Origin of the sequence: Aestuariimicrobium soli (assembly GCF_051192575.1) — a bacterium.
Classification (GTDB): domain Bacteria; phylum Actinomycetota; class Actinomycetes; order Propionibacteriales; family Propionibacteriaceae; genus Aestuariimicrobium; species Aestuariimicrobium soli.
Genome location: NZ_JBPJSQ010000001.1, coordinates 57672 through 171338, shown reverse-complemented (window position 1 = coordinate 171338; position 113667 = coordinate 57672). Strand labels below are relative to the sequence as shown.

Sequence of the window (113667 nt, the reverse complement as noted above, 5' to 3'; positions counted from 1 at the left end):
CGATCCGAAGTCGACGAAGCATCATGCGTAAGCCCCCAGTTGAGTCGGTAGGTTCAGCTCCCCGAGGGGCCTGATCAACGTGACCTGCCTGCGTGTCCGCCGTCCCGCTACAGGATCTCAGGCCAGCCGGCTCCGCGGAGCCGATTCGCGCCACTCGGGCCAAGGCTTCGTGCGGAAGGCGTACACGTGCGCCCCGCCAGGCCGAAGCCTGGCGGGGCGCACGTGTGAGACTCTGAACCCAGACACGCCGGGCGTGTCAGAGGCCAGGTCGCCTCGTATCCGAGCCGATCGGATCAACTACCGGCAAGTTGCCGAAGCACGTACTGCATGATGCCGCCGTTGGTGTAGTAGGCCCGCTCCCCGGGGGTGTCGATGCGCACCACCGCGTCGAACTCGGTCACCTGACCGTCGGGCCCGGTGGCCGTGACGTGCATGGTGGCCGGGGTGGCACCCTCGTTGAGGGCCGTGACCCCGCTGATGGCGAAGGTCTCCTCGCCGGTCAGGCCCAGCGAGTCGGCGCTCTGGCCCTCGGGGAACTGCAGCGGGAGCACCCCCATGCCGATCAGGTTCGAACGGTGAATGCGCTCGTAGCTCTCGGCGATGACGGCCCGCACTCCCAGCAGGGCCGTGCCCTTGGCCGCCCAGTCGCGGGACGACCCCGAGCCGTACTCCTTGCCGGCCAGCACCACCAGCGGGATGCCCGCCGCCTGGTAGTTGACCGACGCGTCGTACACGGTGGCCACCGGTGCACCCTCGACGGTGAAGTCGCGGGTGAACCCACCCTCGGTGCCGGCGGCGATCTGGTTGCGCAGGCGAATGTTGGCGAAGGTGCCGCGAATCATCACCTCGTGGTTGCCACGACGGGAACCGTAGGAGTTGAAGTCGCGACGCTCGACGCCGTGCTCCTTGAGGTAGACACCAGCCGGCGAGTCGGCCTTGATCGACCCGGCCGGGGAGATGTGGTCGGTGGTGACCGAATCGCCCAACTTCAGCAGCACCCGTGCCCCGGCGATGTCCTGCACCGGCTCGGGCGTCGCGGGCATGCCCTCGAAGTACGGGGGCTTGCGCACGTAGGTCGAATCGTCGTCCCAGGCGAAGGTCTTGCCCTCGGGAGTGTCGAGGGCGGCCCAGCGCTCGTCCCCCTTGAAGACGTCGGCGTAACGCTCGACGTACATCTGCGAACTGATCGAGGAGTTGATGACCTCGTCGATCTCTTCGGGGGTCGGCCAGATGTCTCGCATGAAGACGTCGTTGCCGTCGGCATCCTGCCCGATCGGGTCGTTGAACAGGTCGATGTTCATCGTGCCGGCCAGCGCGTAGACGATCACCAGCATGGGGCTGGCCAGATAGTTCATCTTCACGTCGGGGCTGATGCGGCCCTCGAAGTTGCGGTTGCCCGAGAGCACGGCGGTGACGGCGAGGTCTTCGTCGTTGACGGCCTTCGAGATCTCGGGGATCAGCGGGCCGGTGTTGCCGATGCAGGTGACACAGCCGTAACCGACCAGGTTGAACCCGATCTGGTCGAGGTAGGTGTCCAGGCCCGACTTGGCGTAGTAGTCGGTGACCACCTGCGAGCCAGGAGCCAGCGAGGTCTTCACCCACGGCTTGCGGGTGAGGCCCTTCTCGACGGCCTTCTTGGCCACCAGTCCGGCGCCCAGCATGACGCTGGGGTTCGAGGTGTTGGTGCACGAGGTGATCGAGGCCACGGCCACCGCACCGTTGCGCAGATCGAAGGACGCGCCGTCGGCCAGGGTGACCGGCACGGCCTTGTCGCCGCTGGCCGAGTAGGTCGGCAGGTTGGTGTCGAAGTTGGTCTTCGACTCGGTCAGCTTGATGCGGTCCTGCGGGCGCTTGGGCCCGGCGATCGAGGGGACGACCGTGGCCAGGTCGAGCTCGATGTACTCCGAGAACGACGGCTCGTGCTGCGGGTCGTGCCACATGCCCTGCGCCTTGGCGTAGGCCTCCACGAGCGCGATCTGGTGCTCGTCGCGGCCGGTCAGGCGCAGGTAGTCGGTGGTCTTCTCGTCGATCGGGAAGACCGCGATGGTCGAGCCGTACTCGGGCGACATGTTGCCGATGGTCGCGCGGTTGGCCAGCGGCACCTCCGAGACGCCCTCGCCGTAGAACTCGACGAACTTGCCGACGACCTTGTGCTCACGCAGCATCTCGGTGATGGTGAGCACCAGGTCGGTGGCCGTGGTGCCCTCGTTGAGCTTGCCCTTCAGCTTGAAGCCGACGACACGCGGAATCAGCATCGACACGGGCTGGCCCAGCATGGCCGCCTCGGCCTCGATGCCACCCACCCCCCAGCCGACGACGCCGAGGCCGTTGACCATGGTGGTGTGCGAGTCGGTGCCCACACAGGTGTCGGGGTAGGCCTGCAGCACACCGTCGACGGTGCGCGGGAAGATCACCCGGGCCAGGTGCTCGATGTTGACCTGGTGGACGATGCCGGTGCCCGGGGGGACAACCTTGAAGTCGTCGAAGGCGGTCTGGCCCCACCGCAGGAACTGGTAGCGCTCACGGTTGCGCTGGTACTCGATGTCGGTGTTCTGCTGGAACGCCTCGGGGGTGCCGAAGACATCCGCGATCACCGAGTGGTCGATCACCATCTCAGCGGGCGACAGCGGGTTCACCTTGGCGGGGTCACCGCCCAGCTCGGCGACGGCCTCGCGCATGGTGGCCAGGTCGACCACGCACGGCACACCGGTGAAGTCCTGCATGATCACGCGCGCCGGCGTGAACTGGATCTCGCGGTTCGGCTCGGCGGTGGGGTCCCACTGGCCGAGGGCCGTGATGTCGTCCGCGGTGATGTTGGCGCCATCCTCGGTACGCAGCAGGTTCTCCAACAGCACCTTCAGGCTGTAGGGCAACTGCTCGTGCCCGGGAACCGTGTCGAGACGGAAGATCTCGTACTCGGTGCCCTGCACGTCGAGGGTGGACTTGGCTCCGAAGCTGTTCACGCTCATGGTGTCTCCTGTGGCTCAAAGTCTCTTGACGTCAAGATATCACGCGACCCGACGTCATCGCCGCCAGTCTGCCGCAATCGGTGCGTCGCCGAGCCTCAACGCGTGACTCTCGGACGGGGACGAAGGCTGGCCACCGCCTCCAGGTGATGGGTCATGCCGAACAGGTCGAAGCCCCGAATCCACTCCGGCTCCCAGCCCTGGTCGGCGAACAGCGCCAGGTCGCGCGCGAAGGCCGCCGGGTCGCAGCCAACATGCACGATCGCGCGCGCCCCCAGCCCCGCGACGTGCCGCACGACCTGCTTGCCCGCGCCCTGTCGGGCGGGGTCGAGCACCACCAGGTCGACCCGGGCGGGGAGTCGCCCCAATGCCCGGTCGAGCGGGGCGGCGATGAACCGAGCCTCGGGAACGTTCAGCCGGGCCTGCGCCACCGCCCGCTTGTTGATCTCGACGCCGGTGACCCTGACCCCTCGGTCGACCAGCGCGCCGGCGAACAGCCCCACGCCGCAGTAGAGATCGAGCGCGGTCTCCCCCGACCGCGGGTCGAGCCCCTCCAGCACCTGCTCGGTGAGCAGGGTGGCCGCGTGCGGGTGCACCTGCCAGAAGCCGGCGGGGTGCACGCGGAACTCGCGACCTGCCTCGTCCCCGTCAGGTACCCGATGTCGGACGAGCTCCGGCCCCGCGACGAGCTGCCCGTCGGCGAGCGCCGAGACCCCGTCCTCGCCGACGGCCAGGCGAAGCTCGCGGGTGTCGGGCCCCACCAGGGAGGCGGACAGGTCGACGGCGCCAAGGTCCGGGTGCGCGATCAGGCAACCCTGCTCCGGCAGGGGCACCACCCGATGGCTGCGGCGGGCGAGCATGCCGGGCCGCCCCTGGTCGTCCACCCGCAGGTCGAGTCGGGTGCGCCAGCCGGTCAGCCCGGGAACCTGGGTGACCTCGCCCTGCCAGGTGATGCCCGCGAGCCGCTGCAGTTGCTCGGCCAGCACGGCGGTCTTCCACGCCCACTGGCCCTGCTGCCCGACGTGCTGCAGGTCGCAGCCCCCGCACTCCCCGGCGACCGGGCACGGGGGCGCGACGCGGTCGTGGGAGGCGACGAGCACGTCGACGACCTCACCGCGCCAGAAGCTGGGCTTGCTGGTGTCGGTGATCCGGACGGTCACCCGCTCCCCCGGCAGCCCGCCGTGCACGAAGACGACGCGGCCGTCGTGCCGGGCCACGACATGACCACCATGCGCCACCCGTTCGAGATCGAGGGTGATCAGTGATCCGTCGGAGGGGTGACTCACCGCTCGCTCGCCCCGGACTGTTGGGCGGCCTCGGACTGTTGGGCGGCCTCGTGCTCGACCTCACTGCGCCAGGCCAGCGGATCCTCCTGCGAGAACCGCTCCCGCGACGACCGCAACTGGTACGGCACCGAGGTCACCATCACGCCACTCATGAAGTGCAGTCGGGTGCGGATCAGCAGGGCCGTCTGGTTGTGCAGGAACTGCTCCCACCAGTGCCCGACGACGAACTCGGGAATGAACACGTTGACGACATCGCGCGGGTTGGCCGAACGCAGGCCACGCACGTACTCGATGAACGGGCCGGTGAGCTCGCGGTAGGGCGAGGCCAGCACGCGCAGCCGAATGCCGAGGTCGGCCCTGTCCCAGTCCTCCATCAGGCGGTGGGTCTCGTCGTCGTCCGTCGACACGGTGACGGCCTCCAGCGCCGACACCCGTGCGGCCTTGGCGAACATCAGGGCGCGCAGCGTGGGCTTGTTGAGCTGGTGCACGAAGACCACATTGCGAATGCGGCTGGGCAGCACGCGATCGCTGTTCGACTGGATGCGAGTCTCCTCGGAGACCTTCTGGTAGTGGTGACGCACCAGCTTCATGACGCCGAAGACCGCGGCCATCGCGATGATCGCCAGGTAGGCGCCGTGGGTGAACTTCGAGATCAGCACGACCACCAGCACCACGCCGGTCATCGTCAGGCCGATCGCGTTGATCACCCGGGAGCGCTGCATGGTGGCGCGGCGGGCCGGGTCGTTCTCGGTGCGCAGATGCCTCGTCCAGTGACGCAGCATGCCGGTCTGGCTGACCGTGAACGAGACGAACACCCCGACCACGTAGAGCTGGATGAGCGCGGTCACCGAGGCGTCGAAGATCAGCACCAGCCCCGCGGCGGCGAAGGCCAGCAGCACGATGCCGTTGGAGTAGGCCAGTCGGTCACCGCGGCTGTGCAGCTGTTTGGGCAGGTAACCGTCGCGGGCGAGGATCGACCCCAGCACCGGGAACCCGTTGAACGCCGTGTTGGCCGCCAGGAACAGGATCACCATCGTGGCGATGATCACGAAGTAGAACGCGGGCCGGAAGTCGGCGAAGACCGTGCTGGCCAGCTGGCCGACGGCGGTGCTCGCCTGCTCGTGCCGTTGGGTGCCGTCGGGCAACAGGTAGTACGAACCCCCGTGGTCGTCGATCAGGTGCACCTTGAGCTGGTTCGACAACACGATGATGCCGAGCAGCATGGTGACCGCGATGCCACCCAGCAACGCCAGCGTGGTGGCCGCGTTGTGGCTCTTGGGCTCCTTGAAGGCCGGCACGCCGTTCGAGATCGCCTCCACACCCGTCAGGGCCGCACAACCGGACGAGAAGGCCCGCGCCAGCAGGGCAACCATGGCGAAACCGGTCATCGCCGTGTACTGCGGGTCGACGCCCACCACCTGCCAGTCGGCCGTCGGCGCGCGCAGCTGGTTGCCGAGCACGAAGATCTGGAACAGACCCCACAGGGTCATGCCGATGATGCCCACCATGAAGCAGTAGGTCGGGATCGAGAACAGAGTGCCCGACTCCTTGACACCCCGCAGGTTCAACAGCATCAGGACGAGCACGACGATCGCCGCGATCCAGCCCTCGTGACCCCGGATGAACGGCAGCATCGCCTCGGCGTTCTGAATGCCCGACGAGACCGAGACGGCCACCGTGAGCACGTAGTCGACGAGCAGGGCACTGGCCACCGTGAGCCCGGCATTGGGACCGAGATTGACGGTGGCCACCTCGTAGTCGCCACCACCCGAGGGGTAGGCGTGCACCGTCTGGCGGTAGCTGAGCACCACCACCAACATCACGCAGGCGACGGCCAGCCCGATCTTCCACGAGAAGGCGAAACCGGCCATGCCGGCCAGCGACAGGGTCAGCAGGATCTCATCGGGTGCGTAGGCCACCGACGACAGGGCGTCGGAGGCGAACACGGGCAGCGCGATGCGCTTGGGCAGCAGTGTCTCGCTCATCTGGGCACTGGCTAGCTTGCGCCCCACCAGCAGGCGTTTGAGGGCATCGACCGCGTTCACGAGCGGCAACAATACGCCAGCCTCGGCACAGCGTAGGCTGACCCGCGAGAGTGCGGTCGGCGGCTGGTTCGGGCCGGTCGCTGCGACGAAAGGATGGGGCGTGCACATCGTCATCATGGGATGCGGACGAGTGGGCTCGACGTTGGCGCGCGCGCTCGAGAAGCGCGGCCACTCGGTGGCGATGATCGACGTCGATGTCGAGGCCTTCCGTCGGCTCGGCCCGGACTTCCGCGGTGAGACCGTCAAGGGAGTCGGCTTCGACCGCGAGGTGCTGCAGCAGGCGGGCATCGAGCGGGCGGGCGGATTCGCCGCCGTCTCGTCCGGCGACAACTCCAACGTGCTCGCCGCCCGCACGGTGCGCGAGGAGTTCGGGGTCGACAACGTGGTGGCTCGCATCTACGACCAGGGGCGCGCCGAGGTCTATGAACGCCTCGGCATCCCGACCGTGGCGACCGTGCGGTGGGCCGCCAACCAGGTGCTGCGCTCGTTGCTCCCCGAGGGTTCCGAGCCGGTGTGGCGCGACCCGGCTGGCGCGGTGCGCCTCGTCCAGATCCATCATCACGAGGCGTGGGTGGGCAAGAAGGTCTGGCTCATCCAGGAGAAGCTGCGCACGCCGCTGCCCTTCGTGATGCGCTTCGGCAAGGGCATCGTGCCCAACGCCGAGACCGTGCTGCAGGACGGCGACCTGCTCTACGTCGCCGTTGACTCCGAGCGCCTCGACGAGGTCGAGTCGGCCCTGGCGAACCCGCCCGTCAAGCACTGACCACCCAGCGATCCACCACAGAAAGCAACCACCATGCGAGTCGCCATCGTCGGAGCCGGCAATGTCGGACGATCGATCGCCCGCGAGCTGATCGTCAACGGTCACTCCGTGCTGCTGATCGACCGTGACCCCAAGGCGATCAAGCCCGAGTCGGTCGCCGACGCCGAGTGGCTGCTCGCCGACGCCTGCGAGCTGGACACCCTCGAGGAGGCGCGGCTCGACAGCTGCGACGTGTCGATCGCGGCCACCGGCGACGACAAGGTGAACCTCGTGCACTCGCTGCTGGCGAAGACCGAGTTCGCCGTGCCGCGCACCGTCGCCCGGGTGAACCACCCCGGCAACGAGTGGATGTTCGATGAGGTGTGGGGTGTTGACGTGGCCGTGTCGACCCCACGCCTGATGTCGGCCCTGGTCGAAGAGGCGGTCAGCGTCGGCGACCTGGTGCGCCTGTTCACGTTCCAGCAGGGCTCGGCCAACCTGGTCGAACTCACCCTGCCCGCGGTCTCGCCCGTCGTCGGGGTGAAGATGCGCGACATCACCCTGCCCGGCGACGCCGTGCTGGTGGCGCTGATCCGTGACGGGGTCGCCACGGCGCCCGAGAAGGACGGGGCGTTGGAGGGTGGGGACGAGCTGCTGTTCGTGATCTCACCGGAGCACGAGACGTCGCTGCGCGAGCTGTTGGCCCCGCGGGAGAAGCCCCAGCCCGCTCAGTGAGGGTGCCCCTCAGTCAGTCAATGAGCTGATGCTCAGTCAATGATCTGGTACTCAGTCAATGATTTGGTACTGGGGATTGAAGATCACCTTGCGGCCGCGATCATTGGCCAACCGCCCCTGCACGCGCAGGCGTCGACCACTCTCGATGCCGGGAATGTGGTCGCGGCCCATCCACACCAACGTCACCTTGCCGGTGCCGTCGGTCAGGTCGGCCTCGAGCCAGCGACGGTCGCCGCGGGGCTCGACCGTCAGGCAGTTGATCAGCCCCTGCACCTGCACCCGGTCGCGCATCGAGCAGGCGTCGACCCGGGCACAGCCCGACTTCAGCGACTCCTTGGCGAGCGCGCGATCGGCCACCTCGGCGTCGGACTGCACCAGCCGTCGCATGGCCTGTAGGAATCCACCCTCACCCATCATCGTCAGCCCTCGACCGGAACCATGGATTCGGGCAGCGACATCGGGATGAGGTCGCCGGGAACCTTCGCCTCGGTGCCACGGCGGACGACCGTGTTGCGGAAGACCTCGAGCAGCAGTTCGGCATCGGGGTCGGAGAAGTCGTCGGAGAGCGCCGCCTGACCCATCAGCGTGCCACGCAGCAGCCAGCGCGGGCCCTGGGCGTACCAGGTGCGCGACACGTGCAGCAGTTCCTGACCGTCCTCGGTCTGCACCGGCTGCTGGCGACGCACGTCGGGGCCGTAGGGGCCCTGGCTGACGGTCGCCTGCGCGCCCTGCTCCGGCGCCGCGTTGACCACCTCGGCCACCACGTCGTCCACCATCGACGTCGACAGCGGGGCGGCGAACAGGGCCAGCTCCAGCGCCGACTGGCCCGCCATGATCAGCGCGCTCTGCACCTGGTTGGTGGCCTGGTCGGCCTGCAACTGCATCTGCATGTCTTCGAACGGCGTGATGATCAGCGTGCCGAAGTCGAGCCGGTCGACGTCGTCGGCCTCGAGATCGACCTCGTCGATGTCGAAGGGGCCGTCCGCGCGCACGCTGTCGTCCAACGGCGTGCCCGCCTCGTCCTCGTCGTCCTCGTCGTCCTCGGGTTCGTCGTCGAGGTCGTCCTCGTCGTCACCCTCGGGCTCGTCGTCATCAAGTTCGTCGTCGTCGAGCTCGTCATCCTCGAGCTCGTCGTCGTCGGTCGCCACGGGAGCACCCTCGTCGTCCAGCACCTCGTCGGCGTACTCCTCGGAATCGACGCCGTGCTCCACCTCGCCGGTGGCCTTCTTCTTGCGTCCGAAGATCACGTGAGTCCTTCCCTCGAGACTGCGTGCCGCCCGCACGTGCTGCGGGCACACACGTCAAGTCTAGACACTTTCGGAGGCCCCGAACCCGCCCGTCGACCCGAAGCCCCCGGCTCCGCGCTCACTGGGTGGCAGGTCGTCCACCTCGACGAGGCGGGCGATGCCCACGCGTTGGAAGATGATCTGGCCGGCGCGGTCGCCGCGTCGCAGCTGGATCGGTTCGCGCGGATCGGTGTTCAGCAGGCACAGGTGGATCTCGCCGCGGAAGCCGGCGTCGATGGTGCCCGGCGCGTTGACCATGGTGAGTCCGTGTCGCGCAGCCAGCCCGGAACGCGGGTGCACCAATCCGACCCACCCCTCGGGGATGGCCAGGGCGATCCCGGTGCGCACGAGCACGCGCTCCCCCGGTTGCAGGGTGACGTCGACGGCGGTGAGCAGGTCCATGCCGGCGTCGCCCGCCCGGGCGTAGGCGGGCAGCGGCAGGTCGGGGTCGAGCCGGCGCACCAGCACCTCGGGTCGCTGGATGTCTGGTCGCTCGGCGGTCATCGGGCCGATCCTGTCGTCTCGTGGGCGGCCGGGGCGTTCAACACCGTCGCCAGCCGGTCGGGGTGCCGGGTCGCGACCAGCCAACTGGTGTGCCGATCGGCGGGGTCGGTCAACTCACAGCGCACGGCACCGCCCAACCACGGACGAAGGTGCAGCCACTCGCCGGTGCGCCCCTCGCGCAGTGCGGCCTTGCTGCGGGCTCCCGTCAGCGGGACGACCTCACCCAGGTACCGGGTCTCGATGGTGGCCCCGTCGACGGCGAACCAGCCGTCGGCGACCACGATCCGTGCGCGCCCCCAGCCCCACAACCCCAGGGCCGTCAGGCCGAACACCACGACGGCTGTGCCGAGCCCCCATCGGTCACCCAGGAAGGCCCACACCGCCACCACCAACGAGGCGGCGAGCAATCCCAGTCCGGCCCACCACGCCCCGGGAACGGTCTGGCGTTCGGCGTAGGCCGGGCTGGCGGGCGTCACGCTGCTGTCGACGTCACTCACTGATGCTGCCCTCGATCATGGGCCCACCGTAGTGCCGCGCGCTGCGTCGCCGCACGCCTAGGATGGGCGGCATGAAGCTCACCGACAAGATTCTGCTCAAGGTCTCGGCGGCCATCCTGGGAACGGTGGCGACCGTGGCCACCCAGAAGCTGCTCGCCTCCGGGTGGGAGTTCGTCACCGGGGAGGAGCCCCCGGAGCCGGGCGACCCCGAGGTCTCCGCCGGGGCCGCCTTCAGCTGGGTGCTCGCCAGTGCCGTGGGGTACGGGCTGAGCCAGCTGGCGGTGCAGCGGGCCACCGCGCGCATGACCACCAAGCGGGGCGGTCTGCCGAAGGCTCACCCGTTGCAGTTCAAGATCTGAACTCAGACGCAGTCGACGCAGATCGGTCCGCGCTTGGTCTCCTCGGCCAGCTGGCTGCGCTGCTTCACCAGAAAGCAGCTCACGCAGGTGAACTCGTTGGCCTGCCGGGGCAGCACCCGAACCGTGAGTTCCTCGTGGGACAGGTCGGCGCCGGGCAGCTCGAACGATTCGGCGGCCTCCACCTCGTCCTCGTCGACCTTGCCCGAGTTCTTGTCGTTGCGACGAGTCTTGAGCTCCTCGAGGGAGTCCTCGTTCATCTCCTCGTCGGTCTTGCGCGGAGCGTCGTAATCAGTCGCCATCGGTGTGGTCTCCCCGTTGTCTCGTGCCGTGCTTCCCTGCGCCGGGCAGGGTGTCGCGGCATTCCTATCACAGCGGTCAAGGGGCGAGCGACCTCAGTTCACGGCGGCGCGCTGTGGGTCGCGCAGGTTGCGGCAGCAGCCCGCCCCGCCACACCCGGGTGGGCCCAATTCAGGATCACCCAGTTCAGGATCACGGGCGGCCGCCTGCTCGATCCGGTCCGCCAGCGCACGCACGAATGCGGGGTGCACCCCTGCCGTGGCCGCGCGGGCCATGGCCAACCCCAGCCGATCGCAGGTCTCGCGGGCCTGCGTGTCGAGGTCGTAGATCACCTCCATGTGGTCGGAGGTGAACCCGATCGGCGCGAGCACCACGGCCTCGACCCCAGCATCGCTCAGCTGCTCCAGGTGGTCGTTCACGTCGGGAACCAGCCACGGCTGGCTCGGAGGGCCGGAACGCGAGCAGTAGACGAGGTCGTGGCCCTCGATCCCGAGCCTGGCACAGATCCGCGTGGCCACTTCGCGGTGCCAGGTCTCGTAGGCGCCGGACTCGTCCGCCGGCCCGGAGGCGTCATTCATCGCGGTGGGGATGGAGTGGGTCACGAACACGACCCGGGCTCCCGGGCGCTCGGCCAGGGCGGCGGCGACCGCATCGGCATTGGCCTCGACATAGCCCTCGTCCATCGCGTAGTTGCCCACGCGGCGGAACTCGAACGGGGCCTGCAGGTCGGCGGCGGCCTCGGCCAGGGCCTCGCGGTAGCTCCGGCACCCGGAATAGCTCGGGTAGGCGGCCGTGGTGAGCACCACCAGACGGTGCTGGCCGGCCTCGTGTGCCCGGGCGAGCGTGTCGGGAAGGAAGGGGTGCCAGTTGCGGTTGCCCCACAGGATGGGCCAGTCGTGACCGCGAGCGGCCAGTTCGCGCTCGAGGGCGGCGATCAGCTCCTTGTTCTGGTCGTTGATGGGGCTTCGTCCACCGAACAGGAAGTAGTGCTGGCCGACCTCGCGCAGGCGCTCGTCGGGGATGTTGGCCCCGCGGGTGACGTTCTGGAGGAAGGGAACGACGTCCTCGGGGGCCTCCGGCCCACCGAAACTGACCAGCAGGACTCCGTCGACGGGGTGTTCACTCATGCCTCAATCGTTGCACAGCCCGCCGACGGCACCCTCCTCGCAAGGGTCAAGTTTCGGTTCACGCCGACGCGCGGTTGTCGGGGGTGCGCGGTAGGGTCGGGCGGAAGAATGGTGAGGACGAGCATTGTCTGCAGATCATCGAGGACTTGTCCGCGCCTCTCGCCATGCCCCCGTCCCACGTCAGGACGTACCGCACCAGGACGCATTGGAGATCCCCATGGAGAGCGCGCTCAGCCCCCGCGACATCCAGACCCGCATCCGCTCGGGTGAGAGTCTCGACGAGGTCGCAGCGGCCGCGGGTGTGCCCGCCGAGAAGGTCGAGGTCTTCGCCGCCCCGGTGTTGGCCGAACGTGAGCACGTCGCCGGCAGCGCCCAGCAGGCCCCCGTGCGGCGCACCGGCGAGTCCTCGTCGGCCCGTGCGCTGAAGGCCGTCATCGCCGAGCGGCTGCAGCAGCGCGGCATCGACGTCGACGACGTGGTCTGGGACGCCTGGCGCGAGCCGGATCGCAGTTGGACGATCGTGGTGCGCTACCAGTCGGGTTCGGCCGACCACGAGGGACGATTCCGCTTCGATCCGCGCGCGCGCTTCTCGGTGGCCCGCAATGACGAGGCCCGCTGGCTGATCGGCGAAGTCACCTCCAAGCACGGCCCCCAACCGGGCCGCCAACCTGCTCGCCGCCCCAACGACCCCGACCACGAGCCAACGGTCGACCTGAACGACGAGTTGGCGCTGGTGCGCGCCGTGCAGCCGACCGGCCCCACCGCAGCCGCCGCCGAGACCCGGGTCCAGGGGACCTCGTCCGACGAACCCGACGACTACAGCGAGGCCGAGCTGCAGGAGGTCGACGGCGTCTACGACATCGTGCCGCAGCAGTCGGAGCTCGACGTGTTGTACGAGATGTTGTCGTCGTTCAACGAGGACTCGGTGAACATCTACGCCGGGCTCACCCAGCCGGTGGTCGACGAGATCATGGCCTCCGATGAGCCCCCGGCCCCCGACGCCACAACTGACTCCGACAACGACTCCAGCGGCGAGCTCAGCCTGCCCCACGGACAGCCCGAGGGCATGGAGCAGGATCCGCTGATCGACAGCGTGCTGCTCGAGCGTTCCGAGGTCGAGGCGGGCGACCCTCAGTCCACGGAGGTCGAACCCGAGCCGACCGAGGCGACCGAGGTGCCGGATCCGCCCAAGAAGACCACCCGCCCGCGCACCCGCAAGAAGTCCGGGCGCGCCAGCGTGCCCAGCTGGGACGAGATCATGTTCGGCGGGCCGAAGGAGTCCTGACGCGGCCGGGGGTCACTCCCCCGTCGCCACCGGCCTCGTCGGATCGGAGATCCAGTCCGACCACGATCCCGGGTAGATCGCCAGGCCACGCAGACCGGCCGACTCCGCCGCGAGCACGGCCTGACAGGCCGTCACCCCCGAGCCGCAACTGAACGCGTCCCCCGGGCGCAGGCCGGCGAAGTGTTCGCGAATGCGCTCGGACGAGGCGAATCCCTCGGCGCCGGCGATGTCACCGGCCGGCCGCGACACCGCACCGGGAATGTGCCCGGCAACGGGATCGATGGTCTCGTCCTCACCGCGGAAGCGATTGGCACCGCGCACGTCGACGATGGTGCGTCCGGCGGCGAGGGCGGCGGCCACCTCGTCCGCATCGAGTCGGGGCATCGATCCGGGACGCAGCACCACACTGCCCGCCTCAGGCTGCGGCACCTCGTCGGTGACCTGGCCGCCGGCGGCCACCCAGGCGGCCAGTCCCCCGTCGAGCACCTGCACCTCGGTCTGCCCGCCGTCGCGCAGCAACCACCAGGCCCGGGCGGCGGCCAGGGAGCTGCCCTGGTCGTAGATCACGACGTGGGAGGTCTCGTTGACCCCGGCGCGACGCATCGCCTGCTGCAGGTCGACCACGTCGGGCAGCGGATGACGACCGCCGCGCCCGTCGCTGCGCGGGTGGGCCGCCAGTTCGCTCTCCAGATCGACGTGCACCGCCCCGGGCAGGTGACCGGCGGCGTACTCGCGTCGTCCGCGATCGGGTTCGGTGAGGTACCAGCGGGTGTCGAGTAGCACCAGGTCGTGCTGGTCGGGGTCGTCGGAATCGGCGGCCACCAGGGCCGCCAGCTCGTCGACGGTGATGAGCGGGCTGGTCATGCGTCCTCCTCGAACGGCAGCACGTCGGGGCTGAGGGTGGCCATCGCCACCTGCTTCGACATCTTCATGTGGTGGTGCTTGCGACACAGCACCTCGTAGCGCACGACGTGGGGGGCGGTTCGCGGTTCCCCGGTGGGGTCGTCCGCGGTGTCGCCGACCACCACCTGCGAGCCCTCGGTGACCATCACGCCGTCGACGGTGCGGGCGTTGTGGGTGGCCCGGTTGCCGCACCAGCACAGCGGGCGCACCTGCAGGGTCTCCATGCGGTCGGCGAGTTCGACCAGCCGTTTCGATCCGGGGAACAGTTCAGTGCGGAAGTCGGCGAGAATGCCGAAGCAAAGCACGTCGATGCCGAGCTCGTCGGCGACGCGCGCCAGTTGCTCCACTTGGGCGCTGGTGTAGAACTGAGCCTCGTCGCAGATCACGTAATCGATCCGGCGCCCGGCGGTGAGCCCGGCCACGACGTGATCGAAGAAGTTGAAGGTCTCGATCACCTCGGTTGCCGAGCGCGACAGCCCGATGCGCGAGGTGATCACGGCGTCACCGGAGCGGTCCTGGCAGGTGAACAGTTCCCCCTGCCGGTCGTGGGCCGACTGGGTGTGGTCCATCTGCAGGGCCAGGGTCGACTTGCCGCAGTCCATGGGGCCGGTGAAGAACACCAGTTCAGCCATGGTCGACCACCAGCGGCACCAGCATCTCGTCGGCCGTGAGCGACCCGTGCATGCCGACCAGGGTGAACTCGCCGGGCAGGGTCGTGCTCATCACGGCCCACCGATCGCGAGCGGCCACGAGCACGTCGCCGATGCGGTCGGACACCGTGGGCGCGACCTCACCGAACCAACCCTCGGCCAGCGCCTCCTCGCGGGTGCGCACCCAGGCCCGCTCACCGAGCAGGGCCGCCCAGCGCCGGGCCACCTCGTCCGGCTCGTCGGTGTAGAGCTGCCGCAGGCGCCCCTCGCCGGCCAGGGCGTCGACCCCGCGCACCAACTCGGGCTCCTCCTCGAACACCAACCGCGAGTCGAAGGGCACGTCGACCATGCCGTGGTCGCCGGTGACGACCAGGCAGACGTCGTCGTCGAGACTGCGGCGCAGGTCGGCCAGCCACCCGTCGACCCGCTCGAGCGCGATCAGCCAGTCGTCACTGTCGACGCCCCGGCTGTGGCCGGTGTGGTCGACGGAGCGGTCGTAGACGTAGACGAGGCTGCGCTCACCCTCGCGGGACGCCCGCACGGTCTTCTCGGTGCGCAGGTCGAGGTCGTCCTCGCGCGACATGGGGACGAACCGCCCTCCCCGCAGGGCCGACTCGGTGAGGCCCGAGCCCTCGTGCCGGGCCGGCATCACCCGCGACACCGCCACCGACTGACCCACCAGTTCCTCCAGCACCGTGCGATGCGGCTGGAACGTGTGGGGGTCGACGCTGGCATCCCAGGTGAGGGCGTTCATCACCGGGCGCCCCTTCTGTGGGCGGAACATGTAGCCGACGACGCCGTGCTGACCCGGCACCCGACCCGTGCCCAGCGAGGTGATCGAGGTGGCCGTGGTCGACGGCACCCCCGAGGTGATCGGACGAGCCTGGGCGAAGCGCCGCCCGAGCCAGCGCGCGTGGCCGAGCGCCCGCTGGGTGATCGTCCACCCCAACCCGTCGACCAGCGCGACGACGTAGCGACGGGCAGGGGGCAGCCCCAGCGTGTTCGGATGGGACGTGACCCCCAGGGCCGCCGCCACCGACGGCATCAGGTCGGACAGTGAGGCCAAACCGTGCGCGGGCGCGATCAGCTGGCCGGCGTCGCGCTCGGCCAGGAGATCGCGCGAACTGGGCAGATCGGGGGAAGTGGGCACCGTCATCGACCGATGGCCCGCTGCAGCGCCGTGCCGAACTCCACCAGCTGGGCCACCTTGTCGGGGCCGTCGGCGGTCGGGCTCATGCGCACCGTGATGTCGTCGTTGACCAGCGAGCCCGTGTAGCCGTGGTCGGCATCGCACTCGGGGTCGGCGCAACCGGCGCGCTCGAGGTCGACCCGCCGCATCGTGCCCCAGCCCAGCGTCAGCCAGGTCTCGACGACCGCCTGGTCGGCGCTCGCCCCCGGAGCGAAGCGGCTGGGGTTCGCGATCACCCGGGTGAGCGAGACCGCGCTGATGGAACTGAGCGGGATCGACTCCGTCGAGGTGATGGCGGTCGCCCCCTGGTCAGGGCGGTCACTCTGTTCGTCGGTGTGACCGATCACCAGGCGGGTCGGCGTGAGCACCAGCACCGTCAGGTGCCTCAGCACTTCCTCGGAGGTGAAGGTGGCCTCGTGGTGCACCAGCGAGGCGACCTCGGGCTCGTCCCCGATGCACCGGGCGACGGCATCGGTCACCACCTCGGGGTAGTAGCCGGCATCGAAGATCTGTGCCCTCAGCGTCGGGGTCACGGCGTCTGCTCCAGAGTCCACCCACTCACCCTACTGGCGGGCGGCCCTCGGGGGCACCGGGCGTTGGCTAGGGTGCTGCGCATGAGCAACCGACCGTTCATCGGCGCCCGCGCCGAAGAAGTCGTCAATCGCCAGCTGGCAGCCCGCATGCGCAAGCGCGGGTGGGTCGAGACGATCATCCCCTATGCGGGCTACGGATCGTCCGACCAACTGCGCATTCTCGGGCGGGTCGTGCTCACGCCCGCCAATCCCCGCACCGACCTGCTGCGGGCGGCCGACAAGTTCCTGTCGCAGCGTGGCTGGCGCAACTTCATGGCGGTGCCGATCGCCCAGGCCAGTGTCGCGGTGACAAGCATGGACTCGACCATCGAGATCGAGGCCAACCGGGGCGGCTACATCGACGTGCGCATCAAGAACCCCGGGCTGGGCGCCGGCCTGCACCACGTCGACCTGAGGACCCCCGACTCGAAGGTCGTTCGCGCACCCGTGCACGTCGTGGGCGACGACATGACCTTCGGCCTGATCAGTGACATCGACGACACCGTCATCTCGACGTGGCTCCCCCGCCTGTTCATCGCCGCCTGGAACAGTTTCGTGGTCACCGAGCAGGCGCGCGAGCCCGTGCCCGGCATGGCCCGGCTGTACCAGCAGTTGCTGCGGGAGCACCCCGGAGCGCCGATCATCTACGTGTCGACCGGGGCCTGGAACACCTACCCGTTCCTGCAGCGCTTCCTCAAACGGCACGGGCTGCCGGCCGGCCCGATGCTGCTCACCGATTGGGGGCCAACCAACACGGGCTGGTTCCGCTCCGGCCCCGACCACAAGCGCATCGCCCTGCGGGAACTGGCCCGTGACCTGCCGCAGGTGGAGTGGTTGCTCTTCGGGGACGACGGCCAGCACGACCCCTTCCTGTACAACGAGTTCGCGGCCCTTCAGCCCGAGCACGTGCGCGGGATCGCCATCCGCCAGCTCACCCAGGCGCAGCAGGTGCTGGCCCACGGCACCGCCACCGTGCTGCAGGATCGCGACCATCTGCAGTGGGAGCCCGACGCCGCCCCCGAGGTGCGCGGCGCCGACGGCGACGAACTGCGACCCAAGGTGCTCGACCTGCTCGCCGAGGACTGACCGGGCTCTCGTCCGTGCGCGGCGTGTAGCCTGCCCTGCGGTGTCGCGGCAGGCGACAATGAGGGGTCAACCGGTGCGAGGGGCCACGCAGTGTGGCCGTGGTGAGGAGTGAGTGTGGCGAAGTCGGACGCGCCCGACGAGGAGGTCGTCGAACGGATCATCGATGTCGACGTGTCGGCAGAGATGGAGTCGAGCTTCCTCGAGTACGCCTACTCGGTGATCTATTCGCGCGCCCTGCCCGATGCCCGCGACGGCCTCAAGCCGGTGCAGCGGCGCATTCTGTACTCGATGGACGACATGGGCATTCGTCCCGACCGCGCCCATGTGAAGTCGGCCCGCGTGGTCGGCGAGGTGATGGGCAAGCTGCACCCGCACGGCGACTCGGCGATCTACGACGCGTTGGTGCGCACCGCGCAACCCTGGTCGATGCGTCTGCCGCTGATTGACGGCCACGGCAACTTCGGTTCGCTCGACGCCGGCCCGGCCGCGATGCGTTACACCGAGTGCCGCATGGCGAAGGCCGCCGCCGCGATGACCGCCGGCCTCGACGAGGACACGGTCGACTTCCGCCCCAACTACGACGGCAAGGAGACCGAGCCGGCCGTGCTGCCGGCCGCCTTCCCGAACCTGCTGGTCAACGGCACCACCGGTATCGCCGTCGGCATGGCCACCAACATTCCGCCGCACAACCTGGTCGAGGTCGTGCAGGCCCTCAAGCACCTGCTCGCCCACCCGACGGCCGGCCTCGACGACCTGGTGCGGTTCATCCCGGGCCCCGACCTGCCCACGGGTGGGACGATCGTGGGCCTCGACGGGGTGAAGGACGCCTACGCGACCGGCAAGGGCAGCTTCCGCATTCGGGCCACCAGCCGGGTGGAACAGGTCACGCCGCGCCGCAAGGGCATCGTGATCACCGAGCTGCCCTACATGGTCGGCCCCGAGAAGATCATCGAGCAGATCAAGACGTTGGTGCAGTCGAAGAAGCTCACCGGCATCGCCGACGTCAAGGACCTCACCGACCTCACCCACGGCACCCGTCTGGTGATCGAGGTCAAGAACGGCATCAATCCCGAAGCCCTGCTCGCCCAGTTGTACCGGCAGACCAAGCTCGAGGACTCCTTCGGCATCAACGCCGTCGCCCTCGTCGAGGGGCAGCCGCGCACGCTCACCCTCAAGGACATGCTCGAGGTTTACCTCGGTCACCGACTCGAGGTCACCCGCCGGCGCACCCAGTTCCAGTTGGGCAAGGCCCAGGACCGGTTGCACCTGGTCGAGGGGCTGCTGCTGGCCATCGTCGACATCGACGACGTGATCGCCATCATCCGCTCGTCCGACGACGTCGCCGAGGCCCGCACCCGGCTGATCGAGGCCTTCGAGCTCTCCGAGATCCAGGCCAACCACATTCTCGACATGCAGCTGCGCCAGCTGACCCGGTTGTCGTCGATCCGGCTCGAGTCGGAGCGCGACGAGCTGAAGGCCACGATCGCCCGGCTCACCGAGATCCTCGAGAACGACCACGTGCTGCGGGGAGTCGTGGCCACCGAGCTGGACGAGGTCGCCCAGGAGTTCGGCACGCCGCGACGCACCGTGCTGCTCGAGGGTTCGGGTGCGGTCGCCTCGTCGGCCGCCACCCCCCTGGAGATCGCGGACGACCCGTGCTGGGTGATGTTGTCGTCCACCGGACTGCTGGCCCGCCTCGACCAGTCCGACCTGCCGGCGACCACCGGCCCCAGGGGTCGCCACGACGTGGTCGTCTCGGCGATCCGGGTGACCGCCCATGCCGAGTTCGGGGTGGTCACCTCGGCCGGGCGCCTGGTCAAGGCGCGCGCCATCGAGTTGCCCACCGTGCCGGTCACGGCCAACGCCCCCCACCTGCGGGGCGGGTCGCGCCTGAGCGAGCTGGTCACCCTCGAGAAGGACGAGCGCCCGCTCGCGCTGACCACCCTCTCCCCCGATTCGCTGGGACTGGCCGTCGGCACGCGTTCCGGGGTGGTCAAGCGGGTCAATCCCGAGGTGCTCAACCGGGAGGCGTGGGAGGTCATCCGCCTCGACGGCTCGGACGAACTGGTCGGCGCGGCCGAGGTGACCGACGAGGACTCGGAGCTGGTGTTCATCACCGCCCAGGGTCAATTGCTGCACTTCGCTGCGTCGTCGGTGCGCCCCCAGGGACGCAACGGCGGCGGTGTGGCCGGCATCAAGCTCGGTGCCGACGATCGCGTCATCTGGTTCGGCGTCGCTCCCCGCGAGGGTGGTCAGGTGGTCACCGTCTCGGGCACCTCGAGCGCCCCGGCCGCCACCCAGACCGGCTCGGTCAAGGTCAGCCCCTTCGAGGAGTACCCGGCCAAGGGGCGCGGCACCGGTGGGGTGCGGGCGCATCGCTTCCTGCGCGGTGAGGACGTCGTGCTGCTGGCCTGGGCCGGCGCCACGCCTGTGGTGGCGGCGGCCTCGTCCGGTTCGCAGGTCGACCTGCCCCCGGCCACCGGCAAGCGCGACGGGTCGGGTGTGCCGGTCAGCCAGCCGATCGCCGGTGTGGGCTCGCGGCAGTTCGCGACCCGGGGCGTGACCACCGGTCCTGCGCCCGAGGGCGGGACCGCCGATGTGGACGATTCGGCGATCGACGACGACGAAACGCTGTTCTGACCGATTCCTGCTCTCGAAGCGTGACCACTCCTGCGCCGGTGGAGGCGTGACCGGTTGACTGGTGTCACACGCACTCCAGCGAGAGGAATTTGATCGATGAAGATCGGCATCGTCGGCGCGGGCCAGTTCGCCCCGAGTTTCACCGGCCTGTGGCAGTTGCACCCCGACGTGGACGAGGTCTGGGCGACCGACATCATCCCGGAACGGGCCGAGCAGTTGGCCCAGCGGTTCGGGCTCGCGGGCACGCATGCCACGTTCGAGGACATGCTGACCTCCGATGTCGATGCCGTCGCCCTGCTGACGCAGCGGTGGACCCACGCACCCATGGCCATCCAGGCCCTGAAGGCGGGCAAGCACGTCTACTCGGCCGTTCCCATGGCCACCAAGCCCGACGAGATCGCGGGCATCATCGAGGCGGTGCAGGCGTCGGGCAAGGTCTACATGCTCGGCGAGACCCACTGGTACTACCCGCAGGTGATCTGGGCCCGCAAGGCGCAGGCCGAGGGCAAGTTCGGCCAGCTGTTCTACGGCGAGGGCGACTACGTGCACGACATGGATCACGGGTTCTACGCCGCCTACCAGTACTCCGGCGGGGAGAACTGGAAGGAGACCGCCTCCTACCCGCCCCTGCTGTACCCGACCCACTCCACCGGCGGCGTGCTGGGCGCTTGGCCCGATGCCGTGCCGGTGAGCGTGTCGGCTCTCGGGGTCAAGGACACCCGCGGCGACGGGGTGTTCGACGCCGACGTCTCGATGTTCGGCAACGACATGTCGAACATGTCGGCGCTGATCGAGCTGTCCGACGGCGGCATGGTGCGCATCAACGAGTTCCGTCGGGTCGGCATGGCCGGGCAGATCGACGAGTCGACCCACCGCTGGTACGGCACCGACGGCATGTTCGACAACGGCGGCCGGCGGAACCTGTTCTACTCCCGCACCGAGACCGTCGACGTCACCGAGGATCTGCGGATCGGCAAGGCCAACCTGTCGGCCGAGGAACTCGAGGGCATCGACCCCGCGCTGGTGGAGTCGTTCGCCTCCGGCGTCTCGCGGGTGCACGACCGCAACCGCCTGCCGATCGAGTTCGACGGGGCCCACAACGGCCACAACGGAGCACACCACTACCTCGCCGACGACTTCGTGCGCGCGGTGAAGTCGGGGCTGCAGCCTCCGCTGAACGCCTGGAACGCGGCCCGCATCAACATCGCGGGCATCGTCGCGTGGGACTCGGCCCGTCGGGGTGGCGAGCGCCTGCCGGTGCCGCAGTTCGGCGCCTGCCCGCTGCCGATCGTCGACGTGGACACTCCCGCCCGCTGAGGTCCCACACGACGTGAACCAATTCTCGGTTCCAGTTGCGCTCGTTGACCCCAGGAGGGTCCTGTGGCACAACTGGAACCGAGTTCTGGTTCTGATGAGTTGTCCACAGATGTGGCGGCGCGCCTGCGCCAGCCACCTGCTGGTGCGGGTGCTCCCCGGCGTGTTCGTGGTCGCCTCACTGGCCGATGACCCCGCCACGCTGGCCCGGGCCGTGCTGGAGCGACACCCCAACGCCGTGGTGACGGGGCAGGCCGCCGCGGCGTTGAGCTATCTGCCGCGGCTGCCCGTGCCGACGATCGAGGTGGCAGCCAAGGCGATCGGCGACGGTCACCCCTACACCTTCAGCCAGGAGACCATCCCGCCCGAATGGGTGGTCGAGGCAGACGGCATCCGGCGCACCAGTGTGGCCATGACCGCGGTCGACCTGATCCCCCGGCTCGGAGCCGACCCCGTCGACGAGGCCCTCCGACAGGCCGGTCGACACTCCGGGGCCATGCTGCGCCAGATGTGGGCGGCGTTGGCCGCGAGGCCAGGGCGTCCGGGCAATCGGGTGCGTGCCGAGGTGTTGCACGATTCTCGCGACCTGCCGTGGTCCGCGGCCGAACGGTTGTCACACCGCCATCTGCGGGGCGCGCACATCACGGGCTGGACGACCAACCATCCGGTCACTCTGGCGGGCGAACTGCTGCTGCTCGACGTGGCCTTCGCCGCGCGGCGGAGCTGTCTGGAGATCGACGGCTGGGCCACGCACTGCGACCGGGAGTCGTTCGAGCGCGACCGCCATCGCCGCAACCTGCTCAACGATCACGGCTGGCAGGTGCGCCAGTTCACCTGGCGCATGCTGCAGGATCGGGCGGCCTTCATCGCCTCGGTGCGCCACCTGGTGGCGCCGTGACCAAGGTGGGCGCCGCGGTTCTAGACTGGCCAGCATGACGAACTTCGATGACCTCCTGGCCGCCAACGAGACCTACGCCGCCGGCTTCTCCGACGGCGGCTTCGACGGCATCGCCCGCGCCGGGGTCGCCATCGTCACCTGCATGGACTCACGCATCGAGCCTCTCGCCATGTTGGGCCTCAAACTGGGCGACGCGAAGATCCTGCGCACCCCGGGCGGCCGCGTCACCCCCGACGCCCTGATCGGCTGCATCCTGGGCGTTCACGTGCTCAACGTCGACCGCATCATGGTGATGCCGCACACCCGCTGCGCGATGGCCTCGGGAACCGATGCCGACATCGCCGACCGCATTCTGGGGCAGGACGGCGTCGACATCCGCGGCATGACCCTGGGTGCCAACCCCGATCAGGAGCGCACCCTCGACTTCGATGTTCGCCTGCTGACCTCGCACCCGCTCATCCACGGGCGGGCCGAGGTGGGCGGCTTCCTCTACAACGTCGACTCCGGACGACTGCAGCAGCTCCACTGACGAAGGCCCCCAAGGCAGCCCGCCTCACAGGCTGTGGTGGGTGTGTTCCTTGACGGGGACCATCACCACCAGACCGGCCACCAGCACCACCACGATGCCGAGAATGCCCCAGTACTGGGTGTTCTCACGACCGGTGAGCGCTGCACCCAGCGTGATCGCCAGGCCGAACATCGCTGGCGACAGGAAACTGACGACCCGACCTGTGGTGGCGTAGAGGCCGAAGATCTCCCCCGCCTTGCCCTCGGGGATGAGTCGAGCCAGAAAGCTGCGCGACGCCGACTGGGCCGGCCCGACGAACATGCACATCACCAGCCCGCAGGCCCAGAACACCCCCTGGCCGCGATCGTGCAGGGCGAAGATCAGCGAACCCGTGATCGCCAGCCCCACCAGCGAGGCCATGATCACGACCTTTGGGCCGAGCCGGTCGTCGAGCAGGCCCGCCGCCATGGCCGACACCCCCGCCACGATCGATGCCGCCGCTCCGAAGATGATCACCGATCCCGACGAGAACCCGAAGGTGCCCGTCGCGATTACCGCGCCGAAGGCGAACACCCCGGCCAGGCCGTCCCGGAACAGCGCCGACGCCAGCAGGAAGAAGACCGTGTGCCGCGAGGTTCCCCACAGCCGCTTCACGGTGCGCCCCAGCTGCACGTAGGCCTGCAGCAACGACTCACGGCCACTCACCTGGGCCGGCTGGTCCTTCAGCACCCGGAACGCGGGGATGGTGAACAGCAGCGTCCACACCATGCACACCAGCATCGAGACGCGAATGTCGAGCCCGTTCTCGCCCGTCACCCCGAACAGACCGACCTCCGGCCCGATGAACGCGAAGTAGATCAGCAGCAGCACGAGAATGCCGCCCAGATAGCCCGCCCCCCAGCCGAAGCCGCTGACTCGTCCGACGTTGGTGGGCGAGGCCACCTGCTCGATGGTGGCGTTGTAGTTCACGCCGGCGATCTCGGAGACGATCGAGCCGACGCCCAGCAGCGCCAGCCCGAGCCACAGGTGCGAGGGTTGCGGCTCGACGAAGAACAGTGATCCCGAGATCAGGGCCAGTAGCCAGGTGAGGTACTTCAGCACCGTCACCAGCCGCCCCGATCGATCGGCCATCTGCCCCAGCACCGGTGCCAGCAGCGCGATCAACAACCCGGCGATGGTGGTCGACGTCGCCAGTGCCTGCGAGGTGGCGTTGGTGTCACCGAACGGCTTGCTCGTCAGGTAGACGGCGAACACGAAGGTCGTGATGACCGTGTTGAACGGCTGGGTCCCCCAGTCCCAACTCGCCCAGGCGGCGATCTTGGTCTTGGACGATGGTGGCCCCTGCTCGAGAGCGGTGACGGGCGCGATCGTGGTGGTCACGCTGGCACTCTATTGGGCGTTGGTCCCTCAGGCGTCGATCGACTCCGCATCGATCGAATAGGCGCCATCGATGATGAACTCCTTGCGCGGTGCCACCTCGTTGCCCATCAGCATCTCGAACGTGCGCTCGGCTGCCTCGGCCTCGTCGACCGTGATCCGGCGCAGGGTGCGGTGCAGCGGGTTCATGGTCGTCTCGTTCAGCTGCGAGGCATCCATCTCGCCCAGCCCCTTGTAGCGCTGCGGTTCCTTGAAGTTCTGGTTCTTCTTGGTCAGCTCGGCCGCCTTGCGCTGGTACTCGGCGTCGGAATACGTGTAGATGTACTTCTCGTAACCGCGCTTGGGGTTGATCAGCTCGAAGCGGTGCAGCGGCGGCACGGCCGAGTAGACCCGCCCCGCCTCGACCATCGGGCGCATGTACTTGAAGAACAGCGTCGCCAACAGGCAGCGGATGTGCGCGCCGTCAGAATCGGCGTCGGCCATGAAGATGATCTTCCCGTAGCGGGCGGCGTCGAGGTCGAAGCTGCGCCCCGAACCGGCACCGACCACCTGGATGATCGAGGCGCACTCGGCGTTCTTGAGCATGTCGCCCACCGATGCCTTCTGCACGTTCAGGATCTTGCCTCTGATCGGCAGCAGGGCCTGGAACTCCGAATTGCGCGCCACGTTGGCCGTTCCCAGCGCCGAGTCACCCTCGACGATGAACAGTTCCGTGCGATCGACGTCGGACGACCGGCAGTCCTTCAGCTTGGGCGGCAGGCTGGACGACTCCAGCGCGTTCTTGCGGCGCTGGTTGTCGCGGTGCATGCGGGCCTGCACCCGGGCACGCCCGGCATTGGCCACCTTCTCCATCACCGTGCGGGCCTGCGCCTTCACGGCTGCCTTCGAGCTGGTCAGCCAGTCGGTGAGCTCCGTCTCGACCACCTTGGCGACCAGCCGACGCACGGGAGGTGTGCCCAGCACTTCCTTGGTCTGCCCCTCGAACTGGGGTTCGGCCAGGCGCACCGTGACCACGGCGGTCATGCCCTCGAGCACGTCCTCCTTGGTCACCTCCTCGCCCGCCTTGAGAATGCGGGTGCCCTGCATGCCGTTGACGAACGCCTTGGTGATGCCCTGCTCGAAGCCGGCGACATGCGTGCCGCCCTTCGGGGTGGCCACCACGTTCACGAACGAGCGCGCCGTCGTCTCGTAGGTGTTGGTCCAGCAGACCGCGATGTCGACCTCGAGCTGGCGCTCCACGTCGGTGGGGGTCATGGCGCCGGAATCGTCCAGCATGGGTACGGTCTCGATGAAGTCACCGGTGCCCTGCAACCGCAGCACGTCGGACACGCGCTCGCCGGTGGCCAGGAAGTCTGCGAACTCGGCGATGCCGCCGTCGTGCCGGAACGTCTCGGTGACCACCACTCCGTCGCGACGGTCGTTGACCACCAGCTCCAGGCCCGGAACCAGGAAGGAGGTCTGGCGCGCCCGGTTGAGCAGGTGCTCCAGCGAGAGCTGCGCGTCCTTGAGGAAGATCTGCCGGTCGGGCCAGTAGGTGATCTGGGTGCCGGTGAGGCCGCGCCGGGCCTTGCCCACCTTGCGCAGCTCGTGGGTGGGCGTGAACGCGGCATCGGGCCCGTCGCCGTCGAAGACCCCCGGCACGCCCCGGCGGAAGCTCATGCCCCACACCGTCGAGTTGCGGGTCACCTCGACGTCGAGTCGGGTCGACAGGGCGTTCACCACGGAGGCGCCCACGCCGTGCAGGCCGCCGGTCGCGTTGTACGAGCCGCCACCGAACTTGCCGCCGGCGTGCAGCTTGGTGAACACCACCTCGACCCCCGACAGACCGGTGCGGGGCTCGATGTCGACGGGGATGCCGCGAGCCTGGTCGGTCACCCGGATCGACCCGTCGGCGCGCAGCTCGATGTCGATGTGCTCGCCGAAGCCGGCCAGGGCCTCGTCCACGGCGTTGTCGATGATCTCCCACAGGCAGTGCATCAGACCCTTGGTGTCGGTCGATCCGATGTACATGGCGGGGCGCTTGCGCACGGCCTCGAGGCCCTCGAGCACCAGCAGGTGCTTGGCTTCGTAGTCCCGGCTCTGGTTGGCGGCGGGCTTGGGGCGCGAACTCTTCACGGCTTCGGTCACCGTGCGAGGTTACAGTCTGGGAACGACACGCCCGGTCAGGCGCTCCGTGGCCGAACTCGGTTGACCGGCTCGCTACGGTGGGTGCACACCCCGGACGAGGCCTGCTGGCGGCACTCATGGGAATGGGAGCCGGCCCGACGGCGTTGACCGTGGTGAGAGTGATCAGTACACGCACGACCGGGAACCGACCCGGGCCTGGAAACCTCACTCATGTGACACCAGACAGAAGGAGTAGCCATGAGCACCACCGTCACCGAAGATCGAGCCCTCACGGCTGCAGACCGTTGTGACCGTTGCGGCGCCCAGGCCTACCTGCGCGTCACCCTCCCCTCGGGAGGAACCCTGCTGTTCTGCGCCCACCACGGTCGGGCGCATCAGGACAAGCTGCAGCAGGTCGCCCTGAAGATCCAGGACGAGACCGAGGCCCTCTCGCAGAAGAGCGCCGACTGACATCCGGCACCCCGAACCCACGAGGGCCCGAGCCATTGCGGCTCGGGCCCTCGCGTGTTCGGGTGGGTCCGCCAGATCAGACGGGCTCGATGGTCCCGTCCATCACGCCGATCACGACGAAGTTGTCGGAGTAGGCCGGGTTCTTCAGAACCGGGTCGTCATCTGCCGGGAACTTCTTCACGCGGGTGCCCTCGACTGCGGCGTTGTTGCCGTAGCGCTCGAACAGCGGCACACAGGGCAGCTCTTCGTTGAAGATCTGCGCCAGCACCCCGATCTGCTCCTTCTGCTTGTCGAGGTCGAGGCCGGCACCGCAGGCGGTGATCTGGTCCTCGATGTTCACGGGCTTGCCGTCAGGGCCGGGAACCGCCGACAGGTCGTAGTCGATGCCACGCCCGCCCTGGTTCTTGGCGATCGGGTAGTTCTGCGTGAGGAAGTCCGCCACGTACGCGAAGTACGGGTGCGGGTGCGAGTTCGCGCCCCACGCCTGGATGATCATCGTGAAGTTGCCCTTCGCCGCATCGACCGGCACCTGGGCGAAGTTCACGCCGCGAGGGGTGACCTTGATGCCGAAGGCGCTCATCTGCTCGGCCACGTTCTTGCCGGCAGCCGACCAGTCGGCGAACTCGGCGGGGAACTCCAGCTCGTAGGCGGCGTCCTTGCCCTGCGGGGTCTTCCAGGTGTCACCCGACTTGGTCCAGCCGGCGGCCTTCAGCAGTTCCTCGGCCTTGGCGTCGTCCTTGTCGTAGGTCTTCAGCTTGTCCTTGACACCGGCGGGCAGCCACTCGTCCACCGAGTTGTCGGTGAAACCGGCCATGTACTTCACACCCACACCCGACTCGGCCAGCGAGACCTTGCCGACGACCGCGCGGTCGAGCAGGGTGGCGAAGGCCTGACGGACACGCTTGTCCTTGAACTCGGGCACCTTGCCGTAGTTCAGGTAGAGCGCGGGGCCCGAGAGGTTCGGCGGACGCAGGATGCGGATGCCGGCGGCGATGAACGCCTTCTCGGTGCTGGGCGGGAAGCCGTGGGTGGCGTAGTCGACGGTCTTCGACTGCACCAGCGGGGTGACCTCGGGGGTCTCGCCGTTGTAGATGACGACCTTGTCGAACTTCACCTTGTCGGCGTTCACACCCTTGTCGTTCTTGACGAGCGTCAGCTGGGTGTTGGTGATCGACGCGGTGTCGAACTTGAAGGGGCCCGAGGTGATCGGGTCGGTGGGCTTGAGCTTCTGCAGTTCGGTCAGCAGGGCGGCGGCCTCGGGGTCGGACGAGGTCTTGCCCGCCTTCACCAGCGGCCCCACCTTGTCGGCGATGGCGCCGTAGGTCTGCGAGTCGGCGATCTTGAGCTTGAGGATGTAGCGCTCGAGCACGGTCGACGGGTTCTGCAGGGTCAGCACGAAGGTCTTGTCGTCCTTCGCCTCGACGTCCTTGACGTACTTCCACACGGGCTGGCTGGTCAGCCAGGCGCAGTAGAACGAGGTGACGTAGTCCTTGGCCGTGATGGGCGCACCGTCCGACCAGGTCAGGCCGTCCTTCAGGGTGACGGTGTAGGTGTTGGCGGCCTCGTCCAGCTTGTTGTCGTCGATCAGGTACTTGATCCACGACTTGTCGGCCCACAGGTAGTACGCCGACGGCATGTGCAGCATGTCGCCGTAGGGCACACCGGTGGCGTCGATGATGGTGTTCGCCGGGGCGAACATGTTGAACGTGCCCTCCGGGGGCGCGGTGTAGGGGTAGCCGATGTGGATCTCGCCACCCTTGGTGCCACCGCCGGCTCCGCCCGAGGTCGAACCGCTGGGATTGGTCGAGCTCGAGTTGTTGGTGTCGGCAGTGCCGGGCGAGCAGGCGGCCAAGGCCCCGGCGCCCACCACACCGACAGAGGTGATACCCATGATCTGCAGCATCCTGCGCCGCGAGACCGAGATGGGATCGCTCATCGTTGTTCCTCCTTGAAGTTGGGCCGCTGGATTGTCCAACGCGCCACCAGGGTCGCCCCCGCCACGGCAATCAGGGAGACTCCCAGACTGATGACGGTGACGTAGAACTCCGCCGTGCCGCGCTCGACCATGAACATCAACATGAGCGATCCGACGAAGACGAAGCAGCTGATTGCCAGCATGCCGCGGGCAACAGCATTCATCCGGCCAACTCCCGGTCGGGAGCCCCGGATTGGCTGCGGGTGTCACGACCCGTGACGTGGCATGCCACCTCATGGTTCGTGGTGCTCTCAGCCAAGATCGGTGAGACCCGGTCGCAGCCCGCCTCGAACAGGGGGCAGCGCGGGTGGAAGGTGCAGCCCGAGGGCAGCTCGCGCAGGTTCGGGATCTCGGACGACCGCAGGCCCCCGTTGGGGAGCTTGGTGCGGGTGAGATCGGGATCCGGCTCGGGCACGGCGTTCAGCAGTGCCTGGGTGTAGGGGTGCTGCGGGTTGTTGATCACCTCGGGCGTGGGGCCGAACTCGACCACCTTGCCCAGGTACATCACCGCCGTCTTGCCCGACCAGCCGAAGTACTTCGCGATGGCCAGGTCGTGGGTGATGAACAGGAAGCCGACGTTGAGTTCGTCGCGCAGCTTGCCCAGCATCTTCAGCATGCCGACGCGGATCGACACGTCGAGCATCGAGGTCGACTCGTCGGCGATGATCACCTTCGGGTTCAACGTCAGCGCCCGGGCCACGGCCACGCGCTGGCGCTGGCCACCCGAGAGCTGGTGCGGGAACTTCGGCAGGTAGTTCTCGGGCGGAGTCAGGTCGACCCGACGGCACAGTTCGGCGGCCTGTTCCCACGCGTCGTGACGGTTCTTGGCGATCCCGTGCTTGAGCAGCGGGGCCGTCAGCGTGGCCGCGACCGAACGGATGGGGTTCAGCGAGGCGTAGGGGTCCTGGTGCACGTATTGCACCGAACGCCGGTAGTCGGTGAACTCCTGCTTGTCCATCTGCCAGATGTTCTTGCCGAGGTAGGCGACCTCGCCACCGGTGGGCTTGAGCAGCCCGCCGGCCATGCGGGCACTGGTGGTCTTGCCACACCCCGACTCCCCCACCAGGCAGAGCACCTCACCGGGGCCCACCTCGAAGTTGACGTCCTGCACGGCGGGCACGTCGCCCTTCTTGGACGAGAACGTCTGGTCGACATGGGTCATCGACAGCAGCGGCGTTCTGCTCACGGTCTGCTCAGGCACGAGCAATCACCTTCCGCTCGTGGTGCACCTCACGCCAGTGGATGCATCGGACTTCGTGGGACATGCCCTGGTCGCGCTCTTCGATCGATTCCTCGTCGGGCTGCGCGGCCCGGCACCCATCGGTGGCGAACGAGCAGCGGGGGGCGAACGAGCACCCCTTCGGCAGGTTGGCCAGCGAGGGCGGCGATCCCGGGATCGACGCCAGGTCGGGCAGGTCACCGACCACCGGGGGCACGGCGTTGATCAGGCCCGAGGTGTAGGGATGCCGGGGCTCGTAGAAGATGTCGCGAAGGGAACCGCGCTCGATGATCTGCCCGGCGTACATGGTGGCCACCCGGTCGGCCAGCTCGGCGGCCAGGGCGAGGTCGTGGCTGATGAAGATCATCGCGAAACCGCGCTCCTCGCGCAGGTCGGCCAGGAGGTCGACGATGCCACGCTGGGTGAGGATGTCGAGGGCCGTGGTCGGCTCGTCCAACACCAGGAAACGCGGGTCGAGCAGCAGGCTCATCGCGATCAGGGTGCGCTGCCGCATGCCGCCCGACAGTTCGTGGGGATAGGAACCCAGCACGCGGGCCGGGTCGAGGCGCACCCGCTTCAGCATGTCGGCCGCGCGCTCGATCCCTTCCAACTTGTTGTACCGCTCCCCCTCGCGCACGTGCGCCTTGAGGGTGTCGGCCATCTGGTCGCCGATGGTGATCACCGGGTTAAACGCGCTCTGCGCCCCCTGGAACACCATGGCGGCCTCGGCCCAACGCCAGCGACGCAGAGCCCGGTTGTTGAGCTTGAGCACGTCGACCGGCTTGGCACCCGGCTCGCGCCGGTAGGTGATGGAGCCCTGCGGAATGTGACCCAGTCTGGGCAGCAGTCGCAGCAGGCCGAGCCCCAGGGTCGTCTTGCCACACCCCGACTCCCCCACCAAGGCGAGCGCCTGGTTGGGGAACAGGTCGAAGCTGACGCTGCGCACGGCATCGACCGTGGCGCCCGAGCCGGTGCGGTACTGCACGACCAGGTCGCGCACGCTGAGAACGGGCTCGTCCTTGCGGCGTGCCGCGGTCGTACCGGCGGTGGATTCAACGGTGGTGCTCATCGGTCACGCAGCCTCGGGTTGAGGATCTCTTCGAGAGATCGGGTGAGCAGGATCAGGCCCAACTGCAGCAGCACGATCATGGCGACGGGGGCCAGGATGTAGGGCAGGGCGTCGGGGTTGAACATGGCGCCGTTGGTCCAGCCGTCCTGCACCATGATTCCCCAGTTCACGCCGGCCAGCGGGGCCAGACCCAGCAGGTACAGACCGACCATCGCGTAGATGGCATTGGTCACGGCGATGATGAAGTTGATCAGGATGAAGCTGGCCATGTTCGGCACGATCTCGACGAAGACCACCCGGAACGTGCCCAGGTCGAGCAGGCGGGCCGCCTCGACGAACTCGCGTTCCTTCAGCGACAGCACCTGGGCGCGGATGGAGCGCATCAGCACCGGCCACGACAGGGAGCCGACGATCACGGCCAGCCAGAACGGCGAGTCGAATCGGAAGAACGAGCCCATCACGGCCAGCAGCACGATCTGCGGGATGGTCATGAACAGATCGGCGATCTGCAGCATGACGGCATCGAACCAGCCGCGGAAGTAGGCCGCGAGCGACCCGACCACCACCGCGATCAGCACCGTCAGACCGGCGGCACCGAAGCCGACCAACAGCACGGTCTTGCCGCCGTTGACGACCATGGCCAGCGTGTCGATGCCCTGTCCGCTGGTGCCCAGCGGATGAGTGCCGGACGACTTCGCCCAGTACTCGGTGGTGGGCTTCAGGTTGCCGCGAAGCAGCGGAGCGAAGATGGTCATCAGCACGATCAGGGCCACGATGACGAAGCCGATCAGGCCGGCGGTGGAGCGGCTCAGTTCACGGAAGAAGCCGCGAATCGGGCCGACACCCTTGGCCTTGGCCCCGGCGGCCGTCTCGTCGACGTGCGGTTCCTCGCCCCTGCCGGGCTCAAGCGTCGCGTCTGCGATGTTCACGCCCATGTCAGTCGGCCTTCCGCTCGTCGGTGCGGATCCGCGGATCCAGGAAGCTGTAGATGAAGTCGGCCAACAGGTTGGCGAAGATCACCACGATGGTGATCATCAGCAGGATTCCCTGGATGATCGGGTAGTCGCGGAAGTTGATCGACTTGTACAGCTGGATGCCGATGCCGTCGTAGGCGAAGGTCTGCTCGACGAAGATGGCGCCGCCGACCACGAAGCCAGCCTGGGTGGCGATCTGGGCGACCAGCGGCAGCACGGCGTTGCGTCCGACGTAGGTGCCGGCGATGCGTCCACCCGACAGGCCGCGGGCGCGAGCCACGGTGACGTAGTCCTCGCCCAGCACCTGGGTGGTGGACGACTTCATCACCAGCGCCCACGTGCCGGCCGTGGTCAGCACGTAGGTCAGGATCGGCAGGGCCGCGTGGTAGAAGATGTCCTGGATGAAGTTGAGCGTGAAGCCCGGCTTCACCCCGGCCGTCAGACTGCCGCGCATCTGCGCGAAGTCGAACAGCTTGAGCTTCACCCCGCCGACGACCACGATCAGCATGGCCAGCAGGTAGTTGGGGATGGCGTGCAGCAGCGAGCCGATGATCGAGACGGCGTGATCGAAGATGCCGCCGCGACGGTAGGCCATGATCATGCCGAACACGAGGCCGATGCCGATGGCGATCACCATCGAGATGCCCACCGAGAACATCGTCCAGGGCAGGTGCGCGGCGATCTTCGAGGCCACCGTGGTGCCCGACGAGACGATCGAGGTGCCCATGTCGCCGTGCAGCAGGTTGCGCAGGTAGTCGACGTACTGCAGCACCAGCGGCTTGGACGAGTCGAACTGGAACAGCGTCGCAGCCTGGGCCCGGGCCTGCTCGTAGGAGAGCCCCTGCTCGGCGATCAACTTGGCCGTGTACGTGTCGACCGGGTTGCCCGGCATCAGCCGAACCATGAAGAACACCAGGGTCGCCACCAGCCAGATCATCAGCAGTGCGCGCACCAGTCGACGCAGGAAGTAACTGCGCCAGATGCTCTGCACCACCGAGGGCTTGCGTGGGCGGTCCTGGCTCCTGACCGGCGCCGGCTCTTCTGCCACCGTCGTCATCGCCACCTCCTGCCTTGGTTGGGTCCGAGGCCGCCATGGCCTCGCTCGATGACTCAACCTAGGGCGCACTGCGCGATGTTGAACACTCGCCAGCCCGCGCGTTTCGCAACGATTGTGTAACAGCCATCTGACTAGGCATGATGGCCGTGAGCGAGGCGTTCAATTCGCGCATGAGCACTGCGCAGTGCCCCCCGCGGACCCGCAGGGGTGGACGATCGCGGGTCAGCCCCGCACGAGACGAATCTCGCGGTGCCCGGCCAGTGAGCCGGTGAGGTCGGCGACGACGCCGTCGGGTTCGAACCCGTGTCGGCGGTAGAAGGCGAGCGCGCGCGGATTGTGCTCCAGCACCCACAGATGCGCGGGTGCGTCCCCCATGGCCATCTGCAGCAACCGGTCGGCGATGCCGGAGCCCTTCGCGACGTCGAGCAGGTAGATCATCGCCAGCTCGAGCGACGTGGGGGCCTGCGGGTCAGCCGTGACCGTCGCGTGGGCGACACCGACCCAGGCGTGGCCGCCGCCCTCGGGCTCGGGCGCGTGGGTGTCGATGACCCCCCAGAAGTAGCCGCCGCGTCTGGCCGCATCGGCCCATGCGACGGCGGTCTGGGCCGCCAGCTCGTCCTGACGCGCGAAGACCGCCTCGTCGAAGTCGTAACTCTCCCGCCAGGCGCGGGCCTTCATCGCCGCCAGAGCGGGCAGGTCCTCCAGCGCCGCCTGACGGATGCGGAATCGTCCGTCGAGGCGACGCCGGGTGCCGGAATCCGGCGACATCAGTCGAGGTAGTCCCGAAGCACCTGCGAGCGCGACGGGTGGCGCAGCTTCGACATGGTCTTCGACTCGATCTGGCGGATGCGCTCGCGCGTGACCCCATAGACCTTGCCGATCTCGTCGAGCGTCTTCGGCTGCCCGTCGGTGAGACCGAAGCGCATCTGCACCACCCCGGCCTCGCGCTCGGAGAGCGTGTCGAGCACGTCGTGCAACTGCTCCTGCAGCAGCGTGAAGTTCACGGCGTCGGCGGGCACGATCGCCTCGGAGTCCTCGATCAGGTCACCGAACTCGGAGTCGCCGTCCTCACCCAACGGAGTGTGCAGCGAGATGGGCTCTCGTCCGTACTTCTGCACCTCGACGACCTTCTCGGGGGTCATGTCGAGTTCCTTGGCGAGTTCCTCGGGGGTTGGTTCGCGACCCAGATCCTGAAGCATCTGACGCTGCACGCGAGCCAGCTTGTTGATGACCTCGACCATGTGCACCGGGATGCGGATGGTGCGGGCCTGGTCGGCCATGGCGCGGGTGATGGCCTGCTTGATCCACCAGGTCGCATACGTGGAGAACTTGTAGCCCTTGGTGTAGTCGAACTTCTCGACGGCGCGGATCAGACCCAGGTTGCCCTCCTGGATCAGGTCGAGGAAGAGCATGCCGCGGCCGGTGTAGCGCTTGGCGAGCGAGACCACCAGACGCAGGTTGGCCTCGAGCAGGTGGTTCTTGGCCTTGCGACCGTCCTCGGCGATCCACTCGAAGTCGTCGAAGTCCTTGGCCGACACCTTCACCGAGGGATCGTTGAGACGCTCATCGGCGAACAGGCCCGCCTCGATGCGCTTGGCCAGCTCGACCTCCATCTCGGCGTTCAGCAGGGCAACCTTGCCGATCTGCTTGAGGTAGTCCTTGACGGGGTCGGCGGTGGCACCGGCGGTGACCACCTGCTGCTCGGGTTCGTCGGCGTCGTCGGCGTCGGAGAGGGAGAAGCCCTGGTCTTCGTTCAGCTCCTTCTCGAGGGGAGCCTCCTTCTCGGGCGAGAACTGCGCGTCATCGACGTCGTCGAGATTGCGCTTCTTGCCCCCGACGGTCAGCACGAGGTCATCGCCGTCGCGCTCCGCGGTGACCTCGATCTCGCGGTTGGCGACCTGCTCGACCGTCTCGGCCACGGTCGCGGTGCCGGCCTTGGCCCGACCGCCGGTGGTCTTGCGGGCGGTGGTCGCCTTCGCAGCCGTGGCGCGGGGGGCGGCGGTCTTGGCGGTGCTGGTCTTGGCGGCTGCGCTCTTACCCGGGGAGGTCTTGGCCGTGGTGGTGGTGGCCGCCTTGGCGGGGGCGGCAGCCCTCGTCCGGGTGGTCTTGGCGGGTGCCTCGGAGGTGGTGTCGTCGGCGGGCTTCTGACCGGTGGAGCGTGGCGTCACAGGGATCCTCTTCACGTGGATGAGTCGTTCGAGGGCGCAGGAAAGCCGGTGGCTGTCAAGACCCGTGCCGACCATCATGCCACGCCCCGCCAACCTCACCCAAGCCGACACGGGTGTGACGCACCGCATCCGGCTAGCCTGACGCCATGACCGACCAGACCGCTCGTCCCACTCCCCCGGTGGCGGACCGCCGCCCCATCGCGCGCACCCATCACGGCGACACCTTCGACGACCCCTACGAGTGGCTTCGCGACAAGCAGAACCCCGAGGTGATCGAACTGCTGAACGCCGAGAACGCCTACGCCGACGCGATGACCGCCCACCTGGCAGACCTGCGCCAGGAACTGTTCGACGACATCGCGGCCCGCACCCAGGAGACCGACCTGTCGGTGCCCTCGTTCACGCGACACAGCGGCGGTGACGCCTGGTGGTACTACACCCGCACCTTCGAGGGCAGCGCCTATCCGCTCTACTGCCGCGCGCCGGCCGCCGACCGCGACCACGCCCCCGACCTCGAATCGGGTGAGATTGCGGGCGAGCAGGTCTTCCTCGACGGGAACGCCGAGGCCGAGGGCCACGAGTTCTTCTCGCTGGGAGCCCTCAGCGTCTCGCCCGACGGCAGCCTGCTGGCCTTCTCGGTCGACGTGGCCGGCGACGAGCGCTACGACCTGTCCGTGCGTCGCCTCGACACCGAGGCCTTCGGCGAGACCTTCGGACCGGTGGTGACGGGCATCGCCCACGGTGCCACCTGGGCGGGCCAGACCCACCTGTTCTACCAGCGGGTCGACGAGGCCTGGCGCCCCCATCAGGTGTGGCGCCACGAACTGCGCACGGATTCGTCCGCCGATGTGCTGGTCTTCGAGGAACCGGACGAGCGCTACTGGGTGGGCATTGATTCCTCCCGCGACGACCGCTGGCTGGTCATCCACAACGGGTCGAAGCTCACCTCGGAGGCGTGGGTGCTGCCCGCCGACGACCCCACCGCCACGCCGGTGCGGGTGGCCGAGCGGGTCGAGAACGTCGAGTACGGGGTCGAGGTCGGCGACGGGGTGCTGTACCTGCTGCACAACCAGAACTCCCCCGACTTCGAGATCTCGACGGCTCCGCTGACCTGGAACCCCGAGGCGGGCGAGCTGGCCCCCCGCGACACCTGGACGAGCTTCGCCCCCGCGACTCCCGGGGTGCGCTACACGGCCGTCGAGGCCTACCGGGACTTCGTGGTGGTCAGTCGCCGCCGCGACGGCATCGCCGGCGTGCAGGTGCATCGCGACGGCGAGATCACCCAGCTCGATTTCCCCGAGGAGGTCTACGACGCCCAGACCGCCGGCAACGAAGACCTGGACACCGATCGTTTCCAGCTCACCTACACCTCGCTGGTCACCCCGACCACCGTGCATGACTACCACGTCGCGCGCGCCGAGTTGATCCAGCTGAAGCAGACGCACGTGCGTGACCACCCGACCCGGGGGGCCTACCGCGCCGACGACTACGTCTCGGAACGACAGTGGGCCACCGCCGCCGATGGCACGCGCATTCCGCTGTCGATCGTCCGCCACCGCGACACCCCGATCGACGGCACGGCGCCCTGTCTGCTCTACGGCTACGGGTCGTACGAGATCTCGATCCCCCCGAGCTTCGCCATCAGCCGGCTGTCACTGCTCGACCGGGGCTTCGTGTTCGTGATCACCCACATTCGCGGCGGTGGTGAGCTCGGTCGCGCCTGGTATGACGACGGCAAGACGTTGACCAAGAAGAACACGTTCACCGACTTCGTCGACTCGGCCCGCTGGCTCGTCGACCACGACTACACCTCGCCCGACCGGCTGGTCGCCGAGGGGCGCAGCGCGGGCGGCCTGCTGATGGGAGCCATCGCCAACCTGGCCCCCGAGCTGTTCGCGGGCGTGCATGCGGGCGTGGCCTTCGTCGACGCCCTCACCACCATCCTCGACCCTAGCCTGCCGCTGACGGTCACCGAGTGGGAGGAGTGGGGCGACCCGCTGCACGACCCCGAGGTGTACGCCTACATGAAGAGCTACACCCCCTACGAGAACATCGCTGCCGTCCGCTACCCGCGCATCCTGGCCACGACCGGTCTCAACGACACCCGGGTCTACTACGTGGAGCCGACCAAGTGGGTGCAGCAGTTGCGCCACACGATTCCTGCCGACGTCGCGCAGCCGGTGTTGCAGAAGACCGAGATGGTGGCCGGGCACGCCGGCGTCACCGGTCGCTACGACCAGTGGAAGGAGCGTGCGTGGGAGTTGGCGTGGATCATCGACGTCGCCACCCAGGACTTCGACACCCAGGACTCCCGGGGGCAGGCTACGACCGTGGTCTGACCTGCTGATCGCTGTTGGCGTACTCAGGGCCAACTCGGGGTTCCCGGTGCAACAAACCCCCTGCGTCGGGCGTTGAACAGGGTGAATGTCGCATGAAAGGGGCACCCGGATGATCACCACCAGGACGCGCACTCGCACCAGCGAAGGAATCGACGGCAAGGACGCGGTCGGGCTCTACTTGGAGTCCATCGCGAAGACCCCCCTGCTGACGGCCGAGGAAGAGGTGATGCTCGCCCGCCGCATCGAGGCCGGCGTCTTCGCCCAGGCCGTGCTCGACGGCACGGTCACCACCACGGTCGAGGCCACCGCGGACGAACTGCAGGCCATCGCCGACGACGGTGATCGCGCGATGCAGCACTTCATTCGCGCCAACCTTCGGCTGGTCGTCAGCGTCGCCCGCAAGTACTCGCGGGCTCCGATGCCGCTGCTCGACATGGTGCAGGAGGGCAACACCGGGCTGATTCGTGCCGTCGAGAAGTTCGACTACGCCAAGGGCTTCAAGTTCTCGACGTACGCCACCTGGTGGGTGCGTCAGGCCATCAGCCGCGGCATCGCGCAGCAGGGGCGCATCGTCCGACTGCCGGTGCACGTCGCCGAACAGGTCAACCAGGTCTCGGCCGCCCGCCGCAATCTGGAACGCCAGTTGGGGCGTGAGCCCGAGGTCGAGGAGATCGCGGCCGAACTCGCCCTCGAGCCCGAGCGCGTCGTCGAACTGATGCGCTACAGCCGTGACCACATCTCCCTCGACGCCCCGGTCGACGAGGACGGTGACACCTCCCTGGGTGACTTGATCGCCCGCGAGAACGCTCCCGGCCCCGACGAGACCGTGCTCGACGGTCAGGACCGTGGGGTGCTGGAGGGCATGTTGAAGAACTTGGACGAGCGATCGGCCGACGTCGTGCGTCGCCGCTACGGCCTGCTGGACGGACGGCAGGCCAAGCTGGCCGACATCGGCGCGGTCTGGGGCATCACCGCCGAGCGCGTGCGCCAGATCGAGCGCAACGCCCTCGCGGCGCTGCGCACCACGGCCGCCTGAGGCTCGTCCAACCACCGACTGCCGCCGTCGACCCCCTCTCCCGGGTCGGCGGCGGCAGTTCGTGTTCCCAGGGCCCGTGGCGTGTGGTCGTCGACCGCCCACGGCACAGTCGAGCACTGCGACGACCGCCTGCAGTCGGCCATGCGGGCGGCGACCACGGCGGTGCTGACCGAACGCGGGCTGGATCGGGCCACCGCCCTGCCCGAGGAACTACTCGACGCCCGCGTGCGCGCCACCCAGCTCACGCGCAACGTTCCCGGCGGCTGGTGGTGTTGTCAGGACGATCCGGCCGCGGCCGACGAGGCCCTGATGGGCTCGCTCCGACTCGATGAGGTGGTGCGCATCGCCGCCTGCAGCGACGGCGCCACCCGCGGTCACCAACTGCTGGACGCCTGGACCCTCGCCGAGTTCGCGGACCTGCTGGCCTCACCCCAGGGTGTGCTCACGGCCACGCGGACGGCCGAGGACGAGCAGGCGGAGTGGCTCGTCCGCTCGCTGCAGAAGCCGCACGACGACCTCACGGTGGTCACCCTGACTCCCTGAAGGTCGACGCCGCTTCGCGGGCGGCTGGTCAGTGGCGGGCGGTGCCGGGCACGACCCGAATCAGGCCCTCCTGGTTGCAGGTGGCGACTTGCAACCCGTGTTGCAGCAGCCGGCCCATCGAGAACCCCAGCGCGTGCGAGGCCGACGGGCTGACCTGGTCGTAGAGGATCCACTGGTCGGCCCGGATCGGCCGGTGGAACCACATGGCGTGGTCGATGCTCGCGGCCTGAAGGTCGGACGACAGGAACGCCACCTCGTGCGGCACGGTCGAGACCCCCAGCAGGGTCATGTCGGACAGGTAGGCCGAGATCGCCTGGTGCAGGCGCACGTCGTCCGGCAGGGCCTCGGTGGTGCGCACCCACACGCGCATGTGGGCCGTGTGGGAGCTCGGGACGAGCTCACCGAAGCGCCCGGAGTCGCCGGCGAAGCGCACGTCGAGGGCGTCCCATTCGTGGAACAGGCTCATCTCCGAGCCGAAGCGGCTGGTCATCACGTCGACCAGGCGCGGGCAGTCCTCGGGGGCCGGCACCTCGGTGGGCGCGGGATCGGAGTGGGTGAAGCCGTCCTCGAGCTCGTGGAAGCTGGCGCTGAGCGTGAAGATCACCGCGCCGCGCTGGCGGGCAAGCACCCGCCGCGCCGAGAAGGTGCGACCGTCACGGGTGGTCTCGACGTCATAGATGATCGGGGCATCGGTGCTGCCGGGTCGCAGGAAGTACGCATTCAGCGAGTGGCAGATCCGGTCGCTGGGCACCGTGCCGTAGGCGGCCATCAGCGCCTGGGCGAGCACCTGCCCCCCGAAAGTGCGCTGCCAGGTGGTCGTGGGTTGGCTGCCCCGGTAGAGGCCGACCTCGATCTCCTCGAGGCTCAGCAGGTCGACGAGTTCGGCGGTGGTCGCTGGCACGGGGACACTCAACCACGGATGGGCGATCGGCGGCCATGTCAGCCTCCCGCGCCGGGGTGAGGACGGTGCCTCGCTCAGAGCTTCTTCAGCGCCGTTCGCACCCGCTTGGGCGAGATCGGCACCGCGGTGCGCAGCGTCTGCGCGAACAGGCTGACCCGCAGCTCCTCGATCAGGAACGCGACCTCCTCCACCGGCGGCGACAACGGTCCGGCGGGCTGGCGGTCGACGACGGCCGCGTAGGCGTCCTCGAGTTCGTCCACCTGGTCGGCCAGTTCGGCATCGCGAGCCGGGTTGCGGGCGGCGGCCTCCAGCCGCAGCGCCATGGCCTGCACGTAGCGGGGCAGCTCCGAGAACCACGGATCGGGAGTGGCCGAGATGAAGTTCGGGAACACCAGGTTCTCCAGTTGGCGCGCGACATCGGTGCACGCACCGGGCACGGCGTTGGCTCGCACCAGTTCGAGCACGTCGAGGCGCCGCGTCAGGGTCTGGGCGACGGTCGAGACCACCGTGCGCATGGCGTCGGCCTGCTCCTGGCGCACGTGCAGGGCGACCTCGTCGTAGACCGCCTGCGATCGCACCCCGTCGAGCGAGCCCAGCCGAGCCGTGGCCAACGACTCCACCGTCTTGAGACGGGCGTCGGCCAGCAGGTCGGCCACCGAACCGTAGGGCGAGTGCGGCAGCGCGACCTTCTCGGCATTGCTCAGGTGCGAGACCACCCACTTGGTCGGGTCGGGGTTGGTGCGCACCAGCAGGCGCCGCACCCCGCGGTGGTGCGACCGGGCCTGCGCCTGGGGCGAATCGAGCACCACCTGGCCCACCGTCGATCCCTCGTCGGTCAGCGCCGGGTACCCGACGGCCTTCCCGGCACCGCGCCCGACCTCGACGGTGGTGGGCAGGTCGCCGAAGCTCCAGCTGGTCTGCCCGGTGATCCGGTCGGACGAGGTCGCCCGGGTCAGGTTGCGCGACAGTTGCGCGGCCAGTTCGGTGCGCAGTTCGGCGAAGTCCTTCGAGATCCGATCCGGACGACTCTTGCTGGTGACCTGGAACCGCACGCGCAGGTGATCGGGCACCTCGTCGGGGCGCCACGCCTCGGCCGGCACCCGGTTCCCGGTGAGAGCGGCCAGGGCTCGTCCGAGTTCGTCACAGAACCGCTGGGAGCGATCGCCACCGGCGGCGTGCTCGTCGAGCCACCGCAGGGCGTCACGGGCATGGTTGGGGGCGGGCACGAACTGGGTTCGCACCTGCTTGGGCAGGCCGCGGATGAGTTCGGTGGCCAGTTCCTGACGCAGCCCCGGCACCTGCCAGCTGAACGGCTCGGCCGTCAGCTGGTTCAACAGCCGCATGGGCACCGTGACCGTGACCCCGTCATGCCCGGAACCGGGTTCGAACACGTAGCGCACGTCGAGCCGCACATCGCCGACCTGCCAGTGGTCGGGGAAGGCGCCGGAGTCGATCGAGTCGGTGTCGTCGCGGATCAGGTCGTCGAGGCTCAGTTCGAGCACGGACGGATCGTCGATCCGCCGCCACCAGGCGTCGAAGTGGCTGGCCGAGACCACCTCGTCGGGAATGCGACGGTCGTAGAAGTCGACGATCACCTGGTCGTCGACCACGACGTCGCGGCGCCGGCTGCGTTCCTCGATCTCTTCGGCCTCGCGGCGCACCGCGGCGTTGTGGGCGAGCACGGCGTGCCGGTTCGGCCAGGCCTGCTCGACGAGGGCCTGCCGGATGAAGATCTCGCGGGCCTCGACGGGGTTGATGCGGGCGTAGCTGACGGGCCTGTCGGCGACGATCGGCACGCCGTAGAGACTGACCCGCTCGTAGGCGACCACCGAGCCGGAGTTGGACGACCAGTGCGGTTCGGAGTAGGAGCGCTTGAGCACGTGCTCGGCGACCTGTTCCACCCACTCGGCCTCGATCTCGGCAACCATCCGGGCCCACAGTCGAGTCGTCTCGACCAGCTCGACCGCCATCACCAGTGGGGGCGGGTTCTTGGCGTGCACCGAACCCGGGTTGATGGCGAATCTGGCGCCGCGGGCCCCGAGGTACTCCCGCGGGCCGGGCCGGGTGCGCTTGCGGGGGCCGCTCCCCCGCTGCGGGGTGGGCTCGCGCACGTCGGCCAGCCCGACGTGGCCCAGCAGCCCCGACAGCACGCTGGTGAGCACCTCCGACGTCGGCGCGGCCGACTCGTTGCGGCGCCACCCGAGTTCCTTGCACAGCTCGCGCAGTTGGGCGTGCAGGTCTTCCCACTCGCGCACCCGCAGGAAGTTGAGGTACTCGTCGCGGCACAACCGGCGGAACGCATTGCCCGACAGTTCGCGTCGGGCGGTGCGCAGGTAGGTCCACAGTCGCACCAACGGCAGGATGTCGCCGCCCTCGCCGGGCGGTGGCCCCTGCTCCTTGCGGGTGTTGGTGTGGGCCGTGTGCCGCAGCGGCCGGCCCTGCTCGTCGGTGGCCGCGCCGGGCTTGGGGATCACCTCGCGGGTGAACCTGGCGTGCATCGCGTCGGCCTGCTCGCGCTTCTCGGTGGGGCGTTCGCGCACGTCGGGGATGGCCAGGGCAGCGACGACCACCAGCACCTCGCGCAGACAGTCGCGCCGCTGGGCCTCGATCAGCATGCGCCCCAGGCGCGGATCGACGGGCAACTTCGCCAGCGCGTGGCCGGTCCTGGTCAACCGCGGGTGGTGGCGATTGCCGGGCGCGAGGGCACCCAGTTCGTCCAACAACCGCATGCCATCGGTGATCTGGCCACGGTCGGGCGCCTCGACGAAGGGGAAGGCGGCGATGTCACCCAGCCCGGCCTGGGCCATCTGCAGGATGACCGAGGCGAGGTTCGTCCGCAGGATCTCGGGTTCGGTGAACTCGGGACGGGAGGCGAAGTCCTCCTCGGAGTACAGCCGGATGCACACGCCGGGCGCCACGCGACCACAGCGGCCGGCGCGCTGGTTGGCCGACGCCTGCGAGACGGGCTCGATCGGCAGGCGCTGCACCTTCGTCCGGGCCGAGTAGCGGCTGACACGCGCCGTGCCGGGGTCGACGACGTAGCGGATGCCGGGCACCGTGATCGAGGTCTCGGCCACGTTGGTGGCGAGCACGACGCGCCGCCCGGTGTGGGCCTGGAAGACGCGTTGTTGCTCCGCGGACGACAACCGCGCGTACAGCGGCAGCACCTCGGTGTCGGGCAGCTTGAGAGCATTGACGGCCTCGGCCGCGTCGCGGATCTCGCGCTCACCCGACAGGAACACGAGGATGTCGCCGGGGCCACCGCCGGTGTTCTCGGTGAACAGCTCCTCGACGGCGGCGGCGATGCCGGCCACCTGGTCGTCGTCGCCGGTGCCGTCGCCGAGTGGGCGGTAGCGGGTCTCAACGGGGTAGGTGCGGCCCGACACCTCGACGATGGGTGCGCCGTCGAAGTGCTCCGAGAACCGGGCGGTGTCGATGGTCGCCGAGGTGATGATCACCTTCAGGTCCAGGCGCCGGGACAGCAGTTGCTTGAGGTAGCCGAGCAGGAAGTCGATGTTGAGGCTGCGCTCGTGGGCCTCGTCGATGATGATCGTGTCGTAGCGGCGCAGGTCGCGGTCGCGGGTGATCTCGGCCAGCAGCACGCCGTCGGTCATCACCTTGACGCGGGTGTCGCGACCGGCCTGTCGGGTGAACCGCACCTGGTAGCCGACCACCTCGCCGAGCGGGGTGTTGATCTCGCTGGCGAGTCGTTCGGCCACCGAGCGGGCCGCGATCCGGCGGGGCTGGGTGTGGGCGATCCGGCGGCGTCCCCGGGCCAGAGCGATCTTGGGCAGCTGGGTCGTCTTGCCCGAGCCGGTCTCGCCGGCCACCACGATCACCTGATGGCGATCCAGCAGGTCGCCGATCTCGTCGGCGCGCGCCGAGATCGGCAGCGTCGGCACGCAGGTCAGGTCGAGCCCGTCCGGGAGTTCCGGGGCGGTGGACTGGCGGGGGTGATTCATGGCGCCGCCAGCCTACGCGGTCACCACCCCCGACCGCCCGTCAGTTGTCAGTGCACGACCATGAGCGGGCTCTTGGCGTGCGCCAGCACCGCTCGCGTCACCCCGCCGATCGAGAAGCCGATCACCGACGGGGGCCGCATGCCCAGCACCAGCAGGTCGACCTCGGACGAGGTGGCGATCAACTGCTCCACCGGGTGCCCGAGGATCACCCGCAGGTCGTGGTCGACCTCGGGGAAGTCCTGGGCCACCGACGAGACCAGATCGGCCAACTGCAGTTCGGCGGCGCGCTTCATCTCGGCCTCGGCGTCGTTGGTCAGCCGGTAGCCGCCGAACATGCCCGGCGGCACGTTCGACTGCACCGTCATCGCCAGCACCGAGGCGCCGCGGCGTTGGGCCTCCTCGAAGCCGGCGCGCAGGGTGAGCGTCGAGTGCTTGTCGCACTCCACACCGACGGCGATCACGCCTCGGTCACCGGTGGCCGACGGGTTGGCGGCGTTCGAGATGACCACCACGGGGCAACTGGCGGTCGAGGCCAGCGACACGCTCGTCGAGCCCACGAACATGCGCTCGAGGCCCGAGATGGCCCGTCGTCCGATCACCAACAGTTCGGCGTCCTTGGCCAACTTGGCGAGCACCGCGGCGGCGTTGCCGAGCACCACCTCGGTGTGGATGCGGTCGGCCGGCATGCCGATCTCGGTGGCGTGGGCGGTGGCCTCGGACAAGACCTCGCCCGCAGCCGCCTCCAGGCTCGACGGGTCGTAGACGACACCCCAGGTGCCGGCCAGCACCGCATCGTCGACCGCATGCACGAGCAGCAGGTCGATCTCGCGGCCCACCGCCGTGCGGACGGCGTAGGCGACGGCGCGCAGGCCGTCCTCCGAGCCGTCCACCCCCACCAGCACGTGCGGGCGCAGCTCGCCCGCAGGGGCAGCTTCGGAATGGGTTCCAGACTCATGCGTAGACATCGACGTCCCTTTCGGTTCCGGGAGCCACGGATCGTCCGCTGATCTCGGTGATCCTGATGGCTCGGGTCAATTCTCTCTCGCCCGGCGCCCAAGGGTCAGGAGTGGGCACGGTCGTGCGGCCGGAGTCCTCCAACACGCCCCGGGCGATCACGCTCCACCCGGTGCGGGTCTCGGCGTCGACGTCATCGATCTCGAAGACCACCTCGCCGAGCGCGCCCGCCAGCGGGGAGCGGGGGGCGGTGCGGAACCAGATGGTGTCGCCGTCGCTGGAACAGGTGACGGGCAGGATCTGCACGCGTCCCTCGATCACCCAGCCCAACCGGCCGACGGCGGCCGCCCGCAATAGCAGGCGGCATTCGGCCGGCTCGATGACCGCGAAGTGGCCGTTGTCCATGCCGACCTCACTCCACGCCGGGCTGGAAGGTGGTGCGACCGTGCAGCTTGGCCGCCAAGTCGTCGTCGATGCCGTCGGCCACCTGACTGATCATGCGCAACGCCTGGTGCAGATGGGCGGGCACGAACGGGTGCGCCAGCATCGAGACCTGCACGAAGACCCGGTCGCGGTGCAGCGCGAATCGACCGTGACGGGCCTCGACATTCAGATCGTTGAGCACCTCGACGGCCCGCGACCGGCCGGCGACCTCGTGCACGAGGGCCGAGAACAGCAGCACCTCTTCGGCGTCGGGGGTCGACCGGATGAACACCATCGTCGAGCCGACGCGGATCGCGAAGTCGCCCTCGGAGTCACGCATGGCCTCGTGGCCGAACATCTGCCGCAGTTCCTCGCCGATCAGGTCGTCGAGGTGGTCGCGGCTCTGGGGAATGATCGCCACCAGGTCGGAGTCGTCGAACGGGCTGCGGCGGGCCCGGCTCGACTGCTCGGTGGGAACGCTTCCCTGCAACACCTCGGCGAGGTGGTCGGGGGCCAGGAAGACCGGGTGCTGCACCCCGTAGACGTCCCTCAGCGTGCGCACGCCGATCTCGGCCAGTTCCAGGGACTGCTCCTGAGGCCGCACGATCGTGAAGTGCGGGCTGGGGTGCTCGCCCTCGGTGCTGGGCGGCTGCCACCCCAACTGCTCGAGCGCCTCGAGTTGGGCGACGTCGAGCTGGAACCCCTCCCCCAGTTCGGCGTTGCTGGCGGCCTCGGCGATCACCTGGTCGGGACGATCGGCGGCCACCGCGTACCGGACGAAGGGGCCAGCGTCGGCACTCGACGAGAGCGTGCCGATGGTCAGCTCACCGTCGGCGATCACCGAGATCACCTCGGAGAGTCGGCCGGTGAACTGCTGCCACGCCTCGGTGATGCTGCGGTCGAGGTCAAAATCCTGGTCGGGCATGCGCCCTCCTTTCACCGCCAACCTAACGCGGTTCGCGGTCAAAGCGACATCAGCCGTGCACGAGAGCCGCAATCAGCGTGATCGTGGGGATCGACGCGATGGTGGTGATGAACACCGTGTCGCGGGCCAGCACGATGCCGCGGCTGTACCGCACGGCCCAGACGAACACGTTCTGCGCCGTCGGCAGCCCGGCGATCACGGTGACGGCCATGGTCTGGGTGGGGTCGAGCGAGAACGCGCGGGCCAGCAGCCAGGCGATCAGCGGCTGCCCGAGCAGCTTCAGCCCGCTGGCCAGCCCCGTCTCCAACCCGGCACCGCCTCGTCCGGGAAGGGGGCCGAGCCGAAGCGACAGGCCGTAGGCGATCAGCATGCAGGGCACGGCCAGCGCGCCCAGCAGTTCGAGCGGGTCCGCGATCGGCGAGGGAATGCGCCAGTTCAGCACGTTCATCACCAGCCCCAGCACGGTGGCAATGGTCATCGGGTTGCGCAACGGCAGCGACAGGTTGCGCAGCAGGCTGGGGGTTCGTCCGCTCTCACGGGCCGCGTCGGCGTCGAGAAGCGACAGGCAGATGGGCTGCAGCACCGCCACCTGGATGAGCAGGATGGGCGCCACCCAGGTGACGTCCTTGAGCACGTAGGCGGCGATCGGGATGCCGAGGTTCGCGGCGTTGACGTAGCCGGAGGCAAAGGTGCCGATGATCCGGGAGGGCCGGTCGAGCCGCGGCCGGAGGACCAGCGAGACGCCCAGGAAGACCAGCATCGACGCCACCGCGGCCAGGAAGCTCACCAGCAGGTTGACCGCGAACACCCGCTTCAGGTCGGCGCGGGCCATCATCGCGAACAGCAGGGCGGGCGATCCGATGAAGAACGTCACCTTGCTGAGCACCTGCTGGGCGGTCTCGTCGAGCACGCGCGTGTGGGCGAGCACCCAGCCGACACCGATCACCACCCAGATGGTCAGGAACCCGAGAAGGACGTCGATCACGGACGACAGGCTACGGGTTGGCTTGGATACGATGGCGCGGTGATCGACTGGCGTCGCGGGTGAACCCGCTCGAGTGGGAGGCCCCCTGGGGTGTCGTGGCGCTCGGGTTGTTCGTGATCGTGATGCTGCGCGCCAATGGCACCTACTGGCTCGGACGAGCGCTCGGCTCCGGCGCCGCCCGCAGTGCCCGCTACCGTCGACTGCTGGAATCGCCCGGCTACCGCCGCGTGGTCGGCTGGATCGAGCGCTGGGGCCCGCCGGTGGTGTCGGTGTCGTTCCTCACCGTGGGCGCGCAGACACTGGTGAATCTCGCCGCGGGTGTCACCCGCATGCGCCTGCGCCACTACCTGCCCGCCGTCACCGTCGGCTGTGTGCTCTGGGCCGTGATCTACTCCACGGTCGGATTCGTGGGGGTGCGCGCGTTCACCGCGCTGCACTCCCGCTCCCCCGTGGCCGCGTGGACGGTGCTCGCGGTCGCCGTGGTCGCGCTGGTCTGGTTCGTGATCAGCAGGGTGCGGGGCGAGCGGGACGAACCGGCGACCGACGACGCGCCTCAGCTCTCGCCGAGGTAGGCCCGCTTCACCCGGTCGTCGGCCAGCAGTTCGGCACCGGTGCCCTCGAGGGTGATCGACCCGACCTCCAGCACGTAGGCCTTGTCGGAGAGTTTCAGCGCCGCCGCCGCATTCTGCTCGACCAGCAGAATGGTGGTGCCCTCGGACTGCAGGGTGCGGATCGTGGTCATGATGCGTTGCATCATCAACGGCGACAGACCCATCGACGGCTCGTCGAGCATCAGCAGGCTCGGCCGCGACATCATGGCCCGCCCGATCGCCAGCATCTGCTGCTCGCCACCCGAGAACGTGCCCGCCGGCTGGGTGCGACGCTCCCGCAGCACCTCGAACAGGTCGTAGGCGCGTTCGAGATCCTTGCGGACACCCGCGGCGTCCTTGCGGGCGAAGGCACCCAGGAGCAGGTTGTCCTCCACCGTCAGCTTCGGGAAGATGCGCCGACCCTCGGGGGCATGGGCGAGCCCCAGCGTGACGATCTTGTGGGCGGGCGTGGTGTCGATCCGCGCCCCCCGGAACGAGATCGTGCCCGACTGCGGCCGCAGCAGGCCCGAGATCGTGCGCAGGGTGGTGGTCTTGCCGGCGCCATTGGTGCCCAGCAGCGAGACGACCTGGCCCTCGTCCACCGAGAACGTGATGCCCTTGACGGCCTTCACACGTCCGTAGGCGACGACGAGGTCACGGACCTCAAGCATGGCTCTCCTCCTCGGGGCTGCCGATGTAGGCCTCAATCACCCGCGGATCGGACTGCACCTGTTCGGGGGTGCCCTCGATCAGCACCTGACCGCGGACGAGGCACACCACCCGATCGCACAGGTTGAAGATGAATCGCATGTCGTGCTCGATCACGACGATGGCGAGCCCCGAGTCGCGGATCTTGAAGATCAACTCCTCGGTCTCGCGGGTCTCCTGCGGGTTCATGCCCGCGGTCGGCTCGTCGAGCAGCAACAACTGCGGATCGGTGGCCAGGGCGCGGGCGATCTCGAGGCGCCGCTGGTCGCCGTAGGACAGGTTACGCGCCAGGGAGTTGCCCTGCCCCGACAGGCCCACGTAGTCCAGCAGTTCCGAGGCCCGGTCACGGGTCTCGGCCTCCTCCCGCCGGTGCTTGGGGCCGCGCAGAATGGCGGTCAACGGGCCCGCGGAGGTGCGGCAGTAGCGGCCCACCATCACGTTCTCGAGCGCGGTCATGTTGCCGAACAGGCGAATGTTCTGGAAGGTGCGCGCCATGCCGGCCCGCACCACCTTCGACGGACGAGGGGGCAGCACCTCGTCGGAGAACGTCACTCGCCCCGACGTGGGTCGGTAGAGCCCGGTGAGGCAGTTGAAGAAGGTGGTCTTGCCGGCCCCGTTGGGCCCGATCAGCCCGACGATCTCGCCCGCGTGCACCTGCAGGTCGACGTCATTGACCGCCACCAGACCACCGAAGCGCATGGTCACGCCCCGGGCCGCCAGCAGCAGTTCAGCGGTGTCGCTCATGCGCGTTCCTCCACGAACTCGTAGGGCAGGTCATCGTCGAACTCATCGGCCAGATCCTGGTCGTCGGTGTGGAACTCCAGCTGGCGACGACTGTTGGGGATCATGCCCTCGGGCCGGAAGCGCATCATCAGCACCATCAGCAGACCGAAGCCGAGCATGCGGAACTCCGACAGGAAACGCAGCTTCTCGGGGACGAGCTTGAGCAGCACGGCGCCGACGATGACGCCGAGCACGGTGCCCATGCCGCCCAGCACGACCGCGGCCAGCAGGAACGCCGACTCGAGGAAGACGTACTGCTCGGGGGTGGCCTGCGTGTCGACGTGGGCCTTGACCGAACCGGCGAGCCCGGCGAGGAAGGCGCCACCGGCGAAGGCGAGCAGCTTGAGCCCGAAGACGTTGACCCCCATCGCCTCGGCGGCCTTCTCGTCCTCACGGATCGCCACCCAGCCACGCCCGATGCGGGAGTAGTTGAGTCGGGTGAACACCCAGATGATCAGGGCCATCACGATCAGCATCAGGAAGAAGTAGTTGGCGAACCGACCCAAGGTGATGCCGGCCACCACGTGTTCGGCGCCGAAGTCGAAGCCGAACACCTTCAGGTTCGGGATGCCGGGGATGCCCGAGGCGCCGCGGGTGATGTTGGGGCCGTCGGTGCCGTCGAGGTTCGACATGGTGATCCGGAAGATTTCTCCGAAGGCCAGGGTCACGATGGCCAGGTAGTCACCGGAGACACGCAGGGTCGGCGACCCGATGATGAGCCCCAGGGTGGCCGCCACCAGGCCGGACACCAGCACCACCACGATGAAGGGCGGGTGGATGTCGAAGGTGGCGTAGGCGGAGCGGGAGAGCACGGCCGCCACGTAGGCGCCCGCCCCCAGGAAGGCGATGTAGCCGAGGTCGAGCAGCCCGGCCAGCCCCACCACGATGTTGAGGCCGACGGCGGTGGCCGCGAAGATCAACACCTGCGTCGCGATGGACATGTTCTCGTCCGAACCGTTCTGGGTGAACGGGAACAGGAAGGCCACGGCGAAGGCCGAGAAGACCAGCACCTTGCGGTGTCGTTGACCGGCGACCGCCAACCACGTGCCCAGCCCCGAGCGGGCCGCGATCACGATCATGGCGGCCAGGTGCACCAGCAACACGATGAAGGTGTCGCCGTCGCGCTGGTTGAGGGCGTAGCTGACCAGCATCAGGCCGCCGAGCAGGACGACGGCGATGGTCACGATCTCGAGCACCGGCACGTGCGGGGCCCGCTCCAGGGAGGGCGACTGTCGCGACGAGAGCAGGCGGGTGCCGAGCACGGCCAGCGCCGAACCAGCCAGCGCCACCCAGCCGCCGTACTCGACGTTGACCAGGCCCCCCAGAGTCAGGGCGATGGAGGCCAGCACGACGACCACGAACGCGAGCAGGCCGAGGGCTCCGGCCCGGGCCGCCCGGTTCCAGGCGACACGGTGCAGCAGCTTGGTGCGTCCCTTCACCCGGGTCAGGCGGGACGAGACGACCGCGCCCACGAGCATCAGGGCCACGATCAGCGCCAGGGCGCCGCCGGCGAACTGCAGCGGCGAGGGCCCGCCGAGGTAGGTCATGTTGTCGAGTGGTTCCGACCCGTACGACCACGGCAGGTAGATCGACGCCACGGCGATGAGCGCCCCGACCAGGGCGACCAGTCGACCGGTGCGGTAGTGCTTGGCCTTGATGGTTTCGGGGATGCGAGGCAGTGTCAGTCGGTTCATGCGCGGTCGACCACCTTCGCACCGACGATGCCCTGGGGGCGGAAGACCAGCACCAGGATGAGGATGACGAAGGCCCACACGTCCTTCCAGGCCGATCCGCCGAACTGTCCGGGAATCAGGGTGGACGCCATGGCCTCGATCAGGCCGAGGGCGAGCCCGCCGATGACGGCCCCGTGCACGTTGCCGATACCGCCCAGCACGGCTGCCGTGAAGGCCTTCATGCCAGCGATGAAGCCCATCTTGAAGTCAATGTTCCCGTAGCGCAGTCCGTGGGCGAGGCCGGCGACGGCGGCCAGCGTGGCGCCGACGGCGAAGGCGATCATGATGATCTTGTCGACGTCGATGCCCATCAGCCGGGCCGTGTCCTGGTCCTGCGAGGTGGCCTGCATGGCTCGTCCGATCGAGGTGCGGTGGATGAACCAGTACAGGAAGATCCAGCAGACCGCAAGCGCCACCAGGGTGAAGATGGCGCTGCGCTGCACCAGCAGCCCGCCGCCCAGGTCGACCGGAGGCCCGGTGAAGAACTGGATCTCGGGCAGGGTGACGGCCGACTTGGCATTGGGGAAGCCGGGGATCTCGCCGTAGAACAGGCGGACGAACTCCTGCAGGAAGATGGAGATGCCGATGGCGGTGATCAGCGGTGCCAGCCTGGGCGAGTTGCGCAGCGGTCGATACGCGAATCGCTCCATCAGCACCGCCGTGAGCACGGCCACGGCGATGCCCCCGACCAGCATGATCGGCAGGATCCACCAACTGAGCACGTTGCCGGACTTGCCGAGCACCAGCCAGGTGCCCATGGCACCGAAGGCACCCACCATGAAGATCTCGCCGTGCGCGAAGTTGATGAGTTGGACGATGCCGTACACCACGGTGTAACCGACCGCGATCAGGGCGTAGAGGGCCCCGAGGCTGAGGCCGGCGATCAACTGTTCGACGATTTCCATCGACGGATTCTCCTCACCGAGGGGTGGGGAGCCGCTGTTCGCACAGCCGCTCCCCACCACACGTGTCTGGACGGGTCAGGGTTCAGCCCAGCTCGCCGGTCTTCTCAGGGGCCCACTTGCCCCCGGTGACCTTGTAGACGGTGAGCACCTTCGCGACCGCATCGCCGAACTCGTCGAAGCCGACCTTGCCCGTCGCCCCGTCGAAGCTGACCTTGCCGACCGCATCGATGGTCGCCTGGCGGGCGCCCGCGACATCGGCGGCATCCTTCAGCGAGGTCTTGAGGCCCTCGATGATGGCGTTGGCGGCGTCGTAGGCGTAGGCGCCGTAGGCCGAGTAACCGTCCTTGTAGCCGGCGGCGCTGTAGTCCGACACGTACTTCTTGGCCGAGTCCAGGCTCTCGACGGGGGCGCCCACCGAGGTGGCGAGGTCACCGTTGGAGGTCGAGCCCGCCTTGTCGATGAACTGCTGGTCGAAGATGCCGTCGCCGCCCATCACGGGCACGTTCAGACCCGCCGCCTTGAGGGCGCGGCTGAAGGGACCGGCCAGCTGGTACTCGGTGCCGTAGTAGACCAGTTCGGGCGCCTTGCCCTTGATGGAGGTGATGACGGTGCCGAAGTCCTCCTGCTTGACGGCGGTCTCCTCCCCCACGACCTCCCCACCCAGTTCCTTGAACTTGGCGGCGAAGGCCGCGGCCAGGCCCTGCCCGTAGGGCTTCTTGTCGTTGACCACGGCGACCTTCTTGATGCCGGAGTCGAAGACGTACTGCGCCGCGAACGGACCCTGGATGGAGTCGACGGTGCACACGCGGAAGTAGTTGGCGTGCGGCCGCTTCGGGTTGGCGATGTCGCTGCCCTTGGTGAGGTAGTCACCGGTGTTGGCGGGCGAGACCTGCACGATCTTCTTGGCGTCGAGAATGGGCTGCACGCCCTGCGACACGCCCGAGTTCAGGGTGCCGACGACGCCGATGACGTCGGGGTCGGACGAGAGCTTGGTGGCGGCGTTGGCGCCGACGTCGGGGGTGGCCTGGTCGTCCTCGGCGGCCATCACGAGTTCCCAGCCGGGAATGGCGTTGGCGGCGTTGGCCTGCTTGATCGCCAGCTCGACCGAGTTGCGGATGCCGAGACCCATCGCCGACAGGTCGCCCGACAGCGGGGCGATCACGCCGATCTTGGCCGTCTTCTTCGAACCACCACTCGACGTGCCGGTCGTCTCGCCACGGGTGCCGCAGGCCGAAAGGCCCAGTGCGGCGGCACTGATGCCGACGGCGCCGAAGAGCAAGGACCTTCTGTTCACGATTCCTCCTGCAATGAAGCTGTGACCGCCCTCGGGCCACGCGTGGTGAGAACTCTTGCGAAGGATCGTCACTCTGAGAAGAACATTCCGCGTCCCAACCGTGACTTGTGACGAGACTGTTACGTGAGCGACTCAGGGCGGCCCTCAGCCCTCGTCGCCGCCGATCCAGTCGTCGACGGCTGCCTCGCGCTGGTTGCGGGTGGCAACGATGTCACCCTTGACGTCGGCTCCCTCCAGGGTCGCCAGCAGCATCACGTGCGGCACGGCCTGCTCGATGACCGCCGTCCCGACGGCGGTCTGCCCGCCCAGCGCCGGCACCGGCGCGAACGTGTACATGGTCTCGGACGACACCGGCCCCAGCTTGGCCAGGCACTGCTCGAACAGGCCGGCACCCTGGTTGTCGAACAGGTCGAAGGAGTCGCGGTCGAGGTTGCCCAGCAGGGCCGACAGGCCAGTCTCGAACATCACCGGGTCGTCCTGGGTGTCTGAGTGGTCCGAGGGGTACACCTCGCCGCGCAGCGTCGAGATCATCAGGCTCGGGCCCGTGCGGGGGCCCCACAGGTCGATGTGTCCCAGTGCCGAACGGCGCACGGGCCACCAGTCGTCCGATCCCAGTTCGAGGTCGAGGCTCCCGGTCCAGGCGTCGGTGGCGTCCTTCCAGGCCAGCGGGTCGCACAGCCAGAATCGTCCCTCGTCGAAGCCGGCGAACCCGAACCGGCGCCAGACCTCGATCATCACCTTCGGCATCACGGGGGCGAGCTGCCGCTCGTGCTCCGGGGTGAAGGGGGCGCCGGGGATCACACCCAGGCCCTCCAACTCGGAGCACACGTACTCGACCAACATGGCGAACTGGTCGGCGAACTCTGCGGGGATCTCGGGCATGGGGTCTCCTGTGCTGGGTGTGCGAGGTGGGAGCGGGACGAGCCTAGCCGTCCGTCGGTGACGGGCGACGAGGGGTTCCTCAGAAGTCGAAGGTCAACCGGATCGGGTCGTTGGGCGGAAGCGACTCGAGTTGCCGGATCAGATCGGGCTTGAGGTTCTTCCATTGCGAACCGATCGAGGAGTTGACGTTCGAGGCGCCGAAGGAGTCCCAGTTGCCGTTGCGGCCGATGCGATCGAGCCCACCCGCGACGATGTCGGGCTCGTGCAGCGCGGCGACGGTGCGCATGAAGCCGTCGGTGCGGGCCTTGGCCAGGGCATCGGCGTCCTTGAACGGGTTCCCGGTGCTGGTGAGGTTGAAGGTGTCGAGCTGTCGGGCCAGTTCGGCGGGGTCGCGCATGGCGAGCGCCTGCATCTGCTTGCGCTGCTGCGTCGTCATCTGGTCGGTGAACGCTTTGCGCGCCTCGCGCTGGGCCACCCCGTCACGCACGGCCGGATTGTTCAGCCGGTCGAGCAGTTCCTTGGGCGACACGTCACCGATGGCGTCCAGCTGGCGCTGCAACTGGCGGCGCATCTCGGCCGAGTGACCCGCCATGCGCTCGGTCAGCTTGAAGTCGACCTTGACGGGCTTGGCGGCGGCCTTGGCCGCCCCCTGGGCGGCCTCGCGGCCACCCTTGGCGATGCCCTTGTCGGCGGACTTGGCCGCCACCCGCAGGTAGTCGTCGAGCATCTCGGCGAAGATGCCCCGCATGGCCTTGCTGGGTTTCACCTTCACGGCCATGTCAGGCTCCCATCAGCTTGCTGATACCGAAGTTGATGGCCATCTCCAACAGCTTCTGGCACAGGATCTTGGCCACCGGGATCCAGCCGAGCGAGGCGCCACAGGTGGGAATGGCCGCCGCGATGGCGGAGGCGATCTGGATGACGGTGGCCACCAGGTTCACCACGAACGCGATCTTGAGCGCGATGATGGCCGCGCCCACGAGGAACATGCAGCCGCCGAGGATGTTGGCGCCGAGGCTGAGCTTCTGCGCGACGTCCCGCACCCCCTCCTCCTCGCTGAACTCCGTGCGGAAGGCCTCCATGGCGTCGCCCATGTTCTTGGTGAGCGCCTCGTTGGCGCCCTCGTCCGCGATCTGGTTGACCCCGCCCACCTCGGACGCGTAGCTCATCCAGCGCTGGCCGTAGTCGAAGACCCGGTCCTCATTGCCCTCGGGCCATTCGTAGCCGAGTTCGTTCAGCAGTTTCGACGCCTCTGCGGGCAGCATCACGGCCATGTCAGATCTCCATCATCATGCCGGCGGACTGCGTGAAGCTGTCCTCCACGTCGGCGTACGCCTGCCGCGCCTCGCGCAACTTGCCGCCCTGGGCGCCGTACTCGGTCTGGATCGAGGTGATCGTCTCGTTGACCCGTTCGAGCACCAACCCGTAGAGCATGCTGGCGATGCCCCCGAGGGTGTCGTTGGTGCCGAGCACGGTGACGTCCGAGACCTCCGCGAGCAGCGCCTGCGTCGTCGAGACCAGATCGTCGACGGCCGCATCCATCTTGCGGCCCGCCGTGTCGAGGGCCCCCAGGTCGAACTGCAGGTTCTGTTTACTCATCACAGCTCCTTCGCCTTGCGCAGCATGTCGAGCATGCCGTCGGTGTAGCGCTGCATGGAACGCAACGACTCGGTCTGGATGTCGTTCAGCTGCTGGTTGAGGCTGGCGTAGTCGGGGGTGCCGAGGTCGGCGTTGCCCTGCATCACGGCCTCGAGGTTCGCCTGGATGGCGGCATTGATCGCCTCGGTGAGTTGCTCACCCAGGGTGACGTTGTCGAGCCGGTGGGCCTTGGGGTGCAGCTCCACCCGGGTCACCGTGCCGGCCTTGATGCTCACCTTGATGGTCTCGTCCTCGTTGGTGCCCACGACCTCGGGAAGGGCCTCGAGTTGTTCGTCCGACGGCTTCAACGACCCGTCACTGACCTGGGCGGTCAATCGGTTCAGGTCTGAGAGCACAGCTTCGAAATCGGTCACGTCGCCTCCATCTGTTCGCGATCAACGGTAGGCCCGGCACGGGGTCAGATCGACCGCTCACCGACGGGTTTGAGTACCCACCCTCAGGCTTGGGAATCCAGCGTGAGCACGCGCCCCTGCCACCGATCCCGCAGCCAACGATCGTGGCTCGCGACCACCACCGCGCCCGGGAACTCGTCGATGGCCCGCTCCAGGTCTTCGGCGAGGCTCAGGGCCAAGTGGTTGGTGGGTTCGTCGAGCACCAGCAGATGGGGCGGATGTGCCACCAGCTGCGCCAGGTGCACGCGCTTGCGGGTGCCCAGCGACAGCTCCCCCAGCGGCCGGTGCTGGTCCCGACCGGCCACCAGTCCGATGCCCGACAGGCCGCGTGCCGACTCCCCCAGCAGCTCGGCCGGGGTGAGATCGAGATCGGCCGGATCGGTGTCCTGGGTGAGGGTGCCGATGCGCAGTCCCTTGCGGACGAGGCGCCTGCCCTCATCGGGGTCGAGGCTGCCGTCGAGCACGGCCACCAGGGTCGACTTGCCCGCACCGTTGGCACCGGTGACCAGCACCCGGTCGGGACCGCGCAGGTCGAGGCTCACCGGGGCGAGGCGGCCGGCCACGGCCACCTGCTGCACGCTGAGCAGCACCTCATCGTGGTCCATCGGACGACCCCCGAACCCCGCGAAGGTGAGCCCCTGAGGGGGCTTGCGCACCTGGTCACGCTCGACCCGTTCAAGGGTGGTGCGGGCCCGGTTGACCCGTCGAGCGATCGTGGCCGAGGCCTTGTCGGAGTAGAACTTCTTCGACCCGCGCTGCTCGGTCTTGGGCGCGGTGGTGTGGAAGACCTGCCGGGCGCCGTGGCTGACCTCGTGGCGCAGGTCGTTGATGCGCTGCCGCTCGGAGCTGAACCGCTCCTGCCAGGAGCGGCGCTCGTCCGCGCGCTGGGCGAGGTAGTCGCTGTACCGGCCGGTGGTCACCTGGCCCACGCGGAGCTCACCCAAACCCGACGGGGCGGGGTCGAGGTCGACGATCCTGGTGGCGACCGTGTCGAGGAAGTGACGGTCGTGGCTGGCGAACAGCACCGGCCCGGGCCACGACTCCAGCTCGCGGGCCAGGAAGTCGAGCGCCTGGTCGTCCAGGTGGTTGGTGGGCTCGTCCAGCAGCAGACCGGTGGGTCGGCTGAGCAGCAGGCCCGCCAGGGCGAGGCGGGAGCGCTGGCCGCCCGACAAGGTCGACACCCGGCGGTGCTGGGCGACGTCGGCGAGGCCGAGCCCGGCCAGAGTCTCCTCCACCCGCTGGTCGATCGTCCACGCTCCCACCCGCTCGGCGTCGTCGAGCAGGGCGGCGTAGCGGGCCGCTTCGCGCTCGTCGTCGGCCATCGCCGCCGCGGCGTCGTCGAGGTTGGTGAGCAGCTCCCGGATCGGAGCCAGCGAGCGGTGCAGCACGTCGGCGACGGTGTCGTGCTCGTCGAAGGGCAGGTGCTGGTCCATCACGCCCACCGGGGCGGGTCGGGTGACGGTGCCCGCCTGGGGGTGCAGTCGTCCGGCGGCCAGGTTCAGGACGGTGGACTTGCCCGAGCCGTTCTCGCCGATCAGCGCGACCCGCTGACCTGGCGCGGCACCGAAGCTGAGGTCGGTGATCAGAGGGTGGCCGTCGTGGGTGAACGAGACGCCGTCGAAGGCGAACGGGGCCAAGGAGGAGGCGGAAGAGGGGTGCATGACTGAGCTCCACTGCAGGAGGTGGACGGAGGAACACGTGCGGCGCGAGGTGCGGCCGGTGCGCGTCAGCGATCAGTCATGCCACCCATGCTAGACGGTGGCGAAGCCCGGCTGCCACCGAGTTGCTGGCTCCCCCACTGGGATCCGGGGACTGCCCCTGCCCCACCGATGATCCGAAACTGCCTCCCATCGCCCCATAGAGGCTCCACCCGCCCGGCAGGTGCGATGAGCGGCAGTTTCGGATCACTTGGTGGCGCTCTCCTGCGGGGGCGGGGTCCAGATGATGATGTCTGTGGCCCGCAGGACCGTGAGAGGACGCCCGTCGGGGGTCGTGTTCGCGGCGGCGAGTGGCGCGAGCCAGTCGAGGTTCGCGCGCACGTCCCGCCACATGCGCTCCCGAAGCTTCGCGCCCTCGCCGCGGCTCACGTCGTGGAACGCGAGGACGCGGGAGTCCACGATTGGGACCGCGTGCGGGGCGAATCTGTGCAGCACTTTCGAGACGGTGACTGGCGTCCACCCGGCTACGTCTCGGGTCGCTTCGTTTGCGGCGGCGAGCGCTCGATACGTGTCAGCCAGCGACGCCTCGTCCGGGTGCGCCTCGAAGTTGGGCGCGGCGCGCATGGCGACTACTGCCTCATCCAAGCATGCGCGGAGTCGCTGGGCCGGCCCGTCACCGGCTGCGAACAAGGGGATGACCTCTTGCCAGCCCAGGCGGAGACTCAACAGGTTGGCAGCGAGCACATCCTCGGGCCGCAGTCCGCCGCCCTCGCGCGGCAGTGGCTCCACGTCATACGTGGCGAACGCGAAGTGTCGCGAGGGATCCACGTAGTGCTCAACGGCCTAGCCGGCCCAATCCTTGCGATGCCCGAGTGTCTGCTGCACCTGCACATGGTCTCACAGGGGGTTCACCGCGGGAGGGTTGTCGGATTCGCGAGAGCCGCCGCCGAGGCGATGCCCCGGAAACGGCGCCGGGGCGGCACCCCGCGAAGGGTGCCGCCCCGGTGGTGGCCATGGATCGGATCAGCTGCAGCCCGAGGTCGAACCGCAACCCTCGCAGACGTAGCACGAACCCGACGGACGCATCTTGGTGCCGCAGGTCATGCACAAGGGGGCATCCACCGACAGTCCGGTGATCGCCTCCATCAGCTCGGCGGTGGTGTGCGCCGACGACGGAGCCGGGGCCACGACGGGCTCGGCGGCAACCAGCGAGGGCTGGTTCGCTCCGGCCTCGTCGAAGCGACGGTTGTCGGCCTCGTCGTTCTTGAGCTGCTCGGCCTCGGAGATCTGCGCCTCGTCCTCCTCGGAGATGTAGGTGCCGGTCTCGACGTACCGGGCCCGCTCGGCCGCGGTGTAGACCCCCAGCTCGGAGCGCTCGTCGAACGACAGGTAGTCCAGGGCCAGTCGGCGGAACACGTAGTCCATGATCGACTGGGCCATCCGCACGTCGGGATCGTCGGTCATGCCGGCGGGCTCGAACTTGAGGTTGGTGAACTTCTGCACGTAGGTCTCGAGCGGCACCCCGTACTGCAGGGCCACCGAGATGGCGATCGCGAAGGCGTCCATCACGCCGGCCAGGGTCGAACCCTGCTTGCCGAGCTTGAGGAAGACCTCACCGAGGCGACCATCGGCGTAGTCGTTGGTGGTCAGGTAACCCTCGGCCCCGGCCACCGAGAACGAGGTGGTGCGACCGGTGCGCGACTTGGGCAGACGGGTGCGGCGGGGACGGTACTCGATGCGCACCTCGGGGGCTGTGGCCACGGCGGCCTCGGGCTCGGGGGTCGACTCGACCTTCTTCTTGCCGTCGGACAGCGGCTGACCGACCTTGCAGTTGTCGCGGTAGACGGCCAGGGCCTTGAGACCCAGCTTCCAGCCCTGCAGGTAGACGTCGGCGATGTCGGCGACGGTGGCCGACTCGGGCAGGTTCACGGTCTTCGAGATCGCACCCGACAGGAAGGGCTGGGTGGCGGCCATCATGCGCACGTGACCCATCGGCTTGATGGAGCGGGCGCCCATGGCGGTGTCGAAGACCTCGTAGTGCTCGGGCTTGAGACCGGGGGCGTCGATCACGTGACCGTTCTCGGAGATGTACTCGACGATGGCCTCGGCCGTCTCGGTGGAGTAACCCAGGTTCTTCAGCGCGCGGGGAATCGTCTGGTTGACGATCTGCATGGAGCCGCCACCGACGAGCTTCTTGAACTTGACCAGCGAGAAGTCGGGCTCGATGCCGGTGGTGTCGCAGTCCATCATGAAGCCGATGGTTCCGGTCGGGGCCAGCAGCGAGGCCTGGGCGTTGCGGAAGCCGTTGGTCTTGCCGAGCTTGACCACGTTCTCCCACTCACGCGTGGCGGCCTTGTGCACGTCACCGTCGAGCGAGGTGAGGGTGCGCAGGTCGTCGTTCGCGGCCTGGTGCTTGCGCATCACCTTCTGGTGGGCGCTCTGGTTGCGGGCGTAGCCGTTGTAGGGCCCCACCACCGCGGCCAGTTCGGCCGAACGACGGTAGGCGGCACCGGTCATCAGCGAGGTGATGGCGGCGGCCAGCGAGCGGCCACCCTCGGAGTCGTAGCCCTTGCCGAGCGCCATCAGCAGCGCGCCCAGGTTGGCGTAGCCGATACCGAGCTGACGGTAGTCGCGGGTGGTCCGGCCGATCGCCTCGGTCGGGAAGTCGGCGAAGCAGATCGAGATGTCCATCGCGGTGAAGATCAGCTCGACGGCCTTGACGAAGGTCTCGGAGTCGAAGGTGTCCTTCTCGGTGAGGAACTTCAGCAGGTTCAGGCTGGCCAGGTTGCACGAGGAGTTGTCGAGGCTCATGTACTCCGAGCAGGGGTTCGACGCCGTGATCCGGCCGGTCTCGGGGTTGGTGTGCCAGGCGTTGATGGTGTCGTCGTACTGGATGCCCGGGTCGGCGCACTCCCAGGCGGCCTTGGCGATCTTGTCGAACAGCCCCTTGGCCTGGATCTCCTCGATCACCGAACCGTCACCGCGGGCACGCAGCCCGAACAGCCCGTCCTCCTCGACGGCGCGCATGAACTCATCGGTGACGCGCACCGAGTTGTTGGCGTTCTGGTACTGCACCGAGGTGATGTCGCGGCCGCCCAGATCCATGTCGAAGCCGGCGTCGCGCAGCGCGCGGATCTTGTTCTCCTCGCGCGCCTTGGTCTCGACGAACTCCTCGATGTCGGGGTGGTCGACGTCGAGCACGACCATCTTGGCCGCACGGCGGGTGGCGCCACCCGACTTGATGGTGCCGGCGGAGGCGTCGGCGCCACGCATGAACGAGACGGGTCCCGAGGCGGTCCCACCGGAGCTCAGCAGTTCCTTGGACGAGCGGATGCGCGACAGGTTGAGGCCGGCGCCCGAACCACCCTTGAAGATGAAGCCCTCTTCCTTGTACCAGTTGAGGATCGAGTCCATCGAGTCGTCAACCGACAGGATGAAGCAGGCCGAGACCTGCTGGGGGCTCTGGGTGCCGACGTTGAACCACACCGGCGAGTTGAAGCTGAAGTACTGGTGCAGGAGCATCCAGGTGAGTTCGTGCTCGAAGATCTCGGCGTCGTCGGCGGTGGCGAAGTAGTCGTGATCCACACCGGCCTGGGTGTAGGTCTTCACCACACGGTCGATGAGCTGGCGCAGGCTGGTCTCGCGGGCATCGGTGCCCACGGCGCCACGGAAGTACTTCGTGGTCACGATCGTCGACGCGTTCAGGCTCCAGAACGAGGGGAATTCCACCCCGCGCTGCTCGAACACGGTCTCGCCGGACTTCCAGTTGGTCTGCACCACGTCGCGCTTCTCCCAGACGACGTCGTCGTAGGGGTGGGTGCCCTCGGTGGTGAAGACGCGGTCGATCGTCAGTCCGTTCGACTTCTTGGCCGAACGGCGCGTCGAGCGGGTGGTTTCGCTCATGGCTGTGACTTCCTCTTCTGTGGGTGGGGTGGGGGTGAATGCTGCTGCCTGGGGGGATCGGCTCAGCCGATCGACTCCAGGGTGGGTTGGGCCGAATCCGGTGACGCCACGCGTTGCTTGCGGGGCCGTTCTGGTCGAGCGGTGGGGGCGGTTCCGGGATCCTGCTCGCGCATGGCCTCGATCTCGGCCTCGAAGTCGTCGACCGACTCGTAGTGCTTGTAGACCGACGCGAACCGCAGGTAGGCGACCGGGTCGAGTTCCGACAGGGGCCCCAGAATGGCGACCCCCACCTCCTCGGTGGGCACCTCAGCCATCCCGGACGAGCGCAGGGCCTCCTCGACCCGCTGGCCCAGCTTGGCCAGGTCGACGTCGCTGACCGGACGACCCTTGCAGGCCTTGCGGACACCCTGGACGACCTTGTCGCGGCTGAAGGGCTCGACCACGCCCGACTTCTTCACGACCACGAGCTGCATCTGCTCGATGGTGGTGAATCGCCGTTCGCAGGCCGGGCACTGACGCCGCCGACGAATGGACGAACCGTCCTCGGAGGCGCGTGAATCGAGCACGCGCGAGTCGGTGTTGCGGCAGAACGGGCAGTGCACGGGTGATCCACCTCCTCCTTGACCGAGGGTCTCGCCGGCGCCTGGCCAGGTTGTGCATGACCCTGTGGACACGGTGTGGACAAGTCAGGTTTTCGGTGGACAACCGACCACAACCTGTGGATGAATCACAGCCGTGCAACTACTAGATGTAGGGACTTTAAACACTCCCCGGGCCTGGGTCAAGCGGTTGGCGTCGACACGCCCACACCAAATGTGGGGGCTCGCCGAGGGCTGAACCACCACCGGCTGTGGGCGGCGGGATCGACCCTCAGGCCAGCGGCGCGTTGGAGAAGCTGAGGAAGACATCGACCAGCACGGCCAACGTCAGCAGCGCCAGGCACGCGAACCCGCCCAGCACCACCGCCAGGCCGCGATCCGTCAGGCGCAGGGCGCCGGCCGTCGACAACGGCGCCACCGCACCGCCAGCCACGTCACCGGCCACGTCGCTGCACGCGCGCACGTTTGCACCCTGGATGGCCGGGGCAATCACGGTGCGTCGCTGCGGACGCAGCGCCGGCCCGACCGGCCGCGGACCGCTCACGACACGATCGCGCCGAGCCCTCGTGCGCGGCTTCGTCGGCACGGCGAAGGGGTTCAGCTGGGGGTTCAGCTGACTGGTGGCGACTGCGGTCATGATCTGCTCCTCGGGTGTCGGGTCGGACATCCTCCGACCCGGTCGACTCCCGGCCCGGAAGGGCCGTGAAGTACAGGTGTACGAAAACACTAGACGGTGATGACGATTGGCACAAGCGTTCGAATGAACCGGCGTGTCGAGCTCGTCCTCGCCTGTGAACCACTGAACACGAGGGCTCTGACATTTTCGTGGCTGGGGGCCCTCGAGACCCTCTGACAGGGCTGCTCGCGCGAAACACCGCACAGGTGTTTGAAAACAGGTTCGATTCTACCTAGCGTGCTGGGCATGGCAGGAGAAGACGATAACTTCGGGGCACCGGCGAGCGGGCGCAAGCCCTCGACGACCAGACGACGAGGGGCCAAGCGGGGCCCAGGTCGTCCGAGCAATGCCTCCATCCGCGCCGAGCTGGGCAGCCTGAACGCGGCCGGCGACGAGGTGCCCGGCGTCGACGGCCTCACGCCACGGCAGCGCCGCATCCTCGAGGTGATCACCAGCGCCATCGAGGCCAACGGCTATCCGCCCAGCATCCGCGAGGTGGCCTCGGTGATGGGCTTCGCCTCACCTTCTTCGGTCGCGCACCAGATGCGGCAGTTGGAGGCGAAGGGATTCCTGCGCCGCGACCCGAATCGTCCGCGGGCCATCGAGGTGCGGTTGCCCGCCGCACCGAGTCGGACGACCGGCAGCGAACCCACTCCCCTGCGCCCTCTGTCCGACCCGCGTCGGCCGGACACCCCCCTCGACGCGATCGACGAGACAATCGACGAGACGGGGGTCAACGACGCCTTCCCGACCGCCGTCAACGTGCCCATCGTCGGCCGGATCGCCGCCGGTGGCCCGATCCTGGCCGAGGAGGTCGTCGAGGACGTCTTCCCCCTCCCCCGCCAGCTGGTCGGTGAGGGCACCCTGTTCATGCTCGAGGTGCGCGGCGACTCCATGGTCGATGCGGCCATCTGCGACGGCGACTGGGTGGTGGTGCGCCAGCAGCCCAACGCCGAGAATGGCGACATCGTGGCCGCCCTGCTCGACAACGAGGCCACCGTCAAGACGTTCAAGCGGGTGCCCGGCCAGGTCTGGCTGCTGCCCCACAACCCGCTCTACTCGCCGATCGACGGCAACCACGCCAGCATTCTCGGCAAGGTCGTCGCCGTGATGCGCAAGCTCTGAGTCAGGCGTCCTCGCGGGCCGCCTGCAGCCGCTTCAGGGCCTGCACCGCCACCTCGCGATCTGCCGTCATCCAGAAATCGGGCATCGACGCCCGCAGGAACGAGCCGTAGCGCGCCTTCACCAGCCGCGGGTCGAGCATGGCCACGACCCCCCGGTCGGAGGCGCGACGAATCAGTCGGCCCGCGCCCTGGGCCAGCAGTAGGGCCGCATGGGAAGCCGCCACCGCCATGAACCCGTTGCCGCCGGCATCGGTGACGGCCTGCTGTCGTGCCTGCATCAGCGGGTCGTCGGGCCGCGGGAACGGAATCTTGTCGATGATCACCAGCTCGCAGGTGTCGCCGGGAATGTCGATTCCCTGCCACAGCGACAGGGTGCCGAACAGGCAGGCGTGCGGGTCGTCGATGAACCGGCGGGTGAGCTCCGGCAACTGGGCGTCGCCCTGGCAGAGAATGGTCAGGTCGGTCAGCTGGCTGCGTACATGGCGCGCGGCCGCCTCCGCGTTGCGCTGACTGGCGAACAACCCCAGGGTTCGTCCGCCCGCGGCCCACACCAGCTCAGCCACCTCGGCCAGCAGTTCGGGGGCCATCTGATCGCGGCCCGGATTGGGCAGGTCGGCCGCCACGTACAGGATTCCCTGCCGGCGGTAGTCGAAGGGCGAGCCGACGTCGAGACCCAGCCAGTGCAGGGTGTCCTCGTCTGGCTCCTCGGGCGCGTCGTCGATGCCGCTGAGTCGTTCCTTGCGCTTCAGCCCGACGTTCTGGGCCACCTGGTCGAAGTCGCCGCCGAGCTTCAGGGTGGCCGACGTCATCACCACCGTGGCCGTGCTCATCACCGACGACCGCATCAGCCCCGCCACCGACAACGGAGCCACGTGGGCCCAGCGCCCGAACCGCTCGCGCTCGGTCGTCCAGATGACGTCGGCGGCGCGCAGGGCGGCCATCCGCTCGGCGATGTCGAAGACCTCCTTGACCGCCGCCCCCGCCTGGGCCTTCTCGGCATCGGAACCCTGCATCACGGCCGGACGATCCTCCGGCTTGGTCGACAACTGGCTGACGGCGTGGCGGGCGGCATCGCGCACGAGCGCGAAGGCGTCGGTCATCACGCCGGCCTCGGTGACCCGGCCGATGGGGGCCTCGTCGAGCGCCTGCTTCAGGGCATCGGCCGACTCGAGCAGCTGCATGCCGGTGTCGTCGTCCAGATGGCTGAGCGCCCGTCGGGCCACGCGCTCGACGAGGGCGGGGCTGAGTTCGTCCGAGGCCGCCCCGGTGACCCGGGAGACCAGGTCGTGGGCCTCGTCGATCACCACCAGGTCGTGTTCGGGCAGCGCCGTGCCACCGTGCATGGCGTCAATGGCGAGCAGGGCGTGGTTGGTGACGATCAGCTGGGCCTTGCGGGCCTCGTCGCGGGACTTCTCGACGAAACACTGCTGGCCGAAGGGGCAACGCTGCACGCCCAGACACTCGCGCACGGGCATCGACACCTGTTCCCACGAGCGGGGCTGGTGGGAGGGCGCGTCGTCTCGATCGGCGAGCGCCTTGTCGGCGAGCTGTTGCTCGGCCCACTCGCGCAGCATCACCACCTCGGCGCCGATCACCGATTCGGCACTGCTCCCTGCGGTCCTGGTGGCCTGCGCGACCTCTTCACCGCCCAGCAGCGCCTCCTGGTCCATCGGCATGCCGTCGCGAATCTTGTAGAGACAGGCGTAATTGGTGCGACCCTTCAGGATCGCCGTGCTGGGCCTGGTGCCGTGCACCTTCTCGATGGCGTCCAGGGCCGCCGGAATGTCCTTCTTGGCGAGCTGGGCCTGCAGCGCCAGGGTGGCCGTGGCGATCACCACGGTGTCGTCGGAGGTGACGCAGCGTTCCAGGGCGGGCGCGAGGTAGCCCAACGACTTGCCCGTGCCCGTGCCGGCCTGGATGAGCGCGTGCACCCCGGTGTCGAACGCGTCGGCGATGGCATCGGCCATCTGAGCCTGACCGGGGCGTTCCTCGCCCCCGAAGCCGGCCACGGCGGCGGCCAGCACGTCTCGATGCCGTCGCTGACCGGTTCCGTCTGGATCACTCACCGGTTCAGACTAGCCAACCCCACCGACAGGGTTCACGGGCCTGTGGACAACCCCCTGGCGCACGGCTCAGCGCACGTAGGGCGCGAACTCGGCGGCCAGTTCCGGGTGCACCTGGGCGGTGACCAGCGTGCCCTCGGCCGTGTGCTCCGTGGCGAGGAACTGTCCGGTGCGGTGCACCTTGTCGATCAGGTCGCCGCGCGAGTACGGCACCAGCGCCCGCACCTCGACCTCGGGCACCGGCAACCTGGCCTCGGTGATGCGCCGCAGCTCGTCGATGCCCTCGCCGGTGCGCGCCGACACGAAGACCGCATCCGGGTACTGGCTGCGCAGCATGGTGAGGGTGTCGGCCTCGGCACGGTCGATCTTGTTGAACACGATCTGCTCAGCCTGATGACCGGCGCCGATGTCGTTCAGGACGGTGCGCACCGCGTTGATCTGGCCGATGGGGTCGGGATCGGAGCCGTCGACGATGTGCAGGAGCAGGTCGGCGTTGGTCGATTCCTCCAGCGTCGAGGCGAACGCTGCCACCAGGTCGTGCGGCAGATGGCGCACGAAACCCACGGTGTCGGTCAGGGTGAACACGCGGCCGTCGGCGGCATTCGTCCGCCGGGTGGTGGGGTCCAGCGTCGCGAACAGCGCATCCTCGACCAGCACGCCCGCGTGGGTGAGCCGGTTGAGCAGGGACGACTTGCCCGCGTTGGTGTAGCCGACGATGGCCACCGAGGGGATCCGGTTGCGCACGCGGTCGGCCCGCTTCGTCTCGCGCACACCATCCATCTCGCGCAACTTGGCGCGCAGCTGGGCGATGCGGGTGTTGATGCGCCGACGGTCGGTCTCGATCTTGGTCTCACCGGGACCGCGGCCACCGATGCCGGCACCGCCGGCGGCACGACCGCCGGCCTGACGCGACAGGTTGCCACCCCAGCCACGCAGGCGCTGCTTGAGGTAGTTCAGCTGGGCCAGTTCGACCTGGGCCTTGCCCTCGACGCTCTTGGCGTGCTGGGCGAAGATGTCGAGGATCAGGGCGGTGCGGTCGACCACCTTGACCTTGATGCGGTCCTCGAGGTTGCGCAGCTGGGCCGGCTGGAGCTCGCCGTCGCAGATCACGGTGTCGGCCCCCGTGGCCACCACCACCTCGCGCACCTCGTCGACCTTGCCCCGACCGATGTAGGTCGCGGGGTCGGGTGACTTGCGTCGCTGGACGAGCCCCTCGAGCACCTGTGAGCCGGCCGTCTCGGCCAGCAGCTTCAGCTCGGTCATGGCGTTGTCGACGTCGGCCTCGGTGCCGGTCGTCCACACCGACACCAGCACCACCCGCTCGAGGCGCAACTGGCGGTACTCGACCTCGGTGACGTCCTCGAGTTCGGTCGAGATGCCGGCCACACGACGCAGGCTGTGCCTGGCGGCCAGATCGAGCTGGTCACCGTCATAGCCACCCGAGGTGGCATCGTCCTCGGGGTCGGGCTCCGCCCAGGGATCGGTCAGCTCGTCCGACCACTGGTCGTCGCCGGCCAGATCGTCGCTGGCCAGATCGTCATGGGGGTCGACGTCGTGAGTGTGTGCGTGGTTCATCGTCCGTCCAGTTTGCCAGTCGGCGACGAACGGGGCCAAGGCATTTCCCTCAGTCGGGCAGTCGGGTCTCGCCGGTCGCCACGATCTCCGCCTGACCGGTCAGCAGGGCGTTGCCGTCGTCCGCGAGGGTGACGGTCAACTGCCCACCCGGCACGGTCACGGCGTAGTCGCCGGAACCCGTGCCCCGGGCCCGGGCGAACGCGGCCGCCGAGGCCACCACTCCGGTGCCGCACGACAGCGTCTCGCCGCTCCCCCGTTCGTGCACCCGCAGGGACAGACTGCGCTCACCCGTCGGCACCACGAACTCGACATTGGCGCCGTGCGGGAAGGCCTCGTCGGGTTGCCACGTGGGCTGGCGCTCCACCGCCAGGGCGGCCAGATCGGTGCCCTCGTCCAGCAACACCACGGCGTGGGGGTTGCCGACGTCGACGCTCACGCCGGTCCAGGTCTGCCCTGTCCCGGCCTGGTCGGTCAGGGTGACCTCGACGTCGGGGCCGAAGCTGACGGCGCCCATCTCGACGGTGAAGGTGCCGTCGGGAGTGACGGCCACGCCGCGCAGCCCCGCACGGGTGGCGACTTGGTTGCGTGTCATCAGGTCGTTCTCGAGCAGGTAGCGCGCGAACACCCGCAGCCCGTTGCCGCACATCTCGGCGATCGACCCGTCGGCATTGCGGTAGTCCATGAACCACAGGTCGGGATCACCGTCCCACTCCGGCACGTGGCCGGCCTTCACCGCGCGCAGCAGGCCGTCGCCACCGATCCCGAAGTGACGGTCGGTGAGGGCGCGCACGTCACGTTCCGACAACGGCATCGTGTTGTGCCGGTCGGCGACGATCACGAAATCATTCCCGGTGCCGTGGCCCTTGGCGAACCTGACTGTGCGCATCTCTTCCCCTTCGTCCCACGGACCCCTCAGGGGTGGGCGGGGTCCCCGTGTCGATCGGTCAATTCTCCCACTCCCAGCACGGCCGTGACCACCCGTTCCACGGCCGTCGGGTCACCCGCGGGCAGCCAGGTGATGCGCCGATCGCGGCGGAACCACCCCAGTTGCTTGCGCGCGAAACGCTTGGTCTGGGCGATGGTGGCCAGCCGCGCCTCGTCCTCAGTGCACTCCCCCGCCAGGTGGTCGAGCACCTGTCGGTACCCCAGGGCGCGCGAGGCCGTTCGTCCGGCACGAAGTCCCCGCGCCTCGAGTCGCCTGACCTCGTCGACCAGGCCATCGCGCCACATCTGGTCGACCCTGGTTGCGATGCGCGCGTCCATCTCGGCCCGGTCGACCTCGAGGCCGAACTGGTGCACGTCGTCGAGGGCGTAGGCGGGCTCCGGCAACGTGGCCGTGAACGAGCCGGTGAGGGTGATCACCTCGAGGGCCCGGACGATGCGCCGGCCGTTCTGCGGCAGGATCTGCCGGGCGGCGTCGGGTGCCAGCGCCGCCAGCTCCCCGTGCAGGGCCTCGGGACCGACCTCGTCGAGGCGGTGCTGCCACCGGGCGCGCACCTGCGGGTCGGTGCCGGGGAAGTCGATCACGTCGGTGACGGCGTGGGTGTAGAGGGCCGAACCCCCCACCAACACCGGGACGACGCCCTCATCGCGCAGCGACGCGATCACCTGCCTGGCCAGCGCCTGGAACTCGGCCACGGAGGCCGTGACCTCGGGCGACCAGACGTCAACCAAGTGGTGCCGCACGGCTGCCCGCTGCTGCGGCGTGGGTTTGGCCGTGCCGATGTCCATGCCGACGTAGACGGCCATCGAGTCGGCGTTGACCACCTCGGCGGGCCGTCCGCGTGAGATCAGCTCCAGGGCGACGTCGACGGCCAGTTGCGACTTGCCACTCGCCGTGGGCCCGACGATCACGACGAGGGGAACGGTCGCGGGCGTGGGCGACAGCTGGGGCTGGGTCACCGGGCCATTGTGGCAGCTTCGACCGGGAGCCAATTTTCCTCGCAGCCCTCGACCGTGACCCCTCGCGTGGCAGAGTGGTCGCCAAGCCCCCCGGAGGGGACGTCACACAGAAGGGAGCAGACATGGGACTGCTTGACGATGTGAAGAACGCTTTCGACGGCGATGACAGCAACGACTCCGACCTCGTGAACAAGGGGAAGGATTTCGCCAACCAGCACGCCGATCAGATCGATTCCGGTGTGGACAAGGCTGGCGACTTCGTCGACGACAAGACGGGCGGCAAGTTCCAGGGTCAGGTTGACCAGGGTCAGGACTTCATCCAGGACAAGACCGGCAACCTCTGAGGCACCGCCGACACCACCAAGCAGTGAAGGGGACGAGCATGGTTGCTCGTCCCCTTCTTCGCGCTCACCGGGCTCGCCGGGTCACCGGGTCACTGGGCCCGCAGTGTCGGCATGCCGAGCGAGACCCCGCGGGTCGCCGCGGGTGCCTCCTGTCGACGCTGCCAGGCGTCACCGCCGCGGGTGCGACGCAGGCCCGTGATACCGGCGTCGGCATTGAGGTGGTGCGGGGCGGCGTGGGTGACCACCGCCGTGGCGATGTCCCCCGGGCGCGGGCGGGACTCGGCATCGTCGGGAACCGTGACGTGCACGAGACGGTTGTCGCGGGCGCGGCCGCTCATGCGCTGGGTCTCGGAGTCCTTGCGGCCCTCGCCGTCGGCGAACATCACCTCGACCTCGCGCCCCTCCCACGCCTGGTTCTCGGTGAAGGACGACTGGTTGACCAGCGCGAGCAGGCGGTCGTAGCGCTCCTGCACCACCGGCTTGGGCACCTGGTCGTCCATGGTCGCGGCCGGGGTGCCGGGGCGGATTGAGTACTGGAAGGTGAAGGCGGCCGCGAACCGGGAGGCCTCGACCACCTCGAGGGTCTGGCGGAAGTCGTCCTCGGTCTCGCCCGGGAACCCGACGATCAGGTCGGTGGTGATGGCGGCGTCGGGCATGGCGGCCCGCACCCGGTCGATGATGCCCAGGTAGCGCTCCGCGCGGTAGGAGCGGCGCATGGCCTTCAGCACCCGGTCGGATCCCGACTGCAGCGGCATGTGCAGCTGCGGCATCACGTTGGGGGTCTCGGCCATGGCCTCGATGACGTCATCGGTGAAGGCTGCCGGGTGCGGGCTGGTGAACCTCACCCGTTCGAGCCCGTCGATGGTGCCGCACGCCCGCAGCAGCTTGCCGAAGGCCAACCGGTCACCGAACTCGACACCGTAGGAGTTCACGTTCTGACCCAGCAGCGTGATCTCTTGCACGCCCTCGGCGACGAGCGTCTCGATCTCGCGCAGGATGTCACCGGGGCGACGGTCGGTCTCCTTGCCGCGCAGGGCGGGCACGATGCAGAAGGTGCAGGTGTTGTTGCAGCCCACCGAGATCGACACCCACGCCGAGTAGGCGGAGTCGCGTCGGGTGGGCAGGTTCGAGGGGAACGTCTCGAGCGCCTCGACGATCTCGACCTGTGCCTCCTGCTCGATGCGGGCCCGCTCGAGCAGCACCGGCAGGGAGCCGACGTTGTGGGTGCCGAAGACCACGTCGACCCACGGGGCCCGGCGGGTGATGGTGTCGCGGTCCTTCTGGGCCATGCAGCCACCGACGGCGATCTGCATGCCGGGGCGGGTGGCCTTCACCGAGGCGATGTGACCGAGGTTGCCGTAGAGCTTGTTGTCGGCGTTCTCGCGCACCGCGCACGTGTTGAAGACGACCAGGTCGGCCTGGTCCTGGTCTGATCCCGAACGGACGTAGCCGGCTTCTTCCAGCAGGCCGCTGATGCGTTCGGAGTCGTGCACGTTCATCTGGCAGCCGTAGGTGACCACCTGATAGGTGCGGGGCGAGGCGAAGTCGGTGCTCATGATGCACCGGATTCTACTGATCGTGGACGGGACTGCGGCCACGCCCCGATCGTCCCTGCCCGATCGACTAGCGTTGCGGGCATGCATGCCCCCATCGAGCACCTGCCCACCGGCGAGCAGTACGAGATCACGGTCGGCGACGTCACCGCCGTCGTCACCGAGCAGGGCGCCACCCTGCGCAGCCTGCGGCTCGGCGACCGGGAACTGCTGTGGAGTTTCGCGGCCGACCAGATGCCGCAGGCCAGCCAGGGCCAGCAGCTGTTGCCGTGGCCGAACCGCATTCGCGACGGTCGCTATCGCTTCGACGACGCCGAGCACCAGTTGCCGGTCAACGAGGTCGAACGGTTCAACGCCCTGCACGGGCTGGTCGCCTGGCTGCCGTGGCGGCTGGTGCACCACACCGAGAACGAGGTGGAGCAGCAGGTGCGCGTGCTCCCCCAGCCCGGCTACCCGTTCGCGGTCGAGGCGACCCTCACCCACCGGGTCGACGAGCACGGGCTCACCGTGGAGGTGAGCGCCCGCAACGTGGGGGCCGGGGTCGCTCCCTGGGGGTACGCCGCTCACCCCTATGTTCAGTTGGGCGGCGGCATCGACGAGTGGCTGATCACATCGCCGTTCACCAGCTACCTCGACGTCACCCCCGACCGACTGCTGCCGATCGGGCTGCTGCCCGTGACCGGCACTGATGAGGAACTCGACGGCAGCCCGCTCGGTGCTCGCACCTTCGACCGGGCGTTCGCCGGCCCCACCGGCGCGTGGGAACTCGATCTGCGATCGGACGAGGCCCGCGTCGTGCTGTGGGCCGGCGAGACCCTGCCGTGGCTGCAGATCTACACCCCGGACGACCGCCGGTCGCTCGCCGTCGAACCGATGAGCTGCGGCCCCGACGCGTTCAACGAGGGCCCGACCCATGCCGGGCTCGTCCGCCTCGAACCCGGAGCCGAATGGCAGGGCAGCTGGGGATTCCGGGTGCGCTGAGCTGATCACGTGGGAATCACGTGGTCAGACAGTGTTACAGGTTCGCAACACCTGAGGGTGGTCTGCCCGTTGGCGAGACCGGCGACCGATGCTTGCCCTAGTGTGCGGGCATGAGCGAAGACGATCAGCGCCCTGCCGCGGAGTCCGCCCCCGGGCGAGACCTCGTGGTGATGAGGGGCGTCAACAAGCACTTCGGCGACAATCACGTGCTCAAGGACATCGACCTCACCGTGAAGCAGGGTGAGGTGGTCGTCGTGCTGGGCCCGTCGGGATCGGGCAAGTCGACCCTGTGCCGCACCATCAACCGCCTGGAGACCATCGAGTCGGGCGACATCGAGATCGACGGCAAGCGGCTGCCCGAGGAGGGGGCTGCGCTGGCGCACCTGCGGGCCGATGTCGGCATGGTCTTCCAGTCGTTCAACCTGTTCAGCCACAAGTCGATCCTCGACAACGTCACGCTGGGCCCCACCAAGGTGCGCAAGCTGCCCACCTCGAAGGCTCGCGAGCGGGCCATGGAGTTGCTCAAGCGCGTCGGTGTCGACTCGCAGGCCCAGAAGTACCCCGCCCAACTGTCGGGCGGCCAGCAGCAGCGCGTCGCGATTGCCCGCGCCTTGGCCATGGATCCCAAGGTGATCCTGTTCGACGAGCCGACGTCTGCCCTCGACCCCGAGATGGTCAACGAGGTGCTCGACGTGATGGTCAGCCTGGCCAAGCAGGGCATGACCATGATCGTGGTCACCCACGAGATGGGCTTCGCTCGCAAGGCCGCCGATCGGGTGATCTTCATGGCCGACGGCCAGATCGTCGAGGAGGCCGACCCCGAGTCGTTCTTCACGCAACCGAAGTCCGAGCGCGCCAAGGACTTCCTGTCGAAGATCCTGCACTGACCGGATCCGCCCCGTCCCACCCCACAACCACAACCCGTCAGCCCGTCCCCACAAGTCAGCTCGTCCCCACAAGTCAGCTCAAATGGAGGAAACCATGAAGGTCACCCGCAAGATCGCCGCCGCAGCTGCGGCCCTGCTGCTCGCCGCGTCCCTGGCTGCCTGCGGCAACGATGCCGGCGCCGGCGACAAGATCGCCATCGGCATCAAGTTCGACCAGCCCGGCCTCGGCCAGAAGGTCGGCGACGGCTACCAGGGCTTTGACGTCGAGGTCGCCAAGTACGTCGCCAAGGAGCTCGGCTACGACGAGAGCAACATCGAGTGGAAGGAAGCTCCCTCGGCCCAGCGCGAGAACCTGATCCAGGGCGGTCAGGTCAAGCTCATCTTCGCCACCTACTCGATCACCGACGCCCGCAAGGAGAAGGTCTCGTTCGCCGGACCGTACTTCGTGGCCGGTCAGGATCTGCTGGTCAAGAGCGACGCCACCATCGCGGGCCCGCAGGACCTCGACGGCAAGAAGCTGTGCTCGGTCACCGGTTCGACCTCGGCCGACAAGGTGAAGAAGGAGGTGCCCGGGGTCGATCTGCAGCAGTTCGACACCTACTCCAAGTGTGTGGAGGCCCTGGCCAACGGCTCCATCGACGCCGTCACCACCGACAACGTGATCCTGGCCGGTTTCGCGGCCCAGGATGCCTACAAGGGCAAGCTGAAGGTCGTCGGTGCCCCCTTCTCGGAGGAGCGCTACGGCGTCGGCCTGAAGAAGGGCGACACCGAGCTGTGCGGCAAGGTCAACACCGCCATCGAGAAGATGGTCAGCTCCGGCGAGTGGGCCAAGGCCATCGAGAAGACCGTCGGCCCGTCGGGCTTCAAGGCCCCGGCCGAGCCCAAGGTCGACGCCTGCAGCTGATCGGCTGACACCAGGTTCGGTGGACGAGCCTGCCGGTGCCCCGGCCGGGGCCCGCAGGCTCGTCCACCACCATCTCCCACCACCCCCAAGGAGCCCCCGTGGACGACGTCCTGACGCTCTTCCGTGAATACAACCTGCTCCAGGCCTTCGGGGTCACCCTGCTGCTGACCGTGCTGTCGGCCATCGGCGCCATGATCATCGGCACCGTGGTGGCCATTCTGCGGGTCTCCCCGGTGAGCGCCCTGCGATTCTTCGGCACCGCCTACGTGACCGTGATCCGGAACACTCCCCTCACCCTGATTCTGTTCTTCTGCGTGTTCGGTTTCCTGCTGTCGATGAACTGGCCCCTGCTGGGCCGCGGCGCCAGCACGGAGGCCAACAACACCGCCTGGGCCGTGGTGGCGTTGTCGGTGTACCACGCCTCGTTCGTCGCGGAGGCGATCCGTTCGGGCATCAACACGGTGCCGCTGGGTCAGGCCGAGGCGGCGCGCGCCCTGGGGTTGTCGTTCGGTGGCTCGATCCGCGAGGTGATCCTGCCGCAGGCCATGCGCGGCGCGGTCGCACCGTTGGGCAACACCCTGATCGCCCTCACCAAGAACACCACCGTGGCGGCCACCGTCACCGTGACCGAGGCGTCGACGCAGATGAAGAACATGATCGAGTTCCGCCCCGACCTGATCGTGCTGATCTTCGCGATCATCGCCTTCGGCTTCGTGGTGCTCACACTGCCCACGGGCATGGTGTTCACGCGGCTCTCCCGCCGACTGGCGGTGGCCCGATGAGCAGCCAGGCAACCGTCGTCTTCGATGCCCCCGGGCCCCGGGGTCGTGCCCTCAGCCGCGTCGTCGGTCTGGTGGGAGCTCTGCTCTGCCTGGCGGTCGCGGCCGTCCTCATCTGGGCACTGCGCAAGCAACTTCTGGTCGCCGACAAGTGGCGCCCCTTCACCGAGGTCTCCGCTTGGCGTGACTACGTGCTGCCGGGCCTGTGGCAGACCATCAAGGCGGCCGGGCTCTCGGTGATCACCGCCGGTGTCGTCGGGGTGCTGCTCGGTGTCGGACGACTGAGCCACGTCAAGGTGATCTCGCTCGTGTCGGGCGTGCTGGTGGAGTTCTTCCGCTCGGTGCCCGTGCTCGTGATGATGTTCTTCTTCTACTTCCTGTTCCTGCAGTCGGGGGCCCTCAGCGGCGACGCCCTGCCCTTTGCCTCGGTGGTGCTCGGCCTGACCTTCTACAACGGCTCCGTCATCGCCGAGCTCATCCGTTCGGGCGTGCACTCGCTCCCCAAGGGTCAGCGGGAGGCCGGCTGGGCCATCGGGCTGACGCGCGACCAGACACTGTGGAGCGTGCTGCTGCCGCAGGCCATCACGGCGATGCTGCCGTCGCTGTTGAGCCAGTTGGTGGTGGTGTTGAAGGACACCGCCCTGGGCTACATCGTCACCTACCCCGACCTGCTGAGGTCGCTGACCACGTTCGCCTCGAACAACTCCAACATCTTGGCCTCCCTGATCGTGGCGGCCGTGATCTACATCGCCATCAACTACGCGCTGACCTCACTGGCGGGTTGGGTCGAGACGAAGGTGCGCACCCGTCGTGCCGGCCGTGCCGTCGCTGCGGGTGCCGTGCCCGTGCCCGCCGCGGGAACGGCCGGGCCCGGATCGACGCACTGATCCTGGCCCGGCCGCCCTCCCGTGGAGGGGATCCCCGCTAGCGCAGGGTGATCTCGGTGATGGCCACCGGGCGGGGTAGGGCCCCACTGTTCGGCGGACGCACCTCACTGCTCGTGGTCGTGGTCACCCGCAGGCCGGTGAGCTGCTGGGAGCCCCCGAGTGAGAACCAGTCGACATCGCCGTACCGCCACGCGTGGTCAAGGTGGCCCACCCGTCGCCAAGTGCCGTCGAGCCGGCGGATCTCGACGGTGGCGTCCTGGTTCTCCCCCGGACGAAGCGCCACCCCCGCCTGCCGGGCTCGCACCGGTACGGAGAACTCCAGCAGGTAGGTGCCGGAGGTGAGTTGCGTGGTACTGCCCAGGGCGGTGGTCGCCAGGCCCAGTCGTCCGTCGATCGCGCCCATCGGACCCGTCGTGGAGGGAGACGTGGTGGTCGAGGTGAGGTCAGTGGTCACGGTGGCCGTTCCGGCCCGAACCATGGCCGCCAGGTCGATGCGCCCGATCAGTTGGGAGGCATCGGTCGGCGCCTGCTCGAAGTCGCGCAGAGACACCCTCGTGCCCACGATCTGGCGAGGGCTGTAGGCGAACCCGACCACCAGCACCGTGTCGGCATCGAGCTCGACGAGGGCCGGGTTGGCCTGGTCGTCGACGAACGCGTCCCACACCGGGATGGTGACCCCGGGGTTCCACGGTCGCCCCGGCTGACTGATCAGCGCAGCCGAGGTCAGCCTGCGCAATCCGAAGCGGTAGCTGACGTCGCCGTAAGCCGCCAGCACCCGCCCGCTACGGAGCACCAGGGTCTCGGCGGACGACTGCCGCAGGTCACTGAACTCGGGCGAGCTCCAGCTGTACCCCGAGTCGAACGACCGCAGCAGCAACGACGGGGCACCCTGGGCGTTGGGCCTCAGCCAGGCCGTCACCTGACCGTCGGGGAGCACGGTGAGGGTCACCTCGTTGGTGCCCACGCCACCGGTGTCGAAGATGTACTCGTTCTCGGCCGGGAAGGTCAGGCCACCGTCGGTGCTGCGGACGATCGCCGATCGGCCGCCGGGCCCGTACACCGGCGAGAGCAGGGTGCCGTCGGGCATCTCGGTCACTCGGCCGTGCTCGGCGATCCACTCCATGCTGGTGCCGACGATGGTGGGAGTGCTCCAGGTGAGTCCACCGTCGTCGCTGGACATCACGAAGACGCCCGACACCACCCCGGGCGGACTGCCGGCCACCGACGAGGTGAACCACTGCACGAACACGCGGCCGCTCGCGGTCACGCTGATCTTGGGGTCGCGGTCGTCACCCAGCGAATCCCAGATCGTGACCGGCTCCGACCAGGTGGCCGCGTTGTCGGTCGAGCGCACCAGATGCAGGCGCCCGGTGGGATCGGAGTGGGACACGCCGTCGCGCGCCACGACCAGGATGGTGCCGTCGCTGAGCTTGGTGGCTCCCGGGAAGTGGTAGCGACGCCCGGCGGCGGCCTGGGCGATGACGAGGTCGGGGGTGGTCGGGTCGGGGTGTCGCCGTGGGCTGGCACCGGCCGGGGCCGGTGACGCGGACGCGGGAGTGGTCATCGCGAGCAGGAGCCCGCCGGCGGACACGGCGGCAGTGGACAGGACTGAACGTCTGGACAGCATGGGATCTCCATTGATCGTGAACGCGCCCGGACGGGCACGATCCCAGCAGCCTAAACCGATTCAGGGGTCAACGTGGAACGTTGTTTCACAAATTGCTCACGCATCGTCGACGTCGTCGGAGTCGACGGCCAGCACCTCACGGGCCACCTGGATCACCACTGACGTGGAGTACCCCCGCCTCGCCAGCGCCCCCTGCAGCCGTCGCCGGGCCACCACGGGGTCGAGGCGGCGCAGGGTACGAGCCTTCTTCTCGGCCACCTGTCTGGCCGCCTCGAGTTCGTCGGCGTCGGAGATCTGTTCCAGCGCGGCGCGGGTGACCTCGTCCGAGACTCCCTTGCCGCGCAGTTCCCGGCGGATGACGGTGCGGGACAGGTTGCGATAGCGGTGGCGGGACTCACTCCACGCCAGGGCGAAGGCCTGGTCGTCGATGAGTTGCACTTCGGTGAACCTGTCGAGCACCTCGTCGATGACCTCGTCTGGCACCAGCTTGGCCCGCATCGCCTCGGCCAACTCGTGCCGGCTGTGTGCGCGAAGGGCCAGGCGTCGCAGGGCGATCTCCCTGGCCACTTCGCGCGGATCGGCGTCGGGCCCCTGCGGGCTCAGAACGCCACCTCACCGGTGACCGGGTCGACACCCTCGGGCACCTCGTCGGGCTCGCCCAACCCCAGCTTCTGCTTGATCTTGTTCTCGATCTCGGCGGCCACCTCGGGATTGGCCTTGAGGAACGAGCGGGCGTTCTCCTTGCCCTGACCCAGCTGGTCGGTCTCGTAGGTGAACCAGGCGCCGGCCTTGCGAATGATGCCGGCGTCGACACCCATGTCGATCAGCGAGCCCTCGCGGGAGATGCCCTGACCGTAGAGGATGTCGAACTCCGCCTGCTTGAAGGGCGGGGCCACCTTGTTCTTGACCACCTTCACGCGCGTGCGGTTGCCGACCGACTCGGTGCCGTCCTTCAGGGTTTCGATGCGGCGCACGTCGAGACGCACCGAGGCGTAGAACTTCAGCGCCTTGCCACCGGTGGTGGTCTCGGGAGACCCGAACATGACGCCGATCTTCTCGCGCAGCTGGTTGATGAAGATGGCGGTGGTGCCGGCGCCGCTGAGCGCACCGGTCATCTTGCGCAGGGCCTGACTCATCAGGCGCGCCTGCAGGCCGACGTGATTGTCGCCCATCTCGCCCTCGATCTCGGCGCGCGGCGTCAGGGCCGCCACCGAGTCGATGACGATCAACGTCAGCGCGCCGGAACGCACCAGCATGTCGGCGATCTCGAGCGCCTGCTCACCGTTGTCGGGCTGGCTCACCAGCAGGGCGTCGGTGTCGACGCCGAGCTTGGCGGCGTACTCGGGGTCGAGGGCATGCTCCGCGTCGATGAAGGCGCAGATGCCGCCGGCCCGCTGGGCATTGGCGATGGCGTGCAGGGCCACCGTCGTCTTGCCCGACGATTCCGGACCGTAGATCTCGACCACGCGCCCGCGCGGCAGCCCGCCGATGCCCAGGGCCACGTCGAGCGCCACCGAGCCCGTCGGGATGACAGCCACCGGCTGCCGGGTCTCTTCGCCCAACCGCATCACGGACCCCTTGCCGTGCTGCTTCTCGATCTGGGCAAGCGCCGCCTCGAGGGCCTTGGCGCGATCTGCAACCGCCATGGTCGTTCCTTTCCTGGGTCGGCCTTCACCGGCCTTGCTGTGTGGAAGTTCGTTACGTCTGGGACTGTATGGATCGGCTCCGACAAAATCCCAACGAGCCAGATGGCCTGTGGACAACTGTTGGACCGATCCCTCGGTTGTGGACAACACCTGAGAGCTTACCGAACACCCGTACGAATCACGGCACGTGGTGGGCGTGTCGCGCAGCGCGTGTCGTCCACCGGTGTCGCAGCCAGTCGGCGCCGGTGACCATGGCCCGCGGGACCGCCTCGACCGGGCGTGGCCACCCCAGCCGCTCCCATGCCCACGCGCCACCCAACAGCACCGCGACGGTCACCCCCAGCACCCACCAGTGGTCGTCGCGGGCGCCGTGCAGCACCAGCCGCTGCACCTCCTCGAGCACCAGCAGCTGCGCGACATACCCGGTGAGGGCCAGCCGACCCAGGGCCGACACGGCAGCGGCGCGGTCGACCACGGCCGGGAACCGTTCGGCCAACCACCGGCACCACAGGCTCGCTGCCAGCGCGAGCACGAGGTTGTGCCCCGTCTCGAACAGGGTTCCCGAATAGGGCAGGAAGGTGTCGGGGAAGGCCAGCTTGCCGACCAGTTGCCAGACCGCCGTCACGCCGGTCAGGGCCACGGCCCACCGCAGCGAGCGTGCCGACCCTTCCGCGCGGGGCGCGGCCCGCCCGGCCATCATGCTGATCCCACCCAGCATCCACACCAACATGGTGATTGCTCGATAGTCGGGCCCAGCAGCCAGCCATTGCAGCAGCGTTCCCCGCCACCCGGTCCTGATGGTCGTCTGCAGCGCGATGGCCGCCTGCACCACGGGAGCGCCGCCCAGCCACACCGCCACCGTGAGCGCCCAGCCCAGTCGCGGCCGCGAACCCAGCAACGGTGTCAACCACACCGCCGCGATCTGGGCACACACCAGGTACTGCAGCACCACCAACACTTGGTCGTAGACCGGATCCAGCAGTTCACCCAGCGCGATCAGCACCAGACCCCGCAGCGTGCCCGTGACGCCGAACCACCACCACGGCGTGCCCGGGTCGCGGGCCTTCGTCCGCTGCCACGCGAGAGCCAGACCACAGCCCATCAGCAGGGCGAACCACGGCATCGTCAGGAACTCGGTCACGTTGAAGACACCACCGACGGGTGCGGTGTGGGCGATCACCATGCTGACCACGGCGAGCCCTCGGGCCAGATCGAGCCACGACTCCCGGGTCGGGCTCAGCGGTGCACGAGCGGCAGTTCGAGTTCGGCCCACACGGCCCGCCAGACGGTCTTGCAGTCGACACCGGCGGCGAGGGCCTCCTCGACCGTTCGTCCGCCCAAGGACGACATCGACTGGTTCTCGGCCCAGTGCAGGGCATAGGTCGCCCCGAGGTGTTGGGCCATCCGTGCCCTCAACTCGGTCTCGCGCATGGCCGCAACCCTAGCGCCGACGAGAGCTGCTGGAAATGTCCGACCGGTCTGCAACGATGCTGACCATGACCACCCACCCGGCCCTCGCGCCGTTCTCGCCCGCGACCCGGGAGTGGTTCACCGATGCCTTCACCGCCCCCACCGCGGCGCAGGCCGGCGCGTGGGAGGCCATTTCGTCAGGCCGGCACAGCCTGTTGATCGCCCCGACCGGCTCGGGCAAGACGCTCGCCGCGTTCCTGCACAGCATCGACCGACTGATGGCCACCCCGTCGTCGGCCACGCGCGAACCGGGCGTGCGGGTGCTCTACGTCTCCCCGCTGAAGGCGCTCGCCGTCGACGTCGAACGCAACCTCAGCGCACCGCTGCGCGGCATCCAGTTGGCGGCCGAGCGGCGCGGTGACGCGGTGCCGCGGGTGTCGGTGGCGGTGCGCACCGGTGACACCCCGCCCAGCGAACGGCGCCGTCAGCTCGTGCGCCCGCCCGACATTCTGATCACCACCCCCGAGTCGCTGTTCCTGATGCTCTCCGGTCAACATGCGGCGACCCTGGCCGACCTCGATCTGGTGATCGTCGACGAGATCCACGCGCTGGCCGGCACGAAGCGCGGAGCCCATCTCGCCCTGAGCCTCGAACGCCTCGATGACCTCCACTCCCGCGGAGGGGCCCAGCGGGTCGGGCTCTCGGCGACGGTGCGACCGCCCGAACGGGTGGCCGCCTTCCTGGGGGGCGACCGACCGGTGACCCTCGTCCAGCCGGCCGCACAGAAGCGCTGGGACCTGCACGTCGAGGTGCCGGTCGCCGACATGACCGAGCTCGCGCTGCCCCCCGATCCGGAAACCGGGGCCAGCGAGCCCAACCAGTCGATCTGGCCGTTCATCGAACAACGGGTGCTCGACCTCGTCGAGCCGCACCGCTCGACGCTGTGCTTCGTCAATTCTCGCCGGGTTGCCGAGCGGCTCACGGCTCGGCTCAACGAACAGTGGGCCGTGCGCCTCGGCAGTGAGGCCACTCCCCCGTCGGTGCCCGCGCAGGTGATGGCCCAGTCGGGAGTGGGGTCCGGACGCGAGTTCCACGCCGGCCAGACGCTCGCGCGCGCCCATCACGGCTCGGTGAGCAAGGAACGTCGGGCCCAGATCGAGGACGACCTCAAGTCGGGTCGGCTGGCGTGCGTGGTGGCGACCTCGTCGTTGGAACTGGGCATCGACATGGGCGCCGTCGACCAGGTGATCCAGATCTCGTCGCCCCCGTCGGTGGCCTCGGGGTTGCAACGCGTCGGACGAGCCGGGCACCAGGTCGGCGCCGTCTCCCGCGGGGTGGTGCTGCCGACCCACCGCGGCGACCTGCTCGAGGCGGGAGTGATCGCCGAACGGATGGTGTCGGGCCAGATCGAGGAGGTCCCGAGGATCACCAATCCGCTCGACGTGCTGGCGCAGCAGCTGGTGAGCATGTGCGTCGAGCAGGCCGTCCCCGCCGCTGAGGCCGCCCGACTGGTGCGCCGCAGCGATCCCTACCGTGACCTGCCGGAGTCGGCCTTCGAGGCCACCCTCGACATGTTGACGGGCCGCTATCCCAGCGACGACTGGTCCGAACTTCGGCCCCGGCTGGTCTGGGACCGTGCCACCGACCTGCTGACGGCTCGTCCGGGTGCCAAGCGGCTGGTCACGACGTCGGGGGGCACGATTCCCGACCGCGGATTGTTCGGGGTGTTCCTGGCCGGCGACGGCGCCGGTCGACGCGTGGGTGAACTCGACGAGGAGATGGTCTACGAGTCACGGGTCGGTGATCTGTTCACCCTCGGCACGAGCACCTGGCGGATCGAGGAGATCACGCCACACCAGGTGCTGGTCACACCCGCACCCGGGCAGCCGGGTCGGCTGCCGTTCTGGCACGGCGACGCCAACTCCCGCCCGCTGGAGCTGGGTCGGGCGCTGGGTGAGTTCACCGACCGGCTGCAGGCGGCACCCGAGAACCGGGCCGCTCAGCTCGCCGCCCGTGGCCTCGACACCTGGGCGATCGACAATGCGATCGCCCACCTCGACGAACAGCAGCGGGCCACGGGCGTCGTGCCCGGCGCATCCACGGTGGTGGTCGAGCGGTGCCGCGACGAACTCGGCGACTGGCGCGTGCTCGTGCACGCCGCCTGGGGCAACGCCGTGCTCGCCCCGTGGGCGATGGTCATCGAGTCCCGGGCTCGCGAGCGGTTCGGTGTCGAGGCCCGTGCCACCGCCACCAATGACGGCATCATTGTGCGGATTCCCGACGTGGAGCGCACCCCGCCGGGTCTCGACCTGCTCGACCTCGATCCCGACGACCTCGACCAGGTGCTGGCCGGCGAGATCTTCGGCAGCGCGTTGTTCGCGTCGCGATTCCGCGAGTGCGCGGCTCGCGCGCTGCTGTTGCCCCGGCGCGACCCCCACCGACGATCCCCCCTGTGGCAGCAGCGCATGCGCTCGGCCCAGCTGCTGCAGGTGGCCAGCCGCTTCCCCGATTTCCCGATCGTGCTGGAGACGCTGCGGGAGTGCCTGGAAGATGTCTTCGACCTGCCGGGCCTGAGAGCCCAGCTCGCGGCGGTGGCGGCGCGCCGCATCCGGGTGGTCGAGGTCGAGACCGACCAGCCTTCCCCGTACGCGCGCAACCTGCTGTTCGCCTACGTGGGCGAGTTCATCTACGACTCCGACCAGCCGCTGGCGGAACGCACCCTGGCGGCGGCCGGTATCGACCAGAACCTGCTGGCCGAACTGCTGGGCCGCTCCGGCGAGGTGGCCGATCTGCTCGATCCCACCGCTGCCGCGCAGGTCGAGGCCGAGGTGCAGCGCACGGCCGACGACCACCGCGCCGAGACCGCGGAGTCGTGGTGGGACGTGATCCGCACCCTCGGCCCCCTCACCGAGGACGAGGCCCACGCCCGCGCCGACGGTGACTCGCCCGGGTGGTTGGCCGATCTGCTCGCCCACCGGCGCCTCGTCAGCCTGCGCGTCGCCGGCCGTGACCTGCTCGCCACCGCGGACGATCTGGCGCTGCTGCGCGACGGTCTGGGAGTGCCCGTGCCACCCGGGTGGGCGTCGCCGGCACCGGTCACCTCCGAGGAGGCCCTGGCACGACTGCTGGGTCGATGGGTGCGCACCCACGCCGGCACGACGGCTGCCACACTGGACGAACGCCTGGCCCTGCCGCACGGCACCGCCGAGCGCGTGCTCGAGCGCCTCCGCATCGGCGACGGCGAACTCGAGATCCTCGACCACCGCTGGTGGCACCGCTCGATGATCAGGCGGGTCCGCCGGCGGTCGCTGGCGCTGCTGCGCAGCGGCGTGGAACCCGTCGAGCACCGCCAGTACGCCAGCTTCCTGGCCGACTGGCAGGAGACGACCCACCCCACCGAGGGCACCGAGGCGGTGCTGGCCGCGGTGGAGTCCCTCGCCGGTCACCCGATCCCGGCCTCGATGCTGGAATCGCTGGTACTGCCGGCGCGGGTGAGCGACTACCGGCCTTCCATGTTGGACGACCTGCTCGCCCGCGGCGACGTCGTCTGGAACGGCCGTGGGGCCATCGGCACGCGGGACGGCTGGGTGCAGCTGTGGCCGGCAGATCTGGCGCTGCCCGACGCCGGGACGGAGCCCTCGTCCGCTCTCACCGAGGGCATGCTGGCGGCCGCCCGCGGCGGTGGCGCCTGGACGGTCGCCGAGCTGATGGCGGCCGTCGAGGGGCAGAAACTCGAGAGCGCCGAGGGCACCGATGGGCTCTGGGAGCTCGTCTGGGGCGGGTGGCTGACCTCGTCCAGCTTCTCGGCGGTGCGCGAACACGTGAGCCGCGGTGCCCTCAAGACCCCTCGCCGGGCGGCGCCCCGCCGACGGACGATCGCCCGCCCCCTGCGCACGCCTCGTCTCAGCGGCACCCCTGGCCGGTGGTCGATCGTGACCTCGAGTGCCGCCAGCGCCGGCGAGCGCGACCTGCTGGCGGCCTCCGTGCTGCTCAACCGATACGGCGTCATCACCCGCGGGTGTGTGCAGACCGAACCCCTGTTCGGCTCGTTCGGCGCCGCCTACCGGGTGCTGGCGGCCATGGAGGACCAGGGCGGGGTGCGCCGCGGCTACTTCGTCGAAGGGCTCGGCGCCAGCCAGTTCGCCCTTCCGGGTGCCGTCGACCGGGTCCGCGAGGAGCGGCCGGCCGCCGGCGTGAGGCTGCTCGCTGCCTGCGATCCCGCCAACCCGTACGGTGCGGCCCTCCCCTGGCCCGACTCGCCCGCCCATCGCCCCAGCCGCAAGGCTGGCGCCCTGGTGGTGCTCGACGACGCCGCGCCACTGCTCTACCTCGAGCGCGGCGTGCGCACGGTGCTCGCGTTCTCGGCCGACGCCGAGCGGCTGCGGGCGGGCCTGCAGACCCTCACCGACGCCGTGCTGCGACAGTCGATCTCGCCGATGACGATCGAGACGATCAACGGGGAGTCCGCGCTCACCGCGTCGTGGGGTGCAGGCCGGTGGCGCGACCTGCTGGAGGCGGCCGGCTTCGTGATGACTCCGCAGGGATTCCGCCCACGCACCGGTGTCCACCAGGAGAGCGAACGCGCGTGAGCGGCTGAGCGATCGCTAGGCTGTTTGCAGTGAAACGCTCACAGTTGAGTTGATCGGAGTTCCGCGAATGAGCACGTCCGCCGAGGACCAGGCCGGAGGGCGACGGTCGGATCGCATGGTCGCCCTGCTGGCCACCGTCGCCGAGAAGGGCGAGGTGCAGCTCAGCGACCTGGCCGCCATGTTGGGGGCCTCGGCCGCCACGATCCGCCGCGACGTCGCCAGTCTTGCCGAGCAGGGTCTGCTCGTGCGCACCCATGGCGGGGCCCGCCGCGTGAAGCAGGGGGCGGAATTGCCGGTGCAGCTGCGTGACGGACGCAATCGCCGCGCCAAGCAGGCGATCGCCCGTGCCGTCGTCGAGCAGTTGCCCGCCGGAAAGCACGCCATTGCCCTGACCGGTGGCACCACCACCACCGAGGTGCTGCGCGCCCTGCACGCGCGCCGCGACGTCACGCTGATCACGAACTCGGTCTCCCTGGCCCTCGAGGCCGCCAAGGTGGGCCAGCAACGGGTGCTGATCGCCGGTGGGGTGCTGCGCTCGAACTCGCTCGAACTGGTGGGCTCGCTCGCCGAGGCCACCTTCCGCCAGATCAACGTGGGCACCGCGATCGTGGGCTCGGACGGGGTCAGCGTCGACGGCGGCCTGACCACCCATGACGACACCGAGGCCGCCACCAATCACTCCATGATCGAACGCGCACAGATGGTCATCTGTGTCGCCGACGGTTCGAAGATCGGGCGCGTCACGCTGGCGCGGCTGGCCGACCTCAGCGAGATCGACCTGCTGGTCACCGACTCGTCCGCCGATCGCAACGAGCTCGCCAAGATTCGCAAGGCCGGGGTCGAGGTCGTGGTCGTGCCAGCCGGCAACGAGGGCTGAGCCGGACGCAACACGCCCCCGACCCATCGGATCGGGGGCGCGTCCCGTGGCCCGCTCGGGCGGGCCTGACCTGGGGGGCTGGCGGGGGGGTCAGGCGGCCCGTGCCACCACCGGGCGCTGCGGCTGCTCGAGCGCAACCAACTTCTGACTGACGGTGCGCAGCACCTGCGACAGCGGCACGTTCAGGGCGGCGGCGATCGAGGCCAGCAGTTCCGACGAGGCCTCCTTCTGCCCGCGCTCGACCTCCGACAAGTAGCCCAGGCTCACCCGGGCATCCATCGAGACGTCACGCAACGTGCGCCCCTGACCAAAGCGAAGTTCGCGCAGGGTCTCGCCGATCAGCTCTCGCATCAACATTGGCTTCATGGCGCCACCTCTCGTTCACGGTCGACCCGCCACGGCGGCGGTTGACAACAGTGTCAACGCGGGACGGAGGCCGATCATTCCCGCGCAGAGCGAACAAGAATCCAGTCTCACGCCTTCATGGCAACACCTTCAGGCTGGTGACTTCATGGATCCGCGGTCACCGAGCGTTGTGTCAGCTCGATCAGGGCAGCCACGGTTGTCGCCCGCACCGTCTCGCGGTCCCCCGGCACGACCAACCGCTCGGATCGCACGCCCGAGGCGCTGGCCACGGCGATCCACACGGTGCCCGCGGCGACCCCGTCCTGCGGGCCGGGCCCGGCCACCCCGGTGCACGCCAGCCCCAGGTCGACGCCCAGGTTCGTCCGTACCCCGGCGGCCATCTGCTCGGCCACCGCCCGGCTGACGACGCCGTCGGCCGCGATCACGCTGGGATCGACCCCCGCCAGCTGCGTCTTGAGCCGGGTGGCATAGGTCACCAGTCCGCCCACCACCACGGCGGACGACCCGGGCACGCCGGTGAGCGATGCGCTCACCAGCCCGCCCGTGAGCGACTCACAGGTGGCCAGCGTCAGCCCGCGCGCCGCCAGCGACGCGATCAGCGCGGCCGCCGACCCCGGGTCGGTCACGAACGCTGCTCGGCCAGCCAGCGGGCCCGCAGCTTGCGGGCCTCGTTGAGGTAGTCCAGCCCCGTCACCACGGTCAACACGAAGGCCAGACCCATCAGCACCCACGCAATCCACTGCACCCACTCGGGCAGGTGCGGCAGCCACAGCAGGTACAGCCCCAGTGCCACCGACTGCACGAGCGTCTTGGCCTTGCCTCCCCGGTTGGCCGCCATCACCCCGTACTTGAGGATGGCGAAGCGCAGCAGGGTGATGCCCCACTCGCGCACCAGGATGATGATGGTCACCCACCACGGCAGCTCACCGAGAATGCTCAGCCCGACGAAGGCCATGCCCGTCAGCGCCTTGTCGGCCAGAGGATCCCACAGCTTGCCGAAGTTCGTGACCAGGTTGTACTTCCGGGCGATCTTGCCGTCGGCGAAGTCGGTCAGAATGGCCAGCACGAACACGCCCGTGGTGGCCCACCGCCAGCCCAGGTCGTGCGGGTGCGACAACAGCATCCAGGCGAACAGCGGCACCATCACCAGCCGCAGCCCCGTGAGCACGTTGGGAACGTTCCACTGACTGGGCTGTCCGGCCACCTCCGGGGTTGGGGACGCGGTCATCGTCCGACCTCTTCGGCGATCAGGTCGACACCATCGGAGCCGGTGACGGCGGCCAGCACGAAGTCACCGACCGAGGCGTGCGAGCCCTCGATGGTGGTGGTGCCGTCGACCTCCGGGCCCTGATGCTCGGCCCGACCCATCACCTCACCCTCCTCGACGGACTCAACGAGCACGGTCATCACCTCACCGATGCGATCCTCGGCACGCTGGGCGCACAGTTCGGCGGCCAGGTCGGAGAGCTCGGCGGCGCGGGCCTCGACCTCGTCGGGATCAACGTGGTCCGACAGGCCCATGGCCTCGGTCTGGTCTTCGTCGGAGTAGCCGAAGACACCGACCACGTCGAGGCGGGCGTCGATCAGGAACTGCTTGAGAATGTCGACATCGGCCTCGGTCTCACCCGGGAACCCGGCGATCACGTTGGAACGGATGCCCGCCTGCGGCGCCAGAGAGCGCACCTGGTCGATGAGCCCGAGGAAGCTCTCGGCGTCACCGAACCGGCGCATGCGGCGCAGCACCGGCCCCGAGGCGTGCTGGAACGACAGGTCGAAGTACGGGACGACCTTCTCGGTGGCGACCATCGCCTGCACCAGTGAGGGACGAAGCTCGGCCGGCTGCAGGTACGAGACGCGAATCCACTCCAGGCCGTCGACGTCGGAGAGGTCGACCAGTAGCTTCTCGAGGGCGCGGATGTCGCCGAGATCCTTGCCGTAGGAGGAGGAGTTCTCGCTGACCAGGAAGACCTCGCGCACCCCGTGGTCGACCAGCCAGCGCGCCTCCTCGGCGATGTCGGGCGACGTGCGCGACAGGTAGGAGCCGCGGAAGCGCGGGATCGCACAAAAGGCGCAGCGGCGATCGCACCCGGAGGCGATCTTCAGCGGGGCGTAGGGCGAGTTGCCCAGCCGCTTCCTGAGAGTGCGCGGGCCGGTGGCGGGCGCCAGTCCGTCGGGTAGGTCGGCCCGGGTACCAGCACCGTGGCCGGGGATCGCCACCCCGGGGGCGGCGGCGGCCCGCGCCACCGGGGTCAGTGGCAGCAGGGTGCGCCGGTCGCGAGGCACGTGGGCCTCGTGGTGACCGCCCGCGAGGATGGTCTGCAGGCGCCCAGCGATGTCGGAGTAGTCATCGAAGCCCAGCACGGCATCGGCCTCGGGCATCGAGTCGGCCAGATCCTTGCCGTACCGCTCGGCCATGCAGCCGACGGCCACCACGGCCTTCGTCCGCCCCTCTCCCTTCAGGCCGGAGGCCTCCATCAGGGTGTCGATCGAATCCTTCTTGGCCTGCTCGACGAAACCGCAGGTGTTCACCATCACGGTGTCGGCCTCGGCGGCGTCGTCGACGAGTCGGAACCCGCCGGCCTCGAGCCGGGCGGCCAGTTCTTCGGAGTCGACCTCGTTGCGGGCGCAGCCCAAGGTGACCAGATGCACGTTCTTGAGGTCAGTCATGATGCCTCCAGTATCGCATTCAGCGATAGATGGTGAACCGCCGTCGGGTGCCGTCGACGTCGAGGGTCAGGTCGGGGAAGGTGTCCCGGACGCCGGGCAGGTGCCAGAACCGTGCGCCACCCTCGGTGGGAGCGCTGACCGGAACGTCCCCGAGATCCCATTCGACCCGTTCCTCACCGCGGTTCTCCTGCGGGACCACCGACCACACGACCCCCACGACCACCGAGCCGTCGGCCAGGTGCAGTTCGTGCACGATGAGCGGCAACTCGGCGTCGACGTCGAGCGGCAGCGACACCAGCAGATGGGAGTTCTGGCCCGGTTGCGCGACCCCTCTCCGGCTCGTCCGCACCACGGACGTGCCGCCGCGCACGTAGATCAGCCAGTCCTTCCGGCCGGGGAACGGCGCCCCCAGCACGTCGGACGGCCCGTGCACACGCCCAGCCAGGTCACCCCACACGACGCTGGACGATCCCCCGCCCAGTACACCCGGCTCGGCGGCTGCGTAGGTCTGCGTCTGGTCGAGGGTGAACGGTTCGACGCCGTCACCGTGCAGGTCGGCCCAGACGAGTTCGGGGTGGTGCACCAGCAGCAGGCTCCGACTCCGCCGGGACGATGCCCCCGCTCCGGCCCGCGGCACGGGGGGCAGCACGACGGTCGCCGCGTGCAGGGACTCGCGGGGCACCTGTGGCAATGCGGCCAGGGGGGTGACCACTCCCCCCGAGGTCGCAGGTCGCGCCACCCGGGTGACACCGGTCCCGCGATCGAGGGTCAACTGCACGGTGAACGCGTCCCCCCGGATCGCGGAGGGGCGCTGCGGGGGCGGTTGTCGAGTCGTCCACCGCCACAGGCCCGCGGCGGCGCCTGCGGCCACCGGCACGGCGGCCGCGGCGGCGATGACCGTGCGCCGTTTCACCTGGCCGGGCGCGGCCGGGATCGGGCTGCGGGATCGCGTGGCCCGTTCCCGCCACTGGGCCGTGTTGCTCGGACGATCCGCCGCCTCGAGCGTGACCTCCCCGGGCCGGCACAACCGCACCACCATCCTCCGCAGCGCCGGGTCGGCGTCGTCACCCAGCCGCCAACGGCACGCCCAGATCCTGGCGAAGGCCTCGTCGGTGATCGCCTGCACCCGCAGGTCGTCCTGTGGGAGGCCCAGCAGCGCCGCGACCGCCGCCTCGGCCGACGGCCGGGTGGCGCTGACCCAGCGCTCGAACTCGACCCGGTTCACGTGATCTCCTGCGAGCGGGGAACCCCGTCGGGGTCGATCCAGCGCACCTCCACCGGGTGCGCGGGGCTGATCAGCGGACGACACACCACGAGCAGACGTTCACCGCCGCCGGCCACCACGGCACCGCCCAGGTCGACCCCGCGGCGCACCACGCTGAGGTGCTGTCGCCCCAAGGTCGGCACGGCCAGGAACTCCCGACCGTCGCCGAGGTCGGCCCGCTGCACGCCCAGGCCACCCAGACCGGTGGGGTCCACCTGGCGTGCCACGGGGCTCACCAGGACGATCGACCCGGTGGGCCCAACCACGTACCCGGCAACTCCCCCCTCCGGGGTGTCGACGAAGCCGGTGATGACCTGGGTCTGGTCGGCGCGGAAGCTGCGGCCGTCGTGGCGGACCACCAGGGGCGGCTGGTCACCGCCGTCGTACACCGCGAATCCGACGGTCACCTCGTCGAGGCCGAGGGCCAGCCGGCGCAGGGTGGCCGGGTGCACGCCGTAGCTGTCGCCGTCGAGCACGTCGAGTCGTTGCCAGGCACCCTTGGCCCAGGTGACCACCAGTCTGGCTCCGTCGAACAGCTGGAAGAGGCCGCCGACCAGCGGCACCACCACGGTGGTGGGGGTCTCGAGGGGGGTGGCGAGTTCGGTGAGCAGGCGTTCCTGCTGCCGACGTTCGGGGAACCAGACCTGCAACCAGCGCTCCCCTCGCTCGTCGCTGGTCTGGCGCAAGCGCAGGGGCAGTCGGTCGACCACGACCGGCATTCCCCCGTCGGCACCGTGGCGCCACAGGGCGGTGGCGGCCGCCCCCACCGCGACAGCGGTTCCGCCGATCAGGGCCCGGCGGCGGAATCGCTCGTCGCCGCTCTCGATGATGGCCCTGGTGACGAACTGTTGCTCCATCGTGTCGAGCTCGCGCTCACCGGCGGGCCCCCAGACCCCGAGGTCGGCCCAGCGGTGCGCCAACCGGTCCCTCGCCCAGCCGGCCCGCTCGGTGCCCAGCACGCGATCGCGCTGGCGCCACAGATCGCCGAGGGTGGCGTCGACGAGTTGGTCGGCGGTGTGGGCGTCACCGCACAGGGCCAGCGCCAGCGACCGCAGGGCGTCGCCGTGGGTGGTCACGAAGTCCTCGTGATCCTCGGCCCGCTCGCTGGTGACCACGGCCCGACCCCTCAGAAGTTCACGCGGTACTGCACCACGTCGGTGGCGGTGCGCAGGGTGATGCGCTGCTCGGCCGTCTCTCGTCCGCGACTCTGGGGAAGCTGGGCGACATGCCAGAATCGCGCCGTGCCGACGGCCGACGAGGACGCCGCCAGACTCGGCAGGTCCCAGGAGAGGTCGCCGGCCTCATCGGTCATGGCCACCACCAGACCGGTGGAATCGGGCAGCGAGACCGCCAGCGCCGAGACCGCGGGTGCCCCCGACACCGAGGGCAGGTCGACCCATAGGGCCCGCGACACGAGCCGAGGCTGCGACAGGCCCCGCGCCAGGTGTCGGACGACCAGGTGGCCGTTGGCGACGTAGCAGACCCGGGAGGAGTCTCCCGGGAAGGGGGCCTGCACGACGGCGCGGTCGCCGATCACCCGTCCGGTGGCATCGCCCCAGACCAGCCCGGACGCACCGTAGGCCGACAATGCGAACAACCCGGCGGCCATCGGTTCGTCGCGGCTCGTGGCCAGCGGCACCACCGTGGTGTCGACGACGTCGGCGAACACCAGGCCGGGCTGGTGCAGCACCAGGGTCTGCAGGGTGGCGTCGGCGGCCAGCCCCGGCGAGGGCAGCAGCACGCTGGTGGCGTGGGCCGAGTCGACCATGAAGCTGCCCACCAGAGCAGGCAGGGTCGCCGCCCATTGCGGGTCGGAGGTGTACACCCGGGCGGAGCGTCGCTGCCCTCGTCCGACGAGTTCGACGGTCAGGTTGACGCGACTGCCGCCCACGATGGTGGTGCTGGTCGTGTGCACCGACCGGCCCACGGCCACCGCGAGGGTGGCCGCACCAGCGGCGGTGGCGGCGCCCACCCCACCGACGACCAGGGCGCGCCGGTTGACCGCCGCGGCGGACGAGCTCAGCCCGCGCGCCGACTCTGCCCTCGCCCGCAGCGCCAACACGTTCGGAGGGTCGTGCAGGGGCGGCTCGGCCAGCCGGGCGGGTCGGGTGCGGCGCACCAGGGCGGTGCGCAGGGTGTGCACCGGGTCGCGCCAGACTGCCCAGCGACGGGCCCAGACCTCGGCGAAGGCCCGATCAGCGGCGGCCGACGCGGCGCGGTCGTTCTCGTCGGTGCCCAGCAGGCTCGCCGCCGCGGCGGTGACGCTCGAGCGGTGCGTGGCCACGAAGCCGGCGAACTGCTCGGCGGTGAGGGGACGATGCCAGGCGACCATGGCTCAGCCCTCGACCCTGATCGTGACCAGTCCGTCGACCCCGACCACGGTGATGTCGAGGGGATGGTCGGCGCTGACGGGTGGCTCGAGCACTCCGCAGACGAGGGCTCCGTTCTGGAACACCTGGTCGAGGGTCTCGACGGTGCGCCCGTTCCGCTGCAGGTTGGCCGAGACCAGACTCCAGCTCTGCACCACCACGAGCTGGGCGCCGTCGCCCAGGTCGGTGAGGAAGACGGTGGCCTGGTTCTCGTTGCGACCGACCAACACCTCGCGGTGGGGGGATTCGAGCACGAACACGCCCTGGCGCGGCACGAAGTAACCGGTGACCCCGAAGCGGCCCCAGCCGACCACCGCCTGGGGCACGCTGGGCGGTTCCGTGCGGTAGCCGGCCGGCGTGAGGTAGGTGAGCAGCGGCAGTCGGCCCAGCGATCGTCCGACAGCCAGGGCGACCGTGCCCTCGGCGAGGGGCACGAGGGTCGTCCGACTGATCGGGTCGGGGCCGGCATCGGCCACGTCGACGGCCATCACCTCGGGGCGAAGCCACGCCACCACCAGGTCACGTCCGTCGGGCAACGGGGTGAGCGCCAACAACGGACGATCCCGGGTGCTCCGGAACTCGGCCATCAGATCGCCGTCGTGCTTGACCTGCACCACCCGCTGGCCGTCGATCAGCGGGGTGTCGACCTCGACGGTGACGTCATCGATCCGCACCCGGTGCCCGGCGCCGGCGAGTCGCACGGTCTGCCAGACGGTGCCCAGCAGGGCCGCGGACCCGACCGCAGCCGCTGCCACCACGCCGCGGCGGGTGGCCAGGGCGTGCCCCTGGCGCCTCAGGTCGTCCGCACGCTCGTCGGGGGAAATGGGCTCGGCGACCATGACGGGCCAGGCCTGCCTCGCCGCCCAGCGCCGCGCCACCCGCTCGCGGGCGAAGGCTGGCCATTCGGGACTGGAGAGGCGGTGGCGATCGGCCCACACGTCGGCGAAGGCGCCGTCGACCAGCTCGGTGGCCAGCGACGCGTCACCGCTCAGCTGCAGGGCGAACTCCTGCAGCTGAGCCCCGTGTGACGAGGCAAAATCCTCGTGGTCGTCGACGTCATCGTCGTGCATGACCCGACGATAGGCCCCCGTGGGGGTCGCAGTCATCAACCCAACGAGAGGTTGTCCACCACCTGGTCGAGTTCGTCGGGCTTCACCAGCACCTCGCGCGGCTTCGATCCCTCCGAGGGGCCGACCACCCCGCGGGTCTCGAGAATGTCCATCAGCCGGCCCGCCTTGGCGAACCCGACGCGCAACTTGCGCTGCAGCATCGAGGTCGAACCCAACTGCAGTTCGACCACCAGTTTGGCGGCGTCGATGACCAGCTCGAGGTCGTCCCCGATGTCTTCGGCCACCTTCTGCGAGCCGCCGGCGGGGGCCACCACGTCGTCGCGGTACTGCGGCTGCAGTTGCGTCTTGATCGAGTCGACGACGGTGCGCACCTCGCGCTCCCCCACCCAGGCACCCTGCACACGCACCGGCTTGCCGGCGCCCATCGGCAGGAACAGGCCGTCACCCTGACCGACCAGCTTCTCGGCGCCGGGCTGGTCGAGAATGACGCGGGAATCGGTCATCGACGACGTGGCGAAGGCCAGACGCGAGGGCACGTTGGCCTTGATCAGCCCGGTGACCACGTCGGTCGAGGGCCGCTGGGTCGCCAGCACCAGGTGGATGCCGGCCGCGCGGGCCAACTGGGTGATGCGCACGATCGAGTCCTCGACGTCGCGAGGGGCGACCATCATCAGGTCGGCGAGCTCGTCGACCACTACCAGCAGGTAGGGGTAGGGCGCGAGCACCCGCTCCGATCCCTCGGGCACCTTCACCGTGCCGGCCTTGACGGCGGCGTTGAAGTCGTCGACGTGGCGGAAGCCGAAGGCGGCCAGGTCGTCGTAGCGCAGATCCATCTCGCGCACCACCCACTGCAGCGCGTCGGCGGCCTTCTTCGCGTTGGTGATGATCGGTGTGACCAGGTGCGGAATGCCCTCGTAGGCGGTCAGTTCCACGCGCTTGGGGTCGACCAGCAGCAGCCGCACCTCGTCGGGGGTGGCGCGCATCATGATCGAGGTGATCAGGGAGTTGATGAACGACGACTTGCCCGAACCGGTGGCGCCGGCCACCAGCAGGTGCGGCATCTTGGCCATGTTCGCGACCACGAAGCCACCCTCGACGTCCTTGCCCAGACCCACGGTCATCGGGTGGTGGTCGTTGGTGGCCCTCGCCGAGCGCAGCACGTCGCCCAGCGAGACGATCTCCTTGTCGACATTGGGGATCTCGATGCCGATGGCCGACTTGCCGGGGATCGGCGACAGGATGCGCACCTCGGGCGAGGCCACCGCGTAGGCGATGTTCTTCGACAGCGCGGTCACCTTCTCGACCTTCACCGCCTGGCCGAGCTCGACCTCATAGCGGGTGACCGTCGGACCACGCGTGTAACCGGTGACGGTCGCGTCGATGTCGAACTGGGTGAGCACCTCGGTCAGGCGCGCCACGATGGCGTCGCTCGCGGGCGTCTTCGCCTTGGGGGCGGTGCCCGCCTTCAGCACGGACGATTCCGGCAGCACGTACTGCACGTCGCCCGAGAGCACCAGCTGCTCGACCCGGGCGGGGGCCGGGGTGTGCGGCGGGGCCTCCAGCTTGGGCTCGGGCGGGAGGCCGATCTGTGTGCGGCCCGCCTCGCCCTCGACCTCGGCGGGCTGCTGCGGCAGCCGGTCACCGGGCTGGCGGCGCACCGACTCGACGGCGTCGTGGTCGTAGACGTCGCCGGCCAGGCTGTCGTGGGACAGGGTCGCGTTCTCGTCCAGGTGGTCGGGCCCGTCCAGGTCGTCCGGTTCGGGGCCGTCGGAGATCAGCGGCGAGTCATAGGCGCGGTCGACCTCGGTGACCTGGGCGGCGCGGCGCTCGGCGCGCTCGGCCTGGTGGGCCTTGGCGCGGGCGTGGTGCTCACGCACCCGGTCGGCGATCTCCCACAGCGGCATGCCGATGATCACGATCACGCCGAACAGGGTGAGCAGCACCAGCAGCGGCACGGCCACCCACACGGTCAGCAACTGCGTGAGCATCGATGACGAGATGTAGCCCAGCGCTCCCCCGGCGGCCCGCAGTGCCGGGGCCTCGGCCGGCGAAGGCGAGCCCTTCATGATGTTGATGATGCCGAGCACACCGAGGAAGAAGACGCTCCAGCCGACCACCTGACGGCCGGTGGGTCCGTTCTTCTGCGGGTGCCTCAGCGTGCGCCACGCCATGCCCAGGCAGAACAGCGGCAGGGCGTAGCTGATGGCACCGAACACCGTGGAGATGCCGACCTCGAGCCAGTGGCCCACCGGGTCGGGCAGACCGAACCAGAAGACGGCGGCGACCACGATCGCCGATCCGAGCAGGAACAGGCCGGCACCGTCGCGGCGCAGTTCCGGATCGACCTCGAGAGCGGTGTCACCCACCTTGCGGGCGCCGTTCCCGACCAGACTGGCACTGCCTCGCCACAGCGACGACAGTCCGCGGCCCAACGAACCCTGCGAGGGTGCCGACGAGCGGCCCCTCGACGTGGTCGAGCGGCTGCTGCCCGATCGGGGGCTCCCGGAACGGGGGCTGCCGGAACGGGCGGTGGACTTGGAGGAACTTCCGGACGACCGGGTGCCGGACGAGGGCCGCGCCGAGGACTTCGACGTGGACTTGCCCGACGACCGCGGTGGGGAAGACGCGCGGGTCGCCATGTTCGAATGCTAACGCACGCGGCTCGAACGAAAGGGGGCTGCCACGCCGGGCGAACCCATGCCGGATCAGCCGAAATGACTGAATCCGCCGGGCCCCTCCCACGGATCGCCGTCGACCAACACCTGGGGCTCGGCCCCGTCGGCGGCCTCGAGCACCCGCCCGATGACCTCCCAGTCGTCGGGCACCAGTCCGGGCTCGAAACAGGCGACCAGGGCATGGTCCTCTCCCCCGGTGAGCACGAACGACAGGGGGTCGGCCCCCGTGGCCTGGGCGACGACGGTCAGGGGCTCGTCCACGGTCAGCCTCGCCGTGTCGAGATCGATCACCACGCCGGAGGCGGTGGCGATGTGCCCCAGGTCGGCGAGCAGCCCGTCGGAGACGTCGCACATCGCCGTGGCTCCGGCGCTGGCCGCGAGCCGACCCTGCCCGTAGGGCACCTGTGGAGTGCGCTGGGCCTCGACGGCCGCCCGCGGCGACCTGAATCCTCGCCGCAGCACGGCCAGGCCCGCGGCGGCCCAGCCCAGTCGTCCGACGGTGGCCACCACCTGACCGGCGGCCGCGCCGCTGCGCAGCACCGGTGCCCGCCCCTCGGTCTGGCCCACCACGGTGACGCAGACGGTGATCACCGAGGCAGCCGTGGTGTCGCCCCCGACGACGGTGATGCCGGCCTCCGCGGCCTCCTGCCGCAGGCCGGTCATGAACTCCTTGGCCCAGGTCAGGGGCGTCGAGGCCGGCGCACCGAGGGCGACGACCAGACTCACCGGGGTGGCCCCCATCGCCTCGAGGTCGGCCACGTTGACGGCCACGGCCTTGCGGCCGACGTCGGCCCCCGACGACCAGTCGGTGCGGAAGTGCACGCCCTCGATCAGCAGGTCGGTGGAGCAGACGGCCGAGCCGTTGACCAGGAAGACGGCGGCATCGTCGCCGGGCCCGACCGACACGGCGGCGCTCCGGTCGAGGTCACGGGTCAGGCGATCGATCAGGGCGAACTCGCCAACCTCGCCGATGGTCTGCATCTCATCTCCCGAACTCACCTGTTGTGGACGCCGTTCACGCTACCGTGAGCCGCACACCGCACCAGTGCGACGGGCAGGAGTGAAACCATGGTCAACGCCTACATCTTGGTCCAGACGAACGTGGGCAAGGCGGCCGAGGTCGCCGTAGCCATTCGCCAGATCGCGGGCATCACGTTGGCCGAGGACGTCACCGGCCCCTACGACGTGATCGTGCGCGCCGAGGCGGAATCCGTCGACGAACTCGGCCAGATCGTGGTGGCCCAGGTGCAGGCGGTCGCGGGCATCACCCGCACCGTGACCTGCCCCGTGGTCAACATTTGATGTCACGCGCCCTCGCGGGGGCGGCGTGCGTGCTGCTCGCGGCCGCGGCCGGCTGTTCGTCCAACGAACCGCCCGCGGCCACCGATCACACCCCCGATGCCGCAGGGCTGAGTGCCTGCAGGCAGGTCTTCGCCGCGCTGCCCACCACGGTGGGTGGCGCCACCGGGCTGCTCAACCAAGCCGGACGAGTGGCCTACTGGGGCGACGGCGAGCACCGGGTGGTGCTGCGCTGCGGGATCGAGCGCCCCGCGGGGTTGGAGGCCAGCAGCCGCTGCGACGTGGTCAACGGGGTGGGTTGGTGGGCCGAGAAGACCGAGGCGGGCTACCGGTTCACCACGATCGGACGAGCGGCCTTCCTGCAGGTCGAGGTGCCCTCGGCCCACGCACCCGAGGCCGATGTGCTCAACGAGCTCAGCGGCGCCGTCTCCCAGGATCCCGTGGTGACGCCCTGTTCGTGAGGGCCAGCGTTCCTGACCGACAGTGTTCTTGGGCGTCAGCGCAGCCCGAGCGGGCGAGCCAACGCCAACTGGATCAGCTCGTCGATCAGGTCACCGTAGGGCAGCCCCGACTTCTCCCACAGCTGCGGGTACATGGAGTACTGGGTGAACCCGGGCATGGTGTTGATCTCGTTGACCAGCACCTCACCGCTGTCGAGCACGAAGGTGTCGACGCGGCCGAGACCCTCGGCTCCGATCGCCTCGAAGGTGTGCACGGCCAGTTCCTGCACCCGCCGCTGCAGGCCCTCGTCGATGGTGGCCGGAATGTCGAGGGCCACCTGTTCGCCGGGCAGGTATTTGGCGTCGAAGTCGTAGAAGCCCGAACCGTCGACCATGCGAATCTCGCCCACCAGTGAGGTGCGAGGCACGCCGCCCTCACGCGACGACAGCACGGCACACTCCACCTCCCGGCCGACGATCCCCTGCTCGATGACCACCTTCGGGTCGTGGGCCCGAGCCGCCTCGATGGCGTCGGCGAGGGCGGCCCGGTCGTCCACCTTCGTGATCCCGATGGACGAACCGGCGCGCGCCGGCTTCACGAACAGGGGCAGCTGCAGCCGCTCGAGGCGGGCGAGTGCCGCCTCGCGGTCGAGCACCCACTGGCTGGGGGTGATCACCTCGTAGGGCCCCTGCGGCAGCCCGGCGGCGGCGAAACAGGCCTTCATCAGGTGCTTGTCCATACCGTTGGCGCTGGCGGCCACGCCCGCGCCCACGTAGCGCACCCCGTGCATCTCGAACAGCCCCTGAATGGTGCCGTCTTCGCCGAAGGGGCCGTGCAGCAGCGCGAAGGCGACGTCGATGGGTCGCGGTTCGTCGAGGGTGGAGCCGTCGCGCACGGCCAGCCCCGGTCCGCGGCCCGTCGAGACGAGCACGACCTCGGGCCCGGCCGGGGAGACCGACGGCAGTCGTCCGTCAACGGTCTGCATGGCGGCGGCCCGCTCGGGGTCGACGAGCGTCCAACGCCCCGACGGGGCGATGCCGACGCAGACCACCTCGTAGCGGTCGTGGTCGAGGGCGGCGAGCACTCCGGCGGCGGTCAGGCACGAGACCCCGTGCTCCGACGAGGCACCTCCGAAGACCAGGGCGACACGGGTGCGACTGCTCATGCTTGATCCTCTGCTCACACGGGCCGCGGGGGCACGGCCTCGTCCACCCTAGTGCCCCGCGGCTGCCCCGGGGCCCTCGACCTGGGGCGACTGGGGCACGCGTTGGCCGACGCGAGCATCCCACCGCCCGGCCGGCGCCTCCTCGCCGCGCAGGTCGGCCACCAGGGCGGTGAGGGCGTCCATGATGCGCGCCGAGGCGCACTGCACGGCCTCGCGCTCGCGGTCGGTGCCCATCAGCGGCCGCAGGTCGTCGAGGTCGACGGGTTCGCCGCAGCTCACCTGGATCAGTTTGCGCGGGAAGAACCGGGGCAGCCCCATGGAGGTGCCGCCGATGACGTGGTTGGCCCCCCACTGCCCGATCGGCACGACCGGGTGGTCGGTGGTGAGGGCGAGCCGAGCGGCCCCCGTGCGCGCCGTCATCGGCCAGGTGTCGGGGTCACGGGTGAGCGTTCCCTCGGGGTACATGGCCACACACCGCCCCCGATCGAGGGCCTGTTCGGCGGCGACCAGCGCCTGGGCGGCCGTGGCGGCGCCCCGGTCGACGGGGATCTGCTCGCAGGCGCGGGCCAGCCAGCCGATGACGGGTGTCTTCCACAACTGCACCTTGCCCAGGTAGCGGGGCCATCGTCCCGACCAGATGACGAACTCACCGAGGGCGACGGCGTCGAAGTAGCTGAGGTGGTTCGACACCACGAGCACCCCACCGGTTTGCGGAAGCCGCCCGCTGCCGCGCCAGTCACGCCGCACCAACAGGCTCATGCCAGCATGGGCAAACCTGGCCAGGTTGGTGTAGACGGTGCCGCCGGGTTCGCGGTTGGCCTGGCGCAGGGTGAGCTTCAGCCGATGGTTCGACTCGCGTGGCGGGAGCGGATGCTGCGTCATGGCGCCCAAACTAGCGCCTACGATCGCTGGCGTGAACGAGCCCCTCCCCACCCGCGTGGCAGCAACCGTGACCGGCAACTCCCCCACCGGCGACTCCCCCACCGGCTGGCGCGCCCTCACCGACGACGGTAGCGAACTCGATCTGCCCAGGACGGCCGCGACCCGGCTGCGAAGGTTGCAGCCGGGTCAGCGGGTGACCGTCGAACTGGTCGACGGCGAGGTCGTGCGGGTGTCGATCGGGTGAGGACCCGCGCTCGGCTCAGTCGGCCGTGCGCGCCGGAATGGTGGCCGGCTTGAACGACGGACGAGTGGCCTCGTAGGCGGAGATCTTGTCTTCGTGCTGCAGGGTCATCGAGATGTCGTCGAGCCCCTCGAGCAGACGGTGACGGGTGAAGTCGTCGATCTCGAAGTCGAAGGTGGTGCCGTCGGGCAGCGAGATCTGCTTGTCCTGCAGGCAGACCTCGATCTGCGAGCCCGGGTTGGCCTCGATCCAGTTCCACAACTGCTCCACGACGTCCTGCTCGACGCGGGCGATCAGCAGCCCGGCCTTGCCGGAGTTGTTGCGGAAGATGTCGCCGAACCGGCTGCCGATGACCACCTTGAAGCCGTAGTTCTGCAGCGCCCAGACGGCGTGCTCGCGCGACGAACCAGTGCCGAAGTCGGGGCCGGGCACCAGGATCGTCCCGCCCTGGTAGGCCTCCTGGTTGAGCACGAAGTCGGGGTCGTTGCGCCAGGCGGCGAACAGCCCGTCCTCGAAGCCGTCGCGGGTGATCCGCTTGAGGTAGACGGCCGGGATGATCTGGTCGGTGTCGACATTGCTGCGGCGCAGGGGCACCGGCACACCGACGTGGTTGGAGAACTTGTCCATTGTTGTTCAGCCCTTCAGGTCGGACGAGACGAGGTCGGCGGCGTCGAGATCGGCCGGCGCGGCGAGGTGGCCGGTGATGGCGGTGGCGGCGGCGACGGCCGGCGACACCAGGTGGGTGCGCCCACCCTTGCCCTGGCGACCCTCGAAGTTGCGGTTCGAGGTCGACGCGGCCCGCTCGCCGGGGGCCAGCTGGTCGGGGTTCATGCCCAGGCACATCGAGCACCCGGCGGCGCGCCACTCGGCACCCGCGGCCAGGAAGACCTTGTCGAGGCCCTCGATCTCGGCCTGCAGCCGCACCCGGGCCGAGCCGGGAACGACCAGCATGCGCACCGAGTCGGCGATCTTCTTGCCCTCGAGCACACCGGCCGCGAGGCGCAGGTCTTCGATGCGGCCGTTGGTGCAGGAACCCAGGAAAACGGTGTCGACGGCGATCTCGCGCATCGGGGTGCCGGCGGTCAGGCCCATGTACTCCAGGGCCTTCTCGGCGGCGGTGCGGTCGACCGGATCGTCGAACTGCTCAGGCGTGGGCACCGTGGCGCCCAGCGGTACGCCTTGGCCCGGGTTGGTGCCCCAGGTGACGAAGGGGGTGAGCTCGGTGGCGTCGATCACGACCTCACGGTCGAAGGTCGCGCCCTCGTCGGTCTTCAGCGTCTTCCAGTACTCGACGGCGGCATCCCAATCGGCACCCTGCGGGGCGTGCGGTCGTCCCTGCAGGTAGTCGAAGGTGGTCTGGTCGGGGGCCATCATGCCGGCCTTGGCGCCCCACTCGATCGACATGTTGCAGATGGTCATGCGCCCCTCCATCGACATCTGCTCGATGGTGGTGCCGCGGTACTCCACGATGTAGCCCTGACCGCCGCCGGTGCCCACCTTGGCGATCAGCGCCAGCACGACGTCTTTGGCGGTGACGCCCGCGGGCAGGTCACCGTTGATGGTGACGGCCATCGTCTTGGGACGAGCCTGCGGCAGGGTCTGGGTCGCCAGCACGTGCTCGACCTCGGAGGTGCCGATGCCGAAGGCGATGGCACCGAAGGCGCCGTGGGTGGAGGTGTGCGAGTCGCCGCACACGATCGTCATGCCCGGCTGGGTGACGCCCAGCTGGGGGCCGATGATGTGCACGACGCCCTGGTCCTTGTCGCCCAGGGAGTGGATGCGGATGCCGAACTCGGCCGCGTTCTTGCGCAGCGTGTCGACCTGGGTGCGGCTGACCGGGTCGGCGATCGGCTGGTCGATGTTGAGGGTCGGGGTGTTGTGGTCCTCGGTGGCCAGGGTCAGGTCGGGTCGACGCACCGGACGACCCGCCAGGCGAAGGCCAGCGAAGGCCTGCGGGCTGGTGACCTCGTGCACCAGGTGCAGGTCGATGAACAACAGGTCGGGTTCACCCTCGGCCTGACGCACGACGTGGGCGTCCCAGACCTTGTCGGACAGGGTCTGGGGACGAGTGGCAGTGGTGGACATGCAAGACCTCGATGCGATGAGTGACTCAGATGATGGGGCGGAGCTCGCGCGCTCCGGCGACATCGCCAACTCTAGCGCTTGCATTTCCAAAATGCGGACATGTAATCTCAAATCATGGACGACACCAGTGGCGTGGGAGTGCTCGACAAGGCAGCCCTCGTGCTCACCGCACTCGAATCAGGACCGACCACCCTCGCGGGCCTCGTGACCGCGACCGGACTGGCCCGACCGACCGCCCACCGACTGGCGGTCGCTCTGGAGCACCACCGACTGGTGGGGCGTGACCTGCAGGGCCGCTTCGTGCTCGGCCCGCGCCTGGGTGAACTGGCGTCGGCCGCCGGCGAGGACCGCCTGTTGGCGACCGCTGGCCCCATTCTGGCCCGCCTGCGCGACATCACGGGCGAGTCCGCACAACTCTTCCGCCGCCAGGGCGAGTTCCGCGTCTGCGCCGCGGCCGCCGAGCGCCCGTCCGGCCTGCGCGACACCATTCCCGTCGGCACCCAGCTGACCATGTCGGCCGGGTCGGCGGCCCAGGTGCTGCTCGCCTGGGAGGAGCCGGAGCGGGTGCAGCGAGGGCTGTCGTCGTCGAACTTCTCCGCCGTCGCCCTCGCCTCGGTGCGCCGTCGCGGGTGGGCCCACTCGGTGGCCGAGCGCGAGCCGGGCGTGGCCTCGGTCAGCGCCCCGGTGCGCTCCCCTTCCGGCAAGGTGATCGCGGCGCTGTCGGTCTCGGGGCCCATCGAGCGCCTCGGCCGCCAACCCGGACGACTGCACGCCGCGGCCGTGATGAGCGCCGCCGAGCGCCTCTCCGAGGTGCTGCGCAGGGCTGCCGCCGCTGAGTGAGCGGGCAGTCGTCCCGGAGGACTCCGAGCTGAGCCGAACTGAGCGATCCAAAGTGGTCGGCTGGTGGAGAATGTTGACTTTTTCGACAACATTGTCCGCCAGCCGACCGTTTTGGACCGGGAGACCCGGGCAAGCGCAGAACCGTTGACTTCCGCTCCAAACGAACATTAGGGTCGAGGCAGCGAGAGAGATCCCTCCCATCGAGCCGCCACCGGACGGCGGGGACTTCTCGCCAGCTCAAAGGAGAGCCGGTCATGACCCGTCCCATCCCTTCCGCCACCCCCTCGCACGAATACGAGCACGACCACGAGTGCTCACCGACCCTTCACGGCCTCAGCCGCCGCAACCTGCTGGCCATCGCCGCCGCCCTGCCGGCTGCCGTGGCAGTCGCCGGTTCCGTCACCGGTACCGCCCTGGCCGCACCGACGGCCAAGAATGGCGGCGTCGCCTCCCTCACCCTGGACGACCTCGTCCCCGGCTTCCTCGAGATCGTCCGCGACGAATGGGGCGCCCCCGTCGGCAACGCCTGGGCAGGCGCGACCAACCCGTGGGGCACCTACACCGCGCACCGGGTGCACCGCACCCAGGACGGGCTGCGCACGTGGCGGATCGACAACTACCTGCCGGGAGCGCCGCGCGCGGACGGATCGTCCACGTCGCAGGACTCGACCTGTTGGCTGTTCGAGGGCCACGACCGCGCCCTGCTGGTCGACACCGCCCAGAACACGGCCGAGACGATGGGGGTCAACGACCTGACCACCGTCACCCACCACCTGCTCGGGCATGATGACGACGGCTCACCCCGCGCCAACCCCGTGGACTTCGATGTCTCGATCACCCACAACCACGGCGACCACACGGGCAAGTTGTTCCAGATGACCACCCGCACGGTCTACTACCCCGACCTCGACTGGCCCCGCACCCCGGCACCTGCGAACTGGGTGCCGGTGCGTGACGACGGCGGCGCCACCGTCAACGGCTCGACCGGCAGCACCGTGAAGAGCATCGACCTCGGGGGCCGCACCATCCAGATCGTCGCCCTGTACGGGCACACCCCCGGCTCGACCGGCTACCTCGACGTGGCCAACAAGCTGATCGCCACCGGCGACGCACTGGGGTCGGCCTTCGTCTGGGCCCAGTTCGCTTCGGCCACCACCTCGACCTACGTCGGCATGCTGCGCAACCTGCGTGCCCTGCTCACTCCGTTGAACGGCGTGGCGCTGCTCCCGGCTCACTTCGACCAGCTGCGCATGTTCAGTCGCGGTCAGGCTCCCCTGAACGGACGGATCGGCGACCTCGACTACGTCAAGGACATGATCACCGCCGCCGAGGGTGCCCTCGACGGCTCCATCGCCGCCGAGCCCTACTTCCACGTCGGCCGCGAGGCCGTCTGGATCGGCGGCGGTTCGAGCCGCCTGGTCTACTCCCTGACCAACATGTATCCCGGGGGCGCTGGCACCGTCGGCGACTACCACCGCGTGCAGATCCCGAGCCGCTACCTGCTCGACCCGTGGTCGGAGGCCACGTACGCGTACCTGCGCAACATTCGCACCGACCTGCAGCTGATCCGCGACCACGGCAACCGCTCGCTGTACCTGATGCGCGGATCCAAGCGGGCGCTGCTGATCGGCACCGGCGTCGGATCGCCTGGCCTGCTGGCGTTCGTGCGTCGCACCCTGGCTGGCAGCGGGGTGCCGCTCGAGGTAATCGTGACCAGCGGTGACGACGACCAGCTCGGCGGGCTCGAGCAGTTCCGCGGGTGCACGGTGCACGCCTTCGAGGGCACCGATCTGGGGACGGGGCGCACCACCGGTGTGGTGCGCCACCGTGCCGGTGACGTCATCGACCTCGGACGAGACAGCTCCGGCCGCACGGTCGGTCTCGAGGTGCAGCCGTTGCCGGGTCACTCGTCCGACGCCATCACGCTGCTGGACGCGACCTCGCGGGTGCTGTTCGCCGGCGATGCCCTGGGCACCCAGGGTGGTTCGAGCGCGGGTCTGGTGCTGTCGTCGTCCGATCTCGCCGGCTACCAGGCGGCGCTGAGCGGCTGGCGTGCCCACACCGACGGGGCCTTCGACACCCTCTACACGGCCCACAACCACCAGTGGTTCACGCGGCCCGCCTACGTCGACTCGGTCGCCACTGCCGTGGCCGCCGGAGTCAGCAATCCCGGGGCGTTCGTCGCCTCTCCCCTGCCGGGGCACCGCGGCCTGACCGCTGGCACCGGCGACGTGCAGGCGTTCGTGCACGTGCCCGCCTGAGGGCACCGGTGACCCGGCCCCTCCCCCAGGGGGTCGGGTCACTGCACCTCACGCTCGGCACACTCACGAACGGCGAGCGAGCACGTCGTGCAGCCCGACGCCCAGAGCGGCCGGGGTGCCCAGCGGCAACCAGGCAGCCAGCGCGTCCGGCGAGAACAACGCATCCGCGGCCAGGAAAGCGGCGCCCACCAGCCCAGCGCGGTCGCTGAGGGGCGAGACGGTGACCTCCAGGTCACGCTGGGCCGTCACGAAGGCCCGCCGCTCCACCTCGCCGCGCACCAGATCGACGACCGGGCTGCCCGCCTCGACCAGCGTGCCGCCCAGCACCACCAGGGTCGGGTCGAGCAGCGTGACCACGCTCGCCACCACCCTCCCGAGACGGACGCCCGCCCGCCGCAGCACGGTGTCCCAGTCGTCGCCGGCCGCCTGCTCACGGGCCAGCTGCTCGGGTGCGAGGAAGGCGGCCAGACAGCAGGTGTTCCCGCACCAGCAGGGCAGGTCGTCCTCGTCCGGCACTCGCAGGTGCCCGACCTCGCCCGCGGCCGAACCGCCGCGTTGCAGGCTGCCGCGCAGGGCGATGCCGGCACCGATGCTCGGCCCCGTCTTCACGAACAGGGCGTTCTGGCGGCCGCGGGCGAGTCCCGCGCGCAGCTCCCCGAGCATCATCAGGTTGACCTCGTTGTCGACCCACACGGCCACACCCAACTCGTCGGCCAGTCGACGACGCACGGCCAGACCGTCCCAGCCCTCCATCACGGTGCCGTCGAACAGGTGGCCGCCGAAGACGGTGCCGGCCTCGACGTCGACCGGTGCCAGCACGCCGACCCCGACACCCCACAGCGGACGATCGACGGTGGCGGCCACGTCTCGGAGCGCGTCGGCGAGGGCCGCGACCGTGCGATCGGGGCCCTCGCCGAGACTCAGGGGGTGCTCGAGCTGGGTGAGGATCTCGCCGCGCAGGTCTGCCACCCCCACCGTGACCGAGTCGACGTTCATCTCGGCCATGGCGACCACGCCGGGCCCGCCGGCGAACTCGAGCAGGCGCGGCATGCGACCACCGGTGGACTGACCCAGGGTGCCCTCGGCGACCAGACCGAGGTCGGCCAACAGGGCCACCCGCTCGTGCACCACCTTGCGGCCCAACCCCGTGTCCTGTTCGAGCGTGGGCCGGCTGGCGGGGCCGACCAGCCGAAGCCGCTCGAGCAGCGCCGCCTCCTGGCTGATGGGGTGGACTCCTGAACTCACGCGCCCAGTCTCGCCCACCTCGGGTCAGCCGGCCGCCACCACCCGCACGTGTCGGCCCGCCGGCAGCTGTTCGGCCGGTACTCCGGGCAGCACCAGTTCGGCCTCGACCGGGGTCTCCAGCTCGACCCGGAAGCCCGTCTCCTGATCATTGGCCTCCGCTCGCTCCCACCGGATCGACACTCGTCCGTGGGGGGTGTCGAGCGAGGCTCCTGCCCAGTCGAGCCCGGGAGCCTGCTCGGCCGACGGCAGCACCGGTGCGAACCTCACCCGCGCATACCCGGGCTCGGCGGGGGCCAGGCCGGCGATCGAGCGGTGCAGCCAGTCGGCCACCGCGCCCAGCGCGTAGTGGTTGAAGCTGGTCATCGATCCGGGATTGATGGAGCCGTCGGGCAGCATCGAGTCCCAGCGCTCCCAGATGGTGGTGGCTCCCATGGTCACGGGGTACAGCCACGACGGGCAGGCGGTCTGCAACAGCAGTGCCATCGCATCGTCCAGGTGCCCGGTGAGCGTCAGCGCGTCGCAGACGAACGGGGTGCCGGCGAACCCGGTGGCGATCACGTGACCCTCGTCCCGGGTCAGCTGGGCCAACCTGTCCCCCGCCCCGGTCAACCGGTCGCCCTCGAGCAGTCCGAAGACGATGGCGAGGGCATACACGGTCGGGCAGTCCGAGAACACGGTGCCGTCGTCGCCCACCCAGTGCTCGTTGAAGGCGGCCGTCGTGCGGGTCGCCACCTCGTCCAACCGGGCGGCGTCAGCGTCGTGGCCGAGCAGGCGGGCCGCCTCGGCGGTGAGTCGACAACTGCGGATGAACGCGGCCGTGGCGACCACGCCCTTGTCGGCGCGCGCCTGGTCGGCCGCCTCCGCGGGAGCCGCCGGGTCGAGCCAGTCGCCGAACTGGAAGCCCGTGTCCCACAAGCCTGAGGGCGAGAGCAGACCGGTGACGTGGTCCACATGGTCGACCATCGCCGGGTAGGCCTCGGCCAACGCTTCGGCATCGCCGTAGGCCTGCCAGGCCGCCCACGGCACCCAGACCGCGGCATCGGCCCAGATGGCCGGGGTGGCCGCGTCGTCCGAGAGGTACTTCAGCGGGTCGGGCACGACGAAGGGCACCCTGCCGTGCTGGTGCACCTGCTCGGCGCGCAGGTCGCGCAGCCAGTCGGCGAGGAAGGGGCCGACGTCGTAGAGGAAGCAGGCCGAGGGCGCGAAGACGGCGAGGTCTCCCGTCCAGCCGAGTCGTTCGTCGCGTTGGGGGCAGTCGGTGGGCACGCCGACCACATTGCCGCGCAGCCCCCAGACAACATTGCGGTGCAGCTGGTTGAGGCCGTCGTGCGACGACTCGAAGGTGCCGGTGCGCCGCAGGTCGGAGGAGACGACCACCGCCCGCAGACCGGAAGCCAGGTCGACCCCCTCGGGCCAGCCGTCGACCTCGACGTAGCGGAAGCCGTGGAAGGTGAGCGTCGGCTCGAAGACATCGGTGCCGCCCGACAGCACGAACCGATCGGTGGCCTTGGCATCGCGCAACGGACGCACGCCCAGTTCCCGGTCTTCGAGCACCTCGGCGTGCCGCAGGGTCACCACGGCCCCCGCGTCGCCGCGCACCGTGGCTCTGACCCAGCCGACCAGGTTCTGGCCGAAGTCGACCAGTGTGCGCCCCGATGGTGACCGGGTCACCTGCACGGGAGCGAGTTCCTCGTGCCGGACGATCGGCGGGTTCGGGTGGCCCACCAGCACGCCCGGGTCAAGCTCATTCACCACGACCGGGCGCTCCGGGAGGGTGTCGCCCCGACGGCGCGCGTCGATGGTCTGCCCGTCGTAGAGGTCGTCGTCCAGCACGTCGGAGCCCCGCACCCGCCAGTCACCGTCGGTGACCACGGTCTGGCGGTGACCGTCGTCAAAGGTGAGCTCCAGGCGACCGGCGAAGCCGACCGTATCGCCGTACAGGTGGCGCCTGCCCGGCTCCCAGGTGAGCCGCCCGGCCCACCAGCCGTGGCCCACCAGGGCACTCGCCTCGAGTTCGGCCCCCGGCTCGTTGGCGGTCAGGTCGCGGATCACCTCGGTGACGTCGAGATCGCGCACCCGCAGGCGCCACTCGTAGCTCGACCAGCCGGGGGTGAGCACGTCGGGTGCCACCGGACGACCGCCGAGCCGCGGTTCCACCACCCCGTGGGCGGTGACCAGCCAGTGCGCGGAGGCGACCGCACCGTGATCGGGGTCGAGGCGGAACGAGCGGACGAACAGCGGTGCGCTGCCGTCGTGGTCGTCGGGGGCGGTGATCAGGCGGGCGTCATCGAGCATGAAACGATTCAACCAGCCCTGGGCGCGGGTTCGTGCGGGTAGGGACACGAAGAAGGCCCGTCAGTTGCCTGACGGGCCTGTTCCGTACCCCCGACCGGATTTGAACCGGCGCTACCGCCGTGAGAGGGCGGCGTGCTGGGCCGCTACACAACGGGGGCCAGCTGCTGGCTGGGCCAGCGCTTGAAGAACTTTACTGGAAACCTTGCGGGCTGCCAAATTGCTCTCCGCAGGGGTACTAGGACTCGAACCTAGAATAAAGGAACCAGAAACCTTCGTGTTGCCAATTACACCATACCCCTACGCTGCCGACTCGCCCGGCGGATCGAGACCCACCGCACTGCCCGGCAACGAGGACCAACTCTAGAGCACGCCAGCCCCTGCGCTCAAATCCGCGGGAGTGCGATCGGCCACGTTCAGGCGACGACCGAACCACCAGCACAGCGCGGCCGTCACGGCGAAGCCCGCGACATCCCACACGGCCGCCATCGCGGTGATCTCAGTGACGCCCTTCGCACTCGCCGCACCGCCGGAGAAGATGGCGTAGCCGAACGCGAACACGTTGTTGACCACGTGCGCAGCGATGCCCGCCTCGATGCCACCGGTGAGCACCACCAGTGCGCCCGCGAGCAGGCCGAACGCGAACCGGTCGACGAACAGCCAGACGTTCTGCACGCCGTGGAAGAGGGCGAACACCAGCGCCGTCGCCACCACGGCGACCCAGCGGTTGCGGGTGATGCCGCCGAGGGCCTGCAGCAGGTAGCCGCGGAAGAAGAACTCCTCCCCCGCCGCCTGCAGCGGTGAGAGCAGCACCACGAACAGCACCCACAGCCACGCCTGCGCCGGCACCGACCAGGTCGGCGACTGGCCCCACTGCGAGATCCACATGACGGCGTTCAACGACACCGCCGCGATCACCAGGCAGCCGAGCAGGTAACGCCAGCGCATGCCCGGTTGCACCGAGGCCAGCCACGCCGGGCGAATCCGGTGCCACCCCCACACCAGGGCGATGCTGATGGGAATGAGCATCGCCAGTCCGAGATGGGTGGCCGCCAGCCCCTCCGGCAACTGGTACGACAGCGCCCGCTTCGAGTAGTCCGCGAACGAACCCCCCGGACGACGCACCAGCCAGCCCACTCCCGCGGCCAGCTGGGCGACCAGCGGCACGATGATGGCGTAGCCCGACAGCCCGATCAGCACCCCGAGGATGCAGCGGATGACCGCCTGGTTGCCGCGCCGCAGCACATCGGGGTAGGCCGCCGACGGCTCGGGATCGGCGACCGGCTCGAGAATCTGCTGCACCGGCTCAGTCCTCGTCCACCACGGGGTTGGTGAGCGTCCCGATTCCCTCGACGGTGACACTGACCTCCTGCCCGGCCTGCATCGCGCCGACCCCGGCCGGGGTGCCGGTGAGAATGACGTCACCGGGCAGCAGGGTGGTGAAGGCCGAGATGTAGCTGACCAGGTCGGTGATGGAGCGGATCATCAGGTCGGTGTTGCCGTCCTGGCGGGTCTCACCGTCGAGGGTGGTGCTGACCCCGAGGCGCCCGGCCTCGTCCACCGACAGGTGGGTGACCAGCCACGGGCCGAGCGGGCAGAAGGTGTCCCAACCCTTGGCCCTGGCCCACTGGCCCTCGGGCTTCTGCAGGTCGCGGGCGGTGACGTCATTGGCGACGGTGTAGCCGAAGATGACCTCCTGCACCCGCTCGGGGGGAACGTGCTTGGCGATCCGCCCGATGACGACGGCCAGTTCGCCCTCGTAGCTCAGTTCGGTGACCTCGGCGGGCTTCACGATGGCCTCGCCCGGCCCGATCACCGACGTGTTCGGCTTGAAGAACAGCAGCGGACGGTCGGGCACCTCGTTGCCCAGTTCGGCGGCGTGGGCGGCGTAGTTGCGCCCCACACCGATCACCTTGGAGCGCGGGATCACCGGCGCGAGCAGGCGCACCTCGTCCAACCCGTGCCGCTGCCCCGTGTAGTTGACGGGCCCGGCCAGCGGGTCACCCGTGATCTGCGAGACGGTGTCGGGGTGGTTGCCCTGGTCGGCGGCCAGTTCGACGATGCCGAAGGCGGGGTCGGCCCCGGGCAGGGAGTATCGGGCGATGCGCATGGGCCCAAGCCTATCGGCGCGCCGCCGGCGGCCGGATCAGGCGAACAGGCAGAACGGATGCCCGGCGGGGTCGATCATCACCCGCACCGTGTCCTGGGGTTGTTCGGCGGCCAGTGTGGCCCCGCAGTCGAGGGCCCAGGCGACCGAGGCGTCCAGGTCGTCCACCCAGATGTCGAGATGCTGACTGGCGAACTGACGCCCGGCCTCGGCCGGCCACACGGGTGTGGTCCACTGGGCTTCGCGCTCGAAGTTGAGGGTGACTCCCCCGCGCCCCTGCGCATCGAGCGGACGAGGGGCCGTGAGTTGGGCCCAGCCGGGTTCCTGCGAGGTGACGGTGGTGTCGAGCAGGTGGGCGTAGAACTGGGCGAGGGCCACCGGGTCGGGGCAGCCCAGCGTGACGGAGGTGACCTGCAGGTGGGGCGTCATGGGGGGAGTCTGCCACCGCCCAGACCTCGACTGCCATACTGCCGCCATGAGTTCCTTCGATGCTGTCGAGCTGATTCGCGCCAAGCGGTCGGGTGCCGAGCTGACCGCCGACCAGATCGACTGGCTGATCCCGGCCTACACCCGCGGCGACGTCGCCGACGAGCAGATGTCGGCCATGGCGATGGCCATCTACTTCCGCGGCATGGCCGATGCCGAGCTCTCCACCTGGACGACCGCCATGATCAACACCGGCGAGCGGCTCGACTTCTCGGGGTTGTCCCGCCCCACCGCCGACAAGCACTCCACGGGGGGCGTCGGCGACAAGATCACCCTGCCGTTGGCCCCGCTGGTGGCCGCCTGTGGCGTCGCGGTTCCGCAGCTGAGCGGACGAGGCCTCGGCCACACCGGCGGAACCCTCGACAAGCTCGAGGCGATTCCCGGGTGGCGGGCCGCCCTCAGCAATGACGAGATGATGCGCCAGCTCGAAGAGGTCGGCGCCGTCATCTGCGCCGCCGGCACGGGGCTCGCCCCGGCCGACAAGAAGCTCTACGCGCTGCGCGACGTCACCGGCACCGTTGAGGCCATTCCCCTGATCGCCAGCTCGATCATGTCGAAGAAGATCGCCGAGGGCACCGACTCGCTGGTGCTCGACGTGAAGGTCGGCGCCGGCGCGTTCATGGACACCCTCGACAAGGCCCGCGAACTGGCCACCCGCATGGTGGCGCTCGGCACGGCGGCCGGCGTGAACACCGTCGCCCTGCTGACCGGCATGGACACCCCGCTCGGCCTCACCGCCGGCAACGGCATCGAGGTCGCCGAGTCGGTGGAGGTGCTCGCCGGTGGCGGACCCGCCGATGTGGTGGAGCTGACGCTGGCCCTCGCCCGCGAGATGGTGCAGGCCGCCGGCGTCGACGTCGACCCGGCCGACAAGCTGGCCGACGGGTCGGCCATGGATGTCTGGAAGGCGATGATCCGCGCCCAGGACGGCGACCCCGATGCCCCGCTGCCGACGGCGCGGCACAACGAGGTGGTCACCGCCGACGGCTCCGGCACCCTCACCCGACTCGACGCGATGGCCGTCGGATTGGCCGCCTGGCGGCTGGGGGCCGGTCGGGCGCGCAAGGAAGACCCGGTGCAGGCCGGCGCCGGGGTGGTCATGCACGCCAAGCCGGGTGACCGGGTGACCACGGGTCAGCCGCTGTTCACCCTGCTCACCGACACCCCCGACGCGTTCGACCGCGCGAAGCAGGCGCTGGCCGGTGGCTGGACGATCGAGTCGGGAGCGGCAGCCTCGTCCGCCCCGCTGGTGATCGAGCGGGTCAGCTGACCGGCTGCTCCGCCAGCCCCCTCAGTAGCCCTTGACGAGGCCGTACAGGTACCCGTCCGACAGGGCCTCCCAGGAGGCCTCGATGACGTTGGTGCCCACGCCCACGGTCGTCCAGGTGCGGTCGGTGGTGCCCATGTCGATCAGCACCCGTACGACCGCGTCGGTGCCGAAACCGGCCTCGAGAATGCGTACCCGGTAGTCCGAGAGTCGGTACGGCAGCACCTGCTCGAAGCCGTGGCTGAGCACCTCCCGCAGGGCCGAGTCGAGGGCGTTGACCGGGCCGTTGCCGGCCGCGGTGACGGTCTTCTCGTCGCCGTCGACGCTCATGGTGACGGTCGC

General features: G+C 69.3%; 104 protein-coding genes and 2 tRNA genes (2 of these 106 running past the window's edge). 29 read left to right on the top strand and 77 right to left on the bottom strand.

The features are described 5' to 3' along the window. The 4 genes from ACSDQ9_RS00785 to ACSDQ9_RS00770 form a co-directional block, all read right to left on the bottom strand. Nucleotides 1–25, bottom strand: the start of a protein-coding gene (locus ACSDQ9_RS00785; RefSeq protein WP_435142593.1) for an ATP-dependent nuclease. Its footprint begins 1736 nt before the window's first position; 25 of the gene's 1761 nt are visible here — the first part of the coding sequence; the start codon lies at nucleotides 23–25; its stop codon lies beyond the left edge, outside the window. 268 nt (nucleotides 26–293) lie between these two features. Beyond that, entirely contained in the window at nucleotides 294–2969 is a 2676-nt protein-coding gene (gene acnA, locus ACSDQ9_RS00780) for an aconitate hydratase AcnA (RefSeq protein WP_435142592.1), read from the bottom strand. A 95-nt stretch (nucleotides 2970–3064) separates the two neighbouring features. After that, the gene (locus ACSDQ9_RS00775) at nucleotides 3065–4252 is read right to left on the bottom strand and encodes a class I SAM-dependent RNA methyltransferase (RefSeq protein WP_435142591.1); all 1188 of its coding nucleotides are present in this window, start codon (nucleotides 4250–4252) and stop codon (nucleotides 3065–3067) included. Further along, nucleotides 4249–6297, bottom strand: coding sequence for an APC family permease (locus ACSDQ9_RS00770; RefSeq protein ID WP_435142590.1), 2049 nt, complete (start codon nucleotides 6295–6297; stop codon nucleotides 4249–4251). Before ACSDQ9_RS00770 ends, ACSDQ9_RS00775 begins: the two co-directional genes overlap by 4 nt. 115 nt (nucleotides 6298–6412) lie before the next feature. Between ACSDQ9_RS00770 and ACSDQ9_RS00765 the strand changes: the two genes are divergently transcribed. Then, a complete protein-coding gene (locus ACSDQ9_RS00765) occupies nucleotides 6413–7060 on the top strand; it encodes a potassium channel family protein (protein ID WP_435142766.1) in 648 nt (215 codons plus the stop codon). 33 nt (nucleotides 7061–7093) lie between these two features. Beyond that, nucleotides 7094–7774, top strand: a complete 681-nt coding sequence (locus tag ACSDQ9_RS00760) for a potassium channel family protein (protein ID WP_435142589.1) — start codon at nucleotides 7094–7096, stop codon at nucleotides 7772–7774. Nucleotides 7775–7825: 51 nt separating this feature from the next. On the opposite strand, the gene ACSDQ9_RS00755 is transcribed toward ACSDQ9_RS00760, so the two are convergent. The 4 genes from ACSDQ9_RS00755 to ACSDQ9_RS00740 are packed head-to-tail and all read right to left on the bottom strand — an operon-like array spanning nucleotide 7826 to nucleotide 10061. After that, nucleotides 7826–8161: an OB-fold nucleic acid binding domain-containing protein gene (locus ACSDQ9_RS00755; RefSeq protein ID WP_435142587.1), complete on the bottom strand. Its 336-nt coding sequence runs from the start codon at nucleotides 8159–8161 to the stop codon at nucleotides 7826–7828. A 32-nt stretch (nucleotides 8162–8193) separates the two neighbouring features. Then, the gene (locus ACSDQ9_RS00750) at nucleotides 8194–9072 is read right to left on the bottom strand and encodes a DUF3710 domain-containing protein (protein WP_435142585.1); all 879 of its coding nucleotides are present in this window, start codon (nucleotides 9070–9072) and stop codon (nucleotides 8194–8196) included. 9 nt (nucleotides 9073–9081) lie between these two features. Further along, nucleotides 9082–9564, bottom strand: a complete 483-nt coding sequence (dut, locus tag ACSDQ9_RS00745) for a dUTP diphosphatase (protein ID WP_435142583.1) — start codon at nucleotides 9562–9564, stop codon at nucleotides 9082–9084. Next, nucleotides 9561–10061: a DUF3093 domain-containing protein gene (locus tag ACSDQ9_RS00740; RefSeq protein WP_435142582.1), complete on the bottom strand. Its 501-nt coding sequence runs from the start codon at nucleotides 10059–10061 to the stop codon at nucleotides 9561–9563. Before ACSDQ9_RS00740 ends, dut begins: the two co-directional genes overlap by 4 nt. Before the next feature lie 71 nt (nucleotides 10062–10132). Here ACSDQ9_RS00740 and ACSDQ9_RS00735 point away from each other — a divergent pair, with 71 nt between their 5' ends. After that, the gene (locus ACSDQ9_RS00735) at nucleotides 10133–10420 is read left to right on the top strand and encodes a DUF4235 domain-containing protein (RefSeq protein WP_435142581.1); all 288 of its coding nucleotides are present in this window, start codon (nucleotides 10133–10135) and stop codon (nucleotides 10418–10420) included. A 2-nt stretch (nucleotides 10421–10422) separates the two neighbouring features. Here ACSDQ9_RS00735 and ACSDQ9_RS00730 read toward each other — a convergent pair whose 3' ends face one another. After that, a complete protein-coding gene (locus tag ACSDQ9_RS00730) occupies nucleotides 10423–10719 on the bottom strand; it encodes a DUF4193 domain-containing protein (RefSeq protein WP_435142579.1) in 297 nt (98 codons plus the stop codon). A gap of 93 nt (nucleotides 10720–10812) precedes the next feature. Then, entirely contained in the window at nucleotides 10813–11844 is a 1032-nt protein-coding gene (gene hemH / locus ACSDQ9_RS00725) for a ferrochelatase (RefSeq protein WP_435142578.1), read from the bottom strand. A gap of 124 nt (nucleotides 11845–11968) precedes the next feature. On the opposite strand from hemH, the gene sepH reads away from it, so the two are divergent. After that, nucleotides 11969–13129, top strand: a complete 1161-nt coding sequence (gene sepH, locus ACSDQ9_RS00720; RefSeq protein WP_435142577.1) for a septation protein SepH — start codon at nucleotides 11969–11971, stop codon at nucleotides 13127–13129. A 12-nt stretch (nucleotides 13130–13141) separates the two neighbouring features. Here the strand turns inward: sepH and ACSDQ9_RS00715 are convergent, their stop codons facing one another. From ACSDQ9_RS00715 to ACSDQ9_RS00700, 4 genes are read right to left on the bottom strand one after another with little or no spacing between them, the layout of a single operon-like run. Next, a complete protein-coding gene (locus tag ACSDQ9_RS00715; RefSeq protein ID WP_435142575.1) occupies nucleotides 13142–13993 on the bottom strand; it encodes a sulfurtransferase in 852 nt (283 codons plus the stop codon). Continuing rightward, on the bottom strand, nucleotides 13990–14664 hold the full coding sequence (locus tag ACSDQ9_RS00710; RefSeq protein ID WP_435142573.1) for a thymidine kinase: 675 nt from the start codon (nucleotides 14662–14664) through the stop codon (nucleotides 13990–13992). Before ACSDQ9_RS00710 ends, ACSDQ9_RS00715 begins: the two co-directional genes overlap by 4 nt. Continuing rightward, nucleotides 14657–15838, bottom strand: coding sequence for an alkaline phosphatase family protein (locus ACSDQ9_RS00705; protein ID WP_435142572.1), 1182 nt, complete (start codon nucleotides 15836–15838; stop codon nucleotides 14657–14659). The genes ACSDQ9_RS00710 and ACSDQ9_RS00705 overlap by 8 nt, the downstream gene beginning before the upstream one ends. After that, nucleotides 15835–16425, bottom strand: a complete 591-nt coding sequence (locus ACSDQ9_RS00700; RefSeq protein WP_435142571.1) for a DUF5998 family protein — start codon at nucleotides 16423–16425, stop codon at nucleotides 15835–15837. The genes ACSDQ9_RS00705 and ACSDQ9_RS00700 overlap by 4 nt, the downstream gene beginning before the upstream one ends. A 60-nt stretch (nucleotides 16426–16485) precedes the next feature. Here ACSDQ9_RS00700 and ACSDQ9_RS00695 point away from each other — a divergent pair, with 60 nt between their 5' ends. From ACSDQ9_RS00695 to ACSDQ9_RS00675, 5 genes are all read left to right on the top strand, one after another. After that, nucleotides 16486–17529, top strand: coding sequence for an App1 family protein (locus ACSDQ9_RS00695; RefSeq protein WP_435142569.1), 1044 nt, complete (start codon nucleotides 16486–16488; stop codon nucleotides 17527–17529). A 183-nt stretch (nucleotides 17530–17712) separates the two neighbouring features. Then, a complete protein-coding gene (locus tag ACSDQ9_RS00690; RefSeq protein ID WP_435142764.1) occupies nucleotides 17713–20169 on the top strand; it encodes a DNA gyrase/topoisomerase IV subunit A in 2457 nt (818 codons plus the stop codon). Between the two features lie 96 nt (nucleotides 20170–20265). Beyond that, nucleotides 20266–21486 (top strand): Gfo/Idh/MocA family protein, encoded by a 1221-nt coding sequence (locus ACSDQ9_RS00685; RefSeq protein WP_435142568.1) that lies wholly within the window; start codon nucleotides 20266–20268, stop codon nucleotides 21484–21486. 94 nt (nucleotides 21487–21580) lie between these two features. Further along, complete coding sequence (locus tag ACSDQ9_RS00680; protein WP_435142566.1) at nucleotides 21581–22381, top strand: hypothetical protein; 801 nt, start codon at nucleotides 21581–21583, stop codon at nucleotides 22379–22381. A 34-nt stretch (nucleotides 22382–22415) separates the two neighbouring features. Beyond that, on the top strand, nucleotides 22416–22910 hold the full coding sequence (locus ACSDQ9_RS00675; protein WP_435142564.1) for a beta-class carbonic anhydrase: 495 nt from the start codon (nucleotides 22416–22418) through the stop codon (nucleotides 22908–22910). A gap of 24 nt (nucleotides 22911–22934) precedes the next feature. Here the strand turns inward: ACSDQ9_RS00675 and ACSDQ9_RS00670 are convergent, their stop codons facing one another. Beyond that, the gene (locus tag ACSDQ9_RS00670) at nucleotides 22935–24269 is read right to left on the bottom strand and encodes an MFS transporter (protein ID WP_435142562.1); all 1335 of its coding nucleotides are present in this window, start codon (nucleotides 24267–24269) and stop codon (nucleotides 22935–22937) included. A 27-nt stretch (nucleotides 24270–24296) separates the two neighbouring features. Next, nucleotides 24297–26393: a DNA gyrase/topoisomerase IV subunit B gene (locus ACSDQ9_RS00665; protein WP_435142561.1), complete on the bottom strand. Its 2097-nt coding sequence runs from the start codon at nucleotides 26391–26393 to the stop codon at nucleotides 24297–24299. Nucleotides 26394–26630: 237 nt separating this feature from the next. On the opposite strand from ACSDQ9_RS00665, the gene ACSDQ9_RS00660 reads away from it, so the two are divergent. Beyond that, a complete protein-coding gene (locus ACSDQ9_RS00660) occupies nucleotides 26631–26843 on the top strand; it encodes a DUF7455 domain-containing protein (RefSeq protein WP_435142559.1) in 213 nt (70 codons plus the stop codon). 76 nt (nucleotides 26844–26919) lie between these two features. Here the strand turns inward: ACSDQ9_RS00660 and ACSDQ9_RS00655 are convergent, their stop codons facing one another. From ACSDQ9_RS00655 to ACSDQ9_RS00620, 8 genes are all read right to left on the bottom strand, one after another. Further along, complete coding sequence (locus ACSDQ9_RS00655; RefSeq protein ID WP_435142558.1) at nucleotides 26920–28779, bottom strand: ABC transporter substrate-binding protein; 1860 nt, start codon at nucleotides 28777–28779, stop codon at nucleotides 26920–26922. Further along, nucleotides 28776–28982, bottom strand: a complete 207-nt coding sequence (locus tag ACSDQ9_RS00650; protein WP_435142556.1) for a hypothetical protein — start codon at nucleotides 28980–28982, stop codon at nucleotides 28776–28778. Before ACSDQ9_RS00650 ends, ACSDQ9_RS00655 begins: the two co-directional genes overlap by 4 nt. Then, nucleotides 28979–30019, bottom strand: coding sequence for an ABC transporter ATP-binding protein (locus ACSDQ9_RS00645; protein ID WP_435142554.1), 1041 nt, complete (start codon nucleotides 30017–30019; stop codon nucleotides 28979–28981). Before ACSDQ9_RS00645 ends, ACSDQ9_RS00650 begins: the two co-directional genes overlap by 4 nt. After that, nucleotides 30012–31106 carry an ABC transporter ATP-binding protein gene (locus tag ACSDQ9_RS00640; protein WP_435142553.1) on the bottom strand — a complete coding sequence of 365 codons (1095 nt, stop codon included), beginning with the start codon at nucleotides 31104–31106 and terminating at the stop codon, nucleotides 30012–30014. The genes ACSDQ9_RS00645 and ACSDQ9_RS00640 overlap by 8 nt, the downstream gene beginning before the upstream one ends. Continuing rightward, the gene (locus ACSDQ9_RS00635; RefSeq protein ID WP_435142551.1) at nucleotides 31103–32041 is read right to left on the bottom strand and encodes an ABC transporter permease; all 939 of its coding nucleotides are present in this window, start codon (nucleotides 32039–32041) and stop codon (nucleotides 31103–31105) included. Before ACSDQ9_RS00635 ends, ACSDQ9_RS00640 begins: the two co-directional genes overlap by 4 nt. A 1-nt stretch (nucleotide 32042) precedes the next feature. Continuing rightward, on the bottom strand, nucleotides 32043–33137 hold the full coding sequence (locus ACSDQ9_RS00630) for an ABC transporter permease (protein WP_435142549.1): 1095 nt from the start codon (nucleotides 33135–33137) through the stop codon (nucleotides 32043–32045). 222 nt (nucleotides 33138–33359) lie between these two features. Beyond that, nucleotides 33360–33905, bottom strand: a complete 546-nt coding sequence (locus ACSDQ9_RS00625) for a GNAT family N-acetyltransferase (RefSeq protein WP_435142547.1) — start codon at nucleotides 33903–33905, stop codon at nucleotides 33360–33362. Further along, nucleotides 33905–35320: an RNA polymerase sigma factor gene (locus ACSDQ9_RS00620; protein WP_435142545.1), complete on the bottom strand. Its 1416-nt coding sequence runs from the start codon at nucleotides 35318–35320 to the stop codon at nucleotides 33905–33907. The genes ACSDQ9_RS00625 and ACSDQ9_RS00620 overlap by 1 nt, the downstream gene beginning before the upstream one ends. A 131-nt stretch (nucleotides 35321–35451) precedes the next feature. On the opposite strand from ACSDQ9_RS00620, the gene ACSDQ9_RS00615 reads away from it, so the two are divergent. From ACSDQ9_RS00615 to ACSDQ9_RS00605, 3 genes are all read left to right on the top strand, one after another. After that, nucleotides 35452–37644, top strand: a complete 2193-nt coding sequence (locus tag ACSDQ9_RS00615) for a S9 family peptidase (protein ID WP_435142543.1) — start codon at nucleotides 35452–35454, stop codon at nucleotides 37642–37644. Between the two features lie 109 nt (nucleotides 37645–37753). Continuing rightward, nucleotides 37754–38680: a sigma-70 family RNA polymerase sigma factor gene (locus ACSDQ9_RS00610; RefSeq protein ID WP_435142541.1), complete on the top strand. Its 927-nt coding sequence runs from the start codon at nucleotides 37754–37756 to the stop codon at nucleotides 38678–38680. Nucleotides 38681–38761: 81 nt separating this feature from the next. Further along, entirely contained in the window at nucleotides 38762–39223 is a 462-nt protein-coding gene (locus ACSDQ9_RS00605) for a hypothetical protein (RefSeq protein WP_435142540.1), read from the top strand. 28 nt (nucleotides 39224–39251) lie between these two features. Here ACSDQ9_RS00605 and ACSDQ9_RS00600 read toward each other — a convergent pair whose 3' ends face one another. The 6 genes from ACSDQ9_RS00600 to ACSDQ9_RS00575 form a co-directional block, all read right to left on the bottom strand. After that, nucleotides 39252–40124 (bottom strand): acyl-CoA thioesterase, encoded by an 873-nt coding sequence (locus ACSDQ9_RS00600; RefSeq protein WP_435142538.1) that lies wholly within the window; start codon nucleotides 40122–40124, stop codon nucleotides 39252–39254. Between the two features lie 74 nt (nucleotides 40125–40198). After that, nucleotides 40199–44086 (bottom strand): ATP-dependent RNA helicase HrpA, encoded by a 3888-nt coding sequence (gene hrpA / locus ACSDQ9_RS00595; RefSeq protein WP_435142536.1) that lies wholly within the window; start codon nucleotides 44084–44086, stop codon nucleotides 40199–40201. 47 nt (nucleotides 44087–44133) lie between these two features. Beyond that, nucleotides 44134–45051 carry a universal stress protein gene (locus ACSDQ9_RS00590; RefSeq protein ID WP_435142534.1) on the bottom strand — a complete coding sequence of 306 codons (918 nt, stop codon included), beginning with the start codon at nucleotides 45049–45051 and terminating at the stop codon, nucleotides 44134–44136. After that, nucleotides 45038–45445: a pyridoxamine 5'-phosphate oxidase family protein gene (locus ACSDQ9_RS00585; RefSeq protein ID WP_435142532.1), complete on the bottom strand. Its 408-nt coding sequence runs from the start codon at nucleotides 45443–45445 to the stop codon at nucleotides 45038–45040. Before ACSDQ9_RS00585 ends, ACSDQ9_RS00590 begins: the two co-directional genes overlap by 14 nt. Nucleotides 45446–45452: 7 nt before the next feature. Continuing rightward, a complete protein-coding gene (locus tag ACSDQ9_RS00580; protein ID WP_435142530.1) occupies nucleotides 45453–46388 on the bottom strand; it encodes a T3SS (YopN, CesT) and YbjN peptide-binding chaperone 1 in 936 nt (311 codons plus the stop codon). Between the two features lie 49 nt (nucleotides 46389–46437). Further along, complete coding sequence (locus ACSDQ9_RS00575; protein ID WP_435142529.1) at nucleotides 46438–47373, bottom strand: AEC family transporter; 936 nt, start codon at nucleotides 47371–47373, stop codon at nucleotides 46438–46440. A 59-nt stretch (nucleotides 47374–47432) separates the two neighbouring features. On the opposite strand from ACSDQ9_RS00575, the gene ACSDQ9_RS00570 reads away from it, so the two are divergent. Continuing rightward, on the top strand, nucleotides 47433–47945 hold the full coding sequence (locus ACSDQ9_RS00570) for a VTT domain-containing protein (protein ID WP_435142527.1): 513 nt from the start codon (nucleotides 47433–47435) through the stop codon (nucleotides 47943–47945). Here ACSDQ9_RS00570 and ACSDQ9_RS00565 read toward each other — a convergent pair. The 15 genes from ACSDQ9_RS00565 to ACSDQ9_RS00495 form a co-directional block, all read right to left on the bottom strand. After that, a complete protein-coding gene (locus tag ACSDQ9_RS00565; protein ID WP_435142525.1) occupies nucleotides 47927–48634 on the bottom strand; it encodes an ABC transporter ATP-binding protein in 708 nt (235 codons plus the stop codon). The genes ACSDQ9_RS00570 and ACSDQ9_RS00565 overlap by 19 nt on opposite strands. Beyond that, a complete protein-coding gene (locus ACSDQ9_RS00560) occupies nucleotides 48627–49415 on the bottom strand; it encodes an ABC transporter ATP-binding protein (RefSeq protein ID WP_435142523.1) in 789 nt (262 codons plus the stop codon). The genes ACSDQ9_RS00565 and ACSDQ9_RS00560 overlap by 8 nt, the downstream gene beginning before the upstream one ends. Beyond that, nucleotides 49412–51148 carry a branched-chain amino acid ABC transporter permease gene (locus tag ACSDQ9_RS00555; RefSeq protein ID WP_435142521.1) on the bottom strand — a complete coding sequence of 579 codons (1737 nt, stop codon included), beginning with the start codon at nucleotides 51146–51148 and terminating at the stop codon, nucleotides 49412–49414. The genes ACSDQ9_RS00560 and ACSDQ9_RS00555 overlap by 4 nt, the downstream gene beginning before the upstream one ends. Then, on the bottom strand, nucleotides 51145–52092 hold the full coding sequence (locus ACSDQ9_RS00550) for a branched-chain amino acid ABC transporter permease (RefSeq protein ID WP_435142519.1): 948 nt from the start codon (nucleotides 52090–52092) through the stop codon (nucleotides 51145–51147). The genes ACSDQ9_RS00555 and ACSDQ9_RS00550 overlap by 4 nt, the downstream gene beginning before the upstream one ends. Nucleotides 52093–52174: 82 nt before the next feature. Further along, on the bottom strand, nucleotides 52175–53386 hold the full coding sequence (locus ACSDQ9_RS00545; protein ID WP_435142517.1) for a branched-chain amino acid ABC transporter substrate-binding protein: 1212 nt from the start codon (nucleotides 53384–53386) through the stop codon (nucleotides 52175–52177). Between the two features lie 144 nt (nucleotides 53387–53530). Continuing rightward, nucleotides 53531–54268, bottom strand: coding sequence for a GAD-like domain-containing protein (locus tag ACSDQ9_RS00540; protein ID WP_435142515.1), 738 nt, complete (start codon nucleotides 54266–54268; stop codon nucleotides 53531–53533). Between the two features lie 79 nt (nucleotides 54269–54347). After that, on the bottom strand, nucleotides 54348–55046 hold the full coding sequence (locus tag ACSDQ9_RS00535; protein WP_435142513.1) for a polymorphic toxin type 15 domain-containing protein: 699 nt from the start codon (nucleotides 55044–55046) through the stop codon (nucleotides 54348–54350). A 1-nt stretch (nucleotide 55047) separates the two neighbouring features. Further along, nucleotides 55048–55542 (bottom strand): WXG100-like domain-containing protein, encoded by a 495-nt coding sequence (locus ACSDQ9_RS00530; protein WP_435142511.1) that lies wholly within the window; start codon nucleotides 55540–55542, stop codon nucleotides 55048–55050. A 1-nt stretch (nucleotide 55543) separates the two neighbouring features. After that, the gene (locus ACSDQ9_RS00525; RefSeq protein WP_435142509.1) at nucleotides 55544–55867 is read right to left on the bottom strand and encodes a hypothetical protein; all 324 of its coding nucleotides are present in this window, start codon (nucleotides 55865–55867) and stop codon (nucleotides 55544–55546) included. Further along, the gene (locus ACSDQ9_RS00520; RefSeq protein WP_435142508.1) at nucleotides 55867–56280 is read right to left on the bottom strand and encodes a hypothetical protein; all 414 of its coding nucleotides are present in this window, start codon (nucleotides 56278–56280) and stop codon (nucleotides 55867–55869) included. The genes ACSDQ9_RS00525 and ACSDQ9_RS00520 overlap by 1 nt, the downstream gene beginning before the upstream one ends. An 83-nt stretch (nucleotides 56281–56363) precedes the next feature. Beyond that, nucleotides 56364–57980, bottom strand: coding sequence for an ABC-F family ATP-binding cassette domain-containing protein (locus ACSDQ9_RS00515; RefSeq protein WP_435142506.1), 1617 nt, complete (start codon nucleotides 57978–57980; stop codon nucleotides 56364–56366). 243 nt (nucleotides 57981–58223) lie between these two features. After that, nucleotides 58224–58805 carry a DUF6308 family protein gene (locus tag ACSDQ9_RS00510; RefSeq protein WP_435142504.1) on the bottom strand — a complete coding sequence of 194 codons (582 nt, stop codon included), beginning with the start codon at nucleotides 58803–58805 and terminating at the stop codon, nucleotides 58224–58226. A gap of 195 nt (nucleotides 58806–59000) precedes the next feature. Beyond that, entirely contained in the window at nucleotides 59001–61880 is a 2880-nt protein-coding gene (locus tag ACSDQ9_RS00505; RefSeq protein ID WP_435142502.1) for a vitamin B12-dependent ribonucleotide reductase, read from the bottom strand. Between the two features lie 62 nt (nucleotides 61881–61942). Further along, nucleotides 61943–62482: a transcriptional regulator NrdR gene (nrdR, locus tag ACSDQ9_RS00500; protein WP_435142500.1), complete on the bottom strand. Its 540-nt coding sequence runs from the start codon at nucleotides 62480–62482 to the stop codon at nucleotides 61943–61945. Between the two features lie 268 nt (nucleotides 62483–62750). Continuing rightward, nucleotides 62751–63116, bottom strand: a complete 366-nt coding sequence (locus tag ACSDQ9_RS00495) for a hypothetical protein (RefSeq protein ID WP_435142498.1) — start codon at nucleotides 63114–63116, stop codon at nucleotides 62751–62753. Nucleotides 63117–63401: 285 nt separating this feature from the next. Between ACSDQ9_RS00495 and lexA the strand changes: the two genes are divergently transcribed. Then, nucleotides 63402–64280 carry a transcriptional repressor LexA gene (gene lexA / locus ACSDQ9_RS00490; protein WP_435142496.1) on the top strand — a complete coding sequence of 293 codons (879 nt, stop codon included), beginning with the start codon at nucleotides 63402–63404 and terminating at the stop codon, nucleotides 64278–64280. 1 nt (nucleotide 64281) lies between these two features. On the opposite strand, the gene ACSDQ9_RS00485 is transcribed toward lexA, so the two are convergent. The 4 genes from ACSDQ9_RS00485 to miaA form a co-directional block, all read right to left on the bottom strand. After that, nucleotides 64282–66246, bottom strand: a complete 1965-nt coding sequence (locus ACSDQ9_RS00485; RefSeq protein WP_435142762.1) for an ATP-dependent DNA helicase — start codon at nucleotides 66244–66246, stop codon at nucleotides 64282–64284. A gap of 165 nt (nucleotides 66247–66411) precedes the next feature. After that, nucleotides 66412–67917 (bottom strand): GTPase HflX, encoded by a 1506-nt coding sequence (gene hflX / locus ACSDQ9_RS00480; protein WP_435142494.1) that lies wholly within the window; start codon nucleotides 67915–67917, stop codon nucleotides 66412–66414. Nucleotides 67918–67966: 49 nt separating this feature from the next. Continuing rightward, nucleotides 67967–68803 carry a diaminopimelate epimerase gene (gene dapF, locus ACSDQ9_RS00475; RefSeq protein ID WP_435142492.1) on the bottom strand — a complete coding sequence of 279 codons (837 nt, stop codon included), beginning with the start codon at nucleotides 68801–68803 and terminating at the stop codon, nucleotides 67967–67969. 26 nt (nucleotides 68804–68829) lie between these two features. After that, the gene (gene miaA, locus ACSDQ9_RS00470; RefSeq protein ID WP_435142490.1) at nucleotides 68830–69819 is read right to left on the bottom strand and encodes a tRNA (adenosine(37)-N6)-dimethylallyltransferase MiaA; all 990 of its coding nucleotides are present in this window, start codon (nucleotides 69817–69819) and stop codon (nucleotides 68830–68832) included. Between the two features lie 122 nt (nucleotides 69820–69941). Between miaA and ACSDQ9_RS00465 the strand changes: the two genes are divergently transcribed. Further along, entirely contained in the window at nucleotides 69942–70163 is a 222-nt protein-coding gene (locus tag ACSDQ9_RS00465) for an antitoxin (RefSeq protein WP_435142489.1), read from the top strand. Between the two features lie 89 nt (nucleotides 70164–70252). Here ACSDQ9_RS00465 and miaB read toward each other — a convergent pair whose 3' ends face one another. Continuing rightward, nucleotides 70253–71719: a tRNA (N6-isopentenyl adenosine(37)-C2)-methylthiotransferase MiaB gene (miaB, locus tag ACSDQ9_RS00460; protein ID WP_435142487.1), complete on the bottom strand. Its 1467-nt coding sequence runs from the start codon at nucleotides 71717–71719 to the stop codon at nucleotides 70253–70255. A gap of 81 nt (nucleotides 71720–71800) precedes the next feature. Between miaB and ACSDQ9_RS00455 the strand changes: the two genes are divergently transcribed. The 5 genes from ACSDQ9_RS00455 (at nucleotide 71801) to ACSDQ9_RS00435 (ending at nucleotide 76154) form a co-directional block, all read left to right on the top strand. Next, entirely contained in the window at nucleotides 71801–72697 is an 897-nt protein-coding gene (locus ACSDQ9_RS00455) for an aldose 1-epimerase family protein (protein ID WP_435142485.1), read from the top strand. Between the two features lie 110 nt (nucleotides 72698–72807). Continuing rightward, nucleotides 72808–73584 (top strand): amino acid ABC transporter ATP-binding protein, encoded by a 777-nt coding sequence (locus ACSDQ9_RS00450; protein ID WP_435142483.1) that lies wholly within the window; start codon nucleotides 72808–72810, stop codon nucleotides 73582–73584. A gap of 82 nt (nucleotides 73585–73666) precedes the next feature. Next, nucleotides 73667–74488, top strand: coding sequence for a glutamate ABC transporter substrate-binding protein (locus tag ACSDQ9_RS00445; RefSeq protein WP_435142482.1), 822 nt, complete (start codon nucleotides 73667–73669; stop codon nucleotides 74486–74488). A gap of 98 nt (nucleotides 74489–74586) precedes the next feature. Next, nucleotides 74587–75270, top strand: a complete 684-nt coding sequence (locus tag ACSDQ9_RS00440) for an amino acid ABC transporter permease (protein ID WP_435142480.1) — start codon at nucleotides 74587–74589, stop codon at nucleotides 75268–75270. Continuing rightward, on the top strand, nucleotides 75267–76154 hold the full coding sequence (locus tag ACSDQ9_RS00435; RefSeq protein WP_435142478.1) for an amino acid ABC transporter permease: 888 nt from the start codon (nucleotides 75267–75269) through the stop codon (nucleotides 76152–76154). The genes ACSDQ9_RS00440 and ACSDQ9_RS00435 overlap by 4 nt, the downstream gene beginning before the upstream one ends. Nucleotides 76155–76191: 37 nt before the next feature. Here ACSDQ9_RS00435 and ACSDQ9_RS00430 read toward each other — a convergent pair whose 3' ends face one another. The 5 genes from ACSDQ9_RS00430 to ACSDQ9_RS00410 form a co-directional block, all read right to left on the bottom strand. Continuing rightward, nucleotides 76192–77745 carry a sialidase family protein gene (locus ACSDQ9_RS00430; protein ID WP_435142476.1) on the bottom strand — a complete coding sequence of 518 codons (1554 nt, stop codon included), beginning with the start codon at nucleotides 77743–77745 and terminating at the stop codon, nucleotides 76192–76194. A gap of 132 nt (nucleotides 77746–77877) precedes the next feature. Beyond that, a complete protein-coding gene (locus tag ACSDQ9_RS00425; protein WP_435142474.1) occupies nucleotides 77878–78348 on the bottom strand; it encodes a regulatory protein RecX in 471 nt (156 codons plus the stop codon). Between the two features lie 32 nt (nucleotides 78349–78380). After that, nucleotides 78381–79427: a recombinase RecA gene (gene recA, locus ACSDQ9_RS00420; RefSeq protein ID WP_435142473.1), complete on the bottom strand. Its 1047-nt coding sequence runs from the start codon at nucleotides 79425–79427 to the stop codon at nucleotides 78381–78383. A gap of 178 nt (nucleotides 79428–79605) precedes the next feature. Next, nucleotides 79606–80619, bottom strand: a complete 1014-nt coding sequence (locus ACSDQ9_RS00415) for a hypothetical protein (RefSeq protein WP_435142472.1) — start codon at nucleotides 80617–80619, stop codon at nucleotides 79606–79608. Nucleotides 80620–80663: 44 nt separating this feature from the next. Further along, the gene (locus tag ACSDQ9_RS00410) at nucleotides 80664–80858 is read right to left on the bottom strand and encodes a DUF3046 domain-containing protein (RefSeq protein ID WP_435142470.1); all 195 of its coding nucleotides are present in this window, start codon (nucleotides 80856–80858) and stop codon (nucleotides 80664–80666) included. Nucleotides 80859–80923: 65 nt separating this feature from the next. On the opposite strand from ACSDQ9_RS00410, the gene ACSDQ9_RS00405 reads away from it, so the two are divergent. Next, complete coding sequence (locus tag ACSDQ9_RS00405) at nucleotides 80924–85426, top strand: ATP-dependent helicase (protein WP_435142469.1); 4503 nt, start codon at nucleotides 80924–80926, stop codon at nucleotides 85424–85426. Between the two features lie 115 nt (nucleotides 85427–85541). Beyond that, on the top strand, nucleotides 85542–86303 hold the full coding sequence (locus tag ACSDQ9_RS00400; RefSeq protein WP_435142760.1) for a DeoR/GlpR family DNA-binding transcription regulator: 762 nt from the start codon (nucleotides 85542–85544) through the stop codon (nucleotides 86301–86303). 90 nt (nucleotides 86304–86393) lie between these two features. On the opposite strand, the gene ACSDQ9_RS00395 is transcribed toward ACSDQ9_RS00400, so the two are convergent. From ACSDQ9_RS00395 to ACSDQ9_RS00350, 10 genes are all read right to left on the bottom strand, one after another. Continuing rightward, nucleotides 86394–86669, bottom strand: coding sequence for a helix-turn-helix domain-containing protein (locus tag ACSDQ9_RS00395; RefSeq protein ID WP_435142467.1), 276 nt, complete (start codon nucleotides 86667–86669; stop codon nucleotides 86394–86396). Nucleotides 86670–86812: 143 nt separating this feature from the next. Continuing rightward, nucleotides 86813–87295: a CinA family protein gene (locus tag ACSDQ9_RS00390; protein WP_435142466.1), complete on the bottom strand. Its 483-nt coding sequence runs from the start codon at nucleotides 87293–87295 to the stop codon at nucleotides 86813–86815. Then, nucleotides 87292–87897: a CDP-diacylglycerol--glycerol-3-phosphate 3-phosphatidyltransferase gene (gene pgsA, locus ACSDQ9_RS00385; RefSeq protein ID WP_435142464.1), complete on the bottom strand. Its 606-nt coding sequence runs from the start codon at nucleotides 87895–87897 to the stop codon at nucleotides 87292–87294. Before pgsA ends, ACSDQ9_RS00390 begins: the two co-directional genes overlap by 4 nt. Next, nucleotides 87894–89336: a 30S ribosomal protein S12 methylthiotransferase RimO gene (gene rimO, locus ACSDQ9_RS00380; RefSeq protein ID WP_435142462.1), complete on the bottom strand. Its 1443-nt coding sequence runs from the start codon at nucleotides 89334–89336 to the stop codon at nucleotides 87894–87896. The genes pgsA and rimO overlap by 4 nt, the downstream gene beginning before the upstream one ends. 19 nt (nucleotides 89337–89355) lie before the next feature. Next, nucleotides 89356–90561, bottom strand: coding sequence for a hypothetical protein (locus ACSDQ9_RS00375; RefSeq protein ID WP_435142461.1), 1206 nt, complete (start codon nucleotides 90559–90561; stop codon nucleotides 89356–89358). Then, entirely contained in the window at nucleotides 90558–91715 is a 1158-nt protein-coding gene (locus tag ACSDQ9_RS00370) for a hypothetical protein (protein WP_435142459.1), read from the bottom strand. Before ACSDQ9_RS00370 ends, ACSDQ9_RS00375 begins: the two co-directional genes overlap by 4 nt. A gap of 11 nt (nucleotides 91716–91726) precedes the next feature. Further along, nucleotides 91727–92932, bottom strand: a complete 1206-nt coding sequence (locus ACSDQ9_RS00365) for a hypothetical protein (RefSeq protein ID WP_435142457.1) — start codon at nucleotides 92930–92932, stop codon at nucleotides 91727–91729. Between the two features lie 3 nt (nucleotides 92933–92935). Continuing rightward, nucleotides 92936–94039, bottom strand: coding sequence for a hypothetical protein (locus ACSDQ9_RS00360; protein WP_435142455.1), 1104 nt, complete (start codon nucleotides 94037–94039; stop codon nucleotides 92936–92938). A gap of 35 nt (nucleotides 94040–94074) precedes the next feature. Then, nucleotides 94075–96678: an FtsK/SpoIIIE family DNA translocase gene (locus tag ACSDQ9_RS00355; protein ID WP_435142453.1), complete on the bottom strand. Its 2604-nt coding sequence runs from the start codon at nucleotides 96676–96678 to the stop codon at nucleotides 94075–94077. Between the two features lie 66 nt (nucleotides 96679–96744). Continuing rightward, complete coding sequence (locus ACSDQ9_RS00350) at nucleotides 96745–97695, bottom strand: thiamine-phosphate kinase (RefSeq protein ID WP_435142451.1); 951 nt, start codon at nucleotides 97693–97695, stop codon at nucleotides 96745–96747. 87 nt (nucleotides 97696–97782) lie between these two features. On the opposite strand from ACSDQ9_RS00350, the gene ACSDQ9_RS00345 reads away from it, so the two are divergent. Both ACSDQ9_RS00345 and ACSDQ9_RS00340 read left to right on the top strand, forming a co-directional pair. Beyond that, nucleotides 97783–98016 (top strand): Lrp/AsnC ligand binding domain-containing protein, encoded by a 234-nt coding sequence (locus ACSDQ9_RS00345; RefSeq protein WP_435142450.1) that lies wholly within the window; start codon nucleotides 97783–97785, stop codon nucleotides 98014–98016. Further along, entirely contained in the window at nucleotides 98016–98474 is a 459-nt protein-coding gene (locus ACSDQ9_RS00340; protein ID WP_435142448.1) for a DUF3515 family protein, read from the top strand. Before ACSDQ9_RS00345 ends, ACSDQ9_RS00340 begins: the two co-directional genes overlap by 1 nt. Before the next feature lie 35 nt (nucleotides 98475–98509). Here the strand turns inward: ACSDQ9_RS00340 and ACSDQ9_RS00335 are convergent, their stop codons facing one another. Next, nucleotides 98510–99619 carry a D-alanine--D-alanine ligase family protein gene (locus tag ACSDQ9_RS00335; RefSeq protein WP_435142446.1) on the bottom strand — a complete coding sequence of 370 codons (1110 nt, stop codon included), beginning with the start codon at nucleotides 99617–99619 and terminating at the stop codon, nucleotides 98510–98512. Nucleotides 99620–99667: 48 nt separating this feature from the next. Continuing rightward, nucleotides 99668–100501: a lysophospholipid acyltransferase family protein gene (locus tag ACSDQ9_RS00330; protein ID WP_435142444.1), complete on the bottom strand. Its 834-nt coding sequence runs from the start codon at nucleotides 100499–100501 to the stop codon at nucleotides 99668–99670. 31 nt (nucleotides 100502–100532) lie between these two features. Between ACSDQ9_RS00330 and ACSDQ9_RS00325 the strand changes: the two genes are divergently transcribed. Continuing rightward, the gene (locus ACSDQ9_RS00325; RefSeq protein WP_435142443.1) at nucleotides 100533–100745 is read left to right on the top strand and encodes a hypothetical protein; all 213 of its coding nucleotides are present in this window, start codon (nucleotides 100533–100535) and stop codon (nucleotides 100743–100745) included. A 15-nt stretch (nucleotides 100746–100760) separates the two neighbouring features. On the opposite strand, the gene leuD is transcribed toward ACSDQ9_RS00325, so the two are convergent. Beyond that, entirely contained in the window at nucleotides 100761–101369 is a 609-nt protein-coding gene (gene leuD, locus ACSDQ9_RS00320; RefSeq protein ID WP_435142442.1) for a 3-isopropylmalate dehydratase small subunit, read from the bottom strand. Nucleotides 101370–101375: 6 nt separating this feature from the next. Next, entirely contained in the window at nucleotides 101376–102827 is a 1452-nt protein-coding gene (leuC, locus tag ACSDQ9_RS00315; RefSeq protein ID WP_435142441.1) for a 3-isopropylmalate dehydratase large subunit, read from the bottom strand. Nucleotides 102828–102941: 114 nt separating this feature from the next. Between leuC and ACSDQ9_RS00310 the strand changes: the two genes are divergently transcribed. Continuing rightward, complete coding sequence (locus tag ACSDQ9_RS00310; RefSeq protein WP_435142439.1) at nucleotides 102942–103667, top strand: IclR family transcriptional regulator; 726 nt, start codon at nucleotides 102942–102944, stop codon at nucleotides 103665–103667. A 254-nt stretch (nucleotides 103668–103921) separates the two neighbouring features. After that, complete coding sequence (locus ACSDQ9_RS00305) at nucleotides 103922–105928, top strand: MBL fold metallo-hydrolase (protein WP_435142437.1); 2007 nt, start codon at nucleotides 103922–103924, stop codon at nucleotides 105926–105928. Between the two features lie 63 nt (nucleotides 105929–105991). Here ACSDQ9_RS00305 and ACSDQ9_RS00300 read toward each other — a convergent pair whose 3' ends face one another. The 7 genes from ACSDQ9_RS00300 to ACSDQ9_RS00270 form a co-directional block, all read right to left on the bottom strand. After that, nucleotides 105992–107173 carry an ROK family protein gene (locus ACSDQ9_RS00300; RefSeq protein WP_435142435.1) on the bottom strand — a complete coding sequence of 394 codons (1182 nt, stop codon included), beginning with the start codon at nucleotides 107171–107173 and terminating at the stop codon, nucleotides 105992–105994. A gap of 24 nt (nucleotides 107174–107197) precedes the next feature. Continuing rightward, entirely contained in the window at nucleotides 107198–109468 is a 2271-nt protein-coding gene (locus tag ACSDQ9_RS00295; protein WP_435142433.1) for an alpha-L-rhamnosidase, read from the bottom strand. A gap of 85 nt (nucleotides 109469–109553) precedes the next feature. Continuing rightward, nucleotides 109554–109626: transfer RNA gene (locus ACSDQ9_RS00290), tRNA-Glu, on the bottom strand. Between the two features lie 69 nt (nucleotides 109627–109695). After that, nucleotides 109696–109767: transfer RNA gene (locus ACSDQ9_RS00285), tRNA-Gln, on the bottom strand. A 61-nt stretch (nucleotides 109768–109828) separates the two neighbouring features. Next, entirely contained in the window at nucleotides 109829–110767 is a 939-nt protein-coding gene (locus tag ACSDQ9_RS00280; protein WP_435142432.1) for a CPBP family intramembrane glutamic endopeptidase, read from the bottom strand. 4 nt (nucleotides 110768–110771) lie between these two features. After that, nucleotides 110772–111575, bottom strand: a complete 804-nt coding sequence (locus tag ACSDQ9_RS00275) for a fumarylacetoacetate hydrolase family protein (RefSeq protein WP_435142430.1) — start codon at nucleotides 111573–111575, stop codon at nucleotides 110772–110774. Nucleotides 111576–111611: 36 nt separating this feature from the next. Continuing rightward, complete coding sequence (locus ACSDQ9_RS00270) at nucleotides 111612–112001, bottom strand: VOC family protein (protein ID WP_435142428.1); 390 nt, start codon at nucleotides 111999–112001, stop codon at nucleotides 111612–111614. Between the two features lie 46 nt (nucleotides 112002–112047). Here ACSDQ9_RS00270 and ACSDQ9_RS00265 point away from each other — a divergent pair, with 46 nt between their 5' ends. Next, entirely contained in the window at nucleotides 112048–113328 is a 1281-nt protein-coding gene (locus ACSDQ9_RS00265; RefSeq protein WP_435142426.1) for a thymidine phosphorylase, read from the top strand. Nucleotides 113329–113349: 21 nt separating this feature from the next. Here the strand turns inward: ACSDQ9_RS00265 and cimA are convergent, their stop codons facing one another. Then, nucleotides 113350–113667, bottom strand: partial view of a citramalate synthase gene (cimA, locus tag ACSDQ9_RS00260; protein ID WP_435142424.1) — the final stretch only. 1266 nt of this gene lie beyond the right edge of the window; the window shows 318 of its 1584 coding nt (coding positions 1267–1584); its start codon lies beyond the right edge, outside the window; the stop codon is at nucleotides 113350–113352.

Excerpts from the sequence above, each read along its gene's own strand:
- acnA (WP_435142592.1), bottom strand. The coding sequence starts at position 2,969 with ATGAGCGTGAACAGCTTCGGAGCCAAGTCCACCCTCGACGTGCAGGGC.
- ACSDQ9_RS00765 (WP_435142766.1), top strand. The coding sequence starts at position 6,413 with ATGGGATGCGGACGAGTGGGCTCGACGTTGGCGCGCGCGCTCGAGAAG.
- ACSDQ9_RS00760 (WP_435142589.1), top strand. The coding sequence starts at position 7,094 with ATGCGAGTCGCCATCGTCGGAGCCGGCAATGTCGGACGATCGATCGCC.
- ACSDQ9_RS00755 (WP_435142587.1), bottom strand. The coding sequence starts at position 8,161 with ATGCGACGGCTGGTGCAGTCCGACGCCGAGGTGGCCGATCGCGCGCTC.
- dut (WP_435142583.1), bottom strand. The coding sequence starts at position 9,564 with ATGACCGCCGAGCGACCAGACATCCAGCGACCCGAGGTGCTGGTGCGC.
- ACSDQ9_RS00735 (WP_435142581.1), top strand. The coding sequence starts at position 10,133 with ATGAAGCTCACCGACAAGATTCTGCTCAAGGTCTCGGCGGCCATCCTG.
- ACSDQ9_RS00730 (WP_435142579.1), bottom strand. The coding sequence starts at position 10,719 with ATGGCGACTGATTACGACGCTCCGCGCAAGACCGACGAGGAGATGAAC.
- hemH (WP_435142578.1), bottom strand. The coding sequence starts at position 11,844 with ATGAGTGAACACCCCGTCGACGGAGTCCTGCTGGTCAGTTTCGGTGGG.
- ACSDQ9_RS00715 (WP_435142575.1), bottom strand. The coding sequence starts at position 13,993 with ATGACCAGCCCGCTCATCACCGTCGACGAGCTGGCGGCCCTGGTGGCC.
- ACSDQ9_RS00710 (WP_435142573.1), bottom strand. The coding sequence starts at position 14,664 with ATGGCTGAACTGGTGTTCTTCACCGGCCCCATGGACTGCGGCAAGTCG.
- ACSDQ9_RS00705 (WP_435142572.1), bottom strand. The coding sequence starts at position 15,838 with ATGACGGTGCCCACTTCCCCCGATCTGCCCAGTTCGCGCGATCTCCTG.
- ACSDQ9_RS00695 (WP_435142569.1), top strand. The coding sequence starts at position 16,486 with ATGAGCAACCGACCGTTCATCGGCGCCCGCGCCGAAGAAGTCGTCAAT.
- ACSDQ9_RS00690 (WP_435142764.1), top strand. The coding sequence starts at position 17,713 with ATGGAGTCGAGCTTCCTCGAGTACGCCTACTCGGTGATCTATTCGCGC.
- ACSDQ9_RS00685 (WP_435142568.1), top strand. The coding sequence starts at position 20,266 with ATGAAGATCGGCATCGTCGGCGCGGGCCAGTTCGCCCCGAGTTTCACC.
- ACSDQ9_RS00680 (WP_435142566.1), top strand. The coding sequence starts at position 21,581 with ATGAGTTGTCCACAGATGTGGCGGCGCGCCTGCGCCAGCCACCTGCTG.
- ACSDQ9_RS00675 (WP_435142564.1), top strand. The coding sequence starts at position 22,416 with ATGACGAACTTCGATGACCTCCTGGCCGCCAACGAGACCTACGCCGCC.
- ACSDQ9_RS00660 (WP_435142559.1), top strand. The coding sequence starts at position 26,631 with ATGAGCACCACCGTCACCGAAGATCGAGCCCTCACGGCTGCAGACCGT.
- ACSDQ9_RS00655 (WP_435142558.1), bottom strand. The coding sequence starts at position 28,779 with ATGAGCGATCCCATCTCGGTCTCGCGGCGCAGGATGCTGCAGATCATG.
- ACSDQ9_RS00650 (WP_435142556.1), bottom strand. The coding sequence starts at position 28,982 with ATGAATGCTGTTGCCCGCGGCATGCTGGCAATCAGCTGCTTCGTCTTC.
- ACSDQ9_RS00640 (WP_435142553.1), bottom strand. The coding sequence starts at position 31,106 with ATGAGCACCACCGTTGAATCCACCGCCGGTACGACCGCGGCACGCCGC.
- ACSDQ9_RS00635 (WP_435142551.1), bottom strand. The coding sequence starts at position 32,041 with ATGGGCGTGAACATCGCAGACGCGACGCTTGAGCCCGGCAGGGGCGAG.
- ACSDQ9_RS00630 (WP_435142549.1), bottom strand. The coding sequence starts at position 33,137 with ATGACGACGGTGGCAGAAGAGCCGGCGCCGGTCAGGAGCCAGGACCGC.
- ACSDQ9_RS00625 (WP_435142547.1), bottom strand. The coding sequence starts at position 33,905 with ATGTCGCCGGATTCCGGCACCCGGCGTCGCCTCGACGGACGATTCCGC.
- ACSDQ9_RS00615 (WP_435142543.1), top strand. The coding sequence starts at position 35,452 with ATGACCGACCAGACCGCTCGTCCCACTCCCCCGGTGGCGGACCGCCGC.
- ACSDQ9_RS00610 (WP_435142541.1), top strand. The coding sequence starts at position 37,754 with ATGATCACCACCAGGACGCGCACTCGCACCAGCGAAGGAATCGACGGC.
- hrpA (WP_435142536.1), bottom strand. The coding sequence starts at position 44,086 with ATGAATCACCCCCGCCAGTCCACCGCCCCGGAACTCCCGGACGGGCTC.
- ACSDQ9_RS00590 (WP_435142534.1), bottom strand. The coding sequence starts at position 45,051 with ATGTCTACGCATGAGTCTGGAACCCATTCCGAAGCTGCCCCTGCGGGC.
- ACSDQ9_RS00585 (WP_435142532.1), bottom strand. The coding sequence starts at position 45,445 with ATGGACAACGGCCACTTCGCGGTCATCGAGCCGGCCGAATGCCGCCTG.
- ACSDQ9_RS00580 (WP_435142530.1), bottom strand. The coding sequence starts at position 46,388 with ATGCCCGACCAGGATTTTGACCTCGACCGCAGCATCACCGAGGCGTGG.
- ACSDQ9_RS00565 (WP_435142525.1), bottom strand. The coding sequence starts at position 48,634 with ATGCTTGAGGTCCGTGACCTCGTCGTCGCCTACGGACGTGTGAAGGCC.
- ACSDQ9_RS00560 (WP_435142523.1), bottom strand. The coding sequence starts at position 49,415 with ATGAGCGACACCGCTGAACTGCTGCTGGCGGCCCGGGGCGTGACCATG.
- ACSDQ9_RS00555 (WP_435142521.1), bottom strand. The coding sequence starts at position 51,148 with ATGAACCGACTGACACTGCCTCGCATCCCCGAAACCATCAAGGCCAAG.
- ACSDQ9_RS00550 (WP_435142519.1), bottom strand. The coding sequence starts at position 52,092 with ATGGAAATCGTCGAACAGTTGATCGCCGGCCTCAGCCTCGGGGCCCTC.
- ACSDQ9_RS00540 (WP_435142515.1), bottom strand. The coding sequence starts at position 54,268 with ATGCCCGAGATCCCCGCAGAGTTCGCCGACCAGTTCGCCATGTTGGTC.
- ACSDQ9_RS00535 (WP_435142513.1), bottom strand. The coding sequence starts at position 55,046 with ATGGCCGTGAAGGTGAAACCCAGCAAGGCCATGCGGGGCATCTTCGCC.
- ACSDQ9_RS00530 (WP_435142511.1), bottom strand. The coding sequence starts at position 55,542 with ATGGCCGTGATGCTGCCCGCAGAGGCGTCGAAACTGCTGAACGAACTC.
- ACSDQ9_RS00525 (WP_435142509.1), bottom strand. The coding sequence starts at position 55,867 with ATGAGTAAACAGAACCTGCAGTTCGACCTGGGGGCCCTCGACACGGCG.
- ACSDQ9_RS00515 (WP_435142506.1), bottom strand. The coding sequence starts at position 57,980 with ATGCACCCCTCTTCCGCCTCCTCCTTGGCCCCGTTCGCCTTCGACGGC.
- ACSDQ9_RS00505 (WP_435142502.1), bottom strand. The coding sequence starts at position 61,880 with ATGAGCGAAACCACCCGCTCGACGCGCCGTTCGGCCAAGAAGTCGAAC.
- ACSDQ9_RS00495 (WP_435142498.1), bottom strand. The coding sequence starts at position 63,116 with ATGACCGCAGTCGCCACCAGTCAGCTGAACCCCCAGCTGAACCCCTTC.
- lexA (WP_435142496.1), top strand. The coding sequence starts at position 63,402 with ATGGCAGGAGAAGACGATAACTTCGGGGCACCGGCGAGCGGGCGCAAG.
- ACSDQ9_RS00485 (WP_435142762.1), bottom strand. The coding sequence starts at position 66,246 with ATGGCCGATGCCATCGCCGACGCGTTCGACACCGGGGTGCACGCGCTC.
- hflX (WP_435142494.1), bottom strand. The coding sequence starts at position 67,917 with ATGAACCACGCACACACTCACGACGTCGACCCCCATGACGATCTGGCC.
- dapF (WP_435142492.1), bottom strand. The coding sequence starts at position 68,803 with ATGCGCACAGTCAGGTTCGCCAAGGGCCACGGCACCGGGAATGATTTC.
- ACSDQ9_RS00465 (WP_435142489.1), top strand. The coding sequence starts at position 69,942 with ATGGGACTGCTTGACGATGTGAAGAACGCTTTCGACGGCGATGACAGC.
- miaB (WP_435142487.1), bottom strand. The coding sequence starts at position 71,719 with ATGAGCACCGACTTCGCCTCGCCCCGCACCTATCAGGTGGTCACCTAC.
- ACSDQ9_RS00455 (WP_435142485.1), top strand. The coding sequence starts at position 71,801 with ATGCATGCCCCCATCGAGCACCTGCCCACCGGCGAGCAGTACGAGATC.
- ACSDQ9_RS00450 (WP_435142483.1), top strand. The coding sequence starts at position 72,808 with ATGAGCGAAGACGATCAGCGCCCTGCCGCGGAGTCCGCCCCCGGGCGA.
- ACSDQ9_RS00445 (WP_435142482.1), top strand. The coding sequence starts at position 73,667 with ATGGAGGAAACCATGAAGGTCACCCGCAAGATCGCCGCCGCAGCTGCG.
- ACSDQ9_RS00435 (WP_435142478.1), top strand. The coding sequence starts at position 75,267 with ATGAGCAGCCAGGCAACCGTCGTCTTCGATGCCCCCGGGCCCCGGGGT.
- recA (WP_435142473.1), bottom strand. The coding sequence starts at position 79,427 with ATGGCGGTTGCAGATCGCGCCAAGGCCCTCGAGGCGGCGCTTGCCCAG.
- ACSDQ9_RS00410 (WP_435142470.1), bottom strand. The coding sequence starts at position 80,858 with ATGCGCGAGACCGAGTTGAGGGCACGGATGGCCCAACACCTCGGGGCG.
- ACSDQ9_RS00405 (WP_435142469.1), top strand. The coding sequence starts at position 80,924 with ATGACCACCCACCCGGCCCTCGCGCCGTTCTCGCCCGCGACCCGGGAG.
- ACSDQ9_RS00400 (WP_435142760.1), top strand. The coding sequence starts at position 85,542 with ATGGTCGCCCTGCTGGCCACCGTCGCCGAGAAGGGCGAGGTGCAGCTC.
- ACSDQ9_RS00395 (WP_435142467.1), bottom strand. The coding sequence starts at position 86,669 with ATGAAGCCAATGTTGATGCGAGAGCTGATCGGCGAGACCCTGCGCGAA.
- pgsA (WP_435142464.1), bottom strand. The coding sequence starts at position 87,897 with ATGACCGCGTCCCCAACCCCGGAGGTGGCCGGACAGCCCAGTCAGTGG.
- rimO (WP_435142462.1), bottom strand. The coding sequence starts at position 89,336 with ATGACTGACCTCAAGAACGTGCATCTGGTCACCTTGGGCTGCGCCCGC.
- ACSDQ9_RS00365 (WP_435142457.1), bottom strand. The coding sequence starts at position 92,932 with ATGGTCGCCTGGCATCGTCCCCTCACCGCCGAGCAGTTCGCCGGCTTC.
- ACSDQ9_RS00360 (WP_435142455.1), bottom strand. The coding sequence starts at position 94,039 with ATGCACGACGATGACGTCGACGACCACGAGGATTTTGCCTCGTCACAC.
- ACSDQ9_RS00355 (WP_435142453.1), bottom strand. The coding sequence starts at position 96,678 with ATGGCGACCCGCGCGTCTTCCCCACCGCGGTCGTCGGGCAAGTCCACG.
- ACSDQ9_RS00350 (WP_435142451.1), bottom strand. The coding sequence starts at position 97,695 with ATGCAGACCATCGGCGAGGTTGGCGAGTTCGCCCTGATCGATCGCCTG.
- ACSDQ9_RS00345 (WP_435142450.1), top strand. The coding sequence starts at position 97,783 with ATGGTCAACGCCTACATCTTGGTCCAGACGAACGTGGGCAAGGCGGCC.
- ACSDQ9_RS00340 (WP_435142448.1), top strand. The coding sequence starts at position 98,016 with ATGTCACGCGCCCTCGCGGGGGCGGCGTGCGTGCTGCTCGCGGCCGCG.
- ACSDQ9_RS00335 (WP_435142446.1), bottom strand. The coding sequence starts at position 99,619 with ATGAGCAGTCGCACCCGTGTCGCCCTGGTCTTCGGAGGTGCCTCGTCG.
- ACSDQ9_RS00330 (WP_435142444.1), bottom strand. The coding sequence starts at position 100,501 with ATGACGCAGCATCCGCTCCCGCCACGCGAGTCGAACCATCGGCTGAAG.
- leuD (WP_435142442.1), bottom strand. The coding sequence starts at position 101,369 with ATGGACAAGTTCTCCAACCACGTCGGTGTGCCGGTGCCCCTGCGCCGC.
- leuC (WP_435142441.1), bottom strand. The coding sequence starts at position 102,827 with ATGTCCACCACTGCCACTCGTCCCCAGACCCTGTCCGACAAGGTCTGG.
- ACSDQ9_RS00310 (WP_435142439.1), top strand. The coding sequence starts at position 102,942 with ATGGACGACACCAGTGGCGTGGGAGTGCTCGACAAGGCAGCCCTCGTG.
- ACSDQ9_RS00305 (WP_435142437.1), top strand. The coding sequence starts at position 103,922 with ATGACCCGTCCCATCCCTTCCGCCACCCCCTCGCACGAATACGAGCAC.
- ACSDQ9_RS00295 (WP_435142433.1), bottom strand. The coding sequence starts at position 109,468 with ATGCTCGATGACGCCCGCCTGATCACCGCCCCCGACGACCACGACGGC.
- ACSDQ9_RS00275 (WP_435142430.1), bottom strand. The coding sequence starts at position 111,575 with ATGCGCATCGCCCGATACTCCCTGCCCGGGGCCGACCCCGCCTTCGGC.
- ACSDQ9_RS00270 (WP_435142428.1), bottom strand. The coding sequence starts at position 112,001 with ATGACGCCCCACCTGCAGGTCACCTCCGTCACGCTGGGCTGCCCCGAC.
- ACSDQ9_RS00265 (WP_435142426.1), top strand. The coding sequence starts at position 112,048 with ATGAGTTCCTTCGATGCTGTCGAGCTGATTCGCGCCAAGCGGTCGGGT.